Annotated in this window: 112 protein-coding genes and 5 pseudogenes (1 of these 117 only partly in view); 36 read left to right on the top strand and 81 right to left on the bottom strand. The window is 55.9% G+C overall.

Annotation, left to right across the window (positions count from 1 at the left end; translation table 11 throughout):
* On the bottom strand, positions 1–713 hold the 5' portion of the coding sequence (locus GSQ70_RS22420; protein WP_158784577.1) for a tagatose-bisphosphate aldolase. Its footprint begins 229 nt before the window's first position; only the first 713 of its 942 coding nucleotides appear in the window; its start codon is at positions 711–713; its stop codon lies off the left edge, out of view.
* 267 nt (positions 714–980) lie between these two features.
* On the opposite strand from GSQ70_RS22420, the gene GSQ70_RS22415 reads away from it, so the two are divergent.
* From GSQ70_RS22415 to GSQ70_RS22385, 7 genes and pseudogenes are all read left to right on the top strand, one after another.
* Positions 981–1877 carry a sugar-binding transcriptional regulator gene (locus GSQ70_RS22415; RefSeq protein WP_158784576.1) on the top strand — a complete coding sequence of 299 codons (897 nt, stop codon included), beginning with the start codon at positions 981–983 and terminating at the stop codon, positions 1875–1877.
* 284 nt (positions 1878–2161) lie between these two features.
* Positions 2162–2671 carry a non-heme ferritin gene (gene ftnA, locus GSQ70_RS22410; protein WP_158784575.1) on the top strand — a complete coding sequence of 170 codons (510 nt, stop codon included), beginning with the start codon at positions 2162–2164 and terminating at the stop codon, positions 2669–2671.
* A gap of 267 nt (positions 2672–2938) precedes the next feature.
* Positions 2939–3466, top strand: a complete 528-nt coding sequence (locus tag GSQ70_RS22405) for a DUF2778 domain-containing protein (protein ID WP_158784574.1) — start codon at positions 2939–2941, stop codon at positions 3464–3466.
* Positions 3435–3701, top strand: coding sequence for a hypothetical protein (locus GSQ70_RS22400; RefSeq protein WP_158784573.1), 267 nt, complete (start codon positions 3435–3437; stop codon positions 3699–3701). The genes GSQ70_RS22405 and GSQ70_RS22400 overlap by 32 nt, the downstream gene beginning before the upstream one ends.
* 128 nt (positions 3702–3829) lie before the next feature.
* Positions 3830–4021: pseudogene (locus GSQ70_RS22395) on the top strand (tyrosine-type recombinase/integrase); the annotation flags it as partial.
* Complete coding sequence (locus GSQ70_RS22390) at positions 4018–4488, top strand: hypothetical protein (protein ID WP_158784572.1); 471 nt, start codon at positions 4018–4020, stop codon at positions 4486–4488. The pseudogene GSQ70_RS22395 and the gene GSQ70_RS22390, both read left to right, overlap by 4 nt.
* A 2-nt stretch (positions 4489–4490) precedes the next feature.
* A complete protein-coding gene (locus tag GSQ70_RS22385) occupies positions 4491–4916 on the top strand; it encodes a hypothetical protein (RefSeq protein WP_158784571.1) in 426 nt (141 codons plus the stop codon).
* A 132-nt stretch (positions 4917–5048) separates the two neighbouring features.
* Here GSQ70_RS22385 and GSQ70_RS22380 read toward each other — a convergent pair whose 3' ends face one another.
* The 5 genes and pseudogenes from GSQ70_RS22380 to GSQ70_RS22360 form a co-directional block, all read right to left on the bottom strand.
* Positions 5049–6380 (bottom strand): cytochrome c, encoded by a 1332-nt coding sequence (locus GSQ70_RS22380; protein WP_158784570.1) that lies wholly within the window; start codon positions 6378–6380, stop codon positions 5049–5051.
* An 11-nt stretch (positions 6381–6391) separates the two neighbouring features.
* Complete coding sequence (locus GSQ70_RS22375) at positions 6392–8170, bottom strand: GMC family oxidoreductase (RefSeq protein ID WP_158784569.1); 1779 nt, start codon at positions 8168–8170, stop codon at positions 6392–6394.
* Between the two features lie 2 nt (positions 8171–8172).
* Positions 8173–8901, bottom strand: coding sequence for a gluconate 2-dehydrogenase subunit 3 family protein (locus GSQ70_RS22370; RefSeq protein ID WP_158784568.1), 729 nt, complete (start codon positions 8899–8901; stop codon positions 8173–8175).
* Positions 8902–9280: 379 nt separating this feature from the next.
* Positions 9281–9781: a GNAT family N-acetyltransferase gene (locus tag GSQ70_RS22365; protein WP_233268441.1), complete on the bottom strand. Its 501-nt coding sequence runs from the start codon at positions 9779–9781 to the stop codon at positions 9281–9283.
* A gap of 108 nt (positions 9782–9889) precedes the next feature.
* Positions 9890–10275, bottom strand: a pseudogene (locus GSQ70_RS22360) (LysR substrate-binding domain-containing protein); the annotation flags it as partial.
* 52 nt (positions 10276–10327) lie between these two features.
* On the opposite strand from GSQ70_RS22360, the pseudogene GSQ70_RS22355 reads away from it, so the two are divergent.
* A pseudogene (locus GSQ70_RS22355) lies at positions 10328–10528 on the top strand (AbgT family transporter); the annotation flags it as partial.
* 259 nt (positions 10529–10787) lie between these two features.
* On the opposite strand, the gene GSQ70_RS22350 reads toward GSQ70_RS22355, so the two are convergent.
* The 3 genes from GSQ70_RS22350 to GSQ70_RS22340 all read right to left on the bottom strand — a co-directional run bounded on the left by GSQ70_RS22350 (position 10788) and on the right by GSQ70_RS22340 (position 14083).
* On the bottom strand, positions 10788–12065 hold the full coding sequence (locus tag GSQ70_RS22350) for a phosphatase PAP2 family protein (RefSeq protein ID WP_158784566.1): 1278 nt from the start codon (positions 12063–12065) through the stop codon (positions 10788–10790).
* A 494-nt stretch (positions 12066–12559) separates the two neighbouring features.
* Positions 12560–13783 carry a cupin domain-containing protein gene (locus GSQ70_RS22345; RefSeq protein ID WP_158784565.1) on the bottom strand — a complete coding sequence of 408 codons (1224 nt, stop codon included), beginning with the start codon at positions 13781–13783 and terminating at the stop codon, positions 12560–12562.
* Positions 13784–13879: 96 nt separating this feature from the next.
* Positions 13880–14083 (bottom strand): hypothetical protein, encoded by a 204-nt coding sequence (locus tag GSQ70_RS22340; protein ID WP_158784564.1) that lies wholly within the window; start codon positions 14081–14083, stop codon positions 13880–13882.
* Between the two features lie 111 nt (positions 14084–14194).
* Between GSQ70_RS22340 and GSQ70_RS22335 the strand changes: the two genes are divergently transcribed.
* Positions 14195–15133, top strand: a complete 939-nt coding sequence (locus tag GSQ70_RS22335; protein WP_158784563.1) for a LysR family transcriptional regulator — start codon at positions 14195–14197, stop codon at positions 15131–15133.
* Here the strand turns inward: GSQ70_RS22335 and mdcH are convergent.
* The 11 genes and pseudogenes from mdcH to GSQ70_RS26120 all read right to left on the bottom strand — a co-directional run bounded on the left by mdcH (position 15108) and on the right by GSQ70_RS26120 (position 25107).
* The gene (gene mdcH / locus GSQ70_RS22330) at positions 15108–16013 is read right to left on the bottom strand and encodes a malonate decarboxylase subunit epsilon (RefSeq protein WP_158784562.1); all 906 of its coding nucleotides are present in this window, start codon (positions 16011–16013) and stop codon (positions 15108–15110) included. The two genes, GSQ70_RS22335 and mdcH, sit on opposite strands and share 26 nt — an antisense overlap.
* The gene (locus GSQ70_RS22325; RefSeq protein ID WP_158784561.1) at positions 16010–16627 is read right to left on the bottom strand and encodes a malonate decarboxylase holo-ACP synthase; all 618 of its coding nucleotides are present in this window, start codon (positions 16625–16627) and stop codon (positions 16010–16012) included. Before GSQ70_RS22325 ends, mdcH begins: the two co-directional genes overlap by 4 nt.
* 1 nt (position 16628) lies before the next feature.
* On the bottom strand, positions 16629–17588 hold the full coding sequence (locus tag GSQ70_RS22320; RefSeq protein ID WP_158784560.1) for an AEC family transporter: 960 nt from the start codon (positions 17586–17588) through the stop codon (positions 16629–16631).
* Between the two features lie 137 nt (positions 17589–17725).
* A complete protein-coding gene (gene mdcE / locus GSQ70_RS22315; RefSeq protein ID WP_158784559.1) occupies positions 17726–18526 on the bottom strand; it encodes a biotin-independent malonate decarboxylase subunit gamma in 801 nt (266 codons plus the stop codon).
* A complete protein-coding gene (locus tag GSQ70_RS22310; RefSeq protein WP_158784558.1) occupies positions 18523–19356 on the bottom strand; it encodes a biotin-independent malonate decarboxylase subunit beta in 834 nt (277 codons plus the stop codon). Before GSQ70_RS22310 ends, mdcE begins: the two co-directional genes overlap by 4 nt.
* Positions 19349–19648, bottom strand: a complete 300-nt coding sequence (gene mdcC / locus GSQ70_RS22305; protein WP_158784557.1) for a malonate decarboxylase acyl carrier protein — start codon at positions 19646–19648, stop codon at positions 19349–19351. Before mdcC ends, GSQ70_RS22310 begins: the two co-directional genes overlap by 8 nt.
* Positions 19649–19657: 9 nt before the next feature.
* The gene (locus GSQ70_RS22300; protein WP_158784556.1) at positions 19658–20518 is read right to left on the bottom strand and encodes a triphosphoribosyl-dephospho-CoA synthase; all 861 of its coding nucleotides are present in this window, start codon (positions 20516–20518) and stop codon (positions 19658–19660) included.
* Positions 20518–22176 carry a malonate decarboxylase subunit alpha gene (mdcA, locus tag GSQ70_RS22295; RefSeq protein ID WP_158784555.1) on the bottom strand — a complete coding sequence of 553 codons (1659 nt, stop codon included), beginning with the start codon at positions 22174–22176 and terminating at the stop codon, positions 20518–20520. Before mdcA ends, GSQ70_RS22300 begins: the two co-directional genes overlap by 1 nt.
* Before the next feature lie 152 nt (positions 22177–22328).
* On the bottom strand, positions 22329–24077 hold the full coding sequence (locus tag GSQ70_RS22290; protein WP_158784554.1) for a lysophospholipid acyltransferase family protein: 1749 nt from the start codon (positions 24075–24077) through the stop codon (positions 22329–22331).
* Positions 24078–24233: 156 nt separating this feature from the next.
* Entirely contained in the window at positions 24234–24794 is a 561-nt protein-coding gene (locus GSQ70_RS22285; protein ID WP_158784553.1) for an AlpA family transcriptional regulator, read from the bottom strand.
* 70 nt (positions 24795–24864) lie between these two features.
* Positions 24865–25107: pseudogene (locus GSQ70_RS26120) on the bottom strand (hypothetical protein).
* A 344-nt stretch (positions 25108–25451) separates the two neighbouring features.
* Here GSQ70_RS26120 and GSQ70_RS22280 point away from each other — a divergent pair.
* Entirely contained in the window at positions 25452–27137 is a 1686-nt protein-coding gene (locus tag GSQ70_RS22280; protein ID WP_158784552.1) for a sensor histidine kinase, read from the top strand.
* Positions 27131–27847 carry a two-component system response regulator BtsR gene (btsR, locus tag GSQ70_RS22275; protein ID WP_158784551.1) on the top strand — a complete coding sequence of 239 codons (717 nt, stop codon included), beginning with the start codon at positions 27131–27133 and terminating at the stop codon, positions 27845–27847. Before GSQ70_RS22280 ends, btsR begins: the two co-directional genes overlap by 7 nt.
* Positions 27848–27876: 29 nt before the next feature.
* Here the strand turns inward: btsR and yjiA are convergent, their stop codons facing one another.
* From yjiA to GSQ70_RS22260, 3 genes are read right to left on the bottom strand one after another with little or no spacing between them, the layout of a single operon-like run.
* The gene (gene yjiA / locus GSQ70_RS22270; RefSeq protein WP_158784550.1) at positions 27877–28839 is read right to left on the bottom strand and encodes a GTPase; all 963 of its coding nucleotides are present in this window, start codon (positions 28837–28839) and stop codon (positions 27877–27879) included.
* A gap of 28 nt (positions 28840–28867) precedes the next feature.
* Complete coding sequence (locus tag GSQ70_RS22265) at positions 28868–29071, bottom strand: YbdD/YjiX family protein (RefSeq protein WP_158784549.1); 204 nt, start codon at positions 29069–29071, stop codon at positions 28868–28870.
* A 48-nt stretch (positions 29072–29119) separates the two neighbouring features.
* The gene (locus tag GSQ70_RS22260) at positions 29120–31273 is read right to left on the bottom strand and encodes a carbon starvation CstA family protein (RefSeq protein WP_158784548.1); all 2154 of its coding nucleotides are present in this window, start codon (positions 31271–31273) and stop codon (positions 29120–29122) included.
* Positions 31274–31614: 341 nt separating this feature from the next.
* On the opposite strand from GSQ70_RS22260, the gene GSQ70_RS22255 reads away from it, so the two are divergent.
* The 3 genes from GSQ70_RS22255 (at position 31615) to GSQ70_RS22245 (ending at position 35113) form a co-directional block, all read left to right on the top strand.
* The gene (locus tag GSQ70_RS22255) at positions 31615–32685 is read left to right on the top strand and encodes a fatty acid desaturase (RefSeq protein ID WP_158784547.1); all 1071 of its coding nucleotides are present in this window, start codon (positions 31615–31617) and stop codon (positions 32683–32685) included.
* Positions 32570–33298: a phosphate/phosphite/phosphonate ABC transporter substrate-binding protein gene (locus tag GSQ70_RS22250; protein ID WP_158784546.1), complete on the top strand. Its 729-nt coding sequence runs from the start codon at positions 32570–32572 to the stop codon at positions 33296–33298. The genes GSQ70_RS22255 and GSQ70_RS22250 overlap by 116 nt, the downstream gene beginning before the upstream one ends.
* A 606-nt stretch (positions 33299–33904) precedes the next feature.
* Positions 33905–35113, top strand: a complete 1209-nt coding sequence (locus GSQ70_RS22245; protein WP_158784545.1) for a serine hydrolase — start codon at positions 33905–33907, stop codon at positions 35111–35113.
* Between the two features lie 19 nt (positions 35114–35132).
* On the opposite strand, the gene GSQ70_RS22240 is transcribed toward GSQ70_RS22245, so the two are convergent.
* From GSQ70_RS22240 to GSQ70_RS22175, 14 genes are all read right to left on the bottom strand, one after another.
* Positions 35133–35843, bottom strand: coding sequence for a proteasome-type protease (locus tag GSQ70_RS22240; RefSeq protein ID WP_158784544.1), 711 nt, complete (start codon positions 35841–35843; stop codon positions 35133–35135).
* 18 nt (positions 35844–35861) lie between these two features.
* Positions 35862–36662 (bottom strand): transglutaminase family protein, encoded by an 801-nt coding sequence (locus GSQ70_RS22235; protein WP_158784543.1) that lies wholly within the window; start codon positions 36660–36662, stop codon positions 35862–35864.
* A complete protein-coding gene (locus GSQ70_RS22230) occupies positions 36659–37588 on the bottom strand; it encodes an alpha-E domain-containing protein (protein ID WP_158784542.1) in 930 nt (309 codons plus the stop codon). The genes GSQ70_RS22235 and GSQ70_RS22230 overlap by 4 nt, the downstream gene beginning before the upstream one ends.
* Positions 37582–39018 (bottom strand): circularly permuted type 2 ATP-grasp protein, encoded by a 1437-nt coding sequence (locus GSQ70_RS22225; RefSeq protein WP_158784541.1) that lies wholly within the window; start codon positions 39016–39018, stop codon positions 37582–37584. The genes GSQ70_RS22230 and GSQ70_RS22225 overlap by 7 nt, the downstream gene beginning before the upstream one ends.
* 188 nt (positions 39019–39206) lie before the next feature.
* Positions 39207–39794 (bottom strand): cupin domain-containing protein, encoded by a 588-nt coding sequence (locus GSQ70_RS22220; protein WP_158784540.1) that lies wholly within the window; start codon positions 39792–39794, stop codon positions 39207–39209.
* A gap of 257 nt (positions 39795–40051) precedes the next feature.
* The gene (lafU, locus tag GSQ70_RS22215; RefSeq protein ID WP_158784539.1) at positions 40052–40981 is read right to left on the bottom strand and encodes a putative lateral flagellar export/assembly protein LafU; all 930 of its coding nucleotides are present in this window, start codon (positions 40979–40981) and stop codon (positions 40052–40054) included.
* On the bottom strand, positions 40978–41844 hold the full coding sequence (gene motA / locus GSQ70_RS22210) for a flagellar motor stator protein MotA (protein ID WP_158784538.1): 867 nt from the start codon (positions 41842–41844) through the stop codon (positions 40978–40980). The genes lafU and motA overlap by 4 nt, the downstream gene beginning before the upstream one ends.
* Before the next feature lie 10 nt (positions 41845–41854).
* Positions 41855–42538 carry a FliA/WhiG family RNA polymerase sigma factor gene (locus tag GSQ70_RS22205; RefSeq protein ID WP_233268439.1) on the bottom strand — a complete coding sequence of 228 codons (684 nt, stop codon included), beginning with the start codon at positions 42536–42538 and terminating at the stop codon, positions 41855–41857.
* Between the two features lie 14 nt (positions 42539–42552).
* Positions 42553–43026, bottom strand: a complete 474-nt coding sequence (locus GSQ70_RS22200) for a flagellar basal body-associated FliL family protein (RefSeq protein WP_158784536.1) — start codon at positions 43024–43026, stop codon at positions 42553–42555.
* Positions 43027–43029: 3 nt separating this feature from the next.
* Entirely contained in the window at positions 43030–44076 is a 1047-nt protein-coding gene (locus GSQ70_RS22195; protein ID WP_158784535.1) for a flagellar hook-length control protein FliK, read from the bottom strand.
* Positions 44076–44375, bottom strand: coding sequence for a hypothetical protein (locus GSQ70_RS22190; RefSeq protein ID WP_158784534.1), 300 nt, complete (start codon positions 44373–44375; stop codon positions 44076–44078). Before GSQ70_RS22190 ends, GSQ70_RS22195 begins: the two co-directional genes overlap by 1 nt.
* Positions 44375–44758, bottom strand: coding sequence for a flagellar export chaperone FliS (gene fliS, locus GSQ70_RS22185; RefSeq protein ID WP_158784533.1), 384 nt, complete (start codon positions 44756–44758; stop codon positions 44375–44377). The genes GSQ70_RS22190 and fliS overlap by 1 nt, the downstream gene beginning before the upstream one ends.
* 51 nt (positions 44759–44809) lie before the next feature.
* Positions 44810–46123, bottom strand: coding sequence for a flagellar filament capping protein FliD (gene fliD / locus GSQ70_RS22180; RefSeq protein WP_158784532.1), 1314 nt, complete (start codon positions 46121–46123; stop codon positions 44810–44812).
* Positions 46124–46336: 213 nt separating this feature from the next.
* On the bottom strand, positions 46337–47197 hold the full coding sequence (locus tag GSQ70_RS22175; RefSeq protein WP_158784531.1) for a flagellin: 861 nt from the start codon (positions 47195–47197) through the stop codon (positions 46337–46339).
* Positions 47198–47624: 427 nt separating this feature from the next.
* Here GSQ70_RS22175 and GSQ70_RS22170 point away from each other — a divergent pair, with 427 nt between their 5' ends.
* Together GSQ70_RS22170 and GSQ70_RS22165 are read left to right on the top strand one after the other, a co-directional pair.
* A complete protein-coding gene (locus tag GSQ70_RS22170; RefSeq protein ID WP_158784530.1) occupies positions 47625–48569 on the top strand; it encodes a transcriptional regulator in 945 nt (314 codons plus the stop codon).
* The gene (locus GSQ70_RS22165; RefSeq protein WP_199257294.1) at positions 48544–49014 is read left to right on the top strand and encodes a hypothetical protein; all 471 of its coding nucleotides are present in this window, start codon (positions 48544–48546) and stop codon (positions 49012–49014) included. The genes GSQ70_RS22170 and GSQ70_RS22165 overlap by 26 nt, the downstream gene beginning before the upstream one ends.
* Here GSQ70_RS22165 and GSQ70_RS22160 read toward each other — a convergent pair.
* The 12 genes from GSQ70_RS22160 to GSQ70_RS22105 all read right to left on the bottom strand — a co-directional run bounded on the left by GSQ70_RS22160 (position 49011) and on the right by GSQ70_RS22105 (position 58775).
* Positions 49011–50033: a hypothetical protein gene (locus GSQ70_RS22160; protein ID WP_233268438.1), complete on the bottom strand. Its 1023-nt coding sequence runs from the start codon at positions 50031–50033 to the stop codon at positions 49011–49013. The genes GSQ70_RS22165 and GSQ70_RS22160 overlap by 4 nt on opposite strands.
* A 9-nt stretch (positions 50034–50042) precedes the next feature.
* Positions 50043–50951, bottom strand: a complete 909-nt coding sequence (gene flgL, locus GSQ70_RS22155; RefSeq protein WP_158784527.1) for a flagellar hook-associated protein FlgL — start codon at positions 50949–50951, stop codon at positions 50043–50045.
* 18 nt (positions 50952–50969) lie between these two features.
* A complete protein-coding gene (gene flgK, locus GSQ70_RS22150; protein ID WP_158784526.1) occupies positions 50970–52343 on the bottom strand; it encodes a flagellar hook-associated protein FlgK in 1374 nt (457 codons plus the stop codon).
* 103 nt (positions 52344–52446) lie between these two features.
* Entirely contained in the window at positions 52447–52746 is a 300-nt protein-coding gene (locus tag GSQ70_RS22145) for a rod-binding protein (RefSeq protein WP_233268436.1), read from the bottom strand.
* Positions 52743–53846 (bottom strand): flagellar basal body P-ring protein FlgI, encoded by a 1104-nt coding sequence (locus GSQ70_RS22140; RefSeq protein WP_158784525.1) that lies wholly within the window; start codon positions 53844–53846, stop codon positions 52743–52745. The genes GSQ70_RS22145 and GSQ70_RS22140 overlap by 4 nt, the downstream gene beginning before the upstream one ends.
* Positions 53847–53855: 9 nt before the next feature.
* Positions 53856–54521, bottom strand: coding sequence for a flagellar basal body L-ring protein FlgH (gene flgH, locus GSQ70_RS22135; protein WP_158784524.1), 666 nt, complete (start codon positions 54519–54521; stop codon positions 53856–53858).
* A 51-nt stretch (positions 54522–54572) separates the two neighbouring features.
* Complete coding sequence (gene flgG, locus GSQ70_RS22130; protein ID WP_158784523.1) at positions 54573–55358, bottom strand: flagellar basal-body rod protein FlgG; 786 nt, start codon at positions 55356–55358, stop codon at positions 54573–54575.
* 17 nt (positions 55359–55375) lie between these two features.
* Positions 55376–56107, bottom strand: coding sequence for a flagellar basal-body rod protein FlgF (gene flgF / locus GSQ70_RS22125; protein WP_158784522.1), 732 nt, complete (start codon positions 56105–56107; stop codon positions 55376–55378).
* A gap of 2 nt (positions 56108–56109) precedes the next feature.
* Positions 56110–57303 (bottom strand): flagellar hook protein FlgE, encoded by a 1194-nt coding sequence (flgE, locus tag GSQ70_RS22120; protein ID WP_158784521.1) that lies wholly within the window; start codon positions 57301–57303, stop codon positions 56110–56112.
* Between the two features lie 16 nt (positions 57304–57319).
* Positions 57320–57997 (bottom strand): flagellar hook assembly protein FlgD, encoded by a 678-nt coding sequence (gene flgD, locus GSQ70_RS22115; RefSeq protein ID WP_158784520.1) that lies wholly within the window; start codon positions 57995–57997, stop codon positions 57320–57322.
* Positions 57997–58422 (bottom strand): flagellar basal body rod protein FlgC, encoded by a 426-nt coding sequence (gene flgC / locus GSQ70_RS22110; protein WP_158784519.1) that lies wholly within the window; start codon positions 58420–58422, stop codon positions 57997–57999. Before flgC ends, flgD begins: the two co-directional genes overlap by 1 nt.
* A gap of 2 nt (positions 58423–58424) precedes the next feature.
* Positions 58425–58775 (bottom strand): flagellar basal body protein, encoded by a 351-nt coding sequence (locus tag GSQ70_RS22105; RefSeq protein ID WP_158784518.1) that lies wholly within the window; start codon positions 58773–58775, stop codon positions 58425–58427.
* Positions 58776–58860: 85 nt separating this feature from the next.
* Between GSQ70_RS22105 and flgA the strand changes: the two genes are divergently transcribed.
* The 4 genes from flgA (at position 58861) to flgN (ending at position 60774) form a co-directional block, all read left to right on the top strand.
* Positions 58861–59616, top strand: coding sequence for a flagellar basal body P-ring formation chaperone FlgA (gene flgA / locus GSQ70_RS22100; RefSeq protein ID WP_158784517.1), 756 nt, complete (start codon positions 58861–58863; stop codon positions 59614–59616).
* A 42-nt stretch (positions 59617–59658) separates the two neighbouring features.
* Positions 59659–60018, top strand: a complete 360-nt coding sequence (locus GSQ70_RS22095) for a hypothetical protein (protein ID WP_158784516.1) — start codon at positions 59659–59661, stop codon at positions 60016–60018.
* 67 nt (positions 60019–60085) lie between these two features.
* Complete coding sequence (gene flgM / locus GSQ70_RS22090) at positions 60086–60349, top strand: flagellar biosynthesis anti-sigma factor FlgM (RefSeq protein ID WP_158784515.1); 264 nt, start codon at positions 60086–60088, stop codon at positions 60347–60349.
* Entirely contained in the window at positions 60346–60774 is a 429-nt protein-coding gene (gene flgN, locus GSQ70_RS22085; RefSeq protein ID WP_158784514.1) for a flagellar export chaperone FlgN, read from the top strand. Before flgM ends, flgN begins: the two co-directional genes overlap by 4 nt.
* 55 nt (positions 60775–60829) lie before the next feature.
* Here flgN and GSQ70_RS22080 read toward each other — a convergent pair whose 3' ends face one another.
* The 8 genes from GSQ70_RS22080 to GSQ70_RS22045 are packed head-to-tail and all read right to left on the bottom strand — an operon-like array spanning position 60830 to position 68260.
* Positions 60830–61732 carry a hypothetical protein gene (locus tag GSQ70_RS22080; protein ID WP_158784513.1) on the bottom strand — a complete coding sequence of 301 codons (903 nt, stop codon included), beginning with the start codon at positions 61730–61732 and terminating at the stop codon, positions 60830–60832.
* A gap of 32 nt (positions 61733–61764) precedes the next feature.
* A complete protein-coding gene (fliJ, locus tag GSQ70_RS22075) occupies positions 61765–62208 on the bottom strand; it encodes a flagellar export protein FliJ (RefSeq protein ID WP_158784512.1) in 444 nt (147 codons plus the stop codon).
* A gap of 14 nt (positions 62209–62222) precedes the next feature.
* Positions 62223–63548, bottom strand: coding sequence for a flagellar protein export ATPase FliI (gene fliI / locus GSQ70_RS22070; RefSeq protein ID WP_158784511.1), 1326 nt, complete (start codon positions 63546–63548; stop codon positions 62223–62225).
* Positions 63548–64240, bottom strand: coding sequence for a flagellar assembly protein FliH (fliH, locus tag GSQ70_RS22065; RefSeq protein WP_158784510.1), 693 nt, complete (start codon positions 64238–64240; stop codon positions 63548–63550). The genes fliI and fliH overlap by 1 nt, the downstream gene beginning before the upstream one ends.
* 3 nt (positions 64241–64243) lie before the next feature.
* On the bottom strand, positions 64244–65269 hold the full coding sequence (locus GSQ70_RS22060; RefSeq protein ID WP_233268432.1) for a flagellar motor switch protein FliG: 1026 nt from the start codon (positions 65267–65269) through the stop codon (positions 64244–64246).
* Complete coding sequence (gene fliF / locus GSQ70_RS22055; protein WP_158784508.1) at positions 65253–66872, bottom strand: flagellar basal-body MS-ring/collar protein FliF; 1620 nt, start codon at positions 66870–66872, stop codon at positions 65253–65255. The genes GSQ70_RS22060 and fliF overlap by 17 nt, the downstream gene beginning before the upstream one ends.
* Before the next feature lie 7 nt (positions 66873–66879).
* Positions 66880–67236, bottom strand: a complete 357-nt coding sequence (locus GSQ70_RS22050) for a flagellar hook-basal body complex protein FliE (RefSeq protein WP_158784507.1) — start codon at positions 67234–67236, stop codon at positions 66880–66882.
* Between the two features lie 22 nt (positions 67237–67258).
* Positions 67259–68260: a sigma-54-dependent Fis family transcriptional regulator gene (locus tag GSQ70_RS22045; protein WP_158784506.1), complete on the bottom strand. Its 1002-nt coding sequence runs from the start codon at positions 68258–68260 to the stop codon at positions 67259–67261.
* 384 nt (positions 68261–68644) lie between these two features.
* Between GSQ70_RS22045 and GSQ70_RS22040 the strand changes: the two genes are divergently transcribed.
* Genes GSQ70_RS22040 through GSQ70_RS22010 form a run of 7 tightly spaced genes read left to right on the top strand, consistent with a single transcriptional unit; the run spans position 68645 to position 74862 of the window.
* Complete coding sequence (locus tag GSQ70_RS22040) at positions 68645–69460, top strand: FliM/FliN family flagellar motor switch protein (RefSeq protein WP_233268416.1); 816 nt, start codon at positions 68645–68647, stop codon at positions 69458–69460.
* Positions 69453–69827: a flagellar motor switch protein FliN gene (fliN, locus tag GSQ70_RS22035; protein WP_158784504.1), complete on the top strand. Its 375-nt coding sequence runs from the start codon at positions 69453–69455 to the stop codon at positions 69825–69827. Before GSQ70_RS22040 ends, fliN begins: the two co-directional genes overlap by 8 nt.
* Positions 69824–70588, top strand: coding sequence for a flagellar type III secretion system pore protein FliP (gene fliP, locus GSQ70_RS22030; protein ID WP_158784503.1), 765 nt, complete (start codon positions 69824–69826; stop codon positions 70586–70588). Before fliN ends, fliP begins: the two co-directional genes overlap by 4 nt.
* A complete protein-coding gene (gene fliQ / locus GSQ70_RS22025) occupies positions 70585–70857 on the top strand; it encodes a flagellar biosynthesis protein FliQ (RefSeq protein WP_199257293.1) in 273 nt (90 codons plus the stop codon). Before fliP ends, fliQ begins: the two co-directional genes overlap by 4 nt.
* A gap of 9 nt (positions 70858–70866) precedes the next feature.
* On the top strand, positions 70867–71640 hold the full coding sequence (gene fliR, locus GSQ70_RS22020; RefSeq protein WP_158784502.1) for a flagellar biosynthetic protein FliR: 774 nt from the start codon (positions 70867–70869) through the stop codon (positions 71638–71640).
* A complete protein-coding gene (flhB, locus tag GSQ70_RS22015) occupies positions 71637–72764 on the top strand; it encodes a flagellar biosynthesis protein FlhB (protein ID WP_158785424.1) in 1128 nt (375 codons plus the stop codon). The genes fliR and flhB overlap by 4 nt, the downstream gene beginning before the upstream one ends.
* The gene (locus GSQ70_RS22010) at positions 72757–74862 is read left to right on the top strand and encodes a flagellar biosynthesis protein FlhA (RefSeq protein WP_158784501.1); all 2106 of its coding nucleotides are present in this window, start codon (positions 72757–72759) and stop codon (positions 74860–74862) included. Before flhB ends, GSQ70_RS22010 begins: the two co-directional genes overlap by 8 nt.
* Positions 74863–74927: 65 nt before the next feature.
* Here GSQ70_RS22010 and GSQ70_RS22005 read toward each other — a convergent pair whose 3' ends face one another.
* Positions 74928–75935: a lysozyme inhibitor LprI family protein gene (locus tag GSQ70_RS22005; RefSeq protein ID WP_158784500.1), complete on the bottom strand. Its 1008-nt coding sequence runs from the start codon at positions 75933–75935 to the stop codon at positions 74928–74930.
* Between the two features lie 156 nt (positions 75936–76091).
* On the opposite strand from GSQ70_RS22005, the gene GSQ70_RS22000 reads away from it, so the two are divergent.
* The gene (locus GSQ70_RS22000) at positions 76092–76574 is read left to right on the top strand and encodes a YlaC family protein (RefSeq protein ID WP_158784499.1); all 483 of its coding nucleotides are present in this window, start codon (positions 76092–76094) and stop codon (positions 76572–76574) included.
* A 10-nt stretch (positions 76575–76584) separates the two neighbouring features.
* Here the strand turns inward: GSQ70_RS22000 and GSQ70_RS21995 are convergent, their stop codons facing one another.
* Both GSQ70_RS21995 and GSQ70_RS21990 read right to left on the bottom strand, forming a co-directional pair.
* A complete protein-coding gene (locus GSQ70_RS21995; protein ID WP_158784498.1) occupies positions 76585–78009 on the bottom strand; it encodes a PLP-dependent aminotransferase family protein in 1425 nt (474 codons plus the stop codon).
* Positions 78010–78252: 243 nt separating this feature from the next.
* Positions 78253–78399: pseudogene (locus GSQ70_RS21990) on the bottom strand (SDR family oxidoreductase); the annotation flags it as partial.
* A gap of 248 nt (positions 78400–78647) precedes the next feature.
* Here GSQ70_RS21990 and GSQ70_RS21985 point away from each other — a divergent pair.
* Positions 78648–79967 (top strand): MFS transporter, encoded by a 1320-nt coding sequence (locus GSQ70_RS21985; RefSeq protein WP_158784497.1) that lies wholly within the window; start codon positions 78648–78650, stop codon positions 79965–79967.
* Positions 79968–80054: 87 nt separating this feature from the next.
* Here GSQ70_RS21985 and exbD read toward each other — a convergent pair whose 3' ends face one another.
* Positions 80055–80477, bottom strand: a complete 423-nt coding sequence (exbD, locus tag GSQ70_RS21980) for a TonB system transport protein ExbD (protein ID WP_158784496.1) — start codon at positions 80475–80477, stop codon at positions 80055–80057.
* A gap of 5 nt (positions 80478–80482) precedes the next feature.
* Entirely contained in the window at positions 80483–81217 is a 735-nt protein-coding gene (gene exbB / locus GSQ70_RS21975) for a tol-pal system-associated acyl-CoA thioesterase (protein ID WP_158784495.1), read from the bottom strand.
* Between the two features lie 246 nt (positions 81218–81463).
* Between exbB and metC the strand changes: the two genes are divergently transcribed.
* Positions 81464–82663, top strand: a complete 1200-nt coding sequence (gene metC / locus GSQ70_RS21970; protein WP_158784494.1) for a cystathionine beta-lyase — start codon at positions 81464–81466, stop codon at positions 82661–82663.
* A 108-nt stretch (positions 82664–82771) separates the two neighbouring features.
* On the top strand, positions 82772–83428 hold the full coding sequence (locus GSQ70_RS21965) for a DedA family protein (protein WP_158784493.1): 657 nt from the start codon (positions 82772–82774) through the stop codon (positions 83426–83428).
* 24 nt (positions 83429–83452) lie between these two features.
* On the opposite strand, the gene GSQ70_RS21960 is transcribed toward GSQ70_RS21965, so the two are convergent.
* The gene (locus tag GSQ70_RS21960; RefSeq protein WP_158784492.1) at positions 83453–84346 is read right to left on the bottom strand and encodes an AraC family transcriptional regulator; all 894 of its coding nucleotides are present in this window, start codon (positions 84344–84346) and stop codon (positions 83453–83455) included.
* Positions 84347–84588: 242 nt separating this feature from the next.
* On the opposite strand from GSQ70_RS21960, the gene dkgA reads away from it, so the two are divergent.
* A complete protein-coding gene (gene dkgA / locus GSQ70_RS21955; protein ID WP_158784491.1) occupies positions 84589–85413 on the top strand; it encodes a 2,5-didehydrogluconate reductase DkgA in 825 nt (274 codons plus the stop codon).
* Positions 85414–85449: 36 nt separating this feature from the next.
* On the opposite strand, the gene GSQ70_RS21950 is transcribed toward dkgA, so the two are convergent.
* The 5 genes from GSQ70_RS21950 to GSQ70_RS21930 form a co-directional block, all read right to left on the bottom strand.
* Positions 85450–87582, bottom strand: a complete 2133-nt coding sequence (locus GSQ70_RS21950) for a YgiQ family radical SAM protein (RefSeq protein ID WP_158784490.1) — start codon at positions 87580–87582, stop codon at positions 85450–85452.
* Positions 87583–87765: 183 nt separating this feature from the next.
* Positions 87766–89184 carry a cell division protein FtsP gene (gene ftsP, locus GSQ70_RS21945; RefSeq protein ID WP_158784489.1) on the bottom strand — a complete coding sequence of 473 codons (1419 nt, stop codon included), beginning with the start codon at positions 89182–89184 and terminating at the stop codon, positions 87766–87768.
* A 106-nt stretch (positions 89185–89290) separates the two neighbouring features.
* Positions 89291–90028 carry a 1-acylglycerol-3-phosphate O-acyltransferase gene (locus tag GSQ70_RS21940; RefSeq protein WP_158784488.1) on the bottom strand — a complete coding sequence of 246 codons (738 nt, stop codon included), beginning with the start codon at positions 90026–90028 and terminating at the stop codon, positions 89291–89293.
* A 126-nt stretch (positions 90029–90154) separates the two neighbouring features.
* Complete coding sequence (parC, locus tag GSQ70_RS21935) at positions 90155–92428, bottom strand: DNA topoisomerase IV subunit A (RefSeq protein ID WP_158784487.1); 2274 nt, start codon at positions 92426–92428, stop codon at positions 90155–90157.
* 148 nt (positions 92429–92576) lie between these two features.
* Positions 92577–93347 (bottom strand): transporter substrate-binding domain-containing protein, encoded by a 771-nt coding sequence (locus GSQ70_RS21930; protein ID WP_233268413.1) that lies wholly within the window; start codon positions 93345–93347, stop codon positions 92577–92579.
* A 154-nt stretch (positions 93348–93501) separates the two neighbouring features.
* Between GSQ70_RS21930 and GSQ70_RS21925 the strand changes: the two genes are divergently transcribed.
* Together GSQ70_RS21925 and GSQ70_RS21920 are read left to right on the top strand one after the other, a co-directional pair.
* The gene (locus GSQ70_RS21925; RefSeq protein ID WP_158784485.1) at positions 93502–94083 is read left to right on the top strand and encodes an NAD(P)H-dependent oxidoreductase; all 582 of its coding nucleotides are present in this window, start codon (positions 93502–93504) and stop codon (positions 94081–94083) included.
* Between the two features lie 32 nt (positions 94084–94115).
* A complete protein-coding gene (locus GSQ70_RS21920; RefSeq protein WP_158784484.1) occupies positions 94116–94424 on the top strand; it encodes a putative quinol monooxygenase in 309 nt (102 codons plus the stop codon).
* Positions 94425–94467: 43 nt separating this feature from the next.
* On the opposite strand, the gene GSQ70_RS21915 is transcribed toward GSQ70_RS21920, so the two are convergent.
* Positions 94468–96288, bottom strand: coding sequence for an ATP phosphoribosyltransferase regulatory subunit (locus GSQ70_RS21915; RefSeq protein WP_233268411.1), 1821 nt, complete (start codon positions 96286–96288; stop codon positions 94468–94470).
* A gap of 39 nt (positions 96289–96327) precedes the next feature.
* Complete coding sequence (hisS, locus tag GSQ70_RS21910) at positions 96328–97596, bottom strand: histidine--tRNA ligase (RefSeq protein WP_158784483.1); 1269 nt, start codon at positions 97594–97596, stop codon at positions 96328–96330.
* Between the two features lie 24 nt (positions 97597–97620).
* On the opposite strand from hisS, the gene GSQ70_RS21905 reads away from it, so the two are divergent.
* Entirely contained in the window at positions 97621–97770 is a 150-nt protein-coding gene (locus GSQ70_RS21905; protein ID WP_158784482.1) for a hypothetical protein, read from the top strand.
* On the opposite strand, the gene GSQ70_RS21900 is transcribed toward GSQ70_RS21905, so the two are convergent.
* The 8 genes from GSQ70_RS21900 to GSQ70_RS21865 form a co-directional block, all read right to left on the bottom strand.
* On the bottom strand, positions 97755–98891 hold the full coding sequence (locus GSQ70_RS21900; RefSeq protein ID WP_158784481.1) for a histidine decarboxylase: 1137 nt from the start codon (positions 98889–98891) through the stop codon (positions 97755–97757). The two genes, GSQ70_RS21905 and GSQ70_RS21900, sit on opposite strands and share 16 nt — an antisense overlap.
* A gap of 34 nt (positions 98892–98925) precedes the next feature.
* Positions 98926–100272, bottom strand: a complete 1347-nt coding sequence (gene hdcC, locus GSQ70_RS21895) for a histidine-histamine antiporter (protein WP_158784480.1) — start codon at positions 100270–100272, stop codon at positions 98926–98928.
* Positions 100273–100620: 348 nt separating this feature from the next.
* Positions 100621–101520 carry a LysR family transcriptional regulator gene (locus GSQ70_RS21890; RefSeq protein ID WP_158784479.1) on the bottom strand — a complete coding sequence of 300 codons (900 nt, stop codon included), beginning with the start codon at positions 101518–101520 and terminating at the stop codon, positions 100621–100623.
* A 98-nt stretch (positions 101521–101618) separates the two neighbouring features.
* Entirely contained in the window at positions 101619–102875 is a 1257-nt protein-coding gene (locus tag GSQ70_RS21885; protein WP_158784478.1) for an NAD(P)/FAD-dependent oxidoreductase, read from the bottom strand.
* A 235-nt stretch (positions 102876–103110) separates the two neighbouring features.
* Positions 103111–104148 carry an ABC transporter ATP-binding protein gene (locus GSQ70_RS21880; RefSeq protein ID WP_158784477.1) on the bottom strand — a complete coding sequence of 346 codons (1038 nt, stop codon included), beginning with the start codon at positions 104146–104148 and terminating at the stop codon, positions 103111–103113.
* Positions 104149–104159: 11 nt separating this feature from the next.
* Positions 104160–105923 carry an ABC transporter permease subunit gene (locus tag GSQ70_RS21875; protein WP_233268408.1) on the bottom strand — a complete coding sequence of 588 codons (1764 nt, stop codon included), beginning with the start codon at positions 105921–105923 and terminating at the stop codon, positions 104160–104162.
* Positions 105924–105973: 50 nt separating this feature from the next.
* The gene (locus GSQ70_RS21870; RefSeq protein WP_158784476.1) at positions 105974–107059 is read right to left on the bottom strand and encodes an ABC transporter substrate-binding protein; all 1086 of its coding nucleotides are present in this window, start codon (positions 107057–107059) and stop codon (positions 105974–105976) included.
* A 58-nt stretch (positions 107060–107117) separates the two neighbouring features.
* Positions 107118–109487, bottom strand: coding sequence for a glycoside hydrolase family 3 C-terminal domain-containing protein (locus GSQ70_RS21865; protein ID WP_158784475.1), 2370 nt, complete (start codon positions 109485–109487; stop codon positions 107118–107120).
* A gap of 404 nt (positions 109488–109891) precedes the next feature.
* On the opposite strand from GSQ70_RS21865, the gene GSQ70_RS21860 reads away from it, so the two are divergent.
* The gene (locus tag GSQ70_RS21860) at positions 109892–110839 is read left to right on the top strand and encodes a LysR family transcriptional regulator (RefSeq protein ID WP_158784474.1); all 948 of its coding nucleotides are present in this window, start codon (positions 109892–109894) and stop codon (positions 110837–110839) included.
* Here GSQ70_RS21860 and argE read toward each other — a convergent pair.
* The 3 genes from argE to GSQ70_RS21845 are packed head-to-tail and all read right to left on the bottom strand — an operon-like array spanning position 110836 to position 113081.
* Positions 110836–111990, bottom strand: coding sequence for an acetylornithine deacetylase (argE, locus tag GSQ70_RS21855; RefSeq protein ID WP_158784473.1), 1155 nt, complete (start codon positions 111988–111990; stop codon positions 110836–110838). The genes GSQ70_RS21860 and argE overlap by 4 nt on opposite strands.
* Positions 111983–112660: a DUF1028 domain-containing protein gene (locus tag GSQ70_RS21850; RefSeq protein ID WP_158784472.1), complete on the bottom strand. Its 678-nt coding sequence runs from the start codon at positions 112658–112660 to the stop codon at positions 111983–111985. Before GSQ70_RS21850 ends, argE begins: the two co-directional genes overlap by 8 nt.
* Before the next feature lies 1 nt (position 112661).
* Positions 112662–113081, bottom strand: coding sequence for a RidA family protein (locus GSQ70_RS21845; RefSeq protein WP_147199871.1), 420 nt, complete (start codon positions 113079–113081; stop codon positions 112662–112664).
* Positions 113082–113372: the final 291 nt, after the last annotated feature.

Here is a 113372-nt window from a genome sequence, read left to right as displayed (position 1 = left end):
TGGTCAACACCCGCTGACAGCACGGCCCACGGCACCTCGCCAGCCAGTTCAGTAATGGCAGCACAGTCTTTTGCCGATCCCGGATAAGGAATTTTCAGCACTTTCGCACCGCATTCCAGCGACAGTTTGGTGCCTTCGAAAATCAGGGAAGGAACTTTACTTTTATAGTCGGCATCGCTTTCCCCTTCCAGTGGATAGGTCAGGAACTCCACCACCAGCAGCAGATCTTCGCGGGCAAAGTCTTCCACACAGTGGCGGAGAATAGCCAGATTATGTTCGTTAGCCTCCGGACGGTCGGCACGCAGATAGACCATGATTTTGCCGCCATTGCCACCCAGCTCTCTGACGCGGCGGGCATTAATGCCCTCTACCAGGCGCGAGTTGCGATACCCCTCCGGAGTGGTGTCCCAGCCAGAGGCATCCAGTCCGATCAACAGCGCGGTATCGCGGGCGATGACACCGTCGTCCACCAGGTCAGGCACGGCACAAACCGGATCGACCAGCACGCAGGAAGCCTGGCTTGCAAGATATTGCGTGATATCCGCCTTGATGCGGCCCAGTTGCTTTTCAGAAATCGCTTTCTGCTGCTCAGTGTCGGAAGTGAGTAAGCTGCGCATCGCGCCACGCTGGTCGCAGGCGATAACTAACATCGCGCCATTGCGGCCGCAAATTTGCTGATAACCACGCAGTTCTGAAGTGGACATGTGTGACATTTGTTTCTCCCAGGTTCTGTTTTCAGGTTTTAAAACACGGTTACTGCCTCTTTTCTCTTGCTGCCGTTCCGTCTCCCCGGCGGTGCCAACAAGGCCGTCAACATGGCGTCCTGTCAGGGTTTTTGCCGGGTTTACGCATTGCAATTTAACGGTTGTTGCGCAATAATCCCCCAATCGATGAACTGAGTGTAATACATTGCAGAAAGGAATTTCAAGCTGAAAGAACCTCTTTTACAAGACGCCGCTACCACGCGGGCGATGATGCATATGGTGGCAAAGCTGCACTATCAGTCAGATATGGCGCAGGTCGACATTGCCAAAAAGTTAGGGGTGTCCACCGCCACAATCTCGCGTCTGCTGAATAAGGCCCGGCAGGCGGGGATCGTGCGCATTGAGGTGGTCGAACTCACTTCTCCGGAAGAGATCACCGCCGATCTTATTCAGCGCCTGGGGCTGAAAAACGCTGCGGTTGTCGAGCCGCCGCCGACCAACGTGCTGGGATCGCTGGCCACGCCGCTGGCCGGATTGCTGCAGCAGTCGGGGCTGACTGCCGGTTCAGTGGTAGGGATAGGCTGGGGACGTGCCGTGCGTGAAGTGACCATGGCTGGCCTGCCGCGCTTGCCTGGCGTGCTGACAGTGGCGCTGAACGGCGGAATGCAGCAGGCGGCAGCGCATTTCCAGATCAACGAGTTTGTGCGCCAGGCTGCAGAGCTGATGGGCGGGATGCCGCATTTCCTGCATGCTCCGTACATTTCCTCGCCAATGCTGCGCGATGCGTTCCTGTGCGATCCGGGCGTGCAGCAAATTATTTCACTGTGGGATAACCTCGACGTGGCGATTGTTGGCGTCGGGCTGACGCACACTCCGGCTCCGGCGGAAACCACTACCGCAACCGCGGATGAGCAGGCGCTGAGCCATGCCGCAGGGGATGTGCTGCGCCACTATGTGACGGAAGAGGGCGAGATCCTGCACTGGGAAGGCGAGGAAGGAATGATTGCCGCCTCTCCTGCCCAGCTGCGCAACACGCCGCTGACCATTGGCGTTGCCGCCACCCCAGAGAAAGCCGCCGGGATTATTGGTGCTGTCCGCTCGGGGATGATCAATTCGCTGGTCACCGATGTGAAAACGGCTCAGGCCATTCTCGATCGCCTGATGGTGGAATAAATCTGTTCCTCTCCCTTATGGGGGAGGAAAAATATCGTCTCCATATGAGTTTATTTATTTTTTTATAATATATCCCCCCATTCAATAATAAGAATGGTTATCAAAACCATTTAAAAAATGGAATAATTCAGATTACGGCGATAATAATTATCACTTATCTTTCATAACGTTAAGCTCAACAAATTCTGCATAAAAAAACAGGTAAACGGTTTTTATTTTTGCAACAGCCGTGCATAATACGTACAACTATTTTTTATAAATACCTGCTTAATTATGGAGCTGCTATGCTGACCACCGACATGACCGCAAAGCTGAACGACCAGTTAAATCTTGAATTCTTCTCCGCCAATCTTTATTTACAGATGAGTGCCTGGTGTGCCGATAAAGGTTTTGAAGGCGCAGCCGCGTTCCTGCGTGAGCACTCTGTAGAAGAGATGCAGCACATGCAGCGCCTGTTTAACTACCTGAGCGACACCGGAGCCATGCCGGTTCTGGGCACCATCGCCGCTCCGCCAGTGACCTTTAACTCACTTAACGAAGTGCTGGAGCAGGCTTACCAGCACGAGCAGCTGATCACCGTCAAAATTAACGAACTGGTGCACGCAGCAATGACCACGCAGGACTACTCCACCTTTAATTTCCTGCAGTGGTATGTGGCTGAGCAGCACGAAGAAGAGAAGCTGTTCAAATCAGTACTGGATAAACTGGCTCTGGTGGGTAACAGCGGCGAAGCGCTGTTCTTCGTGGATAAAGATCTGATGAAGATGAGCACCGGCAGCGATCCACAGGTTTAAGAAACCGGCACGCTGGCTTATTGACGGTGCTCAGTGCGGTGAATGAAGTCGTAGTCTGACAAACCGGTCAGCAATAAAAAAAGGAGGCTATCGCCTCCTTTTTTATTGCCTGTAACACACTGATAATTATTAACTTTATTGTTTATGCATTCGCATATTGATCACGCTAAGAAAAAAATTCCCAGCAATGGGGCTTTTTTTGGTTTACAGACGCCACTGACAACCACATATTACCTGTGGATTATAATGTTACTGAAGGATCGATATATGGCTTTACAAGGGAAGTTTGTAGTCAACGATGCTGATTTTTCACCGCTGAGTATATATGGCGTCGGGACGTTTCTTGCTTACTCCGGAAAAGATGCATACCGGAACCGTGGCGGATGTATAGGGGTTCCCAGCCTTGGACCTATTCCACCAGGCCGATATTTCATTGTGGATCGCCCAACAGGCGGCGCAAGGGGCGTTTTGCGTAACATAGCAAAGTACTCCTGGACATGGGTCACGCCAACGCCAACTATAAAAGCTGAATGGTTTGCCCTTTATCGTGAGGATGGAAGAATTGATGATCAAACCTGGATCAACGGCGTTGAGCGGGGAAACTTTCGGCTTCACCCTCCCGGCCCTGCTGGTGTTTCTCTGGGATGCATCACCTTACAACACCGTGCAGACTTCACAACAATTCGTCAGTCGCTCATAGCGACGCAGCAACTTAAACTGGCAAACGGCTTGCTTTCTTATGGCATTATTGAGGTTACGTTGAATGGAAGCGAAACGTGTCCCAGTGGCATTTAAAATACTGACCGGCGGAGTGGTTTTCGTCCTGTTCTTCTTACTATTTCGCCCTTCAAATCCTATGACAGCCGCAGAGTATGAATTCTGGAATACAACAGCAAACAGCTTTGGCGATCCCGATGTGGAAGGATTTATCGGGCTTGCACTACTGATAACCGATGCCATCTTTACCCTTCTGTCATACCAGCTGATTATCAGGATGCTTGAAAAGCGCATGAATAAAAAACCGGACTGAAAAAAAGCCAGCTCTGTGGCTGGCCCTCTGGCTTTGGTTCCCTGGTCGTTGTCGTCGTATCGTTAGCGAAGTGACGTGAAGAAAAGGTGATAACAGTTATCACAAAGTTCATGATCAAGAGCGGCCACCTGCCAGCGGGTCAGGCAACACACGTATTGAGGCACACTTTCGCCAGCCATTTTATGATGAACGGAGGCAACATTTTGGCACTACAAAAAATTATGGGTCACAGCAACATTCAGCAAACTATGGTGTATGCGCACTTCGCGCCTGACTATCTGAGTGACGCGGTTAAATTTAATCCTCTGGAGCGCTTATGACGGACGAAGAAGAAAAACGATTATTGGAAATGGCTCAAGCCAAAATCGACAAACTGAATGAGGCAGCCAGAAACAGCCGTTTAGCATTCCAAGAGCAAGAAGAAAGACGCTTAAAGCAAATCACACCTGAGATACTTTCTGAATTTCTTATCGAAAGAGGGGCAAGCCAGCAATGCCTGAGTTGTGGCTCTACAGACATCTTTATCCCCGAAACCCATAAATCACGAAAGCGTGCGATTGAAAAGCCAGATTACTTTTCATCACTACCTACTGAGGAAAAAGGCAAGGTTATTATGGGGGGTCTTGACCGTTTTGTAACATACTCACGCATCGACTGTGACAAAGAACTAAAAGTCTGGAATGCCCAGTTTATAGCACACTGTCAAAATTGCGGCCTGATGACACATTACCGGGCAATGTCAGTTGTCGCCTGGCATGAACAGAAACAAGGATTGAAGGAAGAATAACAATGGATCATAATTCTGAAAACATCGTGCCCCTGTTCAAGCACTCTGGCAAAGATAACGGCACAGGAGGAGGAGGAGACGGGATGGACGGAATAATTAAAAAGGTAGAACAGCTGGAGAAAGACACCCACCAAATCAAGGTTGATATGGCTACCCTAACTGAACGATCACAAAATTTTGCCAGCAAATCAGCCCTTGAAGCGTTGATTGAACGCTCAGCGCATTTTGCCACTAAAGCGGATCTTGAAATATTAAGAACTGAAAACGCTTTAACACGCGCTGATCTTGTGAAAGAGATCTCAGCCAGTGAAAGCCGCCTGAATACTAAAATAGACAGTATCAATAACAGGATTATCTGGACACTACTTGTACCAGCCCTGACGGCAATAATCTTGTGGTTTCTAAAAGTTGCCGTCCTCAAAGTGTGATCCACATTTTGACCCAACCGCTTTTTTTTAAGGATTTTCGATGAGGTTCAATGACCACACAAGTCACTTATTCAACTTTAACCTATTGTTTTATAGACATTAAAAAGGAGGCCCTCGCCTCCTTTTTGCTTATTAGTGTTCCTGCGGTTTATCCTGCTTATCCGGATCCTTGCGCTCAACGGTCGAGATCGTTGAGCGCAGCTTCTTCACCTGATCTGCAGTAACCGCTGGCGCGTTGTTACCCCAGCTGCTGCGAACGAAGGTTGACAGATCCGCCACCTGCTGGTCATCCAGACGCCAGCCAAAGTCCGGCATGGTCAGGCCGGTGACGGCCTGATGCGTGACCGCCGCTTTCCCACCCCGCAGCACAATACTGATCAGCGAAGAGGGATCCTCACTCAACAGTACCGGGTTATGCGCCAGCGCCGGGAAGGTGTGGCTGTAGCCTTTCCCATCCGTACGGTGACAGGCGGCACAGTTATCCATATACACCTGCGCGCCCGGCTTGCTCATATCCCCTTTCACCAGGGCAACTTTGGTCGCCTCATCGGCTTTTGGGGCCTGAACCTGTGGATCGGATGGCTTCAGGCTTTTCAGGTATATCGCCATCGCGTTCAGATCCTGCTCGCTGAGATGCTGGGTACTGTGCTCTATCACATCCGTCATCGAACCAAATGCTGCGGTGTTGGCGGTCCAGCCCGTTTTCAGGAAGCTGACCACATCCTGCTGCGACCAGCTGCCAATCCCTTCCTTCTGATTACCGGTCAGATCCGGCGCATGCCAGCCTTCCAGCGTGCCGCCGGTAAGGTAAGCGGCGTCTTTCTGATCCAGCGCTTTTTCCTGATAGCCGATCCCGCGTGGCGTATGACAGGTGCCGCAGTGCTCCAGCCCCTGAACCAGATACGCGCCCCGATTCCACTCCGCGCTCTGGCTGCTGTCCGGCTGGAAAGGCTTATCATCATGAAACGCCCAGTCCCACACCATCAGCGGCCAGCGCATATTCAGCGGCCACGGAATATCACTGTCGCGGTCGGGTTGATTAACCGCAGGAACTTCCTTCATGAAGTAGTCGTAAAGCGCGTGCATATCTTCATCATTCACTTTCGCAAATGAGGTATAAGGCATCGCCGGGTACAGCCGGTGGCCATCCTTTGCCACCCCTCCACGCACCGCTCTGGCAAAGTCGTCATAGGTGTAATCACCGATGCCGGTCTGCTTATCAGGCGTGATATTGGTGGAATAGATGTCCCCGACCGGCGTCGACATCTTCAGCCCACCGGCAAAGCTGGCACCACCGGCAGCCGTGTGGCAGGCCGCACAATCTCCGGCCTGAGCCAGATAATGCCCACGACTGACCGGAGCCTCTGTCGCAGGAGCAGTCGCCGTCGCAGCAAGCGCAGGAACCGTGGCCGAAGCCAGACCGGCAAACAGCAAAGAAGTTAACCATCCAGAATGTTTGATCATGATTTCACCTGCTAAGCCTGAACCAGCGGGCCGGGGTTGGCCAGATACTGCGTACGAATGGCGTTGGCTGCAAACAGCGCCGTCGCCCCCACGATCCCGGTCGGGTTATACGCCAGGTTCTGAGGGAAGCAGCAGGCTCCCAACACAAACACATTTGGCACATCCCAGCTTTGCAGGTACTTGTTAACCACACTGTTTTTCGGGTTGTCGCCCATGATCGCGCCGCCGGTGGTATGCGTGGACTGATAAGGCCGCACGTCGTAGTGCGCATTCATTCCCATAAAGCCCACTTCGTAATGAGCAGGCGCGATCGCCTTCACGATCCCTTCCGCCTTCTCCTTGATGAAATTGGTCATCTTCAGTTCGTTCTGCTGCCAGTCAAAAGTCATCCGCAGCAGCGGCTGACCGTGGACATCGCGATAGGTTGGGTCGAGATCGAGATAGCACTGTTTGTAAGGCATCACCGAACCAGAAGAACCCACCCCCATCGTGTGCAGATAGTTATCCTTGATCGCCTGCTTCCAGCCCGATCCCCAGCGTGGTGCCGATTTCGGCGTGCTAATCTGCTGGATCGGTCTGCCACCGGTGGTGGTGGCCGAAATGGTCGCCCCACCGACAAAGCCCAGGCTGCCGTGGTCGAAGTTTTCCGCGTTGAAGTCATCCATAAACACCGAGGTGGCTCCGGTCGCGGCAAAGGGATTAAATATTTTATCTTTGTTAAAGAAGAGTTTAATACCGCCATTCATCTGGTAGGCATAGTTTTTCCCCACCACCCCTTCGCCGGTTAACGGATCGTACGGCTTACCAATTTTGGACAGCAGCAGCAAACGAACGTTATTCAGCTGGAAAGTGCTTAACACCACGATGGAAGCAGGCTGTTCAATTTCCTGCCCCTGTGCATCGATGTAAGTCACACCAGTGGCTTTGGTACCGGTAGAATCCGTGTTTACACGGATCACCTGGGACTGAGTGCGTAACTCGAAATTCTTAAACTGATTGAGCGCTGGCAGCACCGTACTTTGTGGCGACGCTTTCGAGTAGTTAAAGCAGCCGAAACGCTCGCAGAAACCGCAGTAGTTACAGACACCCAGCTGAACGCCGTACGAGTTGGTATAGGATTCCGTACAGATCGCTGCAGGCTCGGTAAACGGATGATATCCCAGACTTTCTGCGGCCTGCGCAAACAGCTCGCCACCATACTGGCGCTTCTGTGCTTTGGTTGGATAGGCGTCCTGACGCGGAGCTTCAAAAGGATTTCCCCCTGCCACCTTTTCGCCTTTGAGGTTACCGACATCCCCTGAAGCCCCGCAAATTTTCTCAAATTTGTCGAAGTACGGCTCCATTTCGGCGTAGGTGAACGGGTAATCCTGCACGGTCATATCCTGCGGGATAAAGCCTTCGCCATACTTCTCAATCACCGTGCTACGCATTTTCAAATCCGCCTCAAGCGGACGCCACAGCATGCCGTTCCAGTGCACACCAGCACCGCCAACACCATCGCCAGGGAGAAAAGAGCCAAAGCGACGATAAGGCATTGCCGTGTCGGCCGTCTTGTGGCGAACCGTCACGGTCTCTCTCGCCGCATTCTGGAACAGCTTCAGGCGGATGCCATAAGTCAGTTCGTCGGTATTACGCGGGTAAGCAAAATCAGGGTAAGTATCACGCTGCTCGCCACGCTCAAGCGACAGAATCTTCAGCCCGGTGCTTGCCAGTTCCATTGCCATCAGGGATCCGGTCCAGCCGAAGCCAACGATCACCATATCAACGGGATCTTTTTTAATTACTGCCATGATTAAACGCTCCGTTTGCCTGAAATACTCACCGGTCCCAGCGGATAAGGCTGGTTAGGATGGTCCATTTGATCCTGGAAGTCGGCGCGTGCGCCAGGGAAGCCAATCATTTTCCAGGAGGCCAGCGTCTGATTACCGCCGTGCATCGGATCGGCAAGGTAGCCCTCTTTGGTGTTTTCCAGCAGCTGTTCGAAGAACAGTTTGCCAGGCACGTTAGCAAAGGTGAGCTTGCCGCCATCCAGTTCATGCAGCACGGTTTCCTGCTGGTCAGCGCTCAGGTCGGCAAACACCTTCTGAAACTGCTGCTGGCAGTGCTGATTAATCGCTTTGATCCCCTGACGATAGGTTTCGCGCGGGACAAGGCTGGACTGGTAACCCAGTTCCGGGATGGCACTGGCAAACGGCGGGTGCATATACCACAGATGGCCATAGCCATAAGGCAGCTCCATCTGTTTGTCGATATAGACCGGTACGCCCTCACTCACCGCACCGGGGCCGTTGCTGTCAGTGGGAATAAGTCGATCGCAGGCGGCCAGAATAAAGCGCCATTCATCATTGTTGAAATAGGTGGGAACATAATGGGCGGAGACGCCCTCAGACTGCGGCTCAGCGGCTGGCGCTGAGAGCGCGACAACGGTGCTGCCTCCGGCCGCTGCGAGGGGGATCAGCGACAGGGTTTTCTGCAGGAAACGCCTTCGCGAAGGCACCTGCTGATCGGTTTTTTTTTCCATGACGACATTTCCAGTGCAAGCGTACCGGGAGAAGATCCCGACACAATAGTTACTTTAGTAATTGTTTTATTGCTAACTAAAAGGTCGTTGATAAAATAACCGTTAACGATTTTATGGAGAAGTGACTCGCAAGTTAAAAATGTTAACTTATGTTTCTGGTATGGTAGATTTACAGCACTTTACATTCTGTAGAATCGATTCAACCAGTTGAAAAATAGAGTTATTTTCAAAAAGTGCTCTTTATGCTTTTTTTGTATAACGGATCGACTGGTATTTGGCTTAAATCGCCTTTTAAAGCCCGGGGGAAATAAAGATGCAGAAAGAGAGGGAATGCCGGCGCGAGGGAGAAGTCAGGCCGCAGCAATCAGCGGCCTGAAAATCAGACTGGCAGGGAGAGCCGGTAAAACTTGCTGTCGACCTTCATTAACGGGAATGCCGCAGGCAATGTGTCCGGTTGCACTTCCTGAAAACCATTTTTCTCATAAAAGCGATGCGCCGCCAGAAATTTACTGGTGGTCCCCAGAAAAATATCGCTGAGTTTCTGCTGAGAGGCATGGCCCAGCAGCGTGTTCAGCAGGGCATTAGCCACGCCTTTATCCCTGCCCCGCCACGCTTCGGCCACAAACATTTTACGCAGTGCTGCCTGCCGGTTACCGATATCCTTCAGGCCGATACAACCCACCACCCGATCACCATTCAGCGCCAGCCAGAAATCGCCGCTGCCGGACTGGTAAAAGTTTCCGATATCGCTGAGATCCGGTTGCTGCTCCGCGCTGATTTCGATGCCAAATTCTGCGTTCTGGATCGGCAGAATTAACGCCACCACGCCCGACTGAAAGCGCGGCTGATAACGCGCCAGTGAAACATAGTCCATGCTCATAAGTTCCGTTCCAGCTGTTCGGTGGCAATTAACCGCACTGTTTGTGGCATAAAATGGCCCTTAAAATTCCCAAAGGTGTTTTCACTTTAGCAGCTAAATTACGGTTTTTTAATCCCCAGTAACGCGCAAGCTTCCTTCACTGAGCGGAAATTTAACGCCGCGGCAGTGCATCCGAAACAGCCTCGCAAGGTGTGCCCCATTGGCGTAAGCGTGGTGCCCTTGCGCTGAATCAGATAGAAAGTGGCCTTCAGCATTTTTTCTTTAATGTTCAAAGGCATCAGCTGATTGCCAAGAATGGGATCGGAAATCACATCGAGCGACAGGATGCTGATAAAATCGCTCTGCGCCACCAGACTGGTGCAGGCCATAAACGTTTCGCAGGTGACGCTGATGGCCGGAGCCATGCCCATGTCGGTGAACAGCTCGTGCAACAGGCGATAGTAACTGCCTTTGGGCGTTGGCATGGTCCAGTCGCAGTGCAACAGCTCCGCCAGCTATATGGTGCTGTTTATTGCCTTCTTCAGCCATATATCATCCGATGCCGCACTGGTGGTGATGTCGCCCTTTCTGCCGCTGTTCCTCGGATTTCTGCAGCGTTACCGTAAAGATGCGCAGCTCGGCACTTACTACGTGCTGATTATCCCCTATCCGCTGGTGTTCTTCAGCGTGTGGATCCTGCTGCTGCTGGCGTGGTATGCACTTGGGCTGCCGATTGGGCCGGGGGTGTATCCGGGGATGCCATCATAATAAAGTTCTGGCGTGGGGAAGTTTTAACAGCGTGCTGGCGATAGCAAAGTGCTGGCGCAGGTTGCCCGTAAGGACGCCAAAAGCGCCCTCGGTGGCAGCCGGACTCGTGCCATCCGTGACACGAGACGCTTTATTCCCACCCTGTGCTACCCGAGCTTTGGGGTAAGTCGCTGCCTGAAACAAAAGGCAAAGACAGGGTCTTAGCTCCCCCCCGAGCGTTGAACTTCGTCGCAGCCTGCAGCAAAAGGCAAATAGACCTTTAGCTACCGTGATGACCGGCGCTGGCCGCAGCAGAAAGATCCAGCCGCTGCCAGAAATTCTGCTCAGGCGTGTTGCCAGAGAGCGGATAACCCCCCGCCAGCGCGGTCGATACCATCAGGTGACGACGCTGCGCATCGCTCAGATGTGGCAATACGCTTTTCAGCAGCACTTCCGCGCCTTCCGGCGCCACTACCGGAACCTGCTTCACTTTTTCCTGCGGCAGGTTGTAGCTCATGGTGTAGCGGTAGAAGGTCTTCATCTGCGGAGCCGTGTACGGATCGGCTGCGCCCTGCGGTTTAGCACAAGCTTGCAGGGAAGAACCACACTCTTTTTCCAGCGCGTCGCGCAGCTGCTGACGGGCCTCGACGAACAGCTTACGGTAAGCAGGATCGTTCAGATAATGGGCAACGTTACGCTGCGCCACCATTCGCGATCCCATCAGGTCAATCGGGTAGTGCACGCCCAGCACCATACGCGAGTAGCCGTAGCGGGCAGCGCGATCGACCAGCGGCACAAAGCGCTCTGGCAACATCTCACCCAGCAACAGGGCATCGGTATAAGCGGTATTGGTGTGGCCGCTCGGGTAAGAGCCTTCAGTCGCTTTATAAGGAACGTTATCCTTAACCACCGCCGTGTCAGGCACAAAGTGGATGGTGTTGCCAGGGATCAGGAACGGGCGCGGGTTGTTGAACTCTTTCTTCGCCACGCTGGTGCTCACTTCGCTGGCTTTGATCAGCGCAGCGGCTTTGCCGATTTCACCTTTGTTGTAGGCATTCAGGAATGCCTGACCCAGGTTTGGCCCCAGCGCATCGGCGAGGAAGAACAGATGATTCTGCCCTTCAGCATCGATCAGCGCCTGCATACGCTGGCCCTGAGTGGCGTTCAGGTTTACGTCTTCCACCGTTTTCAGGCTGGCGGCGACAGTCGTTTTTGGCAATGTCGGGAAAGAATTAAGCAGTTTGATACCCGCCTGCTGGTTCTCTTTTTTACCGAAATCATAGTTGCTCTCTTTCAGCCACTTTTTATCGGCCAGCGTTTTGCTCTGTTTGGTCTCTTCAACCTGGTCGCGCGTCAGCGTGCTGGCATCCCCTTTCAGGGCGTTGATCAGGGACTGCTGAATCGCGGCATCAAACGCCACAAACTCTGCGTTATCGCTGGCTGGCGTGGTTGTATTCACGATAGCGCGGATGTGATCCAGTGAGACAGTGGCCGTTTTTGCCTGGGCCAGCTGGCTGACCAGCAGCGCGGCGGCCAGCAGAGTGTAACGAGGGCGCATTGCCGTTCCTTATAAAACTGAGGGGGTTAAGTAACTGCAGTCATGCTGGAAGACAAGTATGACAGAAATAAGACAATGCATACTTTGTTACCAAATAGCGCCAGAACTTAATTTCGCTGTTTCAGCTCAACACTGCCGAAGCGCGCGCCGCCATTTCCTGTACCTCATAAGGCGAGACAAAAGCAGCCACTACCTGGCGTGCGCGCGTGGCGCGGATCAGCTCATACTGATAGCTAAAATGCCCATCGAAGTGGCATTGGACTTTACCTTCCCCCCTTCAAACTGAACCAGAATATTTTGCACCCTGTTATTTATACTGTGAGTTTTATCACTTGAGTAAGCGATCCAATCAAACTTCGTTAAAATTAACGAAGGCATTCATAATGATGTATTTCAGTGCGATGATAATCATGTAAAAAACATGAAATGAAAAATAGAAGGAGATATCAGACTCTCTCCTTCTGAAAAATATCAAACTATCAGCAACGAATAACTTATCCCACGATCGGCTTTTTAGTCTTATCCAGCGCATTCATAAAAGTATCGTCGAGATGCAGGTGCTGGCGCACCAACTCCGGCGGCGTGGAGGCCAGCCACTGATTAAGGGAGATATCGGCGTAATAACTGCTTTTGAACAGTTCGAGAAAGCGCAGCGGCTTATTACCGGTGTTTTCCACATAATGCCCCATCGCAAACGGTACGTAGCCGACATCCCCGGCGCGGAAATCAAATGTCCTTGCCTGTCCGGAAGAGGCAAACACCCCCATCCGGCCTTCGCCTTCAAGATAGTATTGCCACTCGTCGGTGTTGGGATGCCAGTGCAGTTCACGCATCGCGCCAGGCTGCAACTCCACCAGCGCGGCGGCGATGGTTTTCGACGCTTTGAAGGTTGATGAATCGGTAATGCGCACCGTGCCGCCTTTCAGGGTAATCGGCTTTTGCGCCATCATCCGGTGGCTGAACGCCATGGAGGAACGTGTAGCGCCTGCTATCGCATCGTCACTCAGGGCGCCAGGGGCATTGGCGGCAAAAATATATTCGTCGGCCGGGGATGGCAGCTTGCTGAACGTCTCTGCCGGCACGCCGAAGTTTTTCGCCAGCACGTCAGGTGGCACATGCTTAAACCAGTCGCTCAGCAGGAAGGTGCTGTCCTCATCAAAACTGCCACTGTCAAAGGCCAGCAGGAACTCACAGCCATCCGGCCCCAATCCCTGAATGGAGTGCGGCACACCCGACGGGAAGTACCACAGATCGCCCACGCCCACATCATCAACAAACCAGTTTCCGTCGACGTCCAGCGCGGTAATACGCGCCTTACCGTAAAGCATGTAAGCCCACTCGCCCTCTTTATGCCAGTGCAACTCGCGAATACCGCCAGTGTTCAGACGCATATTCACGCCAGCAATGCTTTTCGACACGCCCAGCTCACGTTCGGTAATCTGCCTCGTCCAGCCACCAGAGCCTTTACGGACGTGGGAATCACTGTAGGAGAAACGCAGATTTGGCAAGGTGCCGCTGTCAGTGGAAGGAGGGTTGACGATGTCCGGGTTTTCGCCCTGCCGCAGCGGATCGTTCGGCCCCGGATCGCTGCCGCCCATTTTGCCCGTCCAGGGCTGAGCCACTACCGTCTGGTCATGCGCGTGAACCTTGCCAGCAGCCAGTGCTACCGTTCCACCGGCAGCAAACGCCATAAAACTGCGGCGAGTTATTGGATTCATTTTGAGCTTCCTTGTGTAGGGTTATCAGATAAAACCACCGCAGTGATCAGCGGTGACAAATAAGAATAACTACACAATAAAAGTTCATCACTCTCGTCACGCACTGGAATAAAGCTGAAATGTAAAAAGAAAACCATCAATAACTTTCATCATTACTTCAGAAATGTTTATAAAAAACTGCACTTTTACCCCTAAAAAGGGTATGGACAAGCTGCATCCAGCCTGTTTTGCAGAAGCAAACTTCACTCCAGCCGCTTCGCCATCAAATTCTTTTATTAACCGGGCCTGAACAAATAACATATATGCTTACAGCTCAGCCCCTTCTGCTGCCTTTGAGCCTCAATCCCTTAACCCGGCATCGCAGAAGCAGGTAAAATTCCTTTTTCGCCAGACTCAAAACAGGTCAGACTGATGAAGTTCGATTTGGACATAACTTTCCGCAAACTGCACATTTTTATGGCTTTTATGCAGCGGGGTAATATTGCCCGCACTGCCGAAGCGCTGGGGATCAGCACAGTCAGCGTGCACCGCGCACTGCACACACTTGAGGAAAATGTCCGCTGCCCGCTGTTTATCCATCAGGGAAGAAATCTGGTACCGCTGCCTGCCGCGCATACCCTGTGCGAATATAGTCAGGAAGCGATGGACGTGATGTCCCGTGGGATTGAAGAGACAAGGAAAACGGCGGGGATCGGTCAGGGACGCATCCGGCTGGGAACACTCTACTCACTGACGCTGCGCACCGTGCCGCAGCTGATTATGGGCATGAAGCTACGCCGTCCGGATCTGGAACTTGAGCTGACAATGGGCTCCAACCAGACGCTGCTGGCCAAGCTGGATGAGGGTTTTCTGGATGCGATCCTGATTTCGGTGAGCGAGGGGGAGATCGATCTGAACCGCTATGAAGTGTTGCCCCTGTTTGAAGATGATATTTTCCTGGCTGCTCCGGCCTCTTATGAGCTTGATATGCAGGCGCTGGCCGATCTGCGCGACTTCCGTCAGCATAAGTTTGTCTCGCTGGCTGAGGGTTTTGCCACCTACCAGGGGTTCAAAGAGGCCTTCAACATCGCCGGATTTGAGCCAGATATTGAGATGCAGGTAAACGATATTTTCTCGCTGCTCAGCCTGGTGCAGGCGGGCGTCGGGCTGACGCTGATCCCGGGCAGGATGAAAAGCGTTTACGAGAATGCTGTTCAGCTGCTTAAGCTGGCACCGCAGTATCAGATGCGGCAGGCGCTGGCGATTGTTTTTGAGCGCAACCGCGAGCACGATCCCAACCTGCTGGCGCTGGTGGCAGAGGGCAGGATGTACAGCCGCCAGCGGCTCAGCGCTGACTCCGCAGACGGCTAGCCAGCGTCAGGGCCAGCTGGCTGCCACCCTGTTCCAGTGACAGCACTTCTCCGGCGGTGAAAGCCTGGCGGGTCAGACCCGTCAGCACCGATCCGGGCGGCATCTCTATCGCCAGTCGCACTTCCCGCTCGTTGGCTGCCACCATCGCCTCGTGCCAGCGCACGGTGCGCGACATGTTATAAGCCAGATCATCAGCAATCTGCTCCGGCTGCCACAGCACCCGGCCGCTGCTGCCACTCAGCCAGGCACAGCGCGGGCGCTTAAGCGTCACGCCTTTAAAGGCTTCGGCCAGTTTTGCCGCCGGTTCTGCCAGCAGCTCACAATGTGAAGGCACGCTGACCGCCAGCCGGTGAGCCTTTTGCGCCCCTGCTTCCAGCGCTTTATCCGCCACGGCTTTCATCGCCGCCTCACTGCCCGCAATCACCAGCTGCCGCTCGGCGTTGATATTGGCTATCCAGCTGTCATTGCCCAGCAGCGGCTCCAGCTGGTTCAGCGACAGGCCGATAATCGCGGTCAGGCCGTAGCCCTGCGGATAAGCCTGCTCCATCAGCTCACCGCGTAGAGCCACCAGCCGGAGCGCATCATCAAAGTCCAGCGCTCCGGCCACCACTGCCGCCGGATAAGCGCCAATCGACAGGCCGCTGGTCATATCCGGTTCCAGCCCCTGCGCCTGCAATGCGCGGGCATGTGCCACCCCGGCAATCAGCAGACAAAGCTGCACTGCCCGCGTGTGGCGCAATGCGTCAGGCGTATCCAGCCGGTCGGCGGCTTCTCCCAGCACTTCGCTGGCTTCGCGCAGAATAGCTTCCCCGTCAGGTAAATCCTGCAACATGCCTGGCCGCTGCGGCCCCTGACCGGGAAAAGTCAGTAAAATTTTCATGCGGGTTCCTCCCAGGGCGTGGACGTCAGACAAGGCCCGTGGTTGGTTTTTAGCATGACCCGCCCGTCCCGCAGCCATTCCGCCAGCGCAAATGCGCCCTGTGGCGTCTCCACCTGCGTATCCACCCGGCACAACAGGCGCTGGCTAAGCTGCTGCCAGCGTCCCAGATCTTCCCCGGAAACTGGCCTGTCACAGCGGATCAGCAGATCCAGATCGCTGTCGGCATGCATCACCGGCACTTCAGTCGCCAGCGCATAGCCGACGCTGCCAGTGATACCCCACTGCCAGGGCCAGGAGTGCGCTGCCAGCTGAATCGCTGACTGCACCGGCGGCAGTGAAACGAAAGGCGAGCGCAGTAAAACTTCATTGCGGCTCAACTCCTCCGGGGCCGTGTGGCAGCGCACAGCGGAAGCATCCACCCACGCCGCCGCACGCTGATCGCGTCGCAGCCCACGCACGCCAACAGGAATACGGCCTCCGGCATCACTGTCACGCCGGACCACCAGCGGATAAGCCGATTGCCACTGGCTGGCCACCCACTCCGGCAGATCGCCCTGCAGGCGGTCGGCGGAGGTCAGCCATAACAAATCGTGTGCGCGGAAAGCCTGTTGCATGTTACATCCCTGAAGTTAATGAAATGAAGAGCGGCAGGGTAATGATACTCAGAACGGAAGTGATCAGTAAGGTCGCTTCGGCATCCGGCGACTGGACACCAAAACGGTTACCAAACACCACGCCAAAGAAACCAGCGGCCAGCGCAATCATCAGGATAGAAGTGATGGCCAGAGAACCATGCAGCCCCAGAGCCAGCACGATACCCCAGGCGATAAACGGCTGGATCAGCAGCTTGGTGATACTGGCAACGATTACCGCGCTGTTAATTTTCAGCTGGCGGGCAGACAGGATCAATCCGGTCAGGAACAGGGCAGCCGCGGTCGCCGCCAGACCCAGCGGTTTGATGGTCGACAGCAGCATCTCAGGCATATGGATACCCAGAGCCGACAATACCACGCCAAGCAATGGACCCCAGACGATAGGTTTCGTCACCGAGCGCCACATCAGCACCGGCAACATCGCCACGCTGGATTTCTGTTCGCCACCCGCAGCTCGCGCTTTCTCACGCTCCAGGATCAGCAGACAGAATGGCGTCATTAACACCGAGCCACAGGCAATCGACACCGCAACGGAGAGCGAAGTGCCCGGTCCTTCTCCCAGTACGCTGCCCAGGATCGGCAGTCCCAGCGCCGCATAGTTAGGCAGCGACACGGTAAGAGTCAGCACTGCCGCATCCTGCGGGGACTTTTTGAAGACGTTGGTACAGATAAAGTAAATGCCCGCATAGGCAATCCACATTGACAACACCAGTACCAGGATCAGCGGCGTCTGTTCAACAATACCGACCCATGGCGTCTGGACGGTGGCGGAAAACAGCGCCGCCGGTAAAGCAAAATCCATCACAAAAATATTCAGCAAAGAGACGTTTTGGTTATCTACCATTTTCGCTTTCCCGGCGTAGAAACCGAGCAGCATAATCACGAAAATCGGGGCAAGAGCATGAACTATCACGTAAGTCATAAATACCACCTGTAAAAGTTAAAGGACAATTAGCACAGGCGCGATGGTTATATTTTTATTAAGGCTGGTGTTGAAGAGCACGCCGGAGCGTGCTCAATAAGTCGCCTGCAGGTCTGTCTTTTTTTATCGAAACGGTGTTACCAGGCTGCGCGCATTTTCTCGCGAACCAGTGCAGAGCTTTTTCTGTTCTCCCCCTGCAGACGATTTTTCAGGGAGGGATCGCGGCGGGCAGTGCTGACGGCTTTCACCAGCGTCTGCTGCACGGTGGACAGGTCTTCTGCCGAGGGCGCATCGGGATCGGCGACATTCAGCAGATCTTCCAGCAGGCCCAGCGAACGGTAGTTATCGATGTCGTAAGCCATAGGCGGAATAGTTTTTGCCAGCTGTTCCAGCGACTCAACGCTGCGCAGGGTGATACGGGCCGCAGCCTCTTTACCCATCGCGTGGATCATTACGCCTTTGTCGTTAAAGGCGATCAGCCGGTTCGCCTGATAGCCATGGGCCAGAAACGCTCCGGACATCGCTTTACCGACGATCAACCCGATCACCGGATGACCGGCCAGGCGGGCATTGGCATAAGCCCCTGCCGCACCGGCCAGCGCCTGATGAATGCCAAAGGCTTCTTCCCGGCGACCGTAGGCCTGGCTCGGCACATCAATAACCGCCACGATCGCCCGCTTTTGACTCTTACCGGCGTCTTCAGCGATGGTTTCATTCACCACTTTGGCCAGCGTCCAGCCCTCCAGCAGGCCCACTTCCCCTTTTGCCGCGCGAGGGTAATGGTTGTGGGCATCCGGTACCACGGCGATAAACCGCGCGCTTTCACCACCCAGTTCCGCATCCGCGACCTGCACCGAAGGACACAGGCCCGGCAAACGGCTGGCGTTATTGGTAAGCAGGCTCAGCCATTGCTCACCACGACTGATGCTCTGGCTCATGAGCGATCCTCCGGATAAATCTGTGAGATTTGCTGCGCATCAGCCTGTTTTTCTGTGTTGAACTGGCTCAGGCGCGGCAGGAAATAGTCGTACCGGTCGGAACGATGCGCTTCAGGTACGCCTTTGGCGATCGCGTCATTCATCGCCTGTTTCACCGCTTTGACACCGTCCGGCACCAGCGTATCGACCAGCCCACTGCGATAACGGGTTTCGCCACCGGTCATGCTCCAGATAAATGGCCGGTCGCGGGAGTCATACTCTTCAATGCCCGCTTCCTGCTCGATAACCTGGGGGCCATTGAGGCCCAGACGCGCTTCACGGGTGACGATCAGATAGCTGCACAGCGCAGCCGCAATCGACATGCCACCGAAGCAACCGACGGTACCGGCGATAATGCCGATCACAGGCGTATAACGGCGCAGGTCGACAATCGCCGCATGAATATCGGCAATCGCTGCCAGGCCGAGGTTAGCTTCCTGCAGACGCACGCCGCCGGTCTCCAGGCAAAGAACCGCCTGAGTCGGAATGCCGTTGCGGTTATCTTCTGCCGCCAGCTCCAGTGCCGCCGCCATTTTCGCGCCGGATACTTCGCCCATACTGCCGCCCTGGAACGAGCCTTCAATCGCTACCACTACTGCGGGCTGGCCATTGATGGTGCCTTTGGCGACGACCATACCGTCATCGGACTGCGGCACAATGCCCTGCGCACCCAGCCACGGCGACATGATGCCTTCGAAGGGATCGAGCAGTTCACGGTAGCTGCCCTCATCCAGCAGCAGATGAGCACGCTCACGGGCTTTAAGCTCGATAAAACTGCTGTCGTTACGCATTGTCAGCCTCCTCAAATACCTGCTCAATGCGGATACGCGCCACGCCAGGCGTCGCGCCAAAATCGTGGATGGTCATCTGACCCGCAGGCAGGCCGGAGAAGGCACTCAGGCGATCAAACAGGGCCTGCCAGCGTTTGTTGCTGTTATCCACTGAAGTAGTGAGATTCACGGTCAGCTGCTGGCCGGAACCGGCCACAAACAGCACCTCCATATCACCTGAGCCGACTACGCCCGCCAGCGCTTTACCGCTGAGCTGGCGCGTGGCCGGAAGGGAAAAAGTAATCTGTTCCATAACGTCCTCTTAAAATGTGAGACGACTTGAGCGGTCTAAAAACAGCGTGGCGGCCAGCAGATCGGCAGCGCCACCGGGAGAGGCATTCAGCGAGAGCATGCGGGCATCCAGCGCAGCCAGTGCCTGGCGACCTTCCGCATGCTGTACACCGCCGCCAACCAGCACGGCCCGTGCACCGTTTTGCATGACAGTCAGCCCTTCAAGCCCGGCGCGGGACAGCACGCAGGTATCGCTCAGCGAAGTCATGATTGCCATCAGCGCATCCAACTGAGCTTCCGTATCGCCCGCTCCGGCTTCCCGGCTGCGGCACAGTTGCGGCAGTGCCAGTTGAATGATGTGCGGAAATCCCTGCTGCGCCTCTTCGCGTGCGCCGGGAACCCGGTAACGCTGCGTGGCCCGCAGGCCTTTACTGAATGATTTAGGCGCGGCATCGTCCGGCAGGTTTGCCAGCCGGGCTGCGGTCTGCGCAACCTGCTGAGCATCGCCTTCACCGACCAGCATGGCACTGGCGCTGACCAGCAACCCCATCGCCCAGATAGCCCCGCGATGGGTATTCACCCCACCCGTTGCCTGCATCATCTGCTGCTCGCCTTCCCGCCCCAGCCGCCCAACCTGCTGGCGAAGCGCCACGTCGGCCGGGCGATTCCAGCTGTTCAGCGCCAGTGCGTGAAAAGTGGGAGTCAGGCTGCGAGCCGACCGTTCCATCAGCGCCAGCGTCAAATCCTGATGCGCCCCGCTTCCCCTGGCATCCACCAGACCCGGTTTCGGGCTGAGCCGCGCCTCATCGATCAGACAGCGCGTGGCAAGATCTGCCAGCTTATGTGCCCTGAGTTCAATGCTGCTCAGTGAGAGTTGCGGTTGTCTGGTCATTACCAGCTCCGGAATTTAGCCGGTGGGTTGTACAGGCCGCCTGACCATTCAACCAGATCAGCCACGCTGCCCGCTGCCAGCAGAGAGCGGTTGGCTTCGGTGCGACGGATACCCAGATCTTCCGGGAAGGCCACTTTGCCCTCGCGGCGCAGTTCAGCCACGCGCTTCGCATCCACGCCCAGTCCGATATCGGTGATCCCGGCGACTGCCGCCACCATCGCCCGGCGCTCTTCCAGAGTTTTAGCGCGGTAGAGATAGGCAATGCCCTCTTCGGTCAGCACGTGGGTCACGTCATCGCCGTAAATCATGACCGGGGCCAGAGGCATGCCTGAGGCTTTCGCCACGTCCACGGCTTCAAGGTTTTCGACGAAGGTTGGTTTCGCGCCGCCCTGGAAGGTCTCCACCATCTGCACCACCAGCTTGCGGCCACGGGCCAGGGGATCCGGCTCGTTGATCATTGCCAGCCACGCCGGGGTGGCATGACGACGACCGTGCGGATCGTGTCCCATATTTGGCGCGCCGCCGAAGCCGGAAAGACGGCCACGGGTTACGGTGGAGGAGTTCGCCAGGCCATCGACCTGCAGGGTGGAACCGATAAACATATCCACCGCATACTGCCCGGCCATCTGACAGAAGGCGCGGTTCGAACGCATTGAGCCGTCGGCACCGGTGAAGAACACGTCCGGACGGGCAGCAACATAGTTTTCCATGCCCAGCTCACCGCCGAAGCAGTGCACGCTTTCCACCCAGCCGCTTTCAATGGCGGGGATCAGGGTTGGGTGCGGGTTAAGGGTCCAGTGTTTACAGATTTTGCCTTTCAGGCCCAGCTGTTCGCCGTAGGTTGGCAGCAGCAGCTCAATGGCGGCAGTGTTGAAGCCGATACCGTGATTCAGCGACTGGACCTGGTGTTCAGCGTAGATCCCTTTGATCGCCAGCATCGCCATCAGGATATGTTCCTGTTTGATCAGGCGGGGATCGCGGGTAAACAGCGGTTCGATAAAGAACGGTTTATCGGCCACCACCACGAAATCAATCCACGAACCGGGAATATCGACGCGCGGCAGATCGTTTTCGTCATCAACCAGTTCATTGACCTGAGCAATGACGATACCGTCATGGAATGAGGCGGCCTCGACCAGCGCCGGGGTGTCTTCGGTACTGGCACCGGTGTAGAGATTGCCCTTGCGATCAGCTTTGAAACCGGCAATCAGTGCCACGTTCGGCGCCAGGTCAACATACAGACGGGAGTAGAGTTCGATGTAAGTATGTATCGCGCCGATTTCTAATCGGCCATCCTCAAGCAGCTGAGAGATACGCAGGCTCTGCGGCCCGGAGAAGGAGAAGTCCAGCTTGCGGGCGATACCCTTTTCAAAAATATCCAGGTGTTCGCTGCGCCCGACGCTGGGCATGATCATATGCAAATCGTGAACGATTTCCGGATTAACTTCCGCCAGCGAGCGCGAAAGAAAATCGGCCTGCTTCTGGTTGTTCCCTTCCATCACCACCCGATCGCCAGGAGCAATCAGCTTCTCCAGCATGCCAACCAGATCGTCGGTTGGCAGCACTTTCCCATTAATGCCGAGAGCATCAATGCGGCGCCTTTTTTCACTCCTGCGAGTGTCCCAGACGCGGGCGGACGTTTGTTGTCCAGGCAACATTTTCACCTCCTGTAAACCTATCATGAGATAGCGTTATGTTCTGAGATGAAGTCTGTACCCGGATCGGTGATCGATCAATTAATCACCCTGATAAAATATTAGCCTGAGAGTAATAGTCCGATAAATATGTTTTTAAACAATAAATTAGAAACTTAAAATTGCGATTCCGCTGGCAATACTGAGTCTTCTGGCACTAATGGAGTCTGGTGAACGGCGATATAACGCCCAAAACGACTGGCCTTAAGTTGCAGCAGATCGACCACCACTAACCCGTCGATGCAGTTGTTGAAATCAGGATCGCTGCCGAAGTCGATAAATTGCACGCCACCGGGTTCGCACAGTTCTGAATACTGCTTGTAAAGAGGGGGAATGCCGGTACCGAGATTGTTAAGCATTCGCTTCAGTCGTCGCAGATCTTCCTGATAATCATCACCGGAAAACTGAGCCAGTACATCAGGCAATGAAGCCGGATAAGGTCGTCTGGAAGTGGCCAGAGGCAGGGCCGGAGAGAAATAGAGTCGATAAAAGGCCACCAGCAGGTCGCGGGCCGCCAACGGCAGGCCACCGGAGATTGAAACCGGACCAAACAGGTAGCGGTATTGTGGATACTTCGCCAGATAAGCACCGATGCCCAGCCAGAGATAATCCAGGCCGCGTTTACCCCAATATGCCGGCTGGATAAAGCTGCGCCCCAGTTCAATACCCTGCTCCAGCACCGGGTACATCTGGTGGTCGTAGTGGAACAGGCTGTGGCTGTAGATGCCGTCCAGACCTTTCTTCTCCAGCTGTTCGGCGGTGGGCAGGAAACGATAAGCGCCGACGATATCCAGCGCCTCTTCATCCCAAAGGATCAGGTGATAATAGTCGTCATCGTAATCATCCAGATCGCGACGTCTGCCGCTGCCCTCACCCACGGCGCGGAAGGCAATTTCACGCAGACGCCCCAATTCGCGCAGGATCGGCACATAGTCTTCACCATTGCGACGCCAGAGGTAGATTATTTTACCATCAGCGGTCTGTCCCAGCACCTCACAACCAGCCAGTGCTTTTTTCAGTACCGCACGATCTTCCACCCGGGCAATAGCGGGTTCGGTCTGAAACAATGCTGATTTGCCGTGCGCCATGCGATAGAGATGACGGCGAAAGCGTGCGGCAAGCTCTTTGGCCGGAGTATGGCCATCGTGCCAGCTGGAGTAAGGAATGCGTGCGCCTATTTTTAGTTTCAATCGCGCACCGCGATTTTTGAACATTTCGCGCACCAGCAACAGCATCGACAGCGGCCGGTAAACGAAGGAGGTCAGATAAAACAGCGCGCTGTTGCTGCCACCGACGTGGATAGGCACAACCGGAGCACGGCAGCGGGCAGCAAGGCGGACAAAACCATGACTCCACTTGCCGTCCTTCACGCCTTTGCTGCCAAAACGGGAAACTTCACCCGCCGGGAAGAAGATCAATACGCCCTGATTTTCCAGCTGTTCCTGCATCGCCGCCAGCTGCAGGCGATTGGTGCGGTTACCCATATTATCGACGGGAACCATCAGGCTGGAGAGAGACTCCAGACAATTCAGCAGACGATTGGTGATAATTTTTACGTCGCGACGCACCTGTGAAACCGCATGCAACAGCGCCAGACCGTCCAGCGTGCCGAGAGGATGGTTTGCCACGATCACCACCGGCCCCTGACTGGGGATCTGTTCCAGGTCACGTTCGCTCAGCTCACAGCGAATATCGAGATACTCCAGCACCTGCTCCACCATATCCAGCCCTTTCAGGTGTCGGTGACGCTGGTTAAATAGCTGGAACTCTTTTTCGCGGAGCAGAACTCTCAGAATGGATTTTTGCCAGGAAGGCGTATGTCGTTGCGGGCAGAGGTCGTCTAAAACTGTTTCAATAGTAAACACAGGCTTCTCTCCGGGTGTTTTATCGCGACAGTAAAGAGCCTGAATGAAGATTTCATGGCAAACACGTTACGGAATGAAGATTGTTACAGCGAATATGACAGCTTAATCGGACACTGATGCCTCAACATCCGGTGCCCGATTAAGGCAGAGCAGACTTCAGACTCTGGAGAAAAGCTGCCCCGGGCAGGCCAGAAATTGAACCCTTTCCTCCACTTTGTTAGCGGCTTTTGAAGCGCGAATGCGCAGGGCCAGGTTCCACTGCTCCAGCTCCCGCGCATTTTGAGTCAGCGGATTATCCGCCGACATCCGCCCACTGTTAACCAGCCACTCCGCCACTTCGGCCCAGCTCCACAACGGTGATTGCCCTTTGATACGCTGCACTGGATTGGGAAAATCACCTTTGCCGCGCGTGCCTTCTTTTAACAGGGCTATCGCCTGGCGGGACATTTCCGTCAGTTCCGCAATATCGCTCAACCCTACCAGAACCGAATCCACTGACTCTACTCTGGCACCAATCCCGGCACCTTCAATGTTGCGGATTGCGCTGGCAACAGCGTCAGTCAGACTGGCCGCTTCCCGGTCGAAGTCCAGATAAACGGCGGTGCCATAAAGACAGACCAACGCATCATTACAACCTGCGTTGTACAGTGAATCTTCCAGTCCCTGTGTTTCCGACGTTACACCTGACAGCACCAGGGTAAAATTCCAGAGCGCCATATGAATCTCCTTCTCTTGTTTGTTCGCTCAAACCAAAAGACAGCGACACAACTCCTGTCCGCAATAACCGTCAGCCTTCTTCCTGCCTGAAAGGCGAACACTGCCTGACTTTTCTGACGATCTGTTTCGCATGATTTTCGGGATTCGCTGGCGTCGACCAGATGCTCATCATGTGCTCCCGGTGCCCGGCAATTCCACAACGAAGTTTGGCGAAACAATGCGCGGATCTCCCCGCATCGATCAGCACCCAGCCATGTTATCTGACAAATTCAATGGCCGCCTGAATCTGCTTGTCTGTATGTTGCTTAGTCATCAGCTCCCTGCCATTTGTGTACACTAACCGCACAGTTGACATTCATCAACACATTAATCCGAACGTTGACTGCTGACCCGTTCAGTCCCTTCCGTTGCCTTATCAGCACCGGCGTTCAGGGTACAAAGTAACAGGCATTGAGGATTTTCCAGTCTGGAATGCAGCCCCAAAAGGGGGTTTAATTTTTCTTTTGCGTATCGTCATCAGAAAGAACACGCAACAGTGTCAGAAGTGAATTGGCATTCACGACTCAGATCACGATTCAGTATTTTTATCCCGCCTCAGGCCCCTTTTGCGGCGATTTCAGCGTATGTTTCGTCTTTTCGGCAAGCGTGATCCGGGCAATGTACGAAATGAATCTGATTTTGCTGCTGTTACAGCAGATGTGCGTGTTTCTGGTCATCGCCTGGCTGATGAGCAAAACCCGCCTGTTTATTCCACTGATGCAGGTGACGGTGCGCCTGCCGCATAAGTTGCTTTGCTATATCACCTTCTCCTTTTTTTGCATTATGGGGACTTATTTCGGGCTCCATATTGAGGACTCCATCGCCAATACTCGCGCCATCGGAGCCGTTATCGGTGGGCTGCTGGGCGGCCCGGTAGTCGGCGGGCTGGTGGGACTGACGGGCGGATTGCACCGCTACTCCCTCGGCGGAATGACGGCTCTCAGCTGCATGATCTCCACTATTACCGAAGGGCTGCTGGGAGGGCTGATGCACAGCTTGCTGTTCAGAATGGGACGCAGCGATAAAGTGTTCAGCCCTTTGACCGCGGGCTTTATCACCTTTGTGGCCGAACTGGTGCAAATGGCCATTATTTTGTTGATCGCCCGCCCCTTTCAGGATGCCCTGCATCTGGTTCAGAGCATCGCTGCGCCGATGATGGTCACCAATTCGCTGGGTGCCGCTATGTTTATGCGCATCCTGCTGGATAAGCGTGCGATGTTTGAAAAGTATACTTCGGCTTTTTCTGCGGTCGCGCTGAAGGTAGCTGCGTCTACTGAGGGGATCCTGCGACAGGGGTTTAACGAAGAGAACAGCCTGAAAGTGGCACAGGTACTCTACTCCGAGCTGAAAACCGGGGCCGTTGCCATCACCGACCGGGAAAAATTACTGGCCTTTACCGGCACCGGCGATGACCACCATCTGCCCGGTAAACTGATTTCTTCAGCCTATACCCTTCGCGCGATTGAAACCGGCGAGGTGGTTTACGCTGATGGAAACGAAGTCCCTTACAGCTGTTCGATCCATCCGGGCTGCAAGCTGGGTTCCACGCTGGTGATCCCGCTGCGCGGTGAAAATCAGCGTGTAATTGGCACGATCAAACTGTACGAAGCCAAAAACCGCCTGTTCAGCTCCATCAATCGCACGCTGGGCGAAGGGATCGCCCAACTGCTGTCAGCCCAGATCCTGGCCGGTAAATATGAGCAACAAAAAGCGCTGCTGACTCAGTCCGAGATCAAGCTACTGCATGCTCAGGTCAATCCTCACTTCCTGTTCAATGCGCTGAATACGCTGCTGGCGGTGATCCGCCGCGATCAGCAGCAGGCCGGGCTGCTGGTACAGGATCTGTCGACCTTCTTCCGTAAAAACCTTAAGCGGCCGTCGGAGGTGGTGACGCTGGCCGATGAAATTGAGCATGTGAATGCTTATTTGCAGATTGAAAAAGCGCGCTTTCAGACACAGCTGACCGTGCGGCTTCAGATCCCTCCCGGACTGGCACATCACCGGCTTCCCGCCTTCAGCCTGCAGCCACTGGTTGAAAATGCAATCAAGCACGGGACTTCACAACTGCTCGGCAAAGGTGAAATTTTCATTCAGGCAAGGCAGGAGGAGGGGCATCTGGTGCTGACTATTGAAGATAATGCGGGTCTGTATCCGCCGCAAACTAACAGCAACGGATTAGGGATGAGTTTAGTGGATAAACGTTTACGGGCGCAGTTTGGCGACAGCTACGGCATCAGTATCCGCTGTGAGGAGGATCGGTTCACCCGTATCAGCCTGCGCCTGCCACTGGAGGAGTCATGCTGAAAGTACTGATTGTGGATGACGAACCGCTGGCGCGGGAAAATCTGCGGATCCTGCTGCAGGTTGAAAGCGATATTACCGTGGTGGGCGAGTGCGGCAACGCTGTGGAAGCCATTGGTGCAGTGCACCGTCTGGAGCCGGACGTCCTGTTTGTGGATATCCAGATGCCGCGCATCAACGGGCTGGAGATGGTGGGCATGCTGGATGACGATCATCGCCCTTATATTGTATTTCTGACCGCTTTTGATGAGTACGCGGTGCAGGCGTTTGAAGAGCATGCTTTTGACTATTTGCTGAAGCCACTGACCGCTGAAAGGCTGGCGAAAACCCTCTCCCGCCTGCGCCAGCAACAGATCCCCCAGAACATGACAGCATTACAGGAAAGCCAGCCACTGCAATTTATACCCTGCAGCGGACACAGCCGCATTTATCTGTTGCAGATGGAGGAAGTGGCTTTCGTCAGCAGTCGCCTGAGCGGTATTTATGTCACCAATAATCAGGGTAAAGAGGGGCTGACGGAATTAACGCTTCGCACGCTGGAAAGCCGGACCTCCCTGCTGCGCTGCCATCGCCAGTATCTGGTTAATATGGCGCAGTTGCAGGAGATCCGTCTGGAAGATAACGGCCAGGCGGAGCTGCTGTTACGCAGTGGCCTGACCGTACCGGTCAGCCGCCGTTATCTTAAGCCGCTGAAAAAAAGTCTGGGGCTTTAACACCCCAGACAGAAAAGCTGTCATACCGGTTATTCATGTCGCAGCGCGGCAAAAGCCTGGCGGATTTCAGCTTCCGGAAGCTGGATACCGATAAACACCAGTTGGCTTTTTTGCGTCTCTTCTGGCTGCCATTCGCGATCCCAGTCGGCGCTGTAAAGGCGCTGCACGCCCTGAAATAACAGGCGCTTAGGCTCGCCAGCGATCCATAACATCCCTTTGTAGCGCAGGAGCTTATCGGCAAAACTCAGCAGCAGCCCCTCCATCACGTCAGAGACTTCTCCCAGCACCAGCGGATAATCAAACTCCACCACAATTGAAGATATCTGGTTTTGCTGCTGCGGGATGAAATGGAAACTCCGACTGCCCGACACCACCTCTTCTTCCAGCATGAACCCACGGGTGTTGAACAACAGTGCCGGGTCGATCTCACCGTTAATCACCGGGTGAACTGGCGCACGAGCATTAATGCGCTGCAACCGCCCTGTCAGCTCACAGCTGTCCGGGGCAACATCCGTTTTGGTCAGTAGCAGACGGTCAGCATAGCCAACCTGTGACTGGGCAATGGGGAATTTATCGAGCTGCTGCTGAGCATGCACGGCATCAACGAGGGTAATGACCCCGTCCAGCAGGTAGCGTTGACAGATTGTTTCATGGGTGAAAAATGCCTGGATTACCGGCCCGGGATCGGCCATGCCGGTGCACTCAATGATCAGACGATCAAAGCTGACCTCACCTTTATCCAGCTCGTCGAGCAGATCCAGCAGCGTCTCTTCCAGCTCACCGGAGCGGGTGCAGCAGATACAGCCGTTGCTCAGCGTTCTGAGCTGCGTCGCCCGATCGCCGACCAGCTGATCGTCCAGCGGGACTTCGCCAAATTCATTCTCAATCACCGCTATCTGGTAGCCATGCTGTTCATCAAGAATATGGCGCAACAGCGTGGTTTTCCCTGCCCCTAAAAATCCGGTTAATACCGTAACGAAAATTTGAGCCACGTTTTCCCCCTCCCTTTAAGCTATTACTTCAGCAACAGCGCATGCCGCCTTTGCCGTCACCGCCGTATCGGGCCTGCTGACGTTCACGGAAAAATTCGTTGTAAGTCATTACCGGCTGGTCCGGATGGTTGGTCTGCATATGCTGAACGTAAGTGTCGTAATCCGGAATGCCGATCAGCATTCTGGCCGCCTGACCCAGATATTTGGTGGCTTCGCCTAAATTTCCGAACATAAAAGTTCCTGACGTTAACGCCCCACCGAAGTGGGGCTGGCATTATTATCAGTGGCCGGAGGAGATTTTCACCCCCTCCTCCGGGATGGCAACGTACGGCGTCTCTTTGTCCGTTCGCTGAGTGGAACGGGCGGACTTCATCGCGGCGCGAATACCGTAGAAAATGATACTGTACACCACCACGAGGAAGAGAATGCTCAGGCCTGCGTTAGTGTAGTTATTGATCACGATATGATTCATGTTCGCTACCTGCTGAGCGGTCAAATCCGCGCCACCGGCGGCGACACGGGCTTTGTATTCCCGCGCCATGTAGAAGAAACCTTCCATCTCTGGCCTGCTGCTGAACAGCTTCATGCCCAGCGCCCAGGTGGTGCAAATCAGCAGCCAGCTGGCTGGCAGCACGGTGACCCAGATATAGCGGGTACGCTTCATTTTAATCAGGATCACCGTCACCAGCACCAGCGCTACAGCCGCCAGCATCTGGTTCGAAATCCCGAACAGCGGCCACAGGCTTTTCACCCCACCCAGCGGGTCGACCACGCCCTGATACAGCAGATAGCCCCATAGCCCCACACAGCCAGCGGTACCGATTACCCCCGCCACCAGCGAGTCAGTCTTCTTCAGGAACGGGATAAAGTTCCCCAGCAAATCCTGTAACATAAAGCGCCCGGAACGGGTGCCCGCATCCAGCGCGGTCAGGATAAACAGCGCTTCAAACAGGATGCCAAAGTGGTACCAGAAGCCCATATCCGCCACCGGTACGATCCTGTGGAACACCATCGCAATCCCCACCGCCAGCGTTGGCGCACCGCCGGCACGGTTCATCACTGAAGGTTCACCAATGTCTTTGGCAGTCTGCATGATTTGCTCAGGAGAAATGACAAAACCCCATGAACTGACGGTGGCCGCCGCCTGAGCCGTAACGTCATGCAGCTGCGCCATAATCGCCGGTGCATTCGCTCCCCCCAGTTCGTGCAGGTTAGGCATAGTGATGCCCAACCCGGCTGGCGGAGTGTTCATGGCAAAGTAGAGACCCGGTTCAATAATTGAGGCCGCAACCAGCGCCATCACCGCCACAAAAGATTCCATCAGCATCGCGCCATAACCGATAAACCGCGCTTCGGTTTCAAAGGCCAGCAGTTTTGGCGTGGTCCCGGAGGCGATCAGGGCATGGAAGCCAGAGACCGCACCACAGGCAATAGTGATAAACAGGAACGGGAACAGCGCTCCCTTCCACAATGGCCCGGTGCCATCAATGTACTGGGTCAGCGCGGGCATTTTCAGGTCAGGGTTGAGGATAATAATGCCCAGCGCAAGCCCGATAATCACCCCGATTTTCAGGAAGGTAGCCAGGTAGTCACGCGGTGCCAGAATCAGCCAGACCGGCAGCAGTGCCGAGACAAACGCATAACCAATCAGCGTAAAGGTGATGGTGGTGTCTTTAAATGTCAGAGCTGGGCCCCAGTAAGGATCGTGGGCAATCACGCCGCCAAACCAGATGGAAGCGACCAGCAACAAAATGCCGATAACGGAGATTTCACCGACCCGCCCTGGCCGGAGGAAACGCATATACACCCCCATAAAGAGCGCGATGGGCACGGTCGAACAAACGGTAAACACGCCCCAGGGACTTTCGGCCAGCGCTTTCACCACAATCAATGCAAGCACGGCCAGGATAATAATCATAATGATGAAGCAGCCAAACAGGGCAATCGTTCCCGGCACCGGCCCCATCTCTTCTTTTACCATCTCGCCCAGCGACGCACCGTTACGGCGGGAAGAGATAAACAACACCATAAAGTCCTGCACCGCCCCGGCCAGTACAACCCCCGCCAGCAGCCACAGCACGCCAGGCAGGTAACCCATTTGCGCCGCCAGCACCGGCCCCACCAGCGGACCCGCTCCGGCAATCGCCGCGAAATGGTGACCAAACAGCACAAATTTATTGGTGGGAACGTAGTTCAGCCCGTCATTGTTAATCACGGCTGGCGTGGCGCGCGTGGGGTCCAGCTTCATCACTTTTTGCGCGATGTAGAGGCTGTAATAGCGGTAGGCCACCAGATAGACAGAAACAGATGCCACCACAACCCACAATGCACTGACGTGTTCCCCGCGGCGCAGGGCGACAGTGGCCAGACAGAAGGCTCCAAGGATGCCGATGATCGCCCAGGGCAGATGCCGGAGCAGTTTTTTATTGTTCATAATTTGCAATGCCTGATGTCAGAGAAGAGACAAAACGACGAGCCCTGCCTGGTCAGCGTTAAAACACGGTTATACAGCGGTAAGCGGCTGAACCAGACCGTCTCTATGTTGGCTAACTTTAGAACCCCGCAGGAGAAAAAATAGCTGAGCGGTTGTTTTGCCGGGCTGAGCGGTGCCCTACCGTGATCAGCGGTTTTTCATCGTTATTCAGCAGGTTGAATATTTGACCGCCCTCACATTAATTCCCTGTTGCATTCCAGGCATAACCTCAGCCGTTTTCGCTATTTCCACCCGTTTCAGCCGACATGCATACTGAACCCTCCTTTTCCGGGAGTTTATTTATGGCCCACTATCTGAACGCACAACAGCGCGCGGCGATTAAGCTGCGGTCATCACACTGGATCTGGCGCAGCGAATTGCCGACCTGGTGCGTGATGGCATGCGTTTATGGTGGCTGGTTTGGGCTGGTCGCGGCCTGGCAGTGGCTGGGGGCGCTCAGCGCCACGCCGCTGATGATACTGGTGACCGCCTGGTATATGTCGCTGCAGCATGAGTTGATCCACGGACATCCCACACGCTGGGCCAGAGTGAATCAGCTGCTGGGACAGCTTCCGCTGGCGATTTGGTATCCGTATCGACTGTATCGGGATTCACACCTGCAGCATCACCGTAATGAGCACCTGACGCTGCCGGATTACGATCCTGAGACTTACTATTACAGCGCGCAGCAATGGCAGCGCTATCCCCGCCTGTTCCCACTGCTAGCCGCTGTGCGCAATACGCTGGCGGGTCGCGTGCTGCTTGGTCCGTTGCTGGATATCATCGGAACGGCGAAAGATGCACTGAGCAAAATGCGCAACGGCGACCGGCGCGAACAGCTGATGTGGCTGAACCACGCGGTGCTGTTGGCAGGCGTGTTTTACTGGCTACACCTGCATGGCATTTCAACGCTGTGGTATTTGCTGGCGGTCGGTTATCCCGGCCTGAGCCTGACCAAAATTCGCTCGTTCTATGAGCATCGCGCGGAAGAACATCCTGAAGCTCGCTCGGCGCTGAACGAGGCCGGGCCATTCTGGCGGCTGCTGTTTATGAATCTGAACTATCATCTGGTACATCACGACCTGCCAGGCTTGCCCTGGTATGGCCTGCGTGAAGTGTATCTGGCGGACAGAGAGAAGTATCAGCAGCGCAGCGAAGGCTTTGTGGTCAACGGCTACGGCACCCTGCTTAAAGCGCATCTGTTCACGCCGGTCGAGGTCAATGTTCACCCTTTTGCCGACCCGTTCAGGAGCGATAATGACAGTATCACTGCCGATGTACCCCTTCAGCCCGCAGACGGTGGAAGCTTTCTGGCAGCGGCTGAAAGCGGCGATCCCTTCTCCGTCCCTGCCAGCCACACTGAGCTGGCCTGATCCCCTGCTGCCGCACTGGCAGCGTACCGATCTGCTGCTGAGCCAGACCTGCGGTTTTCCGCTGATGACCACGCTGCCGGATGTTCAGGTCGTAGGCGCTTTTCTCTTTTCAGCCCCGGGATGTGAAGGAGCCAACTACCGAAGCTGGCTGGTGGTTCGCGAGGATGGTCAGGATGTGCTGGAACAGTTTCGCGGGCAGGTGCTGGCATTTAACAGCTCCGACTCCCAGTCTGGTTACAACAGCATAATGAAGATGACCGGTGGTCCGGCCTTTTTCTCCCGCACCGTCGCCTCGGGCGGACATCGCTCTTCTGTGGCCCTGCTGCGACGCGGCGAAGCTGATATTGCCGCCATCGACTGCATCTCCTGGGCGCTGCTGCTGCGGGATTTTCCTCAGGAGCTCAGCGGCCTGAAAATCATCGGCCAAACCGCCAGCGTTCCCGGCCTGCCGCTGATAACGTCTGCTCAGACGCCTGCCACAACGGTCGAAGCGCTGCGCAACGGCCTGCGGAAAACGGTGGCCGATCCCGCCAACAGCGCCCTGCTCTCAGCGTTGATGATTACCGGCTTCACCGTATTGCCACGCGAGAAGTGGCAGGTCATTTTTAACTAAAACTATTGGCAAAATATTAACCACCCTAACGTTCTCCAACAGAGTGATTGAAATAATTAACCTCCTGACCAGCCGCGTTGATACGATAAAATTTTAATTCGACCTTTTTAACGTCTGGCCAGTGGTCACTGCGCGATAAAGTTTGTTGTGCTGCTACAGCACAACAAAAACAACATAAAAAAGAAACATAATAATAATTTTCATCTGGCCACCCGCATAGTGTCACCGGATGTAACAATAGTCTTCTTTAAATGCGCCCCATTAATAACGATGCAACCTTCTTAACTATTGCCAACTGTTTGAGAATTATCGCCATGAATAAGAAAAGCGCTGCAACCAAATGTGTTTGTTCCTGATTTCACCGCTATATTGATCGTATTCCCACGTCACAAACAAACTCCGTTTTGTTAATCCACCACTAACTTACCCTCACAAATAAAAAGGGAATAAGTGATTTTCGGTATTTTTAGTGAATATGGGTTCGATAACACAAATGCGTTCACAACAGATTGAACTCCCGCAGTTGCAAATGCTTGCTTCGTGGCTTGCCTCCGCTTATATTCTGCTTTTAATGCTACATACCACGCGGCAGTTGAAATTATCAGTATGGCTCTCTGTTATAAAAATACGCTTCCCACTGCCGTGCTGCTTTCCTTACTGCTCAGTGGCTGTGCCTCACTGTCCAGCAACAGTATCGATCTCTCTCCTCAGGCCAGCCTGAAAGCGACCTGTCACGTCCCTCTGAAACAGCAGATTGATGCCCTCGCCGAACCACTGATTGCCCAGCATCACACGCCGGGAATTGTGGTGGCGATTCTGCAGCCCGACCGCCAGCGGCAGGTGTTCAGCTATGGTTTTACCGATAACAACCGCCGCATTGCCGTGAACGGCGACACGCTGTTTGCCGTCGGTTCGGTGACCAAAGGATTTACCGCAGAGAGTGCCGCGCTGCTGGTGGATCAGGGCAAATTGAGCTGGAACAGCACGCTGGGCAGCCTGCTCGGCAACCAGGTGCCGCTGAGCAAAGATGCCAGCCAGATTACCCTGCTACAGCTCGCCACCCATACTTCCGGCCTGCCGCGCCAGATGACGACCCTGCATATGCTGCGCAAGTTAACCGACTATCTCTTTACCGGTCAACCTTTTTATGACGACCTGGATAACGGTGATTTCCTCGGTTATCTGCAGGATTTTGAGCGGCCATCCCGGCGCTCGGTGGTGTATTCAAACCTCGGCTATTCCATTCTGGATTACGTGGTGACAAAGCACAGCGGACAGCCGCCGCAGACTATTGCCAGCCAGCAGATCCTTGCACCACTGCGGATGGAACACACGGGCTACCAGCCGGAAAAACTACCGGGTTACGCGCTGCGGGCCAGAGGCCATGCGGGGGATCAACCGAAGTTTGTGAAACGCGGAGAAGTGGTGCCGGACTGGCATTTCTCCGGCTACATGGTGGGTGCGGCCTCGCTGTGGTCCAGCGCTGACGATCTGCTGACCTGGCTGGATGCCCATCTGCACGGCAGCGGTGATGCTGCACTGGATCGCGCCTTTGCAGATGCCACCACCATCCGTTTTAAAGAAGCGCAAAACGACTCTTCCGCGCTGGCGTGGCTCAGCAACAATATCAACGGCCAGAGTATTCTTTATCAGTCTGGTTTTATCGGCGGATTCGCCAGTTATATCGGGATGGATCTGAAGCACCAGACGGCTATCGTGGTGCTGCAAAACAGTTTTAACTGGGATAACGATATCGGCCACCGCATGCTGCTGCGCATGGCGGAAAGCCAGGACCACCCTGAAAAGTGCCAATAACCCGGGTGGCCGGAAGAATTTATTCGTCGAGCTGCAAAGGAGGCAGTTGGGCAAAGACGCTGAGCAGTCCCGAACTCCAGAGCTGGCGGATTTGGGAAAAATAAGGATGCTTTTCGGTGATATGGTACTGCTGTGCCGTGCTGAAGCTGTCGGAGTGGTACATCATCACGTCCAGCGGCAGCCCGACCGAAATGTTACTCGCCAGAGTCGAATCCATTGAAATCAGCGCGCACTGCATCGCCTGATCCAGCGGCGTGTCAAAGCGCAGCACCCGGTCGATAATCGGCTTGCCGTATTTGCTTTCACCAATCTGGAAATAGGGCGTGTCGGTGCTCGCCTCAATGAAATTACCCTGCGGGTAGATCTGGAACAGCCGAGGCTCCTCGCCTTTGATCTGGCCTCCCAGCATCAGCGTGCCGCCAAACTCTTCGCCGTCGCGCTTAATCACCTCACGCAGCGTCTCCCCCACCAGCAGGGCCACATCGTACATGTTGGTACAATTCATCAGGTTGGGCTTTTCGGGCTCGGAACAACCCCGCCGCAGCAGGCTCAGGGCGCTTTGCGTGGTGGCCAGATTACCCGCGCTTTGCAGCACCAGCATCCGCTCATCTTCCTGCTGAAAAACATGCAGCTTACGAAACGACGAAATATGGTCAACTCCCGCATTGGTACGGGAGTCAGAAACGAAAATCATCCCTGACGATAAACGCATTGCCACACAGTAAGTCATAGTTTGCCCGATTAAAATTTACTGCTGCGAATTCACCAGTTGCACCGCAGCCACTGCCAACATGTCTTCACTTCCGCCACCCAGCCGCATGCCTCTTACCGGGCAGGCATCCATATAATCCACCCCGACCGCCAGCTTCAGGTGCTGACGGGTACTGCGGGTGTTATTGGTAATATCGAAACTGTGCCAGCTGCCGTCCACCCAGGCTTCCACCCAGGCATGGGTCGCCACATGCTCCACGGTGTCAGTATAAAGATAACCGCTCACATAGCGAGCAGGGATATGCAGGCTGCGGCAACAGGCCAGGAACACATGACTGTGATCCTGGCAAACCCCGGTTCCGGCCGCAAAGACTTTCGCAGCGGTATCGGTAACCATCGTGCTGCCCGGCTGATAAGGCATTTTCAGCAGCAGCTCACCCATCAGGCGTTCGAGGCTCGCCAGCGGCGCTTCAGGACGATAATAGCGCAAGGCAAACTCAGCTATCGCCCGATCAGGCTGGGTTAATGACGTGATTCGCAGAAATACCAGCGGCGACAGCGTGCTGTCCGGATCGGGAGCGGTACCTCCTTCATCAAGGATTTCCACCACGCCACGGGCCTCAATTTCAATCGACTGATGTGGCGTGTCCAGCGTCAGCACGTGGAGCACGTTGCCAAAGGTATCAGTGGTGCAGATCGCCTGCGCAGGCAGCAACAGATCCCAGGAGAGAACGTGCTGATGGATAGAATCCTGCGGCGTAAGGCGCAGGTATTGGGTGCTTTGTTTCACCAGATTCTGGTAGCTGAAGCAGGTCTTGTGGGCGATATCCAGTTTCATTTGGCCTCCAGGTATGTCTGTTGAATGCTGCCGGCAATGTCGCTCAGCTCGGCGAGGAAGTGCTGTAACCAGCTGTGCAACCCTTTGCTGACCAGCGACTCATAACTGCTAAAGCGCAGTTCGGCATGCAGTACGGTAAGCAGCAGGCGGGGACGGTTTTCGCCACTGCTGCCGATCAAATCCAGCTGATTGCCAATCTCTTCAACACAGGATCGCAGCGATCGTGGGCTTTCCTCACGGAGGATCAGCATTTCAGATACGCTGTCGCTGGCCAGTTGCTGTTTGTAAATGGTGTGATAGGCCTCGCGGGCGGAAACGGAACGCAGCAGCGTGTCGAGGCGGTAATATTCCCGCACCGAATCTTCGTCCTGCTCGGTGAGATAGCGCGTGACATCCAGCAGCCTCGCCGTGCAGTCGGCCCGCTCCAGCAGCGTACCGAGGCGAATAAAGCTCATCGCATCACCACGCATCAGCGTGCCAAACATCGCGCCGCGAAACAGATGCGAACGCTCTTTTACCCAGTCAAAAAAAGCATCCGCTCCGCTGCTGTTGATCCCTTTGCGCCGCAGTTTCCTCAGCTCTATCCAGCTGGAGTTGATGCTCTCCCACACTTCGGACGAGAGGCTGCCACGCACCGCATGGGCGTTGTTCCAGGCGGATTCCCAGCAGCTGAAAATACTGCCGGGGTTACGATCGTCGAGGACAAAAAAGCTGAACAACTGTGGCATTGCCAGCTTGTCATTTAACGTCCAGAACAGTTCGCCAGTGCTGGTGAGATTCAGCGGTACCCGCAGCTCGTCATCATGGCTGCTGCGAACCGGCATCAGCGATAGCCGGTTGGTGACGTCCAGCACGCGGGCAATGTTTTCGGCACGCTCTAAATAGCGGGCCATCCAGTACAGGCCACTGGCCGTGCGACTCAGCATGCGTCATCCTCCAGAACCCAGGTATCCTTGGTGCCGCCGCCCTGCGATGAGTTCACTACCAGCGAACCTTCCGTCAGTGCCACACGTGTCAGGCCCCCCGGCACCAGGCGGATTTCCGCTCCGCTGAGGGCAAACGGACGCAAATCGATATGCCGGGGTGCCAGCCCCTGCTCCACAAATGTCGGGCAGGTGGAGAGCGCCAGCGTGTTCTGGGCAATGTAGTTTTGTGGCCGGGCTAACAGCCGCGCGCGAAACTCTTCTAACTGCTGCTTGCTGGCTACGGGGCCAATCAGCATGCCATAGCCCCCTGCGCCGTGAACCTCTTTCACCACCAGTTGTGGCAGGTTAGCGAGTACCCATGAAAGCTCATCGGGACGGCGGCATTGCCAGGTCGGGACATTATTCAGGATTGGCTCTTCGGAGAGATAGAACTTCACCATATCCGGTACGTAAGGATAGATGGATTTATCGTCCGCCACGCCGGTGCCTATGGCATTAGCCAGCACCACATTTCCGGCACGATAAACGGAGAGCAGCCCCGGCACGCCGAGCATAGAGTCCGCACGGAAAGCCAGCGGATCGAGGAAGGCATCGTCCACGCGACGGTAGATAACATCGACTTTGCACGGTCCGGCAGTGGTGCGCATCATCACTGCCCCATCTTTCACAAACAGGTCAGCACTTTCCACCAGCTCCACGCCCATCTGCTGCGCCAGGAAGCTGTGCTCAAAGTAGGCGCTGTTAAAGCGGCCTGGTGTCAGCACAACCACCACCGGATCGTTCACCGGCGAGCTTTCCCGCAGCGTCTGCAACAGATGCGACGGATAGCGCTCCACCGGCGCAATGCGCTGCTGCGCAAACAGCTCCGGGTAAAGACGCATCATCATTTTGCGGTTTTCCAGCATGTAGGAAACGCCGGATGGCGTGCGCAGATTGTCCTCCAGAACGTAGTATTCGCCATCGCTGTTGCGCACCATATCCACGCCACAAATGTGCGCGTAAATATCGCGATGCAGGTTCAGCCCCTGCATACAGGGTTGATACTGATCGTTAACCAGCACCTGCTCCGCCGGGACGATCCCCGCTTTCAGAATGTGCTGCTCGTGGTAGATATCGTGAAGGAATGCGTTGAGAGCCTGCACCCGCTGGCGGATGCCTTTGTCCAGCATCACCCATTCGCTGCCAGGGATAATGCGCGGGACGCTGTCGAAAGGGATCAGGCGTTCGGCCCCCCCATCCTGTCCGTAGACATTGAAAGTGATACCAACGCGGTGAAACAGCAGTTCGGCCTCTTCCCGCTTGCGGGCGAAGGCCTCCTGATCAGCCTGCTTCAACCAGTGCCAGTAGTCGCGATAATGCTGGCGATACTGGCCATCGCCCAGCAGCATTTCATCATAAAAGCCTGAAGCTGATTCATAGCCTTGATTCATGATTTCCCTTCCACTGTCGGTGAACCCATCAGAGATCTGCACAAAGCGTGCCAGCACGATTACCCGTGATGAGAGGCCGGCACGCAAGCGATACTGCAGGCCACGGGGCTGTCAGAACGGGTGGATATTGTCCCTGAAGAAAGCGCAGAAAGGGGAACGCACCATGACAGTGCGTTCCGCAGCAGGTTTTAGTCGTTAGCTAATGGGTGCCAGATTTCAGTGACGGCTCCTTCGCCGCCGGTGATTGGGTCCTGTTGCGGCATCGGCACACGTTTAATCTCTACGATAGACTGGTTCACCCTCTCCTGCTCGTCACGAAGGGTTTCGGGCATCATGCCGCGCGGGTAAGCCCCAACGGCAAAGAAGTCATCGCTGGCGGCCAGTTGCTGATGCCCCACGCCAGCCGGGATCAGCACCGCATCGCCAGCATGCAGCGTCACTGCCCGACCGGTTTCGCCGCCAAACAGGATCTGCGCCCAGCCGGCCCCCACGCCAAGCAGCTCATGGGTATTCGGGTGATAGTGAGTGTAGGGGTAAACAGGATAGCGCCAGCGCGGCAGCCACTGATTGCGGGCAAACAGGTCTTCAAAATAGCGGGCGATATCTTCCTCTTCTCGCGGCACAACCATCGGATAGATAATCAGCGGCAGTGGGTTATTGGGCACGCCGCTGGCAGGCTGGAAGGTCATATATTGCGGGTTGGATGATGCACCGGCAGAAAACGTTCCGGCGGCAAAAGACATCATGGTGAGTAAGCTACCAGCATGGGGCAACATAACGGCCTCTCCTGTTGTCTGGTGGTAAAGCAGGGTGGTTGTTTGTTAATTAATTGTGGCACCTGATAGTAAAGATGCAATCACTGCCGCTGGGCTTTGATCACATAACACATTAATTTAATGAAACTTAAGTCAAATCAACTCCCGGCGCTTCGGGTGTTGTGCTGGGGGCTCAGCAAGAGGGAAGACAGGAAATAACCGGTGGGTAGATTTCCCACCGGCTGAGCCAAAAATCAACTCAAGGGGCCCTGACAGGTTTACCTGATACGGTCAGCCGCAGGTTTAACGACGTTAACCCCGTGATGACCATAAAACTGATAGAGAGTGTTGGCAGCCGCTTTGGTCAGAACCAGGATCTCAATGCGGCGGTTACGGGCAGAGAGAGGCTGGTCGGGATCCAGCAGCATGTTGTCGGCCATGGCATTGACCTGCAGTACGCGCTGCGGCTCCAGTCCACCCCGCTCGAGGACTCGTCTGGCGGCCAGCGCACGATCGCCGGAGAGGTTCCAGTTGTTGTACGTGGCGTTGTTGTGATAGTTAGCTGAATCGGTGTGGCCGGTGATCATCACCTGGTTATCCAGGCGGTTGAAGACCGGGGACAGCTCGGTCAGCAGCCGCGTGAAGTAAGGTGTCATCGCCGCGCTGCCGCGAGCAAACATCTGCCGATCATCGTTATCCTGCAGCAGGATCCGCAGCCCCTGCGGCACCTTTTCCAGCGACAGATTGCCCTGCGCCTTTAGCGTCGAAGTGATTTTCATGATCGCTTCACTCAGCTGATCCAGCTCCAGATCCGAACGGGCCAGCACCTGATCCAGCGATTCCGCTGGCGGCGCGGGCAGATCCTTATGGGCTGGCTGCGACGCTGTATCCTGCTGTGGCAGTGCTTGCTGTGACGATTGCCGTTCCGGCATGGCTGAGTCACCCATTACCGCCGGACCTTTCGACCCGGGCAGGCTGATGGGAGTGAATGGAGTTCCATCAAAAATCGAGGTGCCGTTAAGCTGCGCAACGATCTCTTTGCGCTCGTTCTCGTCTACGGCCCCGACGATCCACAGCACCATAAACAGCGCCATCATCGCCAGCGTAAAGTCGGCAAAGGCCACCTTCCACGCGCCGGTATGCACGCCATGATGGCCTTTACGCCCACTGCGCTTGATGATGGTGGTGGAGTGAGCCCCCTTTCTCATCGCCCGCTCTCATTCATCTGGTTCACCCAACTGTCGAGCGTTGCAAAAGTCGGTTTACTTTCCAGCGGCAGCATTTTGCGCCCGGCATCCACCGCCAGCAGCGTCGGCTTACCGGCCACGTGATTGACCAGCACCGTACGGATACAGACAAATACCGTCATGCGCTTTTTCATGCACTGCTCCATGGCGTTAGCCAGCGGATCCATCAGGCAGTAACAGAAGAACACCCCAAGGAAAGTCCCGACCAGCGCGGCCGCCACCTTCAGGCCGATCAGCGCGATCGAGCCGTCGATAGACTGCATGGTAATGATGATCCCCAATACCGCAGCACAGATACCAAAGCCCGGCATTGCCTCGGCGGTACGCTGTAAAGAGCGGGAAGGCACCATCAGCTCCTCTTCCAGCGCTTCAATCTCCGATTCGAGGATCCCCTCCATTTCATGCTCGTTGATTTTACCCATCGCCATCAGGCGGAAGTTATCGGAGATGAAAGTGATAAATCCTTTGTCTTTCAGGATCAGCGGATACTTCTGGAACAGCGAACTGTTCTCCGGTACTTCAATGTGCTCATCCAGCGCCTTCAGGCCGCCATCCTGCACCAGCTCCAGCAACTCGTACATCATCAGCAACAGTTGCTGCTGAAATGCTCCGCCCTGCTCGTCCTTACGCACCGCAGATTTTATCTGCCGCCACATCGCCTTCAGCACGTGGGCCGGGTTGGCAATCACCATCGCTCCGGCACCTGCGCCGAGGATGATGATCAGTTCGCCAGGCTGCCAGAAAGAGGCCAGCCGCCCGCCAGACTCCAGAAAGCCCCCGACCACGCAGCCGAGGACAATGATCAATCCAAGTAGTTTTTGCATAATAAATTGCTCAGAAGAACGCCTTAATCTTTTCGCCGATGCGCTTGTTCAGCTGGCAGACGCGGGCTTCGGTTAATCCCAGCACCAGCGAAATCTCTTTCAGGCTCATGTCCTGCTGGTAATAGAGGTTAAGAATGATTTTTTCGCGTTCGTCGAGCGTCTCGATGGCGCTGGTCAGCGTGCGCTGCGTTTCAATCTCCTCTTCCAGCCTGCGACCGGCGAAGGCGTTGCCGTGAGTCTCACCGGAAAGCAACAGGTCGAAACTCTCCATGGTTCCCGCACTGTCGAGCAGCAGATACTCCTGATAGTCCTCGGCTGTCATTCCGGTCTGCCGGCACACCTCTTCCGGCGAAGGTTCACGTCCCAGAGTGCGGGACATGGCGCGGATGGTGTCATTGATCTTGTGCGTTTTCTGCCGCAGGCTGCGCGGGCGCCAGTCGTGCTGACGGAACTGATCCAGCACCGCACCACGAATGCGCTGCGCGGCATACCCGGCAAACTGCTCATCGGGCTGACCATAACGGCGCAGCGCCTCCAGCAGCCCCATCAGCGCAATTTGCTCGATATCATCACGGTCAATCATGCTGTTGGCCTGCGGGGCCAGCTGACGGACAATGCGCTTGACCAGCGGGAGCCACTGCTGCATGTAGTGGCTCTCCTCCGCCGCCGTCAGGGCCGGGAGTTCGTTAAACATTTCCTGATGTGCCATCACTGAAAAACCATTTTTGAAAGGGTGAGATCTTCAAAGGGCATCGGCATGTTCATTTCGCCGAAGCTCGACTTATAGCTGTCCATCATCAGCTGACGCAGCTCAGGCACGGTCATGCTGCGCACGTCGCCATAAGTCATTGAACTGAAGATATCGACAGTGAAACCTTTGATTTTGGGCAGCAGATTTTCCGTCTGCTGGGAGTGCAGGTCATCACGAGTGGTCAACGCCAGGTCCAGCAGCAGGTAGTGCTCCCGGGCGTGTTCATCGCGGAAGGTCATCACCAGGTTTTTCACTTCAACAAATTGCAGCTCACGCGGTTTCGGTTTGGCTGACAGAAAGCTCAGAGGTGACGTGTCCTCCCCTTTCTCGCGGTGATTCATCCAGGTCGTACCAATCACCACCAGCGCAGCGGTGGCAACAGCCCCGACCAGCACCAGCAGTGAAATGAGCAAAAAAGATTTTATTTTCATTGATTAAACCATTGTCAGTATTGTGCCGTCGGTGCGCGGCCCTTGGGACGCACCCTCTTCAAAGTTTTGCGCAACCGGTGTATCTGGCTGCGACGGGTGTCGTTGTTGTTGGCGGCTGTCACCGCTCTGGGACGACACCTGAACGTTCACCTGAACGTTGTTCTGCTCACTGAGGCTGATGCGCAGTTGTTCACTCACCTGCTGCAGTGCGCGGTAGATTTCAGGCTGTGCCGCCTGAATCTGAACCTGGAGTTTTCCCGCCTCGTAATGCAGCGTGATATCGAGCTTGCCGAGCTGCGGCGGATCGAGACGGATAGTGGCTTTCTGGCTCTGCTGCGAGATCTGCATCTCCAGCTTTTCGCTTAAGGCCTTTTGCAACACTTCGGCCTGCGCTTCATGCGCTGCAGGCAAGTGCAGTACGCTGCCGGAAACGCTGTTTTCACGCTGAAGTGCAGCACTGAGCAGCGGCGAGATTGAGGCATGTTGCAGGCTCTGCGGCATTACGGCCCCGGTCTGGCCGGGCTGCTTATCCTGCTGAGTCACTTTGCTGACAGGCAGCGCTTCTGCCGTTGCAGGCTGAGCGGGTCGCTCAGCGGCTGCGGAGCGTGTGGTAACTGGCGGAGCGGCTATCTCTGGCGGCAGGGCCTCATCAGCAGCTGGGGTTTCATCCATCACCGGGTTGCTGTTACTGAGTGGGGTCACGGGAACAGGCTTGACTTCCTGCGGCACTATCGCCGCCGGTTGAGGCTGACCGCTCTGCTCAGGTTGCGGAATCACGGTCAGCCCTGGCTCTGTTACCGGCTGCAGCTGCACACCGGGATCGGTCAGCAGCAGATCCAACAGCATTTGCGGGTCGCCCTGCGGTTCGTCAGAAGTTGTTTCATCAGCGATCGGCATCAGGGTTTCATCGTCCCCCGCGACAGGCTGCGGCACCGTCAGCAAAGGCATCAGTGCGGGCATCACCTCAGTCTGACCGGGGAGTTCGTTCATGCCTGGCAGGCTGTCCCCCGCGGCAGGGACCGTGGGGATTAAAGAGGTCACCGGCATCATTACTGCTCCTCCTCACCGGTTGAGAACAGGGCATATGCCTGTAATCCTTCGCGTATTTTCTGATGCTGCTGGATCTTCATCTCCAGGATGTCATGCTGCTCACGGCAAATCTTTGCCGCACGCTGATGGCTGCGCTTAAGCGCCGCGACTTCCTCGCGAACCTCATCCTGTTTCCCCTGCAGACGGATGGCCTGCAGAAGCTGGCTGATACGGCTGTCGAGGCGGCGGATTTCATCCCAGTTCTCATCCTCAGCGGCCTGTTCCAGCGCCTGACCCAGCTGCAAAATACGCTGATCCATTACGCGCCCATCCCTTCCCAGCCCTGCTGGATGGAGCGCAGGATCTCTTCCACTTCTTCGATCTGCTCGATGGAGAGGTGATGACTGGCGTCATACAGCCGGTAAACGCAGTAGTCGTAAAGTCCCGCCAGCCGCAGCGCCAGTTCACCGCCGTTGTCGAAGTCCAGCGCGCTGGTCAGCGCATTGAGGATATCGATGCATTTATTGATGCTGCCCGCCTTACGTTCAAAGCGCCGGGCCTGGATGTGGCCCTTGGCACGGGTCAGTTCGTCCAGCAGGCCGGTAAACAGCATCAGTACCAGCTGATGAGGCGTGGAGGCTGCGGTGCGGATTGCCAGGTCGGCGTCCTGATACTGGGTAAAGTCGTTGCCTGTTCCGTACATTGAAACGATCCTCGTGTCTTAAAGGGTGTGGCTCACTCACGCGCAAAGCGCTTAAAAAAACATGCCCATCGTCTGGTTCATCTGGCTGATGATGGTTTTCATGTTGGTAAACTCTTTCACGTAGCGGTTGAAGGTGGTCTCGTAGCGCTTGTTGATTTGCGCTTCCTTCGTGGTCAGTTGCTCGCCCTGACGATCAAGCGTTTCCTGCCGCTGCTTAATCGTGCCGGTGGTACTGTTCAGGAAGGTATCAAGGCCCTCTTTATCCATGCGGCTCAGCAGGCCGTTGGAGCCTTCAAACAGTGAGTTCAGCGCATCAGGTCTTGCTTTCAGCGACTCTTCGAACTGGGTGCCGTCCAGCGTTAACTGCCCATTTCTGTCCGGTGTGATGCCAAAATCGCTGAGCCTTGCACCATTAAAATTGGTACGTAGCAGGGCATTCAGTCGGCTCTCCAGCGCGCCGATCCCTGAGTCGCCAGCCAGCGCACCACGGCTCTCTGAACTGTCCCCACCGCCGCTTTTGGTCAGCTCATCCAGCTGAGTGCGCAGCTTGTTGTAAGCCGTCACAAACGCCTGTGCCTGTTCTCTGGAGCTGGAAACATCGGTATCTACGTTGATCACCAGTGGCTCGTTGCCGGTGGGCCGGATCACCGTCAGTTCGACCCCCGGAATGGTGTTGCTGAAGGTGTTGGTGCTGCTGGTAAACGTCATCCCATCGCCTTCACCCATGGTGATAATCGCGTCGCGGGCGGTGGAGATTTGTGTCGCATCTGCCAGTTTTGCGGCGAACGTATCGTCGGTTGCTGAGAGCGTCACCTGATTAGCCGCGCCGGTGTTATCACTGCTGATCATCAGCACGTTGTTACCGTTCTGTCGCACCAGAGAAGCCGTTGCGCCTGAGTCACCGCTTTCGGCATTGATGCGATCGCGCAGCTCCGACAACGAACTGACGGAGGACATGTCAATCTCCACCTCTTTGTCGGCGATGGTGATTTTCATCGAACCTTCAGCGGCAGCAATATCGGCATCGGTCAGATTCTCAAAGGCTTTCTGATCGGCGCTGGCCGTCTGCGTAACATTAATGTTGTAAAGCCCTTTTCGGGCGGAGCTGCTGGCGCTCAGCGAAACGAAGCCTTCCTGGCTGGCGGTGGCGCTGTTGACCACCATGCCGCCGCTGCTGCCGCTGGTGGCAAAACCTTTCAGCGCAGTCTGAAAATCAGTTAATGCAGTACGCAGCGTGGTCAGCGCTTTTTGCTGCGCCGAAAGCCGGTTCTGCTGGGTCTTGAGCTGAGATTGCTGGGCGGCGATGGTTGCCTGCGCCAGACTTTGCGCGACCGTTTGCGGGTCAAAATCGTCTAACCAACTCATTTTTTATGCTCTCCCTTTCAGCCAGCCGCGCCTGATGTTCAGGCTTTCCTGCTCTCCTGATAGCAATGCGCGTGCCAACTATAAAAGTTGATATTATTCAGTGTGTTGAATTTTAAAATCGGAAATAAGGCTTCCTCCCGAACGGAAAGAAAAGGGCCCAAAAGGGAAAAAAAACACCGCCCTGGAGCGGTGTTATCAGCGGTTAATGGCCGGTTAGCCCAGCATGCCCAGAACCATCTGGCTCATGCCGTTAGCCTGCTTCAGCATCGCCTGGCTGGACTGCGTCAGCATGTTGTTGCGGGTCATCGCCGTGGCTTCCGCCGCAAAGTCCGCATCCTGGATTACGCCAAGGTTGAGGTTGGTGTTGTCCTGCATGTTCGCCAGGTTAGCTGCGGTGTGGCCCAGGCGGTTGATGTTCGCACCCAGTGAGGAGCGAATGCTGCCCACATCGGACATTGCTGTGCTGATCTGGTCAATCGCGGCGTTTGCAGTGGCGGCTGAAGACATATCTGAATCCAGCAGCGTGGCCAGAGAACCGGTTACTGCGGTCAGCCCTGCGCTCAGGTCCACGCTCAGCGTCTCTTCAGAACCGGCACCAATCTGGAACTGCATACTGGCTGTCAGTTTGCCTTCTGTGTCGCCATCTTCGCCAACAGAGGCCAGCAGCTTTTCAGAACCGTAAGAGGTGTTGCTCATGATGTTTTCCAGCTCGGCATTCAGTTCTTTGAACTCACCCTGGATAGCGGTACGGTCATCGGCGTTGTTGGTGTCATCCGCCGCCTGGGTCGCCAGGTCCTTCATACGGTAAAGGATGTTGTTCACTTCATCGAAAGCCCCTTCTGCGGTCTGCAGCATCGCCGTTGCTTTGGCAATGTTCTGCTTGGCCACGCCCATACCGTTAGACTGTGCCTGCAGGCGGGAAGCAATCTGCAGACCGGCGGCATCGTCGGCTGCAGAGTTAATGCGTTTACCGGTACCCAGACGCTCCATGGCAACATTCAGGCTGCTGGTCGCTTTGTTCATCGCATTGGTCGAAGACATCGCTGCAGAGTTAGTGAAAATTGATAATGACATAATGGTTATCTCCTTGAGTGAAACTGGTTTTGTTTTCAGTACCTGATATAAACGACGTTTCAGCGGAAATATTTAAATAGAAAGATAAAAAAAATCATATAAATAATGAAGTTATGACCAATTTCTTCAGCGGCAACCTGAATATAAACGGCCGTAAATAAGAATAATTAAATTAAAAAGGAAGAAACCGGTGCTTCAGGCGAGTTTTGATAAAAATGTTAAAAAAAGATAACATGTGACAGGGCATTCATTAACAAACAGGGAATAGGAAGATACTTACACTCAATATAAAAACGACAAATATCAATGAAAGATAAATAATATTTGCCAGCGGAAGTTTTTATTCCGCCAATAGTTGAATAACGCCGCAAAAATGATGAAAATATCGCCACTTTATTTTCACCTCAAAAAAAGGTCGCTCCCCGCTATGATCTCTCATTGCGTGATCCATCACTGGCTGCTCGATATCCCTTCCGGATCGCTGGTCCATCAGCAGTCCGGTGAGCAGCGTCGACTGGGCGAGTATCAGCTCAAACTGCTGATCGTGCTGGTACAGAACGCAGGAAAGATCCTGACGCGCGAGGAGTTGAATACGCTTGTCTGGGAGCGCCGGGTGATCGGCAACAACAGTTTACCGAATGCCATCCACGCCCTGCGCGTGGCGCTGGAAGACGACGGTAAGCAACAGCGTATTATTAAAACTATCCCCAAGAAAGGCTATATCCTCGAAGCGGAGTATTGTGAATTCAGTCTGGATGAAAAGCGGGAAGCCGACAGCAAGGGGGCGGCTGAAGATGCCGGAGTGCAGCTTCTTTATCCGCAGACTGTCACCAGCCAGGAGAGTCCATCCACGCTGACCCTGGCCCGTGAGGAGTGGCAAAAAGAGTCACAAAAGGAGAGCGTCTGGCTGACGCAAAAATTGCAGGCCAGGCGGAAACGCTTCTGGCGCTGGATGTGCCTGGCGCAGGCAACGTTGCTGCTGCTGGTGGTGGGATTTCTGGTGCTGACCAGCTCTCTGAAGCAGGAGAACAAACTGACTGAGCAGGTACCAGGGGTGTGGAGCAACATTCACCTCTATGCTCTGGAGCATGTCAACGATCAGCTGAGGCCCACCGAGGAAATTGATAAGCAGATAAATCCTTCCCTGTCAGCACTGAATACGTTACTGATTGAGCATCAGGCCAATATGCAGGTTTTTTACCAAATCGTATCCAGCACAATGAATTACACGGTGGAAATCACCAGCCGTTGCGATCGTCGGGAACTGGCGATGAATATCGCCCAGTTCCGCAGTAATAACGCCCAACTGAATGCCCTTATCTATCGTGAAACAGAGAGAGAAATAAATGAAATGGCGAACTGCGTCAATTAGTCTGATGACTCTTACATTGCTGTTAATCGTCGGTGCGATGGCAAATACTCTGTACATCCCTAAACCTGAACTAAACGACCTGTTTAACGGCAATAACAACGGCAACCAGGACAAACTACAGTTTGGCTACTACGATTTGTTATCCAAAAGCAGCGAACTGTATAACCCCCATTATGTCATCGGCAAAAAATCGATTCTGTGGACACTCAGCAGCCCGGACGATAACCGTCTACAAATTAAGGTGCTGATGTCACTCAAAAAAGCCACTTCTGAGGGGCTGTTATATGACTATAAGCCAGTTTGTATCACCCAACAGAAAAACGATCTGATGATTGCCAATATCATGGGGCACCTTGAGCGTAACCGTATCATACTTAACAGTATCAGCTTTCCCGGCGGCAAAGTGACCACCACCACCTCAGGACAAATCATCAGTCATCTTTAACGGGCGTTCAGCACATTACGCACTCGGGTCGCGGAAAGGTTAGCCTGCCCGGCAAGGGCCTGAGTCAGCGTAGTGAAATCGCCTGCCAGAAGGGTGGCGGAAAAATCAGAAGCAGCCTGCAGGGCAGAAGATCGGCCACTGAAAGTCGCCATGCTGTCGATGCGCTGCTGGGCCCTTTCGCGGGTTTGCTGCAGTGACCGACGCTGTTGCGTCAGGGTTTCCAGCGCCTTTTCCAGCTCGGGCAGGATCTGGCCGCCCTGGGATGGGGTGCGGTTCAGCTGAGTTAATGCCTCTTCCAGCCCACTTTCCACCTGCGGTTTAACCGGGAAAAACTGCCCCTGCGGATATCGCTCACCGCCACCCTGCACGCTAAGATGCTGGCTCACCTGTGGCCAGCGCTGCTCATCCACCTGAAAGTTCAGCCGATCCTGCGCATCCAGCTTGCCCTGAATGCCCCACTTCCCCAGAGCCTGATTCAGCCGCAGCAGATTATGACGTGGTGAAGCATTCTCCTCCAGCGAGGCCGCGCTGACTTCGCGCTGTCTGCCACCCAGCGAAAAAGTCAGAACCTCCTGTTCCGATCTGTTCACCAGCGCTGTCCCATCCTGCAGGCTGAAGTTCACCAGCGGCTTGCTTTGCAGGTTCAGCTGCAACTGCCGATCAACATAGCCGCCGGACAGGCTATCGCGCTGCATCAACAGTTGCTGAAGGTTTTCGCTCCTCTCCCTAACCTCCCCCTGAGCGTCCCGCCGTGTCAGCGCATGCACCAGCTGCAGCACCTGCTTTTCGGCGCTTTGCAGAAAGCTGTCGGCCTGCTGTACTGCCGTCAGCTGCTCATTGAGCTGCACGTTGTAGCGCAGCGGCTGAGACGAGATCAGCGGACGATCCGGATAGCTGTTGGCGGCTGCAGCGGTGCGGGCGGTGAGCGTTGTCGCTTTATCCAGCGGCTGGGCTGTGGCGGCCTGACGAGTTTGCAGCGTGCTGCTGCCCGCGCCCGTCTGATGAATATCTACCTGCATCATGCCTTCTTAAATCAACGAAAACAGCGAAAGCTGCTGGATTTGCGTATAGCTTTTCTGCGCAGCCAGCGAGGCGTTGTAATAGCGGGTCAGGTCGATACTGGCGCTGGCCATATCCAGCTCGGTCAGGTTGCGCGTCACCGTGTCATTAACCACGCTGTTGTCATCGTGGATATCTTTCAGCAACGTCAGCGTATTAAAGCGGCTGCCCAGCTCCGTATAGATTGCCGCAATCTTGCCATGAGAGCCCTGCAACGAGGCATAGGCGCTGCTCATCTCTTCAGCGTAATCCGACGGATCCAGCGTGCCTTCCTGCATTTTGTCCGCGATGGCTTTCAGCTGGTTCAGCGTCTCCAGATTGTCACCAAACGCCTGAGCCAGATGGGTGGTGACCGCGACCGACACGCCGTTGGAGACATTGGTGGTCGCGGTTTCCTGATTGCCCTGATACGACCAGCTGTTAGTGTCAGCATCGAAGACCAGCGGCTGCTGATTGGTCCGGGTACCGGAGAACATATGGCGGCCGTCCTCGTCTTTAGTATTGACCAGCGACACGGTGGTCTCCAGCAGCGAAGCCAGCTCTTTGCCATAAGCTTTCATGTCTTCGGCAGAGAGCGTACCGCCCATCGCTTCGACCATTTTATCCATCATCGCCTGCAGCTGCTGCTCCGTCCCTTTAACGGTACTTTCCTGGCCTGACAGATTGCCGGTCAGGCGATCGATATTGCTCTTATACTGATCGATAGCCGACTGCTCGCGGCGCAGCTGCGCCAGCTGGGTGCTGGCGATGGGATCGTCAGAGGGTTTCAGCAACCGCGTCTGGCTGGCGATCTGGCTCTGCAGGGTCAGCAATTTCGACTGATTGCGGTTAAAGCTGGTCAACATGGTGTTGGTGAATGTCAGGGTGCTGATACGCATCACAGGCTCCGGAAAAAGTTAAAACAGCGCCAGCAGATCGCTGAAGATTTGATCGCCGGTGGCGATGATCTTCATATTGGACTGGTAGGCCTTGGTATAGACGATGATGTTGATCGCCTCTTCGTCGTCGTATACGCCGCTGTAGTTGTTGCGCTCATTTTCTGCCTGAGTCAGCAGCGCCACCGCCGCTTCCAGGTTGGTCTGGTTTTCGCGGCTTTTGATCCCCACGGTGCTGACCAGAGAGGCGCTGGCATTCGACAGTGTGGTGTTGCCCATTCCAGGGATGTCCATGGACTGATTAGCAATCTCGATCAGCCGTTTGAGATTTTCATTGTTGCCGGTGGCGTCAGGATCGGCCGAGAAAGCCAGCTCATCCCAATTGATATCGGTTAGTTGCAGCATGCCGTTCGGGTTACTGGGATCGAAGATGAACAGATCTTTACCGGGTTCGCCCTGCAGATCGTATCCGGCGCGCTGCTGGGCGTTAAAGGCTTCAGCCATTGCCTTAGCCATACCCATGATCGAGTCAGACATCTCGCTGAGCGTGCCGCTTTCATAATCATGCAGCCCGCCCAGCGTACCGCCACAATCCATCTCCACCTGGAAAGTCGCGCTGGAAAGGCTCAGCGACATCGCCATATTCCCCTGCGCATCTCGCTGCAACGAGAGCTTGCCTGCGGTGGATCCGGCAACCAGCGGCTGGCCCGAGCTGAGCGACAGCGTGTAGCTGCCGTCAGAGGATTCGTTGATCCGCACATCCACATAGCCACTCAGCTCTTTCACCAGCTCATCGCGCTGGTCGCGCAGAATGCTGGTGTCCGTGCCCAGCGCCTCGGACTCGGTAATTTTCTTGTTGTACTCCGCAATATTACCGCTGAGCATATTGATGCTGTTCACCGTGTTCTGCTGCTGGGTCTGAATATCGCTCCGCTGCTTGCTGATGAACTCCTGCATTTTATTAAAGCGTAACGCCAGCTGGCTGGCGTTAGTCAGCACGTCCTGGCGCATGGCCTGATTTTCCGGCTTTTCCGTTGCGCCGCTGAGCGAGCTGAACAGGCTGTCCAGCCCGTCGCCCAGCCCGGAAGTGGTCGATCCAAGCAGGGTTTCCAGCTGGCTGAGCATATTCTGGGAGGTGGCGTAAAAGTTAGCGTTGGTATTGGCCCGCCAGACCTGGCCGGTAAGGAACTGATCGGCCATGCGGCGAATACTGGTCACGGCTACGCCGTTGCCGCTGTTAAAGCCCGACTGCCCGGAAGGGCTGATGGCTGACTGTTCAACGCGCTGACGGGTGTAACCGGCCGTAGCCATGTTAGCGGTGTTTAACGCGGCGACATTTAACTGCGTCTGCGAGGCACGCATACCGCTGTAGCCAATATTGAATAAGTTGTTCATCTCTTTCCCATTTCGGTTAAGCGCTGCTACCCAAAGTCAAAGCGGCAGGCTGACGAGAAACTTAACCGCCGGCAGGGATTTCTCCCCGCCGTTTAACTTCCCTTTACGAGGCTGCGGTCAGCTGCTGGATAAGCAGGCTGGCGATGCCGGTGCTGCGCTGACTGGCCAGGCTTTGCGCCAGGGCATCATCATAAAAATCACGCACGGTGCGCGACTCACGAGAGCTGAACAGGCCGTTTTCCCCGGTAAGCACATCAGAACTTTTGCGCATCGCCTGCAGCATCTGCCGCAGAAACATCGCTTCAAATTTTTCCGCCGCCTGCTCCAGCGTCTGCGGCTTCGTCCCGGCAACCACATCGCTGCGGGCGGTGGAGAAGGTACTGCTGAGTGCTTCAATTTTCACATCACCACCAGTTCCGCATCCAGCGCGCCAGCTTCTTTCAGCGCCTGCAGGATCGCCATTGTGTCATCAGGAGACGCGCCCAGCGTGTTCAGCGTGTTGACAATGCTGCGCAGGCTGGTGCCACCGGAAATGGTGGTCATATGGCCATCGCCACGGTTCACGCCTATCTCGCTTTGCGCGGTCACTGCCGTGGTCCCCTGACTCAGAGGGCCAGGCTGACTGACGGTCGGGTTTTCACGGACGGTTACCGTCAGGTTGCCATGCGAAACGGCCGCAGGACGAACCACAACCCCCTCGCCCATTACCACGGTGCCGGTGCGCGCGTTAAACACCACGCGGGCAGGCTGTTTGCCCGCCTCCACCGAGACTTCTTCCAGCTGCGACATAAAAGCCACGCGCTGATCGGGATCGACTGGCGCATTCACTGAGATATTGGTGGCGCTCTGCGCCTTCGCAGTACCATTGCCAAAAGTCTGATTGAGCGCAGTGGCAATATTGTTGGCTGTTTTAAAGCTGGGACGCTTCAGATTGAGATAGACCAGGCGGTTGATCTGGAAGTCGTTGGGGATCTCCCGCTCCACGCTTGCTCCATTAGGGATCAGCCCGACCGTTGGAGTGTTAATGGTGATGCTGGAGCCGCTGTCACCGGAAGCTTTCACGCCGCCGACCACGACATTGCCCTGGGCCAGCGCGTAAACTTCGCCGTCTGCACCGCGCAACTGGGTCAGCAGCAGCGTGCCACCGCGCAGACTTTTTGCATCGCCAATAGAAGAGACCGTGACGTTTATCGTCTGACCACGGGCATACATCGGTGGCAGCGTTGCGCTGAGCGCGACTGCTGCCACGTTCTTGACCTTGGGATCGATCTTCGCGGGCATCTGCACGCCAAACTGGCGCAGCATATTAGTGACCGACTGACTGGTAAATTTCACCTGGTTACGGTCACCGGTACCGTCCAGCCCGACCACCAGGCTGTAGCCAACCAGCTGGTTACCACGCATACCCTGCACGTCCACCAGCTGACCCAGTGGCTGAGCCTGCACCGGAACAGCTAACACCGATGCGGCAATAAAAAGAGAGAAAAGCAAATGACGAGTCATGACAAAACCTTAAATCGGGAACAGCGGATGGTTAAAGAAGCGGGTCAGCCAGCCGGCTGAGTTGGCATCGCTGAGCGCACCGCGGCCGGCATAGGAGATGCGGGCATTGGCGATACGTTGTGAAGACACCGAATTATCGCGTTCGATATCGTCGGAGCGCACCAGGCCACTGACGCGCATATATTCATCGCCCTGGTTAAGCGTCAGCCATTTTTCCCCGCGGATCACCAGCACACCGTTGGGCAACACCTGGTGAACGGCCACGGTAATCGACCCCCGCAGCATGTTTTGCTGGGCGGTGGAGGCGCTGCCATTAAAGTTGCGATCGCCAGACACTGAACCACTGAGGTTGTCGTAGGTTTTCCCCAACACCGAAGGTGCACCAAGTTCAACGTCGTTCTTCTTGCCGAAGTTAGTTTTTGCCTGCTTGCTCGATTGAGTGGACTCATCCAGCCTGACCGTCAGGATATCACCCACGCGATAAGCGCGGCGATCCTGGGTTAGCGACCAGTTATAGCTGCTCTGGTAGAGTCCGCCGCCGCGTACCGGTTCGCTGGCCTGTGTCAGGTTAACGGGCGGAGCGAATTCAGCGTCGTCTTTATGTACCAGATAGGGTGAGCTTTCGCACCCGCTGAGCAGCAGAGCCATCGCCAGCAGCATGATGCTTTTTTTCATAATAGGTTCCTGATTTGGGCGGAAAATCCTCTTCCGCCCGCAGATTAAGTGTTACACCTGCTGATTGAGGTACTTCAGCATGTCATCCGCAGCGGAGACCATTTTGGCGTTCATTTCATAGGCGCGCTGCACGGTGATCATATCGACCATCTCCTCTACCACCTGCACGTTGGAGCCTTCCAGCGATCCCTGTTCCAGTTCGCCAAAGGCCTCTTCGCCCGGCACGCCTTCCGTTGCTTCACCACTGGCCGTCGTCTCGCGGTAAAGGTTACCCCCCAGTGCCTCCAGCCCGGCGGGATTGACGAAGTTCACCAGCGTGATCTGGCCGAGATTCGCGGGTTCACTTTCGCCACCCACCTGAGCGGTAACCGTGCCGTCTTTGGCAATCCCGATGCTTTTAGTGCCTTCCGGCAGTTCAATTGAGGGGATAAGCGCAAGGCCCTGAGCATTGGTTAATACTCCGTCGGCATTAATTTTCAGGTTACCGGCACGGGTATAGGCGATATCGCCAGCAGCGGTTTCAACCTGGAAAAAACCCTGACCGGTGATGGCAACGTCCAGCTCTTTCGAAGTGACCTGCATTGCGCCAACGGTAAAGGATTTTTCCGTACCGAGGATTTTTACCCCGCTGCCGTACTGGATGCCGCCGGGAGTATTGTTGTTCTGATCCAGCGCCACGCCAGGCGCGCGCTGGGTCTGATAGAACAGGTCTTCAAACACCACACGATCGCGTTTGAAACCGGTGGTGTTAACGTTTGCCAGGTTGTTGGAGATAGCGGTCATCTTGGCGTCCTGCGCCGCAAGACCGGTTTTACTTACCCATAAGGCTGGATTCATGACGTTTTCCTGTCTGGTTAGCTGCCACGGATCAGGCGATTTCCCGCCTGGGCCAGGGTTTCAGCTGCTTTCATCATTTTAATTTGTGCCTCAAACTGACGGCTCAGCGAAACGGTTTCGACCATTTCAGTGATGGTGGAGACGTTGCTGCTCTCCAGGTGCTCACTGGCCAGCTTGACGTTCTCGCTGCGTGGATTGATGGCGCGGTTGCTGACCAGCTGGCCGTCGTTGTTTTTACTCAGACGGTTAGCCGGAATATCCACCAGCTTGATGCGATCCACATCGATTGCCGCGTTCACGTCGCCATTTTCCGGGATAACCGTTACGGTGCCGTCATCGCCAATTGCCACCTGCGAAAAAGGCGGCAGCTGGATCGGGCCGTTCTCACCCAGCAGCGGCATGCCGCTGACGGAGAGATTGCCGTTGTCGTCGATATCGATATGGCCGTTACGGGTATAAATCTCACGACGGCCCTGAGCGAGAGCGATCAGCCCGTCACCCTGGATAGCCACATCCAGTTCACGCCCGGTTTCGCGTAGTGCACCGTGAGCCATATTGACTCCGCCGTTCTGACTGCTGACCTGGAATCTGGAGTCGTAGCCATAGCCACTGCTCTGCAGAGAGGTGGCCTTTTCCAGGTCGGCGCGAAAGCCTTCGGTGTTGGCGTTCGCCAGATTGTTGGCATGGATCATCTGCAGGGTCATGCTGCGGTTGGCGCCGCTGACCGCGGTGTAGATAAGGCGATCCATAATTACAGCGCCTGGAACAGCGAGTTCATCATCTGATCGTTGGTCGAGATGACTTTGGTGTTTGCCTGGTAGTTACGCTGAGCCGACATCAGCCCAACCAGTTCAGTGGTCAGATCGACATTGGAGGATTCCAGCGCAGCAGCGGTAATCTGGCCGTACATACCGGATTTCGGCGTACCCAGCAGCGGCGCACCGGAGCTGTTGGTCTGCTCCCAGGCGGTACCGTCGATGGCGCTCAGACCGTCCGGGTTGGTGAAGTTCGCCAGTACCATCTGGCCCTGCAGCAGGCGCTGGCCGTTGCTGTAAGTGGCATAAACCATACCGTCTTCATCGATCTGCTGGCCGGTTCTTTCACCGGATTTGTAACCGTCAGCCTTGTTGGTGGTGACGGAGAAGTCAGAACCATACTGGCTGCTGCCGGCGTAGCTCATTTTCAGCTCCAGCGGCTCAGCACCGGAAATGGTCGCGTTGATGCTGACCGCACCGGTGGGTGACGCAAGCTGACCATTGGTATCAAAAGTCAGTTCCTGCGAACTGCTGTTCTCTTTGTCGCCATCCACCACATAGTGCGCGGTCCACTCATTTTCACCCGTTTTCACAAAGTACTGCGTCACTGTGTGCTCGCGACCCAGCGAGTCGTAGACCTGAGTGGTGTAGCTTTTATTGAAGGTGCTGCTGTCATCCGGATTGAAGACGTTGTCCGCCGCTTTGGCTTCTTCACGGGCATCGAGGTTGGCCGCGAAATCAATGGTGCTGGTGGCCTTGGCGGGCAGGCCGCTGGCGTTGATCTGCAGATCGCCGACGGTACCGGTTTGCAGATTGCCGCTGGCGTCAACCGGGTAACCCTGAAGCTTTCCACCGGCATTGTTCACCAGATAGCCGTTGGAATCGGTGCCAAAATAGCCTGCGCGGGTATAAGTGGTGGAGCCGTTAGAGTCACGGACCACAAAGAAGCCGTTGCCGTTGATCGCCAGATCGAGGCTGCGGCCGGTGCTGGCAATGTTGCCGCCGGAGGAGATGCTCTGCGAAACGTTAGTCACGCCAACGCCAAGCGGGTTGCTGCCCGCATACAGCGAGGCGAACTCGGCGCGCATTGATTTGTAGCCGGTGGTGCCGCTGTTGGCGATATTATTACTGATCGCGTTCAGTTGCTGGGTGATCGCGTTAAGACCGGAAGTGGCAATATTAAAGCTCATGATAATTATCCTTAATTTAAGCGGTTGCTGCCGCACTCTGGCGGCCGAACTGACTGATGTTGAAATAAGGGATTTCGCCGAGGCCCGGAATATTGAGCATTGGCGTACCGTCGGTACCAATACGCACGGTATTGACCGTTCCGGCAATTTCCAGCGGAATGCTTTCTTCCCCTGTGTCGGTAACCACGCTCAGTGTGTAGCTGCCGTCTTTCAGGTTCAGCTCTTCAGGATCGAGGGTGAAGTCCACCTGTCCGGCTTCCTGCTTGCCCAGCTCCAGTATTTTCTCCGTGCCGTCGGCGCTCTTGATATGAACGGTAACGGTATTCGCGGCATGGTCCAGCGTCAGCCTGCCGGAAACAGGCTGCCCTTCCAGCTTGACGCTACCTGAACGTACCATCACGCTCTGTCCGACCAGGCTGCCGGTGGCCAGCACCTGCAGGTTGTCGACCAGCGTGGCGGTATTGGCCAGTTGACTGCTCATGCTGTCCATTGACTGCACCTGGGTCAGCTGCGCCAGCTGACTGACATACTCGGTGCCATCAGTGGGGTTAAGCGGATCCTGATTCTGGATCTGCGCCACCAGCAACGTCATAAACAGATTGCTCATATCGCTGCCATTGCTGCTGGCGCTGGCCGCCGCCGATTCGGTCAGGCTGTCGCTGTAATAGCCACTGGTGACGTTAGTAATGCTCATCAGGCTTCTCCCAGTCTTAACAGGCTCTGCTGCATACTCTTCACGCTGTTAAGCACTTCCACGTTGGTTTCAAAATTCCGTGAAGCCGACATCATGTCGGCCATCTCCTCGACGGTGTTGATGTCCGGATAGAACACCTCACCCTTTGCATTCGCCAGCGGGTTACCCGGCTCGTAGCGTTTCACCGCATTCCCGGTTTCCACCACGTCCAGCACCTGCACGCTGGCCCCGGCCACTGCCCTTTTATCCATCAACTGACTGTTCTGATAGAGGGCAGCAAACACCGGGTGACGCGCTTTGTAGGTCGCATTCGCCGAAGCTGACGGTGTTTCCGCATTGGCAAGATTGCTGGCAACGGTGTTCAGACGCACCGTCTGCGCGGTCATTGCCGATCCCGAAATGCGATAAATGTCGTTGAATGACATGGTTATTTCCCTTCAATCGCCTGTTTAAGCCCCAGCAACTTAGCGTTGAGGAACTGCAGGCTGGTCTGATAGTCCATCTGGTTCTTCGCAAACTCAGCCTGTTCCACATTCAGTGAAACGGTATTCCCGTCGGCAGCAGGCTGTAACGGCACCCGATATTTCACCTCTGGCGCACTGCCGAGCGAATTTTTATGCAGAGACCGTTGCATCTCAGCGGCAAAATCAATATCTTTGGCCTGGAAATTCGGGGTATCCACATTGGCTAAGTTCGCCGACAACAGCTCTGCTCTGGCAAGTCGAAGCTGTAGTGCGGCAGGATGAACGCCCAATGCCTTATCAAAAGTAATTCCCACGTAACCTCCCTCGTTAAACAGTGATTCTGGCGTTTAAAGCAATTAACGTGCCATTTTTTTTAATCATTGAATTAACGAGATTTACATGAAAAATACTCTCCGCAACGGGAAACAACTTTTCCTCTGCCTGGCGCTGAGCTGCCTGGTCAGCCAGGCACTGGCTGCTGCACCTGCCCGCACCGCCAGAACACAGATCTATAATCAGGCCGTTGCCACCGCTCAGGCGGATATCACCCGCGTGGCCACTCTGAAAAAATGGCCCACACCGCAAAGCAAAATTAACGTTTTCATCCCTTCTGAAGCCGGCCAGTTTCCGCTGTGCGCCAGACCGCTCAGCCTTGTCCGTCCGGCTGCTGACAAACCCGATCTCGCCCGGCTCCGCTACGAGTTCCGCTGCGACGGCAGCAGCGGCTGGGAAATCGCGGTAACCGTCAAAGCGGATATCTATCTGCCCATACTGGTCGCCCGCCACACGCTGGAGCGAGGCAGTTTGCTGGCCGCCAGCGATCTGGAGATTAAAAAGAAAAATATTACCGGGCTGCGCGATGGCTTTATGACCACGCCAGATGAAGCGATGGGTTTTACAGTGAAAAAGCGGGTGCGGGAAATGCAGCCCCTCTCCCCTTCGCATCTTGATCAACCGATCCTGGTGGAGCGCGGCCAGCGAGTGGTGATGATTGCTGAAATGGATGGTGTGGAAGCCCGGATGCTGGGAGAAGCACAAAAGAAAGGCCGCAAAGGCGACACCATCAAAGTGAAGAACCTCAGCAGCCAGCAGCTGGTCAGCGCGACGGTGGACGGCCAGGGTGTGGTCCGGTTAATGACGGTGCCAGGCCGGTGAATTAACGAAGAAATTTAAGATTTCAGGACCAGCTGCCGCTTTGTGGGTAAATCAACAGGGAGCCACGGAGGGAATCAGATGAAAGTCGAGCGGATCGGCAGGGCCACGTGCCGGAGAGAGGCACCAGCCCAGCAGGAAGCCGGAAGCACTAAGGAACCGCAGCCGCCACAGAAGGATCGGGACAGTTTTCTGCTTATTTTGCAGGTGCTGTTAGCCCAGTTGCCCGACGTCTGTCAGGAGCGAATTGTCACGATGCAACTCGCGGTGCAGAGCTGGGAGTCTCTGCCACCCGCCGCTGAAACAGCGGCGGCTATGATAGCCTGGTACCGCTGCGGTGAGTTTTCACTTGCAGCAGAAGAAAAATACACTAAAAGGAGTAAAGTTTTTTTATTCAAAACGTAAAGTTCTGTCTGGCAGGGTCGCCTATAGGAACGATAGCTTTTTTTAACCCCTATAAAGATCGGTTTAAATGAAAATCTCAGCAGAAAATCTGATACAGAGCAGCAGTGCCGTTAACAATGTGATCGCCAGTGCAGTTGAAAGCCCTGGTCAGCAAGCCCGGGTGACAACCGTGCAGAGCGGGCCGGTCAGCCAGACCCTGCAGGCGTTACGCGCCATGCCGGAGGTGGATAGTGACCGCGTCAGCGCGATGCAGGCGGCGATCAGAAACGGTGAACTCTCTCTGAACAGCGGCTCGCTGGCGAGTGCCATGATGGACTACTACCGCCGATGAGCCAGCTGGAGCAAGTCAAAGGATTGCTAAAAGATCTGCAACAGGATGTGGCGTTCTACCAGCAGCTTGCTCAGCTCCTGCAGCAGCAGCGTGAGGCGATGCTTGCCTGCCATGCTGAGCAAAGTGAACAGGCGGGAGCAAACCTCTCTGCCATCTACCCCCGGCTGCAGGCCAGCGCCCGACGCAGGGCGCAGACTTTAGAGGCTTTGCGTCTGGCAACCAACGGAGAGGGGCTGCAACTGCTGTTCTCCCGGCTGCCCGCCGCGCTGAAAGCCCAGGCTGAAAGCTGGTGGCAAACGCTGGAACAGCAGGCGGTTGCCTGTCAGCAACTGAATGAACGTAATGGATTACTGCTTAATCATCAGCGGGAAATGCTGGGCGCGCTGTTCCGTGACCGGCCGGAGGACTTTCTCTACTCAAGGTAATCGCCGTCGGAACAGGGTATCCCGACGGTTTATCAAGGCCTATGGACGGGCCTGTTTATTTCAGCAGTGAGATCCCGGCGAGCAGGGGATTGTCATGAAAGGAGTGGCGGGGAGCCACGCGGTGCCAGGCAGCAAACAGCGCGCTGATGTTCTCTTCATCCAGCACCAGCTGCTGCTGCAAACTCAATGCACAGAGCATTTTCAGGCAGAAAAAGTGCTGACACAGTCCGGCATAAGCCGCGGTCCAGTCGGCCCTCGAATGCCCCGGAAAAACATTGTGGTACAGCTGATAGAGCAGAAAGTTAATAAACGCCGTCTGCTGAGCCTGCAAAAATTCCGCCAGCTCGCACCGCTTTTCCAGCCCGTTAAGGCGGATCTGTAACATCTCATCCGGCAGTGCCGCCATCTGCTGTAACGTCTGCTGCAGGACCATCCTGCTCAGCGGGTCCAGGCTCACTTCCAGTGGCAGCTGACTCAACGTGCGCAGCGCCATGATTTTGTATTCCTCATCCGACGAGAAAGCCTCAAATGCACGGGCAATCCGGCGCTGAATGCCCTGCCTTAAGTAAACCTCGACCAGCGAGCCAGGCTTCTCTGTCGGACTCTCTTTGGCTGCTTTCATGATAAACAGCCCCAGCGTGTAGAGTTTCAGGCTGAGATCGCCCCTCACGCCTTCCAGCAGCCGCAGGCAGCTGTGATTGAGTATCAGCAACCGCTTATTCAGCTCCGGCAGGTTTTCCGCCACCGCTTCGCCGATATGCATCGACAGCGAATGCCGTTGAAAGAGGATAGTTCTGGCGACCTGGTCACAACCAAATACGGCACTGTGCCGCACCTGATTTTTCCAGCGCAGCTGCAGCAGCGGCGAGGCGCTGTGGCAACCGCAACAGCAGCAATCATGCTGTACGCCCTGTAAATGCAGTACGTAGTCCGGTGTGAAACTTTCTGTCGTATTCATTATCCCGTCCCGATCAATGATGTCCTGTGACGCTAGTTTTCCGACCTGTGGATACGCATCCAGCTCTGCATGGCCTGACTGTCGGTCTGTTTCTGTTCCGCCTGCTCACGCTGCTGTTGCAGGGCCGCCCGCTGCTGGTCCAGCACCACACTCAGCGATTTTTCACGGCAGGCTTCGTTAACTAACTCCTGTTGTAAGGTTTGCTGCCTGATCTCCGCCAGAGCCTGCTCCTGTTTTTGCCAGTCAATCACCCGCTGAATATTGGCGCGGAAACGGGCCTGGTTGCTGAGCTGTACCGCATCGCAGCCGGGAGAGATCTCCCCGTTGCTCAGACCGGTCAGCGCCGCAATATTGCTGGCATAACGCTGACAGAGGATTTTTTGCTGGGCCAGCCTGCCGGTGGCCTCTTCCAGCTCCCGTTCGCGCATCTGGCGCAGGCGTTCGAGTACGCTGGTCGTTCTGACATACTTGTCCATTTTCATTCCTTACATTACATACGGGCCAGCGCCTCAAGGCTGCTGATGGTCTGATCCAACGGTGAGGGCTCGTCCACCTGTTGGCGTAAAAAATGTTCGATCGCGGGGAACAGCCGCACGGCTTTATCTGCGGTTGCATCCACTCCGGCGACATAGCCACCTAGCGGCAGCAGCGGCTTAATAGCCATGTATTCGGCATAGAGTTGTTTCAGGGTACGGGCCGCCAGTTGGTGAGGCCGGGCAGTGACCTGGCTCATACAGCGGCTGATGCTCTGGCCGATATCAATGGCCGGATAGTGTCCGGCTTCAGCGAGGTGTCGTGAGAGGACGATATGGCCGTCCAGCACCGCACGGGCGCAGTCGACGATCGGATCCTGCTGATCGTCCCCTTCGGCCAGCACGGTATAAATGGCGGTCATAGTGCCCTGACCTTCGGCGTTACCTGCCGTTTCCACTAATTTTGGGATGATGCCGAAGGCGGAAGGCGGGTAGCCTTTGGTAGCCGGAGGTTCGCCCAGCGACAGCGCGATTTCACGCTGGGCCATGGCGTAGCGCGTCAGCGAATCGACCAGCAGCAGCACGTCTTTGCCCTGGTCGCGAAAGTGACTGGCGATGGCATGGCACAGCTCGGTGGCCTTGATACGCATCAGCGGCGATTCATCTGCCGGAGCCGCCACCACCACCGATTTTGCCCGGCCTTCCGGGCCAAGCGAGTGCTCAATGAATTCTTTCACTTCACGCCCGCGCTCACCGATCAGCCCGACCACCACCACTTCCGCCTGGGTGCTGCGGGTAATCATGCCGAGCAGCACGCTTTTACCGACGCCGGAACCGGCCATCAGCCCGACGCGCTGGCCTTTGCCGATGGTCAGCAGGCCGTTAATCGCTTTGACGCCGGCGTCCAGCGGGTGCTCTACCGGTTTGCGGGTCAGCGGATGGATCTGCGGGATTTGCTGCTGCAGAGGAGTATCGCCCTCCAGCCGTCCTGCGCCGTCAATCGGCTCCCCGACGCCGTTAATCACCCGTCCCAGCCAGCTCTCACTGATGGTCAGCTCGCTGCCGCGGCCGCCAGGAAACACTCTGGCACCCGCCATCAGCCCTTCCGGTTGCTTGAAGGGCATCAGATAGGTCACATCGCGGTTGAATCCTACCACCTGGGCTTCAATCAGTTTGCCGCCCATCGCTTCAATCTGGCAGCGCTGGCCGACGGCCAGCTGGCAGCCCACCGACTCCAGCAGCAGGCCGTTGACCCGCACCAGCCGTCCGGCAATGCGCGCCAGGCTGATGTTTTCTATTGATTTCAGGGCCTTGTCAAAGGCGGAAAGCTCACGTGAAGACATCAGTCAGCCTGCTCGCCGCTCAGACTTTCGGTCAGCACGCTCATGCACTGGCCCAGCCGATGATCGCAGCCCACGTCCATCTCGGCAGATTCGGTGACCACGCGGCATTCGCCGGGCGCCATTTCAGGCTCGGCGGTCAGGCCCCATTCGGCTACTTTCTCCGGCTCCGTCTCGCTGATACGGGCAAATTCTTCCGGATTCATCAGTACGCGCAGGCGCTTCGGCATCTCCGGCAAACTGTTCAGCACTTCGTCCACCAGCGTCAGCAGCTGCGTCGGCTGCAACGCCAGTTCGCAACGGATTACCTGGCGGGTCACTTTCTCGACGAGCTGCAGCAGCTCGCTGCGCCGCCGCTGTTCGTACTCCTCCATCGCGCCAGTCAGTTGCTGTACCAGACTGTCCAGTGGTTCGGCGGCACGTTTAAATTCCTGGTGCGCGAGGCGTTTACCCTCTTCGCGCCCCTGCTCTCTTCCGGCCTGGAGCCCCTGCTCCAGCCCCTCTTCATAGCCCTGGGACTTACCCTGCTCGACTCCCTGCTGGAAACCGTCGCTAATTCCCTGCTGAAAACCGTTCATCAGCTGTTGCTGATACTCTGCAGCGTCCAGCGGAGCCTGCTGGCCTTCCGTCAGCGGCCAGCTTTTACGCAACGGAGGAAAATGATAAAGGCGGTATTTACCGCTCAGCTTGTTCATCCCTTACTCCATCGTCAGTTCGCTGAACAGCTGCACCTGAATTTCACCCTCTTCCGCCAGGGTGCGCACTTCGGTCATGATGTCTTTACGCACCTGCTCGATGCGGCTGACCGGTATCGCACCCAACCGGGCAGTGGTGCTCTGCAACAGCTGAACCTGCCGTTTCGGCATTGCCTCGTAGATGGCCTGGCTCAGCACCGGCTCGGTGCCTTTCAGGGCAATCGCCCACTGTTCGAGTGGGATCTCTTCCAGCAGTCGCTGCAGCGTGACCTGGCTCTGGCGGCTGAGAATAAAGAATTCGTACATTTCCGTTTTCAGCTCATCGACCACTTTTTCATCCCGCGCGTGCAGCTGATCCAGCAGCGACTGCGGGTTACCGGGAATACGGTTGACGATATTGGCCGCCTGCTTAATGCCCTGCACCTTGGAACCGTGCTCGGAGAGCACAGCCACACCGCGTTCAATCAGGCGGTCCAGCTCGTCCACCACATCGCGGTTCACGTCGTCGAGCCGGGCGATACGGTAAAGAATTTCATCCTGACGCTCGACCGCCAGATGGGTCAGCACCTGAGCCGCCACGTCAGGCGGCAGGAAGGCCAGAAAGACCGCCTGCAGCTGTAAATGCTCCTGATCAATCAGCGCCGCCAGCTGTGGAGTATCCACCCACTGCAGCCGGGCCATACGGTGGCGGATTTCGTCGCCGTACAGGCCGTTGATCACGCTGCTGGCGATATCGCTGCCGAGCGCACGCTCCAGGATGCCGCGCAGATAGGTGCGCGAAGTGCCGTTGATCCCGCTCTGATCGCGATAGTCGTTAAAGAAGTCGTTCATCGCCTGGCGGGCCTGAGTTAACTTGACGCCGTGCAGCCGCGCCATAGTTTCGCTGAGGCGCAGCACCTCTTCGCGGGTCATTTTCCGCAGCACCATCGCCGCCGCCTCTTCGCCTATGCTGAGCAGCAAAATAGCCGCCTGCTCCAGTCGCGAACGGGCGGTGCTGGCGGGGGTTTCCTGTTTATTTGCTGTCGGCATTGCGCTCATTACTGTTTATCCACTGTTTGATCACTTCGGCCACGCGGTCGGTTTCGCTCTCGGCCAGGGTTTGCAGGTAGGCGATTTTAGTTTCCAGCCCGGAGCCCTGCGGCGGCAGTGCTTCCTGCTGCTGGAAGGAGCTGGCAGGCAGCTGCGCCCGCTGCGGCTCGCTGGCCGGTTCATCATCGATAAAGACGCCTTCCGGCAGCTCCTGAGGTTCAGCCAGTAACGGTTCCGGGTCGCGACGACTGAAGCGACGGAGCACCGGCAGGATGCCAAACAGCGTCAGCAGCAGCAGCAGCAGGGCAATCCCTCCACGCACGCTCCAGTCGATAATGCTCTTACGCTCCCACCATGGGATCGGCGGTTCCGACCACGGCGTGGCCTCCGGAAATGCCAGCAGGCTGAGGTTCAGCACATCGCCACGCTGGGGATCAATGCCTGCCGCCTGCTGAAGCATTTGCTGTACCTGCTGGCGGCTCTCTTCTGTCCAGGCTTTTACCGCAGGTGAGCTTTGGTTAAGCACCACCGCCACCGAGAGTTTCTCCACCTGGTAGCCAGGATGGCGGATATGGCGCACATCGCGATCATAATTAAACTGACGCTGAGCCTGATTGCGGGTCGCCAGTTGAGAAGGATTAGTGGTGGCCGGAGCCTGATTCGCCGGACGGTTGCTCAGCGAGCCGGGCACGCCGAGAGCCAGCTGCTCGGTGGTGTTTTCCTGCTGCAGGCTTTCTGTACTGGTCCTTGGATCGCCAAGGAAGCGCTCCTGGGTCTCTTCAACTTCGCTGAAGTTGATACGCGGCACCACACTGATGCGGAAGTTTTCGTTACCGACCACCGGGGCCAGCACGTTTGCCAGACTGCGCTCGGTCTCTTTACGCACCTGCAGCAGCACTTTATTGCTGGCTTTATTGTCGAGCGTGCCGTTTCCGGCAGCATCTATATTGGCGGAGAGCAGCACACCATGCTGATCGACCACCCGTACCTGTCCTGGCTTCATCCCGGGAATACTGCCGACGATCAGATTAACGATGGCGGTGACCTGTTCGTCGCTCATCTGTTCACCAAAACGGACCCTTACCATCACCGACGCGGTGCTGTCAGGTTTATTGTTCAGCACAAAAGAGCTGGTTTCGCTGATTCCCAGATGCACCCTGGCGTAATCCACCGCATCCAGCGCCATGATGCTCTGCGCCAGCTCGCCCTCCATGCTGCGCTTGAACCGCACGTTCTGGATAAACTGGCTGCTGCCGAGCATTTCTTCTTTGTCCATCAGCTCATAACCTGCAGGGGTGTGACTGAACACCCCTTTGGCCGCCAGCGCCATACGGGCTCTGGGCAGATCGGTTTCCCGCACCAGCAGGTTGCCGCTGTTCGGCTCCACGCGGTAGGAGATCTGCTCGCCGCTGAGCACTTCCACGACCTGTGCAATCGGCACATTTTGCTGTGAGCCGTAGAGCATCACGTAATGGTTATTGCTCTGCCAGAGCAGCGAAACGATGACGGCAGTGGCCGCCAGCGCAGCGGCACCGGGCAGGATCCATTTCTTCAGCTGACCCGCTTTAAGCGGCCCCAGCAGGGCTTTCAGTTTCTCGATCACGCGGAACCTACAGTGAAATATTCATGACTTCGTCAAAGGCGCTGCTGAGCTTGTTGCGGACCTGCATCAGCGCGGAGAACGCCACGCTGGCCTTCTGGCTTTCCAGCATCGCGCTGGCCAGATCGTCGCTCAGTCCCAGTTCCACCGCTCGCTGCTGGGCACTGGCAACATGCTGCAGGTTATCAACGTGGTTGACCGCCTGTTCCATCACCTGGCCAAAACCCGGACCGCTGACTGACGCGCTGGCGAGATCGTTCGCCATCGGTGGCAGGGCAGAGGCCGTAGCCTGAGCCCGCATCCGTTCCATTTCAGCAATCATCGCGTGCTGACCTGCCGCGTTGCTGAGGGTTAATTTTTCGATCATTTTTGCACTTCCTTTGTGAGGATCAGGAGGGTAAACCGAGGTCAAAACCCTGCTCTCGCATACTGGCAAGCCGGTAGCGCAGCGCGCGCGGGGTGATGCCAAGAAATGCGGCGGTCTGGGATTTATTGCCCTGATAGCGCCGCAACAGGTCGATGATGTACTGGAACTCCGCCATTCTGCCGCGCTGTTTGATTGGGCTTTCATCGCTGCATTCAGGTTGGGAAGGTGCGCCGATCGCAGACAGCGCTGACTTCAGGCCCAGGCAACCGTGATCCAGCGTGCCGCCGTCAGACATGATCAGGCCACGCTGCACGGCATTTTCCAGCTCGCGGACGTTGCCCGGCCAGTCATGTGCCAGCAACGAGCGTCGCGCCTGCGCGGTCAGACTCGGTTTACTGGTGGAGAAAGACTGGTATTTCTGAATAAACAATTCGGTCAGCGGAATAATGTCCTCTGCCCTTTCCCGCAGCGGGGTAATATGGATGGGAACAACAGAAATACGGTAAAACAGATCCTGACGGAATCGCCCTTCAGCAATTTCCACTTCAAGATCTTTATTGGTCGAGGCAATAAGGCGGATATCAAGCGGCACTGGTTTATGGCTACCCAGTCGCTCAACGCATTTTTCCTGCAGCACGCGCAATAATTTTACCTGCAGCGCCAACGGCATATCGCCAATTTCATCCAGCAGGAGCGTTCCGCCATTAGCCTGTTCAAACTTTCCGGGCTGACTGCTGACCGCGCCGGTAAATGCGCCTTTCTCATAGCCGAATAAAATGGCTTCCAGCATATTTTCCGGAATGGCCGCACAGTTCACCCCAACATAAGGAGCACCTTCATAAAAAGCATGATGGTGAATATATTTCGCCACACACTCTTTACCCGTACCCGTTTCACCGGTAATCAGCACAGGGACGTTAAATTTCGCCAGGCGTCGCGCCAGCGATAATAAATTTACGCTGGCAGGAGAATGAGCAACAAAATCATACTCAGCACAGCCAGCAATTTTCCTGTTCATTTCCATTCAGACATTTTCCACATGTTGATACTTTAATTCACAATTCACCCATGGCGATTACCAGGATGGAAATTAGTATACATTTCGTCCGTTACTCGTTTTAGCTTTAATGGAATATTAAAATATAAACACCATAAAATCATAATGTTAATAAACAATCATCGGAAGCGAAACGGCAGATTAATAATGGATTAATAAGCCTTCAGGCATTGCTATGCTGGCTGAAAAACGGTCTAATTTACGCCGTCATTTTACGGTAAGTTTCAGGTTGACCCCGTTTGTTATCATTACGTGAAGCGCTACCGACACATTACTACTCGCTGAGCGGATTGAGTCATGGGCCCTAAAAAGAGCAAGGTAAGAATTTATCATCACGGAGAACATCCTGAGATGATGAAATTAGAAATTAACAAGCTCGGAAGACCTTATCATAAGATCCAGAAAATATTCCTGGACAAGCACGATCATTTTGACGGAAAGCTGAATATCTTTTTCCTGAAAAAATTTCGTGTCAATATTTCTTTAAAGTCTCTGCACTTCGAAATGGATGTCTGGCATAAGCAGGCACAAATATTCAGCAGTGAAACAGGAAGTCTGGCCATTATTATTGACCGCCCTCTACTGCTGAGCGTTCTGCATGACTATTACGGTCTGAGCAAGGACAAACAGGTTATTTCTACCCAACAGACGCCGGTCACCCGTACTGAAGAGCGGTTGAAAAGTAAACTGGCGCAGGAACTGGTCACGCTGATTACTGAGGATTCGCTGTTTGGCAGTTCGCTGCAAATTAATCCTGACTACGCCTCGCTGAATACTAACTGGTCTTACCGGATTAAATTTGCCCTCGACGGCTATGACGGCACGTTTTCACTGTTGCTGGACAGTGCTCACGTTGACCGGTTGCTCGCCACACTGCGCCAGAGCGCCGAACGCAGCGCCCGTCCGGGACTGGAACAATCCGCCAGCACCCAGACCTCTTTTATGGCCCTGCCGGTTCGTTTAACCGGCCATCTGGCCACGGTTTCGCTGAAAGTGGCGGACCTGATGCAGCTGAAAAGCGGCGATATTCTGCCCATTTCACTGGCCGACCGCGTACCGCTGTTTATTGGCCGGCAGCCGCTGATGACCGCCGTGATTACTGAAGATCACGGCAAACTCTTTTTTTCTGGATTTACCGATCCTAACAGTGAGCAAACGCATGACTGATGCCAATGACAGCCTGGCCTCCGGGCTGGATTTCGATTTTTCGCTGGACGATGTCGCCCCTGCCGAAGAGACAGTAAGCGACAGCGCCGCTACCACACCACAGGATAAACAGCGGCATCTGGCACTGTTCAGCCGTATTCCGGTCACGCTGACGCTGGAAGTGGCTTCGGTGGAGATCTCTCTTGCGGAGCTGATCCACGTAAACAACGACTCGGTGCTGGAGCTGGACAAGCTGGCCGGTGAACCGCTGGACGTAAAGGTGAACGGCATCCTGTTCGGCAAGGCCGAAGTGGTGGTGGTCAACGACAAATACGGCCTGCGCATTATCGAGTTCAACAATAAAGAGCTGGGTGAGCTGGCATTATGAACCAATCCGCCTCCCGCTGGCTGACGCGGGCTATTCTGCCCGGTACGCTGCTGCTGTGTCCGGCGCTGGCGCTGGCGGAATCCCACGGGCTGACGCTGTTCAGCGCGACCAACACTACCAACGGCCAGGATTACAGCGTCAAGATCGAAATTCTGATCCTGATGACGCTGCTCGGCCTGCTGCCGGTGATGCTGCTGATGATGACCTGCTTTACCCGCTTCATTATCGTGCTGTCGCTGCTGCGCCAGGCGCTGGGCCTGCAGCAAAGTCCGCCCAATAAAGTGCTGACCGGCATCGCGCTGGTGCTGACCCTGCTGGTGATGCGCCCGGTGTGGATGAAAATCTATACCGATGCGGTGGTGCCTTACCAGGCTGAGCAAATCACCCTGCAGCAGGCTCTGGCTACCGGTTCGGCCCCGCTGAAGAAATTCATGCTGTCGCAGACCAGCACCACCTCGCTGACCCAGATTATGACCATCGCCAACGCCAGCGGTGAAGCGGAACAGCAGGACTTAAGCATCGTCACGCCAGCCTTTGTACTGAGTGAGCTGAAAACCGCCTTCCGCATCGGCTTTATGATTTATATCCCGTTCCTGGTGATTGACCTGATTGTCGCCAGCATCCTGATGGCAATGGGGATGATGATGCTGTCGCCGCTGATCGTTTCGCTGCCGTTCAAGCTGATCCTGTTCGTGCTCTGTGACGGCTGGTCGCTGATTGTCGGCACGCTGACCCACAGCGTACAGGGGCTGGGATTATGATGACCCTCGACGTGGCCGGTGACATTATCGCCCAGGCCCTGAAGCTGGTGTTGATGATCTCGGTGGTGGCGATCCTGCCCAGCCTGGTTACCGGGCTGATCGTCAGCGTATTCCAGGCCACCACCCAGATTAACGAACAGACGCTGAGCTTCCTGCCCAGGCTGGTGATGACCATGCTGGTACTGGTCTTCGCCGGTAAGTGGATGCTTACTCAGTTGATTGACTTCACCCTGTTGATTTTTGAACAGGCCCCGACGCTGCTGGGGTGAAGAAAAACCATGAGCATCAATATTCAGGACCTGATTGCCCCGCTGCTGGCATTGTGGCTGCCGCTGGTGCGCATCGCTGCTTTTTTCCACTTCTGTCCGCTGTTTGAGCACCGCTCGTTTCCCCGCAAGGCAAAAGTGGGTCTGGCGCTGCTGCTGAGCATCATTATCACCCCGATGATTGGCAACAACGTGGTACTGCATGACCTGATGACCGCGCAGGCCCTGATCCTCACCGGCGAACAGATCCTCTGGGGGTTTCTGTTCGGGCAGATGCTGAACTGGGCGATCCTGGCCCTGCAGACCTCCGGCGCCATTTTGTCGATGAATATGGGTCTGGGTATGGCGGTGATGAACGACCCCAGCAGCGGCAGCTCCACCATGGTGATTTCGCAGATTGTTGCGGTGTTCTGCGGCCTGTTGTTCTTTGGCATGGACGGACATCTGCTGTTAGTGACCATCCTCTACAAAAGTTTTGCCATGTGGCCGATTGGCCAGGCGATTACTTCGCTGACGCTGAAAACGTTCGCTACCGGGCTCGGCTGGATGATGTCCGGTGCGCTTCTGCTGGCGTTGCCGACGGTGATCATCATGCTGATTGTTCAGGGGACCTTTGGCCTGCTGAACCGGGTTTCACCCACGCTGAACCTGTTTGCGCTGGGCTTTCCTATCAGCATGCTGTTTGGCCTGCTCTGCCTGATGCTGCTGAGCAGCCGCATTCCCCAACACTATCTGACGCTGACCAACGACGTGCTGGCGCAGCTTGAACGATTAAAGGTGAACTGATGTCCGGTAGCGGTGATAAAACTGAAAAGCCCAGTGCCACTAAGCTGAGAAAATCCCGCGAGAAAGGGGATATTCCCCGCTCGAAAGATCTGGGTATGGCGGTGGGGCTAATCGCCAGCCTGGTAACCCTCAGCGCCTTTCTTCCGTACTATCAGAGCCTGATCCACGGCTCTTTTATTGCCCTGCGGCGCATTGCGGACCATATCAACGACGACGGCGCGCTGCATGAATTTATGCTGCTTAACGTGCTGATTGTCATCAAGGTGGCGGCCACCCTCGTGCCCATTCCGGTCTCGGCTGCGCTGGCAAATCTGATGCCCGGCGGCTGGGTTTTCGTGCTGAAACGTATCATGCCTGACTTCAAAAAACTCAGCCCGATCGCCGGGGTGAAACGGCTGGTGGGTAAACAGCATTTTGTCGATGTGCTGAAGATGATTCTCAAATGCGCGGTGCTGCTGGCGATGCTGGCGATGACCCTCCGTCAGAAACTGCCGGAGCTGCTGAATCTGGAAAGCCACTTTCTGCATGACGCGATTGTCTCCGGCCTGCAGCAGTATGGCGACATTATGCAGCGCTTTGTGATGATCATCGCCGTGTTTGCCTTTATCGACGTGCCGCTGAGCAAATTCATGTTTATCAAGAAGCTGCGCATGACCAAGAAAGAGGTGCGCGACGAATACAAAAATCAGGAAGGGAATCCGCAGATTAAAGGCCGCGTGCGCCAGCTGCAACGCCAGATGGCGATGGGGCAGATTTCCAGCCAGGTGCCCGGGGCTGACGTGGTGATCATGAACCCAACCCACTACGCAGTGGCGCTGAAGTACGCTCCTGAAAAAGCCGCCGCGCCGTTTATTCTGGCGAAAGGGATGGATGATATCGCCCTGCACATCCGCAGCGTGGCGCAGAAACACAAGATTGAAGTAGTAGAGTTCCCACTGCTGGCGCGTTCGATTTATCACAGTACCCGTGTTAATCAGCAAATCCCAGCCTCCCTGTACCGACCGATGGCGCATATCCTGTCGTATGTCATGCAACTGAAGGCGTGGCGGCAGGGTACAGGCGAGAAGCCACGGCTGGATCTGCAAATGCCTGTTCCTGTTGAGGGGAAAACTGAGCATGTCTAAGTTTAGCTTCCGCCAGACGCTGGCCCTGCTGCGCAACAGCCATTTCGGCGTGCCGCTGCTGCTGCTGTGCGTGCTGGCTATGGTGATCCTGCCGCTGTCACCGCTGGTGCTGGACGTGCTGTTCACCTTCAACATTGTGCTGGCGGTGATGGTGCTGCTGGCCAGCGTAAACAGCAGGCGCCCACTTGATTTCTCGGTGTTCCCCACCCTGCTGCTGATCACCACGCTGATGCGCCTGACGCTTAATGTGGCCTCCACCCGCGTGGTACTGCTTAAGGGTCACGAAGGGATTGGCGCTGCCGGTAAGGTGATTGAATCCTTCGGTAACGTGGTGATCGGCGGCAACTTTGTGGTCGGCTTTGTGGTGTTTATCATCCTGATGATCATCAACTTTGTGGTGGTGACCAAAGGGGCAGAACGTATTTCTGAAGTGTCGGCCCGCTTCACGCTGGACGCCCTGCCCGGCAAACAAATGGCGATCGACGCCGATCTGAATGCCGGGTTAATTAATCAGGAACAGGCCCGTGCACGCCGCCGGGACGTCGCCAATGAGGCTGATTTCTACGGCGCGATGGACGGCGCATCGAAGTTTGTGCGCGGTGATGCGATCGCCGGGATCATGATCCTGCTGATAAACGTGGTCGGCGGGATACTGATCGGCATCTTTAAATACAACCTGGATGCCGGCCAGGCGTTTGAACAGTATGTTCTGCTGACCATTGGTGACGGGCTGGTAGCACAGATCCCTTCGCTGCTGTTAGCCACTGCGGCGGCGATTATCGTCACTCGCGTCAGTGACGACGACAGCGGCGGCATTGCCGATGAGATAAAAAGCCAGCTGCTGGCTAAACCTGCCACGCTCTGCACCGCCGCCTTTGTGATGTTTGTGCTGGCGATAGTGCCGGGAATGCCGCATCTGGTGTTCCTGATTTTCACCGCGCTGATGCTGTTTATCGCCTGGCGTCAGAGCCGTGTGGTGCAGCCTCCTGCCCAGAGCAACGAGGAGCTTGCCAGCGTGGCACGTGCGCTGGATGCCGATGAGGGCGTGACCGTCAGCTGGCAGAGTATTCCGCTGATTGAACCTCTCAGCCTCTATCTCGGCTATAAACTGGTGACACTGGTGGACAAATCCCGCGGCAATACCCTGACCCAACGGGTACGCGGGGTGCGTCAGGTGGTGTCAGAAACCAGTGGCGTACTGCTGCCGGAGATAGCCATCCGCGAAGATTTTCGCCTTAAGCCGGTGCAGTACGTGATCAAAGTGAACGGCGTCCGCACCGCGCTGGGAGAGGTTCATCCCGACCGGCTGATGGCAATTCCAACCGCAGAACAGTATGGCGAAGTGGACGGCGTGCTGGATACCGATCCAGCCTATGGGCTGGCGGTGACCTGGATAACCCCGGAGAGTAAGGCTAAAGCACTCAACTACGGCTATCAGGTGGTGGACTGCGCCAGCGTGATCGCCACGCATGTGAACAAGGTCGCCAGGGAACATTTGCCGGAGCTGTTTAATTTTGATGATATCACCCCGCTCAACCAGCGCCTTTCCGCTGTTGCGCCGAGGCTGGCGGAAGAGCTGAATATTGCGTTGAACTATAGCCAGCAGCTCAAGGTCTATCGCCTGCTGCTGCAGGAGCAGGTTTCGCTGAAGGATATCGCCACCATCGGCACCACGCTGGTGGAGAGCGCCGCACTGACCAAAGATGCCATCCTGCTGGCTTCCGACGTGAGGTTTGCGCTGCGGCGGGCGCTGGTGGCGGCAATCGCGCCGGATAACAAACCGCTTTCGGCTTACACGCTGGATAATGAACTGGAAACGCTGCTGCTCGGATCGCTGAGCCAGGCACAGCAGGCTGGCAAGGTCAGTCTCGACAGCTTCCCGGTCGATCCCAATATCCTCACCCAGCTGCAGTCCACGCTGCCGGTGGTGCTGGAACAGCTGAAGGCGCAAAGCCTGACGCCGGTGCTGCTGGTCACCCCGCAACTGCGCCCGCTGATAGCCCGCTATTCCAGACTGTTCGCCGCCGGGCTGCATATTCTCTCTTACAATGAGGTGCCTGATGAAGTGGATTTACGGATTGTCGGCACGGTAACCTGACAAAAAGGGAAAAGCTCAGGGGGCTATCCGCCCTGAGTTAAGCCGTATGCCGGCCGCTGGCCCACTTAATCCAGGAACAAAGCCCGCCAGTTAGTCAGCGTTTTGGGCGGGGTTTTGTCACCCTCTTCGGTGGTGATATAGCTGATGCTGATTTTGTTTTCTTTACCGGCATCCGGCGTGACCAGCATTGCCCAGATTTTACCTTCCGGCGTATACATGATGATCGCCGCATTACGGCTGGCAGCCCCTTTAACCGATAAGGTCAGCACCGTTGCGCCAATATCGTCCTGATCTTCCGAATACAGGACGTTGTTTGCCGCCCAAACATACTTCAGATAATCCTTACCGGCCAGTTGGCGGAAGCGCTCATCCAGCGCTCTGGTCGGTAACACGCCTATCGACTGTAATGTGGCGGCCGGACGGGGATCGATATCCGATCGCTGATACACGCCATCAATAGTGATGTAATCCTGCATCAGCAGCTTACAGCTGCCGCTGTTATCACTGTTAATCTCGATTTTTCCGTCGGGCCGTGGAATAAACAGCACGCTACAATCGCCGCCCCATGCAATGCGATCGGTAAAGCCCAGCCCCCAGTATTTCTTCACGTTGCTGCGCAGGGCCGATTTGTATACGCCTCCCCATATCTCCCCGGAAAAATCGAACGCCCACTCACTGGCTTTGCTGATGACGATTTTCCCGCCGTTGCCATTGGTAGCCGAAGTATTCCACCAGGTACCGTTCCAGTTAAAATTTTCCGGTGCCTGGTACAGTGTGCTAAGTCCCTGAAGATATGCCCAACGCAGGCAATTGATGGAGGTGCAGGCGTTCCGTGAATCATGCCACTTTTCAATATGCTGAAGAGCGGGCGCCGCATTTTTTCCCGCCAGCGCCTCACGATTAGCATTACTCATTACCGAGTCAAGCCAGGTGAGCTGGGAAGAGTTGCAAATGGTATTCTCTACAATGCTGGAAGGTTTGCCGCAGTCGATTGCCAGCGCGGGACAAGCACTGCCAATTGCGGTGATAAAAAGAGTGCTTCTGAGTAGCTGTTTCATTATTTCCTTAGTCATCTCTTCTCTTTCCCAATCTGGAGGAAATTATGTCCTAAAAGCTCTAAAAACTCCCCATTTCAGCGCAACTGTTATAGCTTTATTTACCCTAACTGTGTCTGCCGTGAATTGACAACCTGTGATTAAGTGTTAGCAGAATCAGTTGGGAGATCCATTGTGGAAGACGTCAAACAAATCCTGCTTCGTGAAATCGACACGCTGAACCGTGAAGAACAGCGTGATAATAAACCGCGCCTCAGCTTTACCTTTTTAAAAAATCACCCCGGACTGTGGGCGTCAATGTATGTCTGTTATGCCCTGACCGTGGCGTTAATTTTCACCACCGAGTTTCTTGGCTGGCCTGCATTCTGGGGCGCGACCTTTTTCGTACTGTTGATGAGCGGCCTGATGATGCTGGATGTGAATCCGCGTTACCGCTTTGAGGATATTGATACGCTGGACCTGCGTGTCTGTTATAACGGGGAATGGTATTACGTGCGTACCCTGTCGCAGCAAGCGATTCAGGATATTCTTTCCAGTAATCAGGTCCCGGATAACGTCAAAAAAGGCATTGAAAAGCTGATCTCGCTAAAAGGCGAGGTGGACTTTTATGATGTCTATCATCTCACCTGGGGCCAGCAGCCCGCCTCCAGCGTCTGAGTTTCGCGGGTCAGCCCGGCTGACCCGACAGCATTCCGGCAATCAGGCCACCGAGCGTCGCTACGGCCGCTTCCTGCACTTCCCCCCATTCCCATGCCGTGTTGAAGCGGAAATAGTTGGCGTACTGCTCGCCGGAAGAGAACATTTTACCGGGCGCAATACTGATATTGTGTTGCAGCGCCAGGTAATACAGGTCAGTAGTGTTGATCTGCCGGGGCAGCTCAATCCACAGAAAATAGCCGCCCTGCGAATCGTTAATCCGCGCGGCGGCAGGCAGGTGGCGTTTCAGTGAGGCCCGCGCCTGGGTCTTACGCTGCTCCAGAAGCTGGCGCAGCCGCCGCAGATGGCTGTCGTAGCTGCGGGTACCCAGATAGTTTGCCAGCGCCAGTTGCATTGGGGCGCTGGTGGAGAGCGTGCTCATCAGCTGCAGACGCTGAATACGCTGGGCATGCTTACCGGCGGCAACCCAGCCCACCCGAAAGCCCGCCACCAGATTTTTTGAGAATGATGAGCAGTGCAGCACGCTGCTGTCCCGGTCAAAAGCCTTGGCGGGCAGCGGCTTTTCACTGCCAAAATAGAGCTCGCTGTAGACATCATCTTCAATCAACGTCACCTGGTGTTTTGCCAGCAGCGTCACCAGCTGCTGCTTTTTCTCTTTGCTCAGCGTACAGCCCACCGGGTTCTGCTGGTTGGTCATCATCCAGCAGGCTTTGATCGGCCAGCGCTCCAGCGCCCCGGAAAGTTCTTCGAGATCCAGACCATGCTGCGGATCGGAGGCGATCGCCACGGCTTTCAGCTTGAGCCGCTCAATCACCTGCAATGCCCCGTAGAAGCAGGGATTTTCTATCGCCACCCAGTCACCCGGCTCGGTCACTGCCTGCATGCTCAGGTTCAGCGCTTCCATCGCCCCGTTGGTGATCACTATTTCATCCGGCGATACCTGAATGCCCTGCAGGGCATAACGTTGCGCCAGCGTTTTACGCAGTGTCTCATTACCCGGTGGCAAATTATTAAGGGCATCAGCAGGCTTGAGCGAGTGCGACACAGCGGTAAGTGAACGCATCAGCTGACGCTGTGGGAACAGTCCCGGATCGGGAAAGGCAGAGCCAAAAGGCACAATAGCGGGGTCGCGGCAGGCCTGTAGCACATCGAAAATAAAGGCATTGATATCCACCGACTCGGCCAGCTGGACCTTCAGGTGCCCGGCAGGCTGGCTGAGAAACTCCGCGCGGGGTGCAACGTAGTAGCCGGACTGCGGGCGGGACTGGATCCAGCCCTGGCTCTCCAGCACCTGATAGGCATGCATCACCGTCATCAGGCTCATGCCGTTCAGCGAGACCTGCTCACGCAGAGAGGGAAGCTTTTCACCCGGCAACCAGATCTCACTGACGATCTGCTGCCGAACTTGATCGATTAACTGCTGATATTTAGCCAAAACTGTGACAGACCCATCCAGGGGATTTGCCCACTATTATAGGTCTGCCAGTGTCGATTAGACAGAGGCTGGCGGACTGCTTTCTTCGCTCTTTATTACATTCACAGCATCCCGCAATTCGCCTCTGAGCAAATAACCTGCCATATTCTGCTCACCATACAATTACACGGCGCAGATCCTGACTTCGCAGGCTACGCCAGTGGCGGGCAGCTGCAGCGGCAGCGTGGTGATTGATTTGTCGTTTTAGCTGAGATGGTTCCCGCCCGTCACGCCATGAACCTCGGCGGTGACGTAGCTGGACTCCTGCGAGGCGAGGTAAACATAGACCCCGGCAAGTTCGGCAGGCTGGCCCGCACGTTTCAGCGGCGTCTGTTCACCGAAGCCCGGTAATACCGGCCAACAAGCTGAAAACAGGCTAAAAATCCATATCAGCCAAATGCGATAAAATATTAAAAAATGTTATCTGTTTGCTTCAGAAGATTCTGCCAGTGCTCAAAAAGGTCCAGAGTGCGAGGGTCCTGAATCTGTTAATTTTTTGTTACCAATGTGATCAGGGTGCACCTTATTAACGGTGACTCTCATCACATTAAATCCGCTCAGTGCAGGCTAAAACGGGAGAAAACCCATAAGGATGCTGTATGACTGCTGTAGCTTCTTCCGCTAAAAAGCCTCAGGGCAATGCCAAAACCATCTTCAACGTCACCAGCGGTAACTTTCTGGAGATGTATGATTTTATGGTGTTTGGTTACTATGCCACCGCCATTGCCAAAACCTTTTTCCCCGGAGATAACCCGTTCGCTTCACTGATGCTGACGCTGATGACCTTCGGTGCCGGTTTCCTGATGCGCCCGCTCGGCGCGATTATTCTGGGCTCCTATATTGACCATCACGGCCGCCGGAAAGGGCTGCTGGTGACGCTGGGTCTGATGGCCATTGGTACCCTGACCATCGCCCTGGTTCCCGGCTACAGCACGCTCGGGGCCGCCGCCCCGATCCTGATCCTGGCAGGACGCCTGCTGCAGGGCTTCTCCGCCGGGGTGGAACTGGGTGGGGTTTCAGTTTATCTGGCTGAAATCGCGCCGAAAAATCGTAAAGGTTTTTTCGTCAGCTGGCAGTCCGGTAGCCAGCAGATTGCGGTGATCTTTGCCGCTCTGCTTGGTCTGGGCCTGAATCACCTGCTGGCAAAAGACCAGGTCACTGACTGGGGCTGGCGTATTCCGTTCGTGATTGGCTGTCTGATCGTGCCTTTCCTGTTCTGGATCCGCAGCATGCTGGAAGAAACAGAGGCGTTCAGCCAGCGCAAAGTCCATCCCACAATGGGACAAATTGTCCGTTCTGTGGGCCGCAATTGGGCGCTGGTTCTGGCGGGGATGCTGATGGTCGTCACCACCACCGTGATGTTCTATATGATCACGGCCTTTACACCAACCTTTGGCAAAACCGTGTTGATGATGAGCGACAAGCAGAGCTTCTTCGTCACGCTTTGCGTGGGCCTGTCGAACCTGATCTGGCTGCCGATAATGGGTGCGGTGTCTGACCACTATGGCCGCCGCCCGCTGCTGATCCTGTTCAGCGTGTTAATGATTGCCACCGCATGGCCCGTTCTGCACTGGCTGGTGGGTTCTCCGACCTTTACTCACTTGCTGGAGGCCGAGTTGTGGCTCTCCTTCCTCTACGCCAGCTATAACGGTGCGATGGTGGTTTATCTGGCCGAGGTGATGCCTGCTGAAGTGCGCGCTACCGGTTTCTCACTGGCCTACAGCCTGGCGACTGCACTGTTTGGCGGGTTCACTCCGGCAGTCTCAAGCTATCTGATCCACGCCACGGGTGATAAGGCGATGCCGGGCGTATGGCTGACCTTCGCAGCGGTTTGTGGCCTGATCGGCACAATGGTGATTAAACGCCTGATCCGTCAGTATCAGGCAAAGCATGGCGGAGTTCCGGCAGTACAGATGTAATCCTCCTGACTTTACAAACTCTGCACCATTAAAAAAGCCCCTCAACGGGGCTTTTTGCTGTTCGTATGACTCAACGGAGCAACCTGATCACTTGCTGACGGTTTCCATGCCCATCAGGCCAATCTTCAGATACCCCGCCTGGCGCAGCTTATCCATTACGCCCATCAGCGTCTCATAATCCACCGACTTGTCAGCCTGGAAGAATATGGTGGTCTCTTTATTACCCTGCGTCTGACCGTTCAACGCATCTACCAGCGAGTCTGCGGTGACCGCATCATTGCCGATAAACAGCTGCTTATCCGCCTTGATAGAGAGATAGACCGGCTTTTCCGGACGCGGCTGAGGCGCACTGGTCGAGGCAGGCAGATTAACGCGAACGTCAACGGTGGCCAGCGGCGCGGCGACCATAAAGATAATCAGCAGCACCAGCATGACGTCGATAAATGGCGTGACGTTGATTTCATGCATTTCACCGTTGCCATCGAGATCTTCATTTAATCGCATTGCCATGGTGCTTACCCTACCCGCAGTTTCTGCGCGGTTTGCGTGCGCGGTGCGCCATTGCTGGCGGCCAGATCCAGATCGCGGCTCTGCAACAGCATCACCTGTGCAGCCACATCACCCAGTATCGCTTTGTAGTTGCCGATCAGGCGGGCGAACACGTTATAGATCACGACCGCAGGGATAGCGGCAACCAGACCGATGGCGGTTGCCAGCAGCGCTTCCGCAATGCCCGGAGCCACTACAGCCAGGTTAGTGGTCTGCGTCTGGGCGATACCGATAAAGCTGTTCATGATGCCCCACACCGTGCCGAACAGGCCGACAAACGGCGCAATGGCGCCAATGGTGGCCAGGAAACCATTGCCACGACCTGCGTGTCGGCTGAAGAAGGCCACACGGCGCTCCAGACGGAAAGCAGTACGCTCTTTGATGCCGTCGTTATCGTCTGAGCCTTCTGACAATAACAGCTCATTTTCAGCTTCTTTCAGCAACTGCGTGGTCAGGCTGTTGCCTTTAAAGTTCGCACAGGTGGCGGCTGCATCCTGCAGAGAACGGGCACCGGCCAGCGCCTGCTGTTCACGCTTCAGGCGGCGTTTTGCCGAGCTGAGCTCTGCACTTTTACTGAAGAAAATGGCCCATGTCACAACCGACGCCAGTAGCAGACCGATCATTACCACTTTAACCACGATGTCTGCATGGTGGTACATGCCCCAGACGGAGAGATCCGTCTGCATCAAATCATTCGTCACGCTGTGTCTCCAACGGAAAACGGTAAAAAAAGCCAGTGCGGATCATACCAAATCAATGACGAATTGATAGTGGTTATCATTACTATTTACCCGCTGGTTGCCAATTTTTACACTCTTTCGGTTTTGTTACCGATAAGCAGGGGGTTTTTGCTGAATCTTTGTCACTTAGCGGGTTGGCGAATTTCGCGCCGCCGCCTGCCGTGTTAACGTTAGGGAATAAATGCCATCCGTTAACCGAGCATCCTGATGACCAGTAAAAACATTGAAACGGCGCTGATTGCCGCCGGACGCCGCAAACGATATACCATGGGGTCAGTCAACAGCGTGATCCAGCGGGCCTCATCGCTGGTTTTTGACAGCGTGGCAGAAAAAAAACGGGCCACGGCCGGACGGGCTGAGGGCGAACTGTTTTATGGCCGTCGCGGAACGCTGACCCATTTCTCCCTGCAGGAGGCGATGACCGAACTGGAGGGCGGCGCGGGTTGCGTGCTCTATCCGTGCGGCGCAGCTGCGGTAGCTAACGCCATTCTGGCCTTTGTTTCCGCTGGCGATAACGTGCTGATGGCCGGTTCGGTATACGAGCCGACTCAGGACTTCTGCAGCAAAATCCTCAGCAAAATGAACGTCTCCACCACCTGGTTCAATCACTGCACCGGCGTAGAGATTGCCGAACTGGTGCAGCCAACCACCCGGGTAGTCTTCCTGGAGTCACCCGCTTCCATCACCATGGAAGTGCAGGATATTCCGGCTATTGTTGCCGCCGTGCGCAGTAAAGCCCCGGACGCGATCATTATGATCGACAATACCTGGGCTGCCGGCATTCTGTTCCCGGCGCTCTCTTTCGGCATCGACATCGCCATTCAGGCGGGGACCAAATACCTGATTGGCCACTCCGATGCGATGATTGGCACCGCCGTGGCCAATGAGCGCTGCTGGGCGCAGCTGCGTGAAAACTCCTACCTGATGGGCCAGATGGTGGATGCTGATACAGCCTATATGGCGAGCCGTGGCCTGAGAACGCTGGCGGTACGCCTTCGCCAGCATGACGAAAGCGGGATGAAAGTCGCGAACTGGCTGGCAGCAAGACCCGAAGTGGCGGTAGTTAACCATCCGGCCCTGCCGCAATGTAAAGGGCATGAGTTCTGGAAACGGGATTTCACTGGCAGCAGCGGACTGTTCTCGTTTGTCCTTAAGGCCCGTCTGACCGACCACCAGCTGGCGGAGTATCTCGATCACTTCGGGCATTTCAGCATGGCCTACTCATGGGGCGGCTATGAGTCGCTGATCCTGGCGAATCAGCCGGAAGAGCTGGCCGCCATTCGTCCGGCAGGCGGCGTCGACTTCAGCGGGACGCTGGTGCGGGTGCATATCGGTCTGGAAAACGTCGATGACCTGATCGCCGACCTGGCTGCCGGATTTGACCGTCTGGCAAACTGCCCTGCATGAAATAAGTTAAACAGAGCCTCAATAAAACGTTATCCGCGTCAGCGATCAAAGTGCAGCGGCCATATTGTCAGTACAATCGTCAGCTCAACGCAGTAAACAGGATATGAAATGGCAGTTTTACACGAGATTGTCTCCGCGCTGTGGCATCAGGATTTTGCCGCGCTGGCCAATCCGGATGTGGTTTGGGTGGTGTACGGCATTATGTTCGTTACTCTGCTGCTGGAAAATGGCCTGCTGCCCGCAGCGTTCCTGCCGGGTGACAGCCTGCTGCTGCTGGCTGGAGCAATGATTGCCAAAGGGGTGATGGGATTCATTCCGACGGTAGTGATCCTGACGCTTGCCGCCAGCCTCGGTTGCTGGCTCAGCTATCTGCAGGGCCGCTGGCTGGGCAATACGCGGCTGGTGAAAAGCTGGCTGATGCATCTGCCCGCACAGTATCACCAGCGGGCCTGGAGCCTGTTCCACCGTCATGGCCTGATGGCGCTGCTGGCCGGGCGCTTTCTGGCGTTCGTCCGCACCATCCTGCCCACCATGGCAGGGATCTCCGGCCTGAAAAACGGTCGTTTTCAGTTCTTTAACTGGCTGAGCGGCTTGCTGTGGGTTGGGATTCTGGTATCGCTGGGTTATGCCATCAGCCAGGTGCCGTTTATCAAGCGTCATGAAGACCAGGTGATGGCGATACTGATGATTTTACCGCTGGTGCTGCTGTGTGCTGGCCTGGTGGGCAGTATCACACTGGTGCTGAAGCGCCGTAAATCCTCCTGATTCAGGCCGGGTTCCGGCCTGCCCTCAGACTCCCTGACGCATGCGGGTAATCTCTTCACCCGGCGTCACGCCAAAATAGCGCTTAAATTCCCGCGAGAACTGCGAAGCACTCTCATACCCTACCCGCATCGCTGCCGCACTGGCCTTCAATCCCTCATGCAGCATCAGCATCCGGGCCTGGTGCAGCCGGTATCTTTTCAGATATTGCAGCGGAGAAGTGCTGGTGACCGCCTTGAAGTTATGGTGGAAAGCCGAGACGCTCATGTTCACTTCCGCCGCCAGCAGATCAACGCTGAGATTGTCGGTGTAATGATGCTGAATACGCCGCAGCGCACGGGCTATCTGGCTGAACTGCGTCTGGCGGCTGACCAGCGCCATCAGCGCCCCGCCGCACGGCCCCGTCAGCACGTGATAAAGGATCTCCCGGATAATCTGTGGGCCAAGCACGCGGGCATCACGCGGACTTTGCAGCACATCCAGCAGGCGCTCCGCCGCGCAAAGCATATCTTCAGTCAGCTTTGATGAGTGGATGCCCCGGGTTTGCGGCTGCGGCTGGAAGCTGTCATCGTCGCCGATATCAATCAGCAAGTCCTGCAGCTTGACCGGATCAACGTTCAACAGAATCCCGGCCAGTGGCTCTTCAGGCGTAGCGAAAGTTTCACACTCGACCGAGAGAGGCACGGTGAGCATCAGATATTCCGTGGCGTCGTAGTGGAAAACATGATTACCGAGGTAGCCGATTTTATGTCCCTGAAACAGGATCACGATACCGGAAGTGTAAAGCACGGGGGTGCGACCGCTCGGCTGGTTGGCGTAAATCAACCTGACATCCGGCAGAGAAGCCATTGTCGACGCGCCCGTGGTGACCAGCTTAATCACCTGGCTGGCGAGCCGGGTACAGAGGGTATTGCGATCCATAGTCGGTTCTTACGCTGAGAGGAGCCTGGCCACATCATGCCGAATCTGTCAGCGATCCTCCAGCATTGTGGAGGATCAGGCAAGAAAGCGGCAGAAACGGGCACGTTTTTCCGGTCTTCCGCCGGTAAAACTTTCATCGGCACGACATCATAAGATTTATCAGACGACCCGTTAAACTCAACTAAACTTAACATTACCAACCGGCGCAGAGCAGCCGGTTCATTCGCTGCAAAGGAGAGATCATGGCAGAGCAACCAATAATTAAACTCCACGATGGCAATATGATGCCGCAGTTCGGTCTTGGCGTCTGGCAGGCCACTATAGATGATGCACGTAAGGCTGCGATCAAAGCGCTGGAGGTGGGCTACCGTTCCATCGATACTGCCGCAATCTATAAAAACGAGGAAGGGATCGGTCAGGCGCTGCAGGAAACGGATGTCGCACGAGACGATATCTTCGTCACCACCAAACTGTGGAACGACGATCAGCTGAACGCCGAAAAAGCGATGGCCTCCAGCCTGAAAAAACTGCAGCTCGAGAGCGTCGATCTCTATCTGATGCACTGGCCGTGTCCGGGCAAAGATAATTATGTTGAAGCATGGAAGGCGATGATTGAGCTGCAGAAGCAGGGACTGACCAAAAGTATCGGCGTCTGCAATTTCCAGGAAGCGCACCTGAAACGCCTGATGGATGAAACCGGCGTCAGCCCGGTGGTAAACCAGATTGAGCTGCACCCGATGTTCCAGCAGCGCACGCTGCATTCGTGGAACGCCATGCACCAAATCCAGACCGAGTCATGGAGCCCGCTGGCACAGGGCGGCAAAGGCGTGTTCGATCAGGAGGTGATTAAAAACCTGGCGAAGAAATACGGCAAAACCCCGGCGCAGATCGTCATCCGCTGGCACCTGGACAGCGGCCTGGTGGTGATCCCGAAATCGGTCACCCCTTCGCGTATTCAGGAGAACTTCGAAGTCTTCGACTTCCGTCTGGAAAAACCGGAGATCAGCGATATTGCCACGCTGGATATCGGTAATCGTCTGGGACCAAACCCTGACGAACTGAACTAAATATCAGCAGGGCGGAGCACCGACTCCGCCCTCTTCTTATCTTTTCCGCTGCTGCCCTTTTATCGGGCTGTAACGGGTCAGGGCCGGACGGGCACCGCGCAATGCACGACGCGCCTCACGCTGCTCTTCCAGCGTCGCCACCGGCACCAGACACTCTTTACGCCCGCCAATCAGATGCTTTTTCCCCATTGCCGTCAGCGCTTCGCGGATCAGCGGCCAGTTTTTAGGATCGTGATAACGCAGCAAAGCTTTATGCAAACGCCGCTGTTTATCGCCTTTCGGGATGGTCACATCTTCCGATTTGTAGCCCACCTTGCTGAGCGGGTTTTTGCCGCTGTGATACATGGTGGTGGCACTCGCCATCGGCGACGGGTAGAAGTTCTGCACCTGGTCCAGCCGGAAGCGGTTCTGCTTCAGCCACAGCGCCAGATGCACCATATCTTCATCGTTGGTACCAGGGTGTGAAGCAATAAAATAGGGGATCAGATACTGCTCTTTTCCCGCCTCTTTCGAATAGCGATCGAACAGCTCTTTAAAGCGGTAATAGCTGCCCATTCCCGGCTTCAGCATCTTCGACAGCGGCCCCTCCTCGGTATGCTCCGGCGCGATCTTCAGATAGCCGCCCACATGGTGCGTGGCCAGTTCCTTGATATAACGGGGATCGGATACTGCCAGATCGTAACGCACGCCAGAAGCAATCAGGATCTTTTTAATGCCGGTGATTTTGCGCGAGCGCCGATAGAGATCGATCGTCGGCTGATGGTCGGTGTCCATATGTGGGCAGATAGCCGGATAGACACAGGAGGCGCGGCGACAGGTCTGCTCGGCCTTTGGCGTTTTGCAGCGCAGCATATACATATTGGCAGTTGGGCCGCCGATGTCCGAGATTATGCCAGTAAACCCCGGCACCTTGTCGCGGATCTCTTCAATCTCCGAAACGATCGATTCCTGCGAGCGGCTCTGAATAATGCGGCCTTCATGTTCGGTGATTGAACAGAATGAACAGCCGCCAAAGCAGCCGCGCATGATATTCACCGAGAAACGGATCATGTCATAAGCAGGGATCTTTTGCTGGCCGTAAGAGGGATGTGGCACCCGCTGGAAAGGCAGCGCATAGACGCTGTCCATTTCAGGCGTGGTCAGAGGGATCGCCGGTGGATTCAGCCACAGGTAGCGATCGCCGTGCTTCTGCATCAGCGCCCGCGCGCAGCCGGGGTTAGTCTCATGATGCAGAATGCGGGAAGCATGGGCGTAGAGCACTTTGTCATTTTTCACCTTCTCGTAAGAAGGCAGCAGCACGTAAGTTTTCTCCCACGGCTTTGGCTTCGGCATCTGCACCACAATGGCTTTCGCCCCATCAGCCTTCACGGTGTCATCCGGGGTCGCACAAGCCAGATCCTCGCCATAGGGATTAGGAATGGCATCGATCCGGCCCGGCTGGTCCAGCCGGGTGGAGTCCACGCCCTGCCAGCCTGGTCGCGCCTGACGGCACATAAAGGCGGTGTTGCGCACGTCGGTGATGCCGCCGATCTCTTCGCCCTGTGCCAGACGGTGCGCCACTTCCACCAGTGGCCGTTCACCGTTGCCGAAGATCAGCATATCCGCCTTGCTGTCCACCAGCACCGAGCGTCGAACGGTATCGGACCAGTAATCGTAATGCGCCGTGCGCCGCAGGCTGGCTTCGATCCCGCCGAGGATCACCGGCACGTCGCGCCAGGCTTCTTTACAGCGCTGGGTGTAGACCAGCGAGGCGCGGTCCGGGCGCTTATCCGGCTGATTGTCCGGCGTATAAGCATCATCGTGGCGACGTTTACGGTCGGCGGTGTAGCGGTTGATCATCGAATCCATGTTTCCGGCCGTCACGCCGAAGAACAGGTTGGGCTTGCCGAGGCGCATAAAGTCCTCTTTGCTGTTCCAGTCCGGCTGGGCAATGATGCCAACGCGGAAGCCCTGCGCCTCCAGCATCCGGCCGATAATCGCCATGCCAAAGCTGGGATGATCAACATAGGCATCTCCGCTGATGATCACCACGTCGCAGCTGTCCCAGCCGAGGATATCCATCTCTTCCCGCGACATTGGCAGGAAAGGGGCAGGTCCGAAACAGGCAGCCCAGTACTGGGGCCATGAGAAGAGTTCACGATCCGGTTGGATCAGGCTGGCAGCGCGCATAAAGAGGTCATCTGGCGAAAAAAGGAGCGGTATTATAGGCCAAAGACCGGAAAATAACTAAGGGTTAATTCCCGGGCTTAAATGAGGCTGGCTGTCGGAGTGCGTTATCACATGGGCAGCTCGCAAGCTGCTCCCGTCCGGTGACGACTTCTGATGACCATCAATATCTTATCTGTATGGAATTTAACCAATAACAGGCTGTACCTGAAGCTGCCCTGCGGTGCCGCGATCGGCCATTTCCAGCGTCTGGCTGTAGTAGACGAACGGGAAGTGGTCTGACGAAGCCTGGGTAAAGGAGACAAACAGCTCCACGCTGCCGTCTACCCAGACGGTGTCTTTCCAGCCCCGGTCTTCCGCCATTGGCTGCGCGCCGTTGACGTTTTTAATCAGGAACATGACTCCCTGAATATGGAAAGCCTGTGGCAAGTCGGCGTGGATAATCCAGCGCTCAAAACTGCCCTGCTGCGCCTGAGTATCAATGCGCCCCATATCCCACAGCGAGCCGTTGATGCCCGGCAGCGAATCACCCAGCCGGAATTCGCGCGTGCGGCTGATGTTGCCTTCAATCACCTGATCCGCCAGCAGCCGCATCGGCAGGTTATCGGTCACCAGCGGCAGCAGCCCGGTTGGTCGCAGCGTCAGGATCAGGGTGGAGGTGAGGATGCCCGAAGGTTCGAACAGACCGCGCAGGCGTTCAACAATCCCCGCAGATATTCCTGCGGTAATGGACACTTCATCGCCCTGGCTCATATCCACCAGGATTTCCCGGCGCTCACCGGGAGCCAGAGAAAGCTGCTGCACCGCCACTGGCGCAGGCAGAAAACCCTGGTCGCTGGCAATCACATTGAACGGACGGCTGTCGCTCATTTGCAATTGATAACGGCGTGAGTTGGAAGCGTTCAGCAGGCGCAGGCGCACCCAGCCACGTGAGACATCGACAAACGGATTCTGCACACCATTAACCAGCAGCGTATCGCCAACAAAACCACCATCCTCAGGCGGATCGTATTCCGGTGAGCCGAAGTTATCGAGCCGCTTGTCCTGAATAATCAGCGGAAAATCATCGACGCCGTAGTGATTTGGCAGCGGCAACGCTTTGCTGACTTCGTCTTCCACCAGCCACATTCCGGCCAGCCCGTTATAGACGTGCTGGGCCATTCTGTTTGGCGTGTTGGCGTGATACCAGCAGGTGGCCGCTGTCTGACGGATTGGCAGCACAGGCGACCAGTCAACACCGGGAGACATCAGCCGTGGAGCGCCACCCGACAGAGCGCCAGGAACCTGCAGCCCGGCGACAGTCATCGCCACTGGTTCGTTGAGGCGGTTGCTGTAAATCAGTTTGACGTCATCGCCGCTCCAGACACGCACCGTCGGGCCAAGATAGAGACCGTTAACTCCCCAGACCTGCGCTTTGCTGCCGCCGGTAAAAGACCAGTGGCTGCGCTGCAGGGTGAGGAAGATAGGCTGCCCGCGACGGGACTCAACCAGCGGCGGCACCGGCAAAGCGGTGCCCGGCCCGGCAGCCAGGGCTTTGACCGGCAGCGCGCTGGCGCACAGCGCTATGCCCGATGCCTGAATAAACTGACGTCGACTGAAGGACATAAAAACTCCGTAACCGAAAAATGCGGCCCTTATTATCAGGCCACGTTCCATTTTTTATGATTGTAAATGCCGTGTGTTTTGTTGCAGATTTTGCACCATGCCTGGATTAAATTTTGCCGGAAGCCTCACGTTCGGCCACTTCTGCATTCAGTTCTTCCAGCTTGGCAGCCATCAGTTCACGGCAGTGGGTAGCCAGCTTGCGCACCGACTGATCGGCGAAAGCGCTGGTGTCCACTGGTGGTAGCATCTCAATAATCACCAGACCGTTATGCAGGCGGTTCAGCTTAATTTTGTCATGAGTGTTGCTCACCACAATCGGGATGATCGGCACACCGGCCGCCATTGCGGCATGAAAAGCGCCGGTTTTAAACGGCAACAGGCCACGGCCACGGCTGCGGGTGCCTTCCGGGAACATCCAGAACGAAATCTTTTTCTTTTTGAACTGCTCAATCAGTTCACCAATGGTGCCATGCGCTTTGGCACGATTGTCACGGTCAATCAGCAGGTTGCCGGTCAGCCAGTAGAGCAGACCAAAGAAGGGGATCCACAGCAGGCTTTTTTTGCCGACGGTAACGGTCGTCGGCTGCACAATATTGGCTGCGGTGATCATGTCGTAATTATTTTGGTGGTTGGCAATATAGATGGCGTTGGGCAGGTTTTCCGATCCTGCAGGTTTACGCTGCTCAACTTTGACGCCAAACACCGTCGACAGGCGGCCAAACAGATGACCAAAGGTGGCAACGTGGCGGGGATTACGCGGGCTGAACAGGCAATAAATACAGCCAAAGACACACACCAGTATCGAATAGATAACCACTACGATGAACCGTAAAATTGAGAGCATCACATCCTCGTTATTGCTTTCAGACTCTGCCCGGGCAAAACACCGGGTAAGTATATCGTTAATTCGCGAAATTCGCCGCATTTCACCGGGTTAGCACCACGACAGGCGTGCTGACCCGGCGGGTGATTACTCTTCGCTGTCGCCGGTTTCCGGTCTGGCTGGCGCGTCCACTTCAATCCGGTCAATTTTCTGCAGGCCACGCGGCAGCAGCGTACCACGACGTCCACGCTCCGCGCGGAACTTGTTCAGGTCATCCCACTTCAGCGTCAGTTTACGCTTGCCAACGTGCAGGGTCAGTGAGGTCTCCGGTGCCAGCAGCATCAGCCAGGCCAGCTTGTCTTCGCCGGAGGCCGCCTGGGCAGAAGGGATTGAAACGATTTTATTGCCCTTGCCCTTCGCCAGCTGCGGCAGATCCGCCACCGGGAACATCAGCATTCTGCCCGCGCTGGTGACCGCCAGCAGCATATCGTCAGCGTGGTGGATCGCCATTGGTGTCATCACCTTCGCATTCTGCGGCAGGCTCAGCAGCGCTTTACCGGCACGGTTGCGCGAGACGAGGTCGCTGAAGGTACAGACGAAGCCGTAGCCCGCATCCGAAGCCATCAGCAGTTTCTGCTCATCGGCCTCCATCAGCACCTGCTCCACGATGGCACCCGGCGGCGGCGTCAGCTTGCCGGTCAGCGGCTCACCCTGACCGCGTGCGGACGGCAGCGTGACCGGATCCAGCGCATAACTGCGGCCCGTGGAGTCGATAAACGCCACTGGCTGGTTACTCTTGCCGCGCGCGGCCGCGCGGTAGCTGTCACCCGCTTTATAGCTCAGTCCACCCGGATCGATATCGTGGCCTTTGGCGCTGCGCACCCAGCCCATCTGCGACAGCACAATGGTCACCGGTTCGGACGGCACCAGCTCGCTTTCGCTGATTGCTTTCGCTTCTTCACGCTCGCGCAGCGGCGAACGGCGGTCATCGCCATAGGCATCGCTATCGGCCTGCAGCTCTTTCTTCAGCAGGGTATTCATTTTACGTTCGGAAGCGAGGATGCCCTGCAGCCGATCGCGCTCTTTCGCAAGCTCATCCTGCTCACCGCGAATTTTCATCTCTTCCAGCTTCGCGAGGTGGCGTAATTTCAGCTCAAGGATCGCTTCGGCCTGGGTTTCGCTGATGCCAAAGCGCGCCATCAGTTCCGGCTTCGGTTCATCCTCGGTACGGATGATGTGGATCACTTCATCAATGTTGAGGAACGCAATCAGCAAACCTTCAAGGATATGCAGGCGTTTCAGCACTTTTTCCAGGCGGAAATTCAGGCGGCGGCGAACCGTATCGCGGCGAAAAACCAGCCACTCGCTGATAATCTCCAGCAAGTTTTTCACCGCGGGACGGTTATCCAGCCCGATCATGTTGAGGTTGATGCGGTAGCTTTTTTCCAGGTCGGTGGTGGCGAACAGGTGGTTCATCACCTGCTCCATATCCACGCGGTTGGAGCGCGGCACAATCACCAGGCGCGTCGGGTTCTCGTGGTTGGATTCATCGCGCAGGTCTTCCACCATCGGCAGCTTTTTATTGCGCATCTGCGCAGCAATCTGCTCCAGCACGCGGGCACCGGAAACCTGATGCGGCAGCGCGGTGATCACCACGTCGCCATCTTCTTTTTTCCACACCGCACGCATACGAACAGAACCACGGCCATTCTGGTAGATCTTACGGATCTCATTACGTGGCGTGATGATCTCCGCTTCCGTTGGATAATCCGGCCCCTGGACGATATCCAGCAGCTCATCCAGCGTGGCTTTTGGCTCGTCGATCAGCTTGATGGCCGCGTTGGCCACTTCACGCAGGTTATGTGGTGGAATGTCCGTTGCCATGCCCACGGCGATGCCGGTGGTGCCGTTCAGCAGGATATTTGGCAGACGCGCAGGCAGCATCGAAGGCTCCTGCATGGTACCGTCAAAGTTCGGGACGTAATCAACGGTGCCCTGGCCCAGTTCACCCAGCAACAGTTCAGCGTATTTTGACAGGCGGGATTCGGTATAACGCATCGCCGCAAAGGATTTCGGGTCATCCGGCGCACCCCAGTTCCCCTGCCCGTCCACCAGTGGATAGCGGTAAGAGAACGGCTGCGCCATCAGCACCATCGCTTCATAGCAGGCACTGTCGCCATGCGGGTGGTATTTACCCAGCACGTCACCCACGGTACGCGCCGATTTTTTAAATTTAGCGCTGTTGTTCAGGCCCAGTTCCGACATCGCATAGACGATACGGCGCTGAACAGGCTTCAGGCCATCGCCGATATAGGGCAGCGCGCGGTCCATGATGACGTACATGGAATAGTTGAGGTAGGCCTCTTCCGTAAACTTATGCAGGGCACGACGCTCTGCACCATCCTGCGTCAGATCACTCATTACTCTTTGTTCCTCACATCGCGGCGCGATCGACACGCCACATCGGGGTCGTTTGGCGAGGATAGTACCTTATCCGGGCAGGTTCTGTCACAGGTAACATGTGAGCGTGGAATACGGCGGGGTGAGCGATTTCCCCCGCCGGAAAAGATTATTTCGCGGCGGCCAGCCACTGTCCGGTAACCTGAGCATATTCCCCGGTGGCATTGCTCAGATGCAGCCACTGATCGACATACAGTTTCCAGCTCATATCATCGCGCGGCAGCATATAGGCCTTTTCACCGTACTGCATCGGCTGCTCCGGATTAACGGCGCACAGCTTCGGAAAACGCTTCTGCTGGTACATCGCTTCGGAGGCGTCGGTGATCATCACATCGGCTTTTTTATCCACCAGTTGCTGGAAAATGGTGACGTTATCGTGGAACAGGGTCAGATTTGCCTGCGGCAGGATGCTGTGCACGAAGGCTTCATTGGTGCCACCGGCTGGCTCAATCAACCGTACGGAGGGTTTGTTCAACTGCGCGATGGTGCGGTATTTCGCTTTATCTGCACAGCGCACCAGTGGGATTTTACCGTCGGTGCCGAGTGGCGTGGCGAACCAGGCGGTCTGCTGACGCTTCAGCGTGACGGAGACGCCGCCCAGCGCGATATCGCACTGTTTGGCCAGGAAATCCGGCGTCAGGGTTTTCCAGCTGCTCGGCACCCATTTAACCTGCGCGCCAAGGCTTTTCGCCAGCGACCGGGCCATAGTCACGTCGATCCCTTCATACTGCCCGTCAGGCCGCAGAAAGCTGTAAGGCTTGTAGTCGCCGGTGGTGCAGACCGTCAGCACTTTGCTCTGTATGACCCGGTCCAGATGTGACTGTGCGCTGGCACTGCCTGCCGCAACCAGCAGCAGCGTTGCGATCCCTGTTTTTATCATTTTGTTCTGTCTCATGATGTCTGAAGCGGAAATCCTACCCTTTGTCCGGGTATTGTTGCGTAAATAGCAAAAGTGTTGTGATCGAACACACATTTTTTTGCTGCCACCACCCGCGTACACTCGCCGGATAGTCATGAACTGGAGAAAGAGAAGCATGAGCAAGATTTTGATTATTGACGCCGGCAAAGCCTTTGCCCATTCAAAAGGCGAACTGAACCACACCCTGACCGACGTGGCCGCAACCTGGCTGCGCGACGCTGGCCATCAGGTGGAGATCACCGCAGTGGATCAAGGCTATGTGGTGGCTGATGAGGTGCAAAAGTACCTGGACGCCGATACCGTGATTTATCAGATGCCTGGCTGGTGGATGGGCGAGCCGTGGATCCTGAAAAAATATATTGATGAAGTGTTCACCGAAGGCCACGGCTCCCTGTACGCCAGCGATGGCCGCACCCGCTCTGATGCCGCGAAAAAGTACGGTTCTGGCGGCCTGATCCAGGGTAAAAAATATATGCTGTCCCTGACCTGGAATGCTCCGCTGCAGGCCTTTACCGACCCAGAGCAGTTCTTTGAAGGCGTTGGCGTGGATGGTCTGTACCTGCACTTCCACAAGGCAAATCAGTTCCTGGGCATGGAACCACTGCCGAGCTTTATCTGTAATGACGTGATCAAGCAACCAGACATTCCACGCGATATCGAGCGCTATCAGACTCATCTGAGCCAGATCTTTGCTTAACTGATAAGACGCCCATCTCTGAAGGAATCACCATGCTGACTGTTATTGCCGAAATTTGCGTCAAAGCGGGTCGCCGTACCGCCGTCCTGCAGGCCATTGAGAAACTGACGCCCACGGTGTTACAGGAAGAGGGCTGCGGCAAGTATCAGGCGCTGATCGACCACAAAGCGCAGGTGCCCTGGAAGCAGCATTCGCCGGATTCGATCTTTATGGTTGAGCACTGGGATTCGCTGCGCCATCTGGAACAGCACCAGCAGGCAGCACATATGGAACTTCACCGCGCCAACATCAAAGATGACGTGGTGGATGTGAAAATTTTTGTGCTGGAAGCCGCAAAGTAATGTCTGCCGGGGCGAGCTCTTTCGCCCCGTTTTCTCTACTCCCCTACAGCATCAACGCATTACCCAACCTTGCCGCAATCGTATCGACACTGGCCTGCTGGCAGGACTGATTTTGTGCATCATGCAGCAACAGCGTTTCCCCATCCCCTTCCAGCTCCAGAATAAAGCGGGCACCCTGTCGCCAGCTGTTTTTATAGCGAGTGGCTAACCGCTGCGATGAACAGTCATTCATGATGCTCAGTAACGGAAACTGCTGGCGGAGTTGACGCCCCAGCAACAATGCCTGCCCGGCCCCACGCGGCTGACAGGGAATGATCACCACATCCACCTGTCCGGCACTTTTGCGTCGGGAAGCATTGTGGCTCAGCAAAGCCATGAGCGGTTCCAGCATAAACGCGAATCCGCAGGCAGAGACCGCGCGCCCGACCACCCGACTGGCACAGGCATCATAGCGTCCACCCCGGCACAGCACCCGGTTTTCCCCCTGTTCGAGACTGCGCCACTCAAACACCAGCTGGCAGTAGTCGTTATGGGGAAACAGCGCCGGATCGTACTGCCAGGCGATCCCGGCTTCGCTCAGCGTGTGTTGCATGCGGCTGAAGCGCTGACAGGCATCAATCGAAAGAAACTCTTCCAACCGGGGTGCCCTGGTAGCCAGACGCTGCAGCAGGATATCGTCATGGTGGATCAGCCGCTCGGGCCTGGTTTCCAGCCATTCCCACTGTTCCCGGGCAAGAAAATGGGCAACTGGCTGATAATATTCGCGTAACGCCTGACGAAAACAGTTCAGCGTTTCTACGCTGCCCAGAGTATTGATATACAGTTCCACCCGATCCGCCAGGCCAAGACGGCGTAAAAACTGCGCCTGCATGGTCAGATGCTCCAGCTCGATATCAATGCCGGGCATGCCAAAGGCTTCCACGCCAATCTGGTGATTTTGCTGAAGACGTTCACTGTGGCGCGACTGGCAGAACATCGCCCCCGAATACCAGAGACGCCCCATCGCCGCTTCATGCCAGTGGGTGGCAATCAGACGCAAACAGCCGGTGGTGCCATCTCCCCGCAGTTCTCCGTCGCCATGAATAACCGGTCCACCCGGCGAAAACAGCGGTTCGCGCTCCAGTAAAGAGAGACGGATTTGCTGATAGCCACGCTGCTGAAAAAATTCACCGGCCTGTTTTTCCAGCCACAGCCATTGCTCTGACGGGCTGGACGCATACTTGCGTGGCCGGCCGCCATGGCGTGGACGCAGCGTACGCTCCAGCTGGCTTTCCAGCTGCTCACTGACTCTGGGGGAAGCCAGCAGGCAGTTCTGATCCAGCGCGCTGCGGATGCGGGCAACCAGCGCAGCGTTAACCGGCGTCTGGCAAAATGCCTGATATTTCGACTGCCGTTGCGCCAGGTTCTCTCCCAGCTGCAGCCAGGCCGCGTGTGGGGCAACCTGCCCAACGGGCAGCTCGCCTTCACTGTGATACCCCCTGACGCCGTCTTCCCCCTGCTCGATGAATCTTTTCACTGCCAGAAAGTAGACGCCAGGCTCGACAGGGCTGCTGAGATAGCGGTTGTCCCACAGAGCGCCACTGCGGTGATAACGACGGTTGTAAAAGGGAACATAGCTGCGCCCGATATGCTGGATGAAACGCCCCAGCGAGAGTTTGTCCACGGCACTGAGAAAAAACAAAATTCGCGCTGGTGCCAGCGACCAGCTGTGGAGCGCAATCTCATAGCGCAACGCAGCCAGCGTCAGGCAGTGGCTGAAGCTTAAATAATCGGCCTCATCCCGAAACAAGAGTTCGCCGTTATGGCCTCTGAGCTGCACCAGATGAGGCATTCCCTGAATAAATAGCCGGCTTTTTCTTGTCACTGCCCGTCTCTCCTGAAGGCGCTGTTCTTCCCTGAAAAATTAATGCAGATGCTGCTGCAGCCAACCGATCAGATCCTTCTCATTGAGGGTCATCTGTTGTGAGCTGGCGAGATCCCACAAGCGAATTTCACCACCGCTATTGAGCGTGACGATAGCCTGACACTGGCTCTGCAGAGCCGTCTGGTGCTGCCGCTTCAGCTTCGCCCCGCTGCAGTCCACCAGCACGCTAAGCCCGTCAATCTGCTGGCGTAACCGCTCGGCCAGCAGCTGTGCCTTCAGCCCGTCATCCTGCCGCTCGTTGGCGATCACCACATCGGGATGAAAGTGCCACAGCGGGTTATCCTGCTGGCTGACGGTCTGGATCAGCAGCAGCAGCCGTTCGATACCAATGGCAAACCCGCAGGCCGCCAGAGGCCGGGGACTGAACAGCTGTGCCAGCCCGTCATAACGGCCGCCGCCGCAGACGGTTCCCTGTGAACCCAATTCATCCGTAATCCACTCGAAAACGGTACGGGTGTAATAGTCCAGGCCGCGCACCAGCCGTGGATTAACGATGTAGGGAATAGAGGCCTTTTCAAGCAGTTCGCAGACCGCAGAAAAGTGCTGTCGGGACTCTTCCTGCAGAAAGTCCAGCAGGCGGGGAGCCTGATTCAGCATCACCTGCATATCGGGGTTTTTGCTGTCGAGGATGCGCAGCGGGTTGGTTTCCAGCCGGTTGAGGCTGTCTTCGTCCAGTTGGTCCCGATGAGCGCTGAACCAGGCCACCAGCGCCTCGCGGTGCGCACGTCGCTCTTCCGGGATCCCCAGCGAGTTGATCTCCAGCCGCAGATGGCTGGTCAGCCCCAGCTCCTGAAACAGATCTCGCAGCATAAAGATAATTTCAGCATCCACGTCCGGTCCGGCCATGCCGAAAGCCTCAACGCCGAACTGGGTAAACTGGCGCAGACGCCCCTTCTGCGGGCGCTCATAGCGAAACATCGGCCCCTGGTACCAGAGACGCTGGGTTTTGTTGTAGCAGAGATTATTTTCCAGCACCGCGCGCATACAGCCGCTGGTTCCCTCCGGACGCAAGGTGATGTGTTCACCGCTTTTGTCCATAAAGTTATACATCTCTTTCGAGACAATATCGGTCGCCTGGCCGACCGCACGTTCAAACAGGGCCACCGGCTCCAGCAGAGGCAGCCGCATCTCCTGGTAACCGTAGCGGTAAGTCAGATGGCGAAATTTACCCTCTAACCACTGCCATATTGGCGTTTCCTGCGGCAGTACATCACGCATGCCGCGTATCGCCCGCAAACTGTTGTTCATTTTCAATCGCTCCTGATGGGGAAAATGCCTTATAGTGGCCGGGTCTGGCAGATCCCGGTTGGCGCTGAAATCTGCCAGATTATTCAGGGAGCAGCGGTGATTTACCGCTGCTCACTTCCAGGCCGCACGCTGGTTGAGCTCCCTGACAGCTTCATCTGTCAGGCCGCACGCTGATTCAGATCGCTGATCACATCATCAATCAGGGCATCAATTTGCGAACTGTCCAGGTGATGGGCGGTGGTGATCAGATGTGCCACGTCGCCTGAAGTCGCCAGGCAATGCTTTTTCCATACCCACTCAGCAGGTTTCGGGAACACCACGGTGATCGAGTTCTTGTGGCACAGCACATCAATGCCTGCCGCTTTGAAACGATCGACCGCGTAGCGAGCCATATTCAGGCTGTGCTGGATGCGGCGACGCCACTCGGCGTTGGTGTGGCTACGCATGGCGGCCCACATCATCAGCGGGGTGTGACCATTGCGGGAGCCGGTAATGGTTTTGTCATGAGCGGAGATGTAGTCGATCTCTACACTGATGCGATCGACATTGCTCTTCTTCGCCACCACGATGCCGCAGGGGATCGGAGAGCCGATCATTTTATGGCCGGAGACACCGATAGAGTCGATACCATCAGCAAAGGTGAAGGGCTGAGGTTCATCGACGAACGGCAGGATCATGCCGCTCAGTGCCGCATCGGCATGCAGGTAGTAGTCCTTACGGGCAATCCCCAACCCGGCAATGCGCCGTTGAATTTCGGCAATATCGTCAATGGCTCCGCGAACCGTGGTGCCAATGTTGGCGAAGATGATCGGGTGACGCTCACCGGAAGCACTGATTTTTCTCTCCAGGTCGTCGTAATCCATCTCACCACAGAACTGCGATTCCACCAGTTGAGACTTAATGCGCAACAGCTTGACGATTTTCGCCACGGAGTAGTGGGTGTCTTTTGAGTAGTAAAGCGTGCCTTCCGGGAACAGCTCACGCCCCAGATAACAGCCGAACATATTACTTTCCGTGCCGCCATTGGTGACATAGCCCCAGCTGTCTTCAAACGGAATATTGAATAATCCGGCGAAGTATTCCATCACCTCTTTTTCAAATTCAAATGAGTTCAGCAAATAGTTACAATATTCCGCCCAGTCACCACAGTTATTAATGGAGAAGCGCAGAAAACGTTCCAGCATGGTGTAATCGAAATCGGCCGATTCCGGATAACCAATATTAAAATACTGATGTTTTACGCAATATGACCAGAAAGCGTCCAGTTTATTTTGGTCAGCAATAGATAATGGCATAATTACATTCCTGTTAATGCTTTTCAGATAAAATTTACTTTTCGAGATAAAGTATGTCTTGCCCTTTTTTGTTTCTTCCGGCAGCAACGAAGGAAAACAGTGGAATTGTCACCATCATCATCACGGTGCCCCAGAATATTGAATCAGTACCTGAACCCAGCAGCGCGAAGATGCAATAAATCACGCCAATGACGGTGAGCACGCAATAAAACATAAAGCTTTTTCCGCGATTTATTTTTTTCGATACCATAATGATTGGCAGCGCAATAATGGCGTACATATAGGGCAGCAGGGAGGCGAAGACCGACATCAGAATCACCACCTGGAACTGCTTAGCGAGATTCGGAGAGGCAGTCAGCAACAGCACCAGACTCATCAACACACCGGAGATAATCAGGCCCTTCATCGGCACATCGTGTTTATTGGTGTCGGCGAAAATTTTCGGGAAGAGCCCCTGCTGAGCACCAGCGCGTGGGCCTTCAGACTGCAGGATGAGCCAGCCGGAAATCGATCCGAAGCAGGCAATGATGCTCATCGCTGAAGCGATATTCCCGGCCATATCACCAAACATATAGCGGGCAGCATCGGCAAACGGCGCAGCGGAGTTGATCAGTTCCTCATGCGGCACCAGGCCGGAAATAACGGTACAGCTGCCGACATAGCACACTGAAGCGATAAGCAGCCCGTACACGGTGGCCCGCGGGACGGTGCGCTCAGGGTTTTCAACCTGACCGCTGGACACCACCGCCGATTCAACGCCGAGGAATCCCCACAAAGCGATAGAGGCTGCGGAAATGATCGCTGAGCTGTCGCTGTGGCCCGTACCGTTATAAACCTCGAAGAACATCTTCGGCTCAAACCAGAACCAGCCAACAATCCCCACGCCAAGCACTACGATCAGCATACAGCTGGCGGTGAATGACTGCGCACGCCCTGCGGTTTTTGCGCCCAGACTGCCCAGTGCGATAAAAGCCCAGAGAATGACAATGGCGCTGATGCAGCCATACACCGGATTATGCAGAATCGGGATGAAATAGCTGAGATACCCAACCCCGGCAACCAACAGCGCCACGTTGCCTATCCAGGCGCTGATCCAGTAGCAAACCGTGGTCTGAAAACCGATAAAGGGGCCGAATGCATCGCTGGCGTAAGCCACAATGCCCCCGGCTCTGGGGGTGATAAGGCTGGTTTTAGAAAAGACCAGCGCCAGAGCGATAACGCCGATAATAGTGAATAACCATCCCCATAAAGAGATGTAACCAATCCCGGCGAGATTGGTTGGCAACATAAATATTCCGGAGCCCATCATATTAGAAGCGGTAACCAATGTGAGAGCAGTCAGCCCCATTTTTTGCGCGGTACCCGCGCTTACTTTGCCCATATATTTAATTCCCTGTAGAGTTTTAAAAACTTTTAGTGGGTGGTCGATGTATTTATCTTTTCAAATAACCAGCAGTGAATAATGATCAATGTCATGCTTTGCGCCAGGCACCGCATTTTTGATCCGCCTTAAAGTTCATTTTTTATACAAACACTCCGGAATTGACTCCGTCCCCTTTTTTATTTACCTGCAAAAGAACCATCCCAAAGAAACCTAAGGGAAGACAGTGGACGTTGTTTTTCGGAGAAAGAGAAAGAGGACGGACGGATTATTATCCGCCCGTGGACAGTCAGGAATATGAATTATGCAGGATCGTTACGAGGGATTACGTTAATAAATCTGCTCTGTTTACAACAGCGGCTTGCTGGCAATCTGCTCGCTGAGGAAGTCCAGGAAACAGCGGATGCGCACCGACAGTGTGCTGTTGCGGTAATAGACCGCATTAATCGGGTGACTGATGTTCTCCGTTTCCTTTTCCAGTACCGGCACCAGCCGCCCTCTGGCACGATCGGAGCGGCTGAGAAAATCTGAAATCCGCACAATCCCCTGGCCATGCACCGCCAGCTGACGCAGCGTTTCACCGCTGGAGGCCGCTACGGTAGGTTTAATCTGCAACAATTCGCCATTGCTCTGCCGCACCGGCCACAGATTGAGGTGTTCCAGCTGGCTGAAGCCCAGCAGGCGATGATTAGCCAGATCGGCCACGCTGGCGGGCGTACCGTGTCGCGCAAGGTATTCCGGGCTGGCCATCAACTGCAGTTTGCTACTGCCCAGCGCACGGGCATGGATAGTCGAATCCCGCAGCTCGCCAATACGAATGGCGATATCCGTTTGCTGCTCCAGCAGATCGATAACCACGTCATCGGTGTTCAGTTCAAGCTGGATCAGAGGATAGCGGGTGGTGAATTCATCCAGCACCGGAATGATCACATGCAGCATAAAGGGCGTGGCGGCATTGACCCGCAGCCGCCCGGAAGGGGTCACCTGGCGCAGAGCAATCTGCTCTTCCGCCCGCTCAACCGACTGCAGAATTTCCCGCGCATGGTCGAGAAAGAGCAGCCCCTCTTCGGTCAGCGCGATTCGCCGGGTGGTGCGATGTAGCAACGTAGTCTGGAGCTTGCTTTCCAGGCGGCTCAGCGCGCGGCTGATGCCGGAAGTGGTCTGGCTGAGCTGCTCGGCGGCGGCGGTGATGGAGCCGGTATCCACCACCACCACCCAGGCGCGCAGTTCTTCGAGGGTGATCTTCACGGGAGCGCTTTCCTGAAGAGAAAAAAGGGGCAACCAGCTGGTCGCCCCGGGAAAGCACAGTGTAGATTTTTTTACCGGCTGAAAACAGCTAAGAAAAGTTATTTCTGCCCGTACTCGCTATATTTACGCTGGGTGGCGATATGATCAGCAATATATTTCGCATCATGCCAGACGCCCCAGATAAATGTTGAACCACGACGAGAAAGCCACGGTAACCCCAGGAAATAAACGCCCGCTTCGCTGGAAACGCCGCGCTGATGTTTTGGCTTTTTATTTTCGTCGAAGGCATCCACATTCAGCCAGCTGTAATCGGCAATATAACCCGTTGCCCAGATAATAGTGGTGATACCTGCTTCTTTGATATTCAGCTCCGTAATGGGATTCACCATGCACCCCGGATCGGCCATAAACTGGCGGGCTTCGGGTTCCGGCGGCAAATCCAGTCCGTTGCGGGCAATATACGCATCGGCGGCATCCAGCAACGACAGATAGTTGGCATCCCCTTTGGCGATGTTGTCGACCAGGTCGGGCTGGAAGGTGATCTTCCCGTCGGCAAAGGATTTAGTCAGTCCAACCAGATTAACGCCCTGATGCGCCAGCTTGCGGAAGTCCACGGTATGGCCACCACGCGCGCCGCTGACGGCAATAGTCACGTGCTCTTTTCCCGGTACGCTGGCCGAAGCATCCCACAGGCCCAGCACGCCCAGCCACCAGCAGAAGTCACGCTGGCGATAGGCGCGCGGTGGGCGATCGTGCGGCCCGACGGAGAGATATACTTTTTTGCCTGCACGCTGCAGTTCATCGGCAATCTGCACACCAGATGAGCCAGCGCCGACAATCAGCACTGCGCCTTCCGGCAGCTGCTGCGGGTTGTAATACTGGGCAGAATGCAGCTGGGTTAATGCCTGATCTTTTGGTGCAATGGCCGGGATCACCGGGCGCTGGAACGGGCCGGTAGCCGCCACGATATGACGGGCTTCAATCACGCCTTCAGAAGTTTCGACGGTGAACCCCGGACGTCCCTCATTGCGCACCACGCTTTTCACTTCCACACCGGTACGGATTGGCGCATCGAACTGTTTTGCGTAGGCCACGAAATAATCCGCGACCTGCTCTTTTGGCACAAAGCCATCAGCATCAATCCCGGGAAATTCCATATTCGGGAAGCGATCGTGCCAGGCCGGGCCATTGGCCACCAGTGAATCCCAGCGTCCGGTACGCCAGGCTTCAGCAATACGGTTTTTCTCCAGCACCAGATGACTGATGCCCAACGTGGTCAGGTGTTCGCTCATCGCCACACCTGCCTGCCCCGCGCCGACTACCAGCGTGTCAATTTCGGTTTTTTCAACGGTCATCACTGCATCCTTAAATAAGGTCTGGACTCATCACTTCAGCATGCGCCAAGGTTATTGAACTGCGGCAGTCGGGTAAATTAGTAAAAAACGAGCCCCTGAAGATAAAATAAAGAGGCACCGGACAACGCCACAATTCCGCTGTAAAACAGCGATCACCCTGTTTATTTAATCAATGGGCTTTCCTCCCGCGTGAAATAAACCACGCGGGCAGGAAAGCTGACGCAGAATCAAAACATCAGGCAGAAAGCAGCAGGCTTTGCTGTGCATCCCAGCCAAGTGAAACGCGGTCGCCGATTTTCTCTCCGGACAGGCCGTTGCTGCGCACCACAAATCGCGCACCGTCCGCCAGCGCCACCACCAGCCGCGTTTCCGAACCGGCATAAATGCTCTCGCAGATCTCCCCTTCCAGCGGGGCTGCACCCGACTTCAGGATACGGATGTGCTCCGGACGGATCACCAGTGAAGCCTGTCCTTGTGCCGCGCGGGTATCCGGCAGGGCAAAGGCACCCTGCTTCGTCACCAGCTGACCGGCACGAACTTCGCCGCTGAGGATATTGGAGAGGCCAATAAACCCGGCCACGAAGGTTGAGTTAGGACGCTGATAGATCGCCTGCGGCGTATCGATCTGCACGATCCGTCCTTCGTTCATCAGGCAGATACGATCCGACAGCGCCAGCGCCTCCTCCTGATCGTGGGTAACGAAAATAATCGTTGCGCCCGATTCACGGTGAATACGGCGGATCTCCATCTGCATTGTCTCGCGCAGCTGACGATCCAGCGCACCCAGCGGTTCATCCATCAGGATGATCCCTGGCTGATACACCAGACAACGAGCCAGCGCGACACGCTGCTGCTGGCCGCCGGACAATGCCCGAGGGAAACGCTGCGCGGCATGGCCCAGCTCCACCATCTCCAGTGCTTCTTTCACCTTGCGGGCAACGAAAGCCACCGGTAACTGGCGCATACGCAGCGGGAAAGCCACGTTCTCTTCAATGGTCAGATGCGGGAACAGGGCGTAGTTCTGGAACACCACGCCAATATCGCGCTTGTGAACCGGCGTCCAGGTTTCGTCTTTGCCGTCAATCAGCAGCCGACCGGAAGTCGGCTCCGTCAGGCCGCTGATAATCTGTAGCAGCGTGGTTTTGCCCGATCCGGAAGAGCCGAGCAGGGTCAACAGCTCGCCCTGCTGTACCGTCAAATCAAGATCCTGCAGGACTTTGGTTTGCCCGTAGTACTTGGCGATCTGCTCCACCTTTAACTTTACGGATGACATGATTTTTTCTCCTACAGCGCTTCCGCTTTGCGGCGCGAGCGTTCAGCAATGATGAACAACACTGTCACGACGGACAGGATAATGACCGAAGCGGCGGCCAGCGTCGGCGTCACGGATAACAGCACGTCATCCCACATCTGTTTCGGCAGAGTCTGCTTCACGCCGCCGCCAACAAACAGCGCTACGGTCAGCTCCTCAAAGGAGTTGAGGAAGCCAAAGATAAAGGCGGCCACCAGGCTGCTTTTGATCAGCGGCAGAGTCACTTCCCGCAGGGTGCGCCAGCGGCTGGCACCCAGCGTATTCGCCGCCTGATCCAGTCGCCAGTCGTAGCCTTTAAAGGTGGTCAGGATGATCACAAACACCACCGGGATCGCCATTACCGTATGGCCGAGGATGATGCCCAGATCCGATCCCACCAGCCCGAGAGTGGCAAACAGGTAGAACAGGGAAACGGCAGTCACAATGTTCGGAATGATCATCGGCAGCAGAAAAGTCATCACCACCAAGCTGCCGGACTTGCCCTGATGCTTCGCCAGGCCAAACGCCGCAGCCCCGGCAATCAGCACCGAAAGGATGCCGGTAACCAGCGCGATACCGAATGAGCGTATCGTTGCGCCGGTCCAGATCGGCGACCCCAGGTAGGTTTCCATCCAGCGCAGCGAGAAGCCTGGCGGCGGAAACTGCAGGAAGCTGGAGCTGCTGAACGCCATGGGCAGGAACGACACCACCGGCAGCACCAGCACCAGGATCACCAGCACGCTGAACAGCGGCAGCAGCCAGCCGAAGCCGGGACGTCCAGGTATCAGCGCCAGCGCGTGAGCCAGCCAGTCGCAAAGCTTTGCGGCACCTGCAGCGATCGTCTGCCCAAGACGGCGAATATATTTGCCGCTGGCATGACTTTCGCCTCCCGAAATCGCCGACATGCCAAACAGCTTGTCGTAGCAGAAGCAGACCACCAGCGTGGTCACCAGCAGCAACATCGCCACCGCGCCCGCCAGCCGCCAGTTCAGCAGTTGCTGAACCTGAGTGATCAGCAGCTGGCCGATCACCGAATCCTGCGGGCTGCCGAGCAGCGCAGGGGTAATAAAGAAGCCCAGCGAACCGATAAAGATCAGCAGACAGGCAGCCACCACGCCCGGCATCGACAGCGGGAAGAAGATGCGCCAGAAGCTCTGCGCCTTTGACGCGCCCAGCGTATGACCTGCACGCATCAGGCCACTGTCGATACCGGTCATGGTCGGCAGCATGGTGATAATCGCCAGCGGCAGCATGCTGTGCGCCATGGCAAAGACCACTGCACCGCGCGTGTAGAGGACGTTCAGCGGCTGATCGGCCCCCATCGACATCAGGATTTCAGACAGAATGCCGCGCCGCGATAGCAGCACCAGCCAGGCGAAGTTCTTCAGTAAGGCACTGGTCCAGAACGGCAGTAAAATCAGCCACATCAGCCGTCGTCGCGCGTTTTCACTGCGCTGCGAAAGCCAGTACGCCACCGGATAGCCCACTAACAGGCAGCCAATAGTGGTCTGCAGGGCGATAACAAAGGTGTTGATCATCACCTTCACATAGATGCCTGCACCAAACATCTGGCTCCAGACATCCAGCGAAAAACCTCCGTCGCTGGTCTGGAAGCTCAGCAGCATCAGCTTCAGGGTGGGCCAGGCGAGAAAAAGGGCCAGAAATAACAGGCCCGGCATCGTCAGCCACAGGGGATGCCAGCGCCGTTTTACTGTCGGCATACGTTTCTTCTCATCAGATGTTGCCAGATCGGTCAAGGAACTCTCCTCCCAAAGAACAGGTGGCGCTCAGCGCGCCACCGTCCGGATTAACTCATTACCCACTTCTCAAAGCGTTCGGTCAGCGCGACCTGGTTGTCACCCCAGTAGTCGGCACCCAGCTGTGCCAGGCCGCCGATATGGTCTGGGGCGGTTGGCAGCAGAGCAGCTTTCTTCTTGTCGATAAAGTCATAGGCTTTGATGTTGGTCGGGCCGCAGGCCAGATCGCTGGTGTACAGCGACTGGCGTTTGGCATCCATACAGAACTGGATGAACTTGCGGGCCGCTTCCAGCTTCGGACTGCCGTGCGGAATGGTAAAGCCATCGATGTTGTACAGCCCCTGCCCCCAGGCGATGTTGGCTGGCGTACCGGCATCAATGGCGGTCTGGGCGCGAGTGCTCCAGATGCTCATCATGTCCAGCTCGCCGCTCTGCAGCATCTGGGTGGCCTGCGCACCACTGGTCCACCACACGTCAATGCTCTTGCGGATTTTGTCGAGGCTGCGGAACGCGCGGTCAACATCCAGCGGGTAGAGTTTTTTCGGATCGACGCCATCGGCCATCAATGCCAGTTCCAGCGTACAGACCGGGCTGCGCCACAGGCCGCGACGGCCTTTGAATTTGGCGGTATCCCAGAAATCAGTCCAGTTAGCAGGGGCCGCTTTACCGTCGAAGGTGTCGGTGCGATAGCCCAGCGCCAGCGCGTAAATACTCACACCGCCGAACTGTGGCGTGATCGCGCCTTTGACATAGTTTTCCGGGTCCGGCACCTGAAGGTGCAGATCTTCCAGATACGGCTTCGGCATTTTGTTCAGGCGAACCAGATGCTCAGGGTTAAGCAGCGCCACGTCGAACAGGTAGTTTTTGGTGTCCACCATCATCTGGAACTGCGGCACCGGATCCGGCCCCAGCACCGTGTTGATGATTTTAATCCCGGTCGCTTCTTCAAACGGCTTGTAAAACGCTTTGCCAAACCCCGTGCCATATGGGCCGCCAACGTCGGCGACGGTCAGGGTGGTGACTTCTGCCGCCCGCGCCGGGCGACTGATGATCATCGGGGCAACGGCGGCGGTGACTGCCGCCCCCATACCAAGCTTAAGTGCATCACGACGAGTGTACTGTTTGTTCTCTTTCATCCTGATTCCCCTGTTGCATAGCAAAATGGTGTTATGTGTCGGCCTGAATGCCCTGTTTTTACTCTTGTTCCTGCTCTTTAATGGCTCGATTGACCTCGTCGATCAGCTGGTCGACAGCCTCTGCCGCAAAGCGCTGGCGGAAGCGACGGTCGAAGGTGGTGAAGATGCTGAAGAACGAGTTTTTGCAGTGTTCCAGCATCCGGTCAGCGTCGGCTTCATTGACCGACAGCTGAACCTGCAGGAAGCGGTTAAAGTGTCCACGGGCCAGTGGGTTATCCAGCACGAAGATCGGCTGGGTATCGCGGGAGATCAGCCGGTGCTCAGCAACCTTGCTCAGGCAGTTCAGGCTGGTCTGCAACGGCAGATCGCGGGAGTTCGGCCCGACGCAGATCGAGAGTTCACCCGCTTCCAGAACCCACTGCTGGCGACCGGTGTGGTAATAACGCAGGTCGGCAGCCGGAACGGTCAGCGTCACGCGCTGCTGTTCACCGGGTTGCAGTTCCACCTTGCAGAAAGCACGCAGCTCATACTCAGCGCGGGAACGTGTTGAGTGCGGATAGTGGCTGTACAACTGGGCGATCTCTTTACCGGCGCGGCTGCCGGTGTTGGTCAGGGTGAAGCTGACTGTGACTTCTTCGCCATCACGCAGGCTATCGCGGTCCAGCTCAATGTCGCTGTAGGCAAACTGGCCGTAGCTCAGGCCATAGCCGAACGGGAACAGCGGCTCGACCTTGCGGGTGTCGTACCAGCGGTAGCCGACGAAGATCCCTTCGCTGTAGTAATGACGGCCATTTTCGCCCGGATAGCTGTGCCAGCCCGGAATGTCTTCGATGCGCTGCGGGAAGGTGACGGTCAGCTTGCCGCACGGGTTAACCACACCGAACAGCACGTCCGCCACGCCGCCGCCCATCGCCTGACCGGCGTAGAAGGTTTCCACCACTGCGCTGACCTGATCCAGCCACGGCATCACTACCGCGTCCGGGTTTGCCAGCACCACAATCACTTTGTCGTTGACGGCGGCCAGGGCACGGATCAGTTCATCATGGCCCTGCTGCAGGCCCAGAGTACGGCGGTCGGAGCCTTCGCCGTCGTAGCCATCTTCACTGTTGACGAATACCACCACGCGGTCGGCCTGTCGTGCGGCGGCACAGGCTTCGGCAATCAGTGACGGATGGTCAGCAGCCTGGTCGCTGGTGCCCTGGCTCCAGCTTACGGTGATGCTGTCGCCGCACTGTTTCAGGATTTCGTCGTAAGGAATATCCACCTGCGTTGGCGTGGTGGTGGCGCAACCTGACCCCTGGATCACCGGCTTCTTCGCCCCTTCACCAACAATCAGCAGATTAGGGCAACAGGCGGCTTCCAGCGGCAGCGCCTGGTCGCTGTTTTTCAGCAGCACGATGGATTCGGCCACCATGCGACGGGCCAGCGCATGGTGCGCATCGGTTTCCATCGGGGTGCCCGGTTTTTCGGCGGCTTTGGCTTTATGGATCAGGCTGAGGATGCGTTCTGCTGAGCGTTCGGCCTGCTCGCGTGGTACTTCACCGGCTTTCAGCGCTTTCACCAGGCTGGCCTTGCGCGTTTCGCTTTCCGGCATGTCGAGGTCGTTGCCTGCCTTCAGCGACAGCGGCCGATCTTTAATCCCGTGCCAGTCCGCCACCACCACGCCTTCAAAACCCCATTCAGAACGCAGGACATCTTCCAGCAGCCAGCTGTTTTCAGCGGTATGCACGCCGTTCAGCCGGTTGTAGGAGCTCATGACGGTCCACGGCTGCGACTGTTTGATGGCGCGCTCAAAGCCGCGCAGATAAATTTCACGCAGCGCACGCTCGTCAATAATCGAGTCCATGCTGGTGCGTTCCACTTCAGAGTTGTTACAGGCGAAGTGTTTTAAAGACGCGCCGACGCCCTGCTGTTGCAGGCCGTTAATCACCCCTGTTGCGATCTCGCCGCTGATCAGCGGGTCTTCGGAGTAGTATTCATAGCTGCGGCCACCCAGCGGGGTGCGGCGGATGTTGATGCCAGGACCGAGCAGCAGGTTAACGCCCAGATGCTGGCACTCTTTGCCCAGCGCGTCGCCCAACGTTTTCGCCAGGTTCACGTCCCAGCTGCAGGCAAAACTGGAACCATTTGGAAAGCAGGTGGCAGGCCGCATGGTGCCCCAGGCCACTTCCACATCTTTCGCCCGCTGATTAACCACGTTCAGGAACGCTTCAAAGTCCTGACCGCCCTTCTCATCCTGCTCAATCTGCTGGATGGAGTAGCGCACGCCGTAGGTGCCGTCGGTCATGATGATGTGCGGAATGCCCAGGCGCGCGTTGGCCCCGGTTTTCCACATGCCGTGACCGCTGAGAATGTCGCCAAGCTCTTCCGGCGTCATATCTTTGGCCAGAGACAAAAATTCCCCGTGCTGAGTTAAAGCAGTGCTCATGCCTTTATATTCCTGTCAGGTGATAGCGGCGAGCGGGCGCCGCAGAAGTTGCTGGTATCCAATATGGACCTGACAGAAACAGAGGCGAAAGAAGTAAAAAGTTTGCCACTAAGGTTAAAAAAACTATCCAGAGGCTGGGAGAAAATAGCGTAAGAAATCACCGGGACCTGCAGGCCGAAATGGCCCTGCATAACCGCAATTTGCCCTGAAATGGCGCTTATGCTCCGACAGAAGGCAGAGCGTTGCACAGCCACAGAGCATTTTTCACTCAGAACAATAAATTATCAGCTTCATCCCTCTGACTTCGGCTGGCACGGTTATTGCTATTCTTATTCTGCATCGCTTTTTTGTTCTCACAGAAAGCTCTGACATAACCAAATACTAATCAGAGAGATCACCTGCACATGGCTCATTTCACCCTCAGACAGCTTAAATATTTTATTACCGTGGTTGAGCACCGCAGCATTGCCGAGGCTTCGCGCCATCTGCATATCGCTCAGCCGTCAATTTCAACCGCGATTAAAAGTCTGGAGGAGAGTTTTGAGCAGCAGCTTTTTATCCGCCATCACGCACAGGGCGTGTCGCTGACACCCAGCGGACGGCGTTTTTATGAGAAGGCGGCCGAACTGCTGAGAATGTCGCGGCAGTTTGAACAGAATGCACGGGCAGACAATGACATGGTGGCGGGCACGCTTTCCGTTGGCTGCTTCGAAACCGCCGCCCCTCTTTATATGCCAAAGCTGATTGCCGGTTTCAAAAAGCTCTATCCGAATATTGAAGTGCAGATCTATGACGGCGAGCAGCATGAGCTGACCGATGGCCTGCACCGTGGGCGGTTTGATATGGCAATCCTCTACCGCCACGAGCTGGACAGCAGCATTCATGCTGAGCAGTTGAAAGCGCCGCAGAAGCCGTATGCGCTGTTGCCTGCTGACCATCCGCTGGCCCTGCGCAGCAGCGTCAGCCTGGAAGAGCTGAGCCATGAACCGATGATCCTGCTGGACGTGGTGCCCAGCAGGAACTACTTCCTGGATATTTTCAAGCAGAAAGGGCTGTCGCCAAACGTCGCTTTCAGTTCGCCGTCGATTGAGATGGTGCGCTGTATGGTCGGCCAGGGATTTGGCTTCTCGCTGCTGGTGACGCGCCCGTTCCCGGACTTTACCTATGACGGCAAGCGCGTGAAGCGGGTGACCATTCGCGATGAGATGGAGGGATCGTGCCTGGTGATGGCTCATTTGCGCCACGCCGAGCCGACCCGTCCGACGAAGCTGTTTATGGATTACTGCCGGGGGCAGGAGCTGACGCCGGAGCACCTCAGCGAATCTGAGATGCCCCCGCTGTCAGTGGCTTAAGCAGTTTGCAGCTGGCGGCAGAGGCGGAGCAGGAAGTCATCACACTCCGCCAGCTGCTGCAGGCTGACAAATTCATCCGGCTTGTGACCCTGCGCCATGGCGCCGGGACCGCACACCAGCGTCGGAATGCCGTGCTGCTGGAACAGGCCGCCTTCGGTTCCAAAGGCCACGGTGCTTAATGCTTCCGGCGCGGGCAGCAGCGCCAGCACGCTAGCAATCGCCGCCGAGCTCTCTGTCTGCAGGCCGGGATAGTGGCTCAGCGGGCTGAAAGTGATGGCGCAGTCAGGTGAAATACTTTGCATTTGCGGCACCAGCTCACGCTGGCACCACTCGACCAGCTCATCGATCATCGGCTGCGCTTCCACCCCCGGCAGCGTGCGGATTTCAAAATCAAACTGGCAGTGTGCAGGCACGATATTTAACGCCTCGCCACCACGGATCACGCCGGTCTGCAGGGTGGAAAACGGTGGGTCGAATGCCAGGTTCTGCTCCAGCTTCAGCCGTTCCGCCAGCGCCATCAGTTGCTGAATGATCCGCACCGCATACTCAATCGCGTTCACGCCCTGCGGCGTGTAAGCCGAATGGCTGGCATACCCGGTCACCTCACAGCGCAGGGCAATTTTCCCCTTATGCCCGAGGATCGGCCGCATCTCCGTTGGCTCGCCAACAATACAAACCGCAGGCCGCACCGGCAGGGTATCGACATGGGCCAGCAGCCCCGGGACCCCTTTGCACCCTACTTCTTCATCATGGCTGAAGGCAATCCACACCGGCTGGCTCAGCGGCTGCGCCACCAGCTCAGGCACCACTGCCAGCACCGCTGCCAGCCAGCTTTTCATATCGGCGGCGCCGCGACCGTATAACAAGCCATCGGCTTCGCGCAGGACAAACGGATCGCTTTGCCACTGCTGGCCGTCAACCGGCACCACGTCGGTATGACCCGACAGCACAATGCCAGGCAGATCCTGCGGGCCAATCACCGCCAGCAGGTTGGCTTTGTGGCCGCTGTCATCTTTCAGGATCTGGCAACGAACACCGAAGCCTGCCAGATAGTCACGGACATAGTCGATCAGCGCCAGGTTGCTCTCGCGACTGACGGTATTGAAAGCAATGAGGTCCGCCAACAGATCCCGCGTGGTGAGGTTACTCATCGCCGGGCACGCCATAGCTCGGTGCCTCGACCGGATTGACGGCACGGGTCAGATACGCTTCACTCTGCGGCTGCCACATCTGCCAGATCCGCTCCAGTTCGCCAATCGCATCCTGCTCGTGCCAGTCAACACGCAGATCGGTTAGCGGCCAGCTTTCGCTGCTCACCACCTTCAGCCCGGCAGAGTAGATCGGACCGGCTTCGCCGCCAGCCTGTAAACCTGCCTGCAGGGCCGCCATCAGCCGGTCGCCGAGCGACAGCTCAGGATCCGCGCAGAACTGGCCGACCATAGCGTCAATTACGTTGGTACTGGCTAACATATTGCCCGCGGCCACACAGTTCAGCCCCTGACGCGAATGGTGGACACCCAGCGTGTGTGCGCCGGACCAGACCGCGCTTTGACCCTGGTTATCCAGTACCGTCACCTGCCGCCAGTCAGCAAAAGGCTCGGCAGCCATTTCCGCTGCCAGTGCGGCCTGCGCGTTATCCCCCTGAGCCAGCCGGGCGAGAATTTTCGGCCCCAGCGCAGGCAGCGTGACGTTCTGGCTGGATACCGCACCAACGCCGCTCTGCAGCCACGGGCAGCGAGCCGCCACCGCGATGCTGGAAGAGCTGATGGCAATGCCGTACTGGCCGCTGCGGGGGCAAAAACCGGCAATGGAAAAGGTCATATTATGCCTCCGGGATCACGGCGATCACGTCGATTTCCACCAGCCACTGCGGCTGTGCCAGCGCGGAAACCACCAGCCCGGTGGAGATTGGGAACACGCCTTTCAGCCATTTACCCACTTCCAGATAGACCGGCTCGCGATAGCGCGGATCAATAATATAGGTGGTGGTTTTCACGATATGGCTGAGATCGCTACCGGCCTCTTCCAGCAGCTGTTTGATGTTTTTCATCGCCTGCTCAGCCTGCAGTCCCGCATCGCCCAGCCCGATCAGATTACCGTCAAAATCGGTACCGACCTGGCCGCGAACATAAACCGTATTACCGGCCCGGACCGCCTGGCAGAGGTCGTTATTCAGCGCCTGGTTAGGATAGGTATCTTTGGTATTAAACATGCGAATGCGGGTGTGCGTCGGTTGACTCATCTTCGGTTCCTTAAAATCGCAGGGTATACGGAAGCCGCTTTACAGGCCGCTCTCGCTCCGGACATAGCAGACCCATTTTTGGAGCCAGCGAGGCAAAAATAAATAAGGATTTTTATCTGCAAAGGTTAGGCGAAAACTTGTCTGGCGAGAGCCTCGTTTTTTTGATGCCAGAGGATAAAAAAATACACATTTATCTTTCCCTCCCGTCATGAACATACTCAACCATCAATTATTGAGGATCCGGCTATGCATTCCACCGTCAAAGAGTTACCGCTGATCACCCGTGATGCG

The organism is Pantoea sp. BAV 3049, from assembly GCF_009765445.1.
In the GTDB taxonomy this organism is placed as follows: Bacteria; Pseudomonadota; Gammaproteobacteria; order Enterobacterales; family Enterobacteriaceae; genus Erwinia.
The sequence above is the reverse complement of the archived record's forward strand: the minus strand, read 5'-3'. Positions and strand labels throughout refer to the sequence as shown.

Bases quoted from the DNA above. Each gene is read 5' to 3' on its own strand.
- GSQ70_RS22415 (WP_158784576.1), top strand. From the start codon at position 981: ATGGTGGCAAAGCTGCACTATCAGTCAGATATGGCGCAGGTCGACATT.
- ftnA (WP_158784575.1), top strand. From the start codon at position 2,162: ATGCTGACCACCGACATGACCGCAAAGCTGAACGACCAGTTAAATCTT.
- GSQ70_RS22405 (WP_158784574.1), top strand. From the start codon at position 2,939: ATGGCTTTACAAGGGAAGTTTGTAGTCAACGATGCTGATTTTTCACCG.
- GSQ70_RS22400 (WP_158784573.1), top strand. From the start codon at position 3,435: ATGGAAGCGAAACGTGTCCCAGTGGCATTTAAAATACTGACCGGCGGA.
- GSQ70_RS22390 (WP_158784572.1), top strand. From the start codon at position 4,018: ATGACGGACGAAGAAGAAAAACGATTATTGGAAATGGCTCAAGCCAAA.
- GSQ70_RS22385 (WP_158784571.1), top strand. From the start codon at position 4,491: ATGGATCATAATTCTGAAAACATCGTGCCCCTGTTCAAGCACTCTGGC.
- GSQ70_RS22380 (WP_158784570.1), bottom strand. From the start codon at position 6,380: ATGATCAAACATTCTGGATGGTTAACTTCTTTGCTGTTTGCCGGTCTG.
- GSQ70_RS22375 (WP_158784569.1), bottom strand. From the start codon at position 8,170: ATGGCAGTAATTAAAAAAGATCCCGTTGATATGGTGATCGTTGGCTTC.
- GSQ70_RS22370 (WP_158784568.1), bottom strand. From the start codon at position 8,901: ATGGAAAAAAAAACCGATCAGCAGGTGCCTTCGCGAAGGCGTTTCCTG.
- GSQ70_RS22365 (WP_233268441.1), bottom strand. From the start codon at position 9,781: ATGAGCATGGACTATGTTTCACTGGCGCGTTATCAGCCGCGCTTTCAG.
- GSQ70_RS22350 (WP_158784566.1), bottom strand. From the start codon at position 12,065: ATGCGCCCTCGTTACACTCTGCTGGCCGCCGCGCTGCTGGTCAGCCAG.
- GSQ70_RS22345 (WP_158784565.1), bottom strand. From the start codon at position 13,783: ATGAATCCAATAACTCGCCGCAGTTTTATGGCGTTTGCTGCCGGTGGA.
- GSQ70_RS22340 (WP_158784564.1), bottom strand. From the start codon at position 14,083: ATGTTATTTGTTCAGGCCCGGTTAATAAAAGAATTTGATGGCGAAGCG.
- GSQ70_RS22335 (WP_158784563.1), top strand. From the start codon at position 14,195: ATGAAGTTCGATTTGGACATAACTTTCCGCAAACTGCACATTTTTATG.
- mdcH (WP_158784562.1), bottom strand. From the start codon at position 16,013: ATGAAAATTTTACTGACTTTTCCCGGTCAGGGGCCGCAGCGGCCAGGC.
- GSQ70_RS22325 (WP_158784561.1), bottom strand. From the start codon at position 16,627: ATGCAACAGGCTTTCCGCGCACACGATTTGTTATGGCTGACCTCCGCC.
- GSQ70_RS22320 (WP_158784560.1), bottom strand. From the start codon at position 17,588: ATGACTTACGTGATAGTTCATGCTCTTGCCCCGATTTTCGTGATTATG.
- mdcE (WP_158784559.1), bottom strand. From the start codon at position 18,526: ATGAGCCAGAGCATCAGTCGTGGTGAGCAATGGCTGAGCCTGCTTACC.
- GSQ70_RS22310 (WP_158784558.1), bottom strand. From the start codon at position 19,356: ATGCGTAACGACAGCAGTTTTATCGAGCTTAAAGCCCGTGAGCGTGCT.
- mdcC (WP_158784557.1), bottom strand. From the start codon at position 19,648: ATGGAACAGATTACTTTTTCCCTTCCGGCCACGCGCCAGCTCAGCGGT.
- GSQ70_RS22300 (WP_158784556.1), bottom strand. From the start codon at position 20,518: ATGACCAGACAACCGCAACTCTCACTGAGCAGCATTGAACTCAGGGCA.
- mdcA (WP_158784555.1), bottom strand. From the start codon at position 22,176: ATGTTGCCTGGACAACAAACGTCCGCCCGCGTCTGGGACACTCGCAGG.
- GSQ70_RS22285 (WP_158784553.1), bottom strand. From the start codon at position 24,794: ATGGCGCTCTGGAATTTTACCCTGGTGCTGTCAGGTGTAACGTCGGAA.
- GSQ70_RS22280 (WP_158784552.1), top strand. From the start codon at position 25,452: ATGTACGAAATGAATCTGATTTTGCTGCTGTTACAGCAGATGTGCGTG.
- btsR (WP_158784551.1), top strand. From the start codon at position 27,131: ATGCTGAAAGTACTGATTGTGGATGACGAACCGCTGGCGCGGGAAAAT.
- GSQ70_RS22265 (WP_158784549.1), bottom strand. From the start codon at position 29,071: ATGTTCGGAAATTTAGGCGAAGCCACCAAATATCTGGGTCAGGCGGCC.
- GSQ70_RS22260 (WP_158784548.1), bottom strand. From the start codon at position 31,273: ATGAACAATAAAAAACTGCTCCGGCATCTGCCCTGGGCGATCATCGGC.
- GSQ70_RS22255 (WP_158784547.1), top strand. From the start codon at position 31,615: ATGGCCCACTATCTGAACGCACAACAGCGCGCGGCGATTAAGCTGCGG.
- GSQ70_RS22250 (WP_158784546.1), top strand. From the start codon at position 32,570: ATGACAGTATCACTGCCGATGTACCCCTTCAGCCCGCAGACGGTGGAA.
- GSQ70_RS22245 (WP_158784545.1), top strand. From the start codon at position 33,905: ATGGCTCTCTGTTATAAAAATACGCTTCCCACTGCCGTGCTGCTTTCC.
- GSQ70_RS22240 (WP_158784544.1), bottom strand. From the start codon at position 35,843: ATGACTTACTGTGTGGCAATGCGTTTATCGTCAGGGATGATTTTCGTT.
- GSQ70_RS22235 (WP_158784543.1), bottom strand. From the start codon at position 36,662: ATGAAACTGGATATCGCCCACAAGACCTGCTTCAGCTACCAGAATCTG.
- GSQ70_RS22230 (WP_158784542.1), bottom strand. From the start codon at position 37,588: ATGCTGAGTCGCACGGCCAGTGGCCTGTACTGGATGGCCCGCTATTTA.
- GSQ70_RS22225 (WP_158784541.1), bottom strand. From the start codon at position 39,018: ATGAATCAAGGCTATGAATCAGCTTCAGGCTTTTATGATGAAATGCTG.
- GSQ70_RS22220 (WP_158784540.1), bottom strand. From the start codon at position 39,794: ATGTTGCCCCATGCTGGTAGCTTACTCACCATGATGTCTTTTGCCGCC.
- lafU (WP_158784539.1), bottom strand. From the start codon at position 40,981: ATGAGAAAGGGGGCTCACTCCACCACCATCATCAAGCGCAGTGGGCGT.
- motA (WP_158784538.1), bottom strand. From the start codon at position 41,844: ATGCAAAAACTACTTGGATTGATCATTGTCCTCGGCTGCGTGGTCGGG.
- GSQ70_RS22205 (WP_233268439.1), bottom strand. From the start codon at position 42,538: ATGTTTAACGAACTCCCGGCCCTGACGGCGGCGGAGGAGAGCCACTAC.
- GSQ70_RS22200 (WP_158784536.1), bottom strand. From the start codon at position 43,026: ATGAAAATAAAATCTTTTTTGCTCATTTCACTGCTGGTGCTGGTCGGG.
- GSQ70_RS22195 (WP_158784535.1), bottom strand. From the start codon at position 44,076: ATGATGCCGGTGACCTCTTTAATCCCCACGGTCCCTGCCGCGGGGGAC.
- GSQ70_RS22190 (WP_158784534.1), bottom strand. From the start codon at position 44,375: ATGGATCAGCGTATTTTGCAGCTGGGTCAGGCGCTGGAACAGGCCGCT.
- fliS (WP_158784533.1), bottom strand. From the start codon at position 44,758: ATGTACGGAACAGGCAACGACTTTACCCAGTATCAGGACGCCGACCTG.
- fliD (WP_158784532.1), bottom strand. From the start codon at position 46,123: ATGAGTTGGTTAGACGATTTTGACCCGCAAACGGTCGCGCAAAGTCTG.
- GSQ70_RS22175 (WP_158784531.1), bottom strand. From the start codon at position 47,197: ATGTCATTATCAATTTTCACTAACTCTGCAGCGATGTCTTCGACCAAT.
- GSQ70_RS22170 (WP_158784530.1), top strand. From the start codon at position 47,625: ATGATCTCTCATTGCGTGATCCATCACTGGCTGCTCGATATCCCTTCC.
- GSQ70_RS22165 (WP_199257294.1), top strand. From the start codon at position 48,544: ATGAAATGGCGAACTGCGTCAATTAGTCTGATGACTCTTACATTGCTG.
- GSQ70_RS22160 (WP_233268438.1), bottom strand. From the start codon at position 50,033: ATGCAGGTAGATATTCATCAGACGGGCGCGGGCAGCAGCACGCTGCAA.
- flgL (WP_158784527.1), bottom strand. From the start codon at position 50,951: ATGCGTATCAGCACCCTGACATTCACCAACACCATGTTGACCAGCTTT.
- flgK (WP_158784526.1), bottom strand. From the start codon at position 52,343: ATGAACAACTTATTCAATATTGGCTACAGCGGTATGCGTGCCTCGCAG.
- GSQ70_RS22140 (WP_158784525.1), bottom strand. From the start codon at position 53,846: ATGACTCGTCATTTGCTTTTCTCTCTTTTTATTGCCGCATCGGTGTTA.
- flgH (WP_158784524.1), bottom strand. From the start codon at position 54,521: ATGAAAAAAAGCATCATGCTGCTGGCGATGGCTCTGCTGCTCAGCGGG.
- flgG (WP_158784523.1), bottom strand. From the start codon at position 55,358: ATGAATCCAGCCTTATGGGTAAGTAAAACCGGTCTTGCGGCGCAGGAC.
- flgF (WP_158784522.1), bottom strand. From the start codon at position 56,107: ATGGATCGCCTTATCTACACCGCGGTCAGCGGCGCCAACCGCAGCATG.
- flgE (WP_158784521.1), bottom strand. From the start codon at position 57,303: ATGAGCTTTAATATTGCCACTTCCGGTCTTAACGCGATCACCCAGCAA.
- flgD (WP_158784520.1), bottom strand. From the start codon at position 57,997: ATGAGCATTACTAACGTCACCAGTGGCTATTACAGCGACAGCCTGACC.
- flgC (WP_158784519.1), bottom strand. From the start codon at position 58,422: ATGTCATTCAACGACATTTATCGCATTTCGGGATCGGCAATGACCGCG.
- flgA (WP_158784517.1), top strand. From the start codon at position 58,861: ATGAAAAATACTCTCCGCAACGGGAAACAACTTTTCCTCTGCCTGGCG.
- flgM (WP_158784515.1), top strand. From the start codon at position 60,086: ATGAAAATCTCAGCAGAAAATCTGATACAGAGCAGCAGTGCCGTTAAC.
- flgN (WP_158784514.1), top strand. From the start codon at position 60,346: ATGAGCCAGCTGGAGCAAGTCAAAGGATTGCTAAAAGATCTGCAACAG.
- GSQ70_RS22080 (WP_158784513.1), bottom strand. From the start codon at position 61,732: ATGAATACGACAGAAAGTTTCACACCGGACTACGTACTGCATTTACAG.
- fliJ (WP_158784512.1), bottom strand. From the start codon at position 62,208: ATGGACAAGTATGTCAGAACGACCAGCGTACTCGAACGCCTGCGCCAG.
- fliI (WP_158784511.1), bottom strand. From the start codon at position 63,548: ATGTCTTCACGTGAGCTTTCCGCCTTTGACAAGGCCCTGAAATCAATA.
- fliH (WP_158784510.1), bottom strand. From the start codon at position 64,240: ATGAACAAGCTGAGCGGTAAATACCGCCTTTATCATTTTCCTCCGTTG.
- GSQ70_RS22060 (WP_233268432.1), bottom strand. From the start codon at position 65,269: ATGCCGACAGCAAATAAACAGGAAACCCCCGCCAGCACCGCCCGTTCG.
- GSQ70_RS22050 (WP_158784507.1), bottom strand. From the start codon at position 67,236: ATGATCGAAAAATTAACCCTCAGCAACGCGGCAGGTCAGCACGCGATG.
- GSQ70_RS22045 (WP_158784506.1), bottom strand. From the start codon at position 68,260: ATGGAAATGAACAGGAAAATTGCTGGCTGTGCTGAGTATGATTTTGTT.
- GSQ70_RS22040 (WP_233268416.1), top strand. From the start codon at position 68,645: ATGATGAAATTAGAAATTAACAAGCTCGGAAGACCTTATCATAAGATC.
- fliN (WP_158784504.1), top strand. From the start codon at position 69,453: ATGACTGATGCCAATGACAGCCTGGCCTCCGGGCTGGATTTCGATTTT.
- fliP (WP_158784503.1), top strand. From the start codon at position 69,824: ATGAACCAATCCGCCTCCCGCTGGCTGACGCGGGCTATTCTGCCCGGT.
- fliQ (WP_199257293.1), top strand. From the start codon at position 70,585: ATGATGACCCTCGACGTGGCCGGTGACATTATCGCCCAGGCCCTGAAG.
- fliR (WP_158784502.1), top strand. From the start codon at position 70,867: ATGAGCATCAATATTCAGGACCTGATTGCCCCGCTGCTGGCATTGTGG.
- GSQ70_RS22010 (WP_158784501.1), top strand. From the start codon at position 72,757: ATGTCTAAGTTTAGCTTCCGCCAGACGCTGGCCCTGCTGCGCAACAGC.
- GSQ70_RS22005 (WP_158784500.1), bottom strand. From the start codon at position 75,935: ATGACTAAGGAAATAATGAAACAGCTACTCAGAAGCACTCTTTTTATC.
- GSQ70_RS21985 (WP_158784497.1), top strand. From the start codon at position 78,648: ATGACTGCTGTAGCTTCTTCCGCTAAAAAGCCTCAGGGCAATGCCAAA.
- exbD (WP_158784496.1), bottom strand. From the start codon at position 80,477: ATGGCAATGCGATTAAATGAAGATCTCGATGGCAACGGTGAAATGCAT.
- metC (WP_158784494.1), top strand. From the start codon at position 81,464: ATGACCAGTAAAAACATTGAAACGGCGCTGATTGCCGCCGGACGCCGC.
- GSQ70_RS21965 (WP_158784493.1), top strand. From the start codon at position 82,772: ATGGCAGTTTTACACGAGATTGTCTCCGCGCTGTGGCATCAGGATTTT.
- GSQ70_RS21960 (WP_158784492.1), bottom strand. From the start codon at position 84,346: ATGGATCGCAATACCCTCTGTACCCGGCTCGCCAGCCAGGTGATTAAG.
- dkgA (WP_158784491.1), top strand. From the start codon at position 84,589: ATGGCAGAGCAACCAATAATTAAACTCCACGATGGCAATATGATGCCG.
- GSQ70_RS21950 (WP_158784490.1), bottom strand. From the start codon at position 87,582: ATGCGCGCTGCCAGCCTGATCCAACCGGATCGTGAACTCTTCTCATGG.
- ftsP (WP_158784489.1), bottom strand. From the start codon at position 89,184: ATGTCCTTCAGTCGACGTCAGTTTATTCAGGCATCGGGCATAGCGCTG.
- GSQ70_RS21940 (WP_158784488.1), bottom strand. From the start codon at position 90,028: ATGCTCTCAATTTTACGGTTCATCGTAGTGGTTATCTATTCGATACTG.
- parC (WP_158784487.1), bottom strand. From the start codon at position 92,428: ATGAGTGATCTGACGCAGGATGGTGCAGAGCGTCGTGCCCTGCATAAG.
- GSQ70_RS21930 (WP_233268413.1), bottom strand. From the start codon at position 93,347: ATGATAAAAACAGGGATCGCAACGCTGCTGCTGGTTGCGGCAGGCAGT.
- GSQ70_RS21925 (WP_158784485.1), top strand. From the start codon at position 93,502: ATGAGCAAGATTTTGATTATTGACGCCGGCAAAGCCTTTGCCCATTCA.
- GSQ70_RS21920 (WP_158784484.1), top strand. From the start codon at position 94,116: ATGCTGACTGTTATTGCCGAAATTTGCGTCAAAGCGGGTCGCCGTACC.
- hisS (WP_158784483.1), bottom strand. From the start codon at position 97,596: ATGAACAACAGTTTGCGGGCGATACGCGGCATGCGTGATGTACTGCCG.
- GSQ70_RS21905 (WP_158784482.1), top strand. From the start codon at position 97,621: ATGCCTTATAGTGGCCGGGTCTGGCAGATCCCGGTTGGCGCTGAAATC.
- GSQ70_RS21900 (WP_158784481.1), bottom strand. From the start codon at position 98,891: ATGCCATTATCTATTGCTGACCAAAATAAACTGGACGCTTTCTGGTCA.
- hdcC (WP_158784480.1), bottom strand. From the start codon at position 100,272: ATGGGCAAAGTAAGCGCGGGTACCGCGCAAAAAATGGGGCTGACTGCT.
- GSQ70_RS21885 (WP_158784478.1), bottom strand. From the start codon at position 102,875: ATGACCGTTGAAAAAACCGAAATTGACACGCTGGTAGTCGGCGCGGGG.
- GSQ70_RS21880 (WP_158784477.1), bottom strand. From the start codon at position 104,148: ATGTCATCCGTAAAGTTAAAGGTGGAGCAGATCGCCAAGTACTACGGG.
- GSQ70_RS21870 (WP_158784476.1), bottom strand. From the start codon at position 107,059: ATGAAAGAGAACAAACAGTACACTCGTCGTGATGCACTTAAGCTTGGT.
- GSQ70_RS21865 (WP_158784475.1), bottom strand. From the start codon at position 109,487: ATGAGCACTGCTTTAACTCAGCACGGGGAATTTTTGTCTCTGGCCAAA.
- GSQ70_RS21860 (WP_158784474.1), top strand. From the start codon at position 109,892: ATGGCTCATTTCACCCTCAGACAGCTTAAATATTTTATTACCGTGGTT.
- argE (WP_158784473.1), bottom strand. From the start codon at position 111,990: ATGAGTAACCTCACCACGCGGGATCTGTTGGCGGACCTCATTGCTTTC.
- GSQ70_RS21850 (WP_158784472.1), bottom strand. From the start codon at position 112,660: ATGACCTTTTCCATTGCCGGTTTTTGCCCCCGCAGCGGCCAGTACGGC.
- GSQ70_RS21845 (WP_147199871.1), bottom strand. From the start codon at position 113,081: ATGAGTCAACCGACGCACACCCGCATTCGCATGTTTAATACCAAAGAT.